This window comes from Mycobacterium stomatepiae (genome assembly GCF_010731715.1).
GTDB lineage: Bacteria > Actinomycetota > Actinomycetes > Mycobacteriales > Mycobacteriaceae > Mycobacterium > Mycobacterium stomatepiae.
Genome location: NZ_AP022587.1, coordinates 2,926,725 through 3,042,067 on the forward strand (window position 1 = coordinate 2,926,725; position 115,343 = coordinate 3,042,067).

Consider the following 115,343-nt stretch of genomic DNA (forward strand, 5'->3'; position numbering starts at 1 on the left):
TCCTCGATCGGCAGACCGCGACGAGCGGCCACCTCCTCCGGGCGCTGCAACATCTTGAGCGCCGCGACCGTGGCGTGCACCACGTTGATCGCGTTGTCGCTTCCCAGCGACTTGGCCAGGATGTCGTGCACTCCGGCGCATTCCAGCACAGCACGTGCCGCACCGCCCGCGATCACACCGGTACCCGGGCTGGCCGGGCGCAGCAGCACCACACCAGCGGCCGCCTCACCCTGCACCGGGTGCGTGATCGTGCCGCCGATCAGCGGGACCCGGAAGAAGCCCTTGCGCGCCTCTTCCACGCCCTTGGCGATCGCGGCCGGAACTTCCTTGGCCTTGCCGTAGCCGACGCCGACCATGCCCGCGCCGTCACCCACGATGACCAGGGCGGTGAAGCTGAATCGCCGACCGCCCTTGACCACCTTGGAAACACGGTTGATCGCGACGACCCGTTCCAGGTAGTTGCTCTTGTCGCCATCGCGGTCGCGGCCGCGGCCACCGCCGCCGTCGCGCCGACCCCGCCCGTCACGGGAGTCGCGGGAATCGCGGCCGTCACGGCTGTCCGGGGCGCCTTGCCCCCCAGCGGACTGCTCCACCATTATGCGGTCCTTCCAGTTGTCATCAGAATTTCAATCCGTTCTCACGGGCGGCATCGGCCAGCGCCGCGATCCGTCCGCCGTAGCTGTATCCGCCACGGTCGAACACCACGTTGTCGATGCCGGCGGCCTTGGCGCGCTCGGCGATCAATTGGCCGACCCGCACGCTGTGGGCTTTCTTGTCACCGTCGACGCCACGCACGTCCGCTTCGATCGATGATGCGGCGGCCACCGTGGTGCCGGTCAGGTCGTTGACCAGTTGCACGTGGATGTGTCGCGCGGACCGGTTCACCACCAGGCGGGGACGCTCCGAGGTGCCGGCGATCTTCTTGCGCAGCCGCGCGTGCCGGCGCAGCCGTGCGACACGTCGAGTGGCGGAGATGTTCTTACCCACCGACTTTGGCGCGTCAGCCTGTGTTTTCGCCATGACTACTTACCTGTCTTTCCGACCTTGCGGCGGACCTGCTCACCCTCGTAGCGCACGCCCTTGCCCTTGTAGGGGTCGGGACGGCGCAGGCGACGGATGTTCGCCGAAATCTGGCCGACTTTCTGCTTGTCGATCCCGGTGACGCTGAACTTCGTCGGCGTCTCCACCGCGAACGTGATGCCCTCGGGCGCCTCGATCAACACGGGATGGCTGTAACCGAGCGCGAACTCGAGGTTGGAGCCCTTGAGCTGCACCCGGTAGCCGACGCCGAAGATCTCCATCTTGGTGGTGTAGCCCTGCGTGACGCCGGTGACCAGGTTGGACACCAGGGTGCGCGAAAGCCCGTGCAGCGAACGGTTTTCCCGCTCGTCGTCCGGACGGTTGACCACTATCGCACCGTCTTCGCTGCGTACCACCGTGATCGGCTCGGCGACCGTCAGGTCCAGGGTGCCCTTGGGACCCTTCACCGAGATCTTTTGGCCGTCGATCGTGACATCGACCCCGGCGGGAACCGGAATCGGCTTCTTACCAATGCGCGACATAGTTTCTTGTTACCTCCCGCCCCTACCACACGTACGCGAGGACTTCGCCGCCCACGCCCTGTCTGGCTGCCTGACGATCGGTCAGCAGGCCCGAGGATGTCGAGATGATCGCGACACCCAGGCCGCCGAGCACGCGGGGCAGGCCGGTGGATTTCGCGTACACCCGCAGACCGGGCTTGGAGACCCGACGCAGGCCCGCAATGCTGCGTTCCCGGCTGGGTCCGTACTTGAGCTGAACCACCAGCGACTTGCCGACCCGAGCATCTTCGGTCCGGAAGTCGCTGATGTAGCCCTCGCTCTTGAGGATCTGGGCGATGTTGGCCTTGATCTTGGAGTGCGGCAACGTCACCTCGTCGTGATACGCCGAATTGGCGTTGCGCAGACGTGTCAAAAAGTCTGCGATCGGGTCCGTCATTGTCATGACAGCGTCTGTAACCTTCCTCGCGATGGTTCCCGTTAGGGGCCTGTCGCGCACCTGTTCTGGGTTGGTCTCTCGTCCTGTGCCTGTTACCAGCTGCTCTTCTGCACGCCGGGCAGTTCGCCCGCGTGCGCCATTTCGCGCAGGCAGATCCTGCACAGCCCGAATTTGCGGTAAACCGCACGCGGACGTCCGCACTTGTTGCAGCGCGTGTAACCACGCACCTTGAAGCGCGGTTTGGCGTTGGCCTTGTTAACGAGCGCCTTCTTAGCCATCTACTCAGTTCTCCTTGAACGGAAAGCCGAGGGCCCGCAACAGCGCTCGTCCTTCGTCGTCGTTCGTCGCCGAGGTGACGACGTTGATGTCCATGCCGCGGACCCGGTCAATCTTGTCCACGTCGATCTCGTGGAACACCGACTGCTCGGCCAGTCCGAAGGTGTAGTTGCCGACCCCGTCGAACTGCTTCGGCGAAAGGCCGCGGAAGTCGCGAATACGGGGTAGCGCAATGGATGTGAGTCGGTCAAGGAACTCCCACATCCGGTCTCCCCGCAGGGTGACCCGCGCGCCGATCGGCATGCCCTCGCGCAATTTGAACTGCGCGATGGACTTGCGGGCCTTGCGGATTTCGGGTCGCTGCCCGGTGATCAGGGCCAGGTCGCTGACCGCGCCGTTGATCAACTTGGCATCCCGGGCGGCGTCACCGACGCCCATGTTGACGACGACCTTGGTCACCGTCGGGATCTGCATGACGTTGGCGTAGGCGAACTCCTTGTGCAGCGCATCGCGAATCTCGTTGCGGTAGCGCTCTTTCAGGCGCGGCTGCACTTTCTCTGCGGTGGTCATGTCAGATGTCCTTGCCGTTGCGCTTAGAAATACGGACGCGCTTGCCGGTCTCCTCGTCGACCCGGTAGCCGACACGAGTCGGCTTACCGTCGGAGTCGACCACCATCACGTTCGAGACGTGAATCGGCGCTTCCTGGGTGACGATTCCGCCCGAGCGGGCGCCGCGCTGGTTCGTCGAAACCGCGGTGTGCTTCTTGATCGCGTTGACACCCTCGACCAGCACGCGGTCGCGGTCCGGGTAAACCTTCAGCACTTTGCCTTTGGCGCCCTTGTCCTTGCCCGCGATCACCAGGACGGTGTCGTCCTTCTTGACCTTCATCTACAAAACCTCCGGAGCCAGCGAGATGATCTTCATGAATCGCTTCTCGCGCAGTTCGCGCCCGACGGGCCCGAAGATGCGGGTCCCGCGCGGGTCGTTGTCGGGCTTGATGATTACCGCGGCGTTCTCGTCGAACTTGATATAGCTGCCGTCGGGGCGCCTGCGCTCCTTGACGGTGCGCACCACGACGGCCTTGACGACATCACCGCGCTTGACGTTGCCACCCGGGATGGCGTCCTTGACGGTGGCGACGATGACGTCACCGATGCCGGCGTAGCGTCGCGACGAGCCACCGAGCACCCGGATGCACAAGATCTCCTTGGCGCCGGTGTTGTCGGCGACCTTCAGCCGCGATTCCTGCTGAATCACTCGATCTCCTGACTGAGTTCACGTGTGCACGGCAGGAGGACACCTCGGCAAACCTCCAGAAAGCAAGGCCCACCACAAACCTGACGTGCGCGGTCTTTGTTACCGAAGGGCACGCAGGGCCTGTGACGCTTGCACGCACCAGCCGAGGTCTGCCCAAGGCAACCCCTAGAGTCTAGGTGAAGACCTGCTCAGCGCCAAATTCCTGGCCGGGCAGAGCTCGCCGGGCGCGCGACCCGCCGGCGCCGCTCGGCCGCACCCGTGTCTAGCAGCGGCGATGCCGGCCCTCGCGCGCCTCAGTCGCCTTGGCGGACCCAGGCAAGGATGTACAGACTCATCGCCACCACCAACGCGATCAGCACCCACTGCACGATGGCCTGGTCGATCCAGGAGCCCGGCGGTGGCGAGCCCGGCAGGATATTTCGCAGCGGGACGATCGCGAACAGCATCGCGGCGTACCAGGTTCCGAACGGGGGCACGAACTTTCTGCGGCCCATCACCATCGGAATGGCCACCAACAGCGCCAGGGTCGGCAGGGTGATCAGGACGACGCAGATGAAAAGGTCAAAGACCAGCGGCCCCTTGGCCCGCTTCAGCGTGATGACTAGCTGCGCGTCATCGAGACCGCGCGAGTTGACGTTGCTGGTTTCGTCGACGCGGCTGATGTCGACATCCCAGCCATCCAAGCTTCCGGTCACTTCGACCCGGGCGGGCAGTTTTTTGCGCTCATCGCCCGAGCCGATCAGGGCATCGGACGAGATTTTCTCGGTTTTGTACGTGTCGAGCGGCCAGTTGGCCGGGTCCCCGTGCGCCTCGATCGTGGTCTCGACCTGCGCGGGCGCCTTGCCCTTCGGGAACTGCAGATCCCCGAGGTCGCTCGTGGGATATAGACGCACCGCAACATCGGTGTTCAGCACGTCGAATCGCTTGTCGTACAGCGAATCCGGGGGATAAACGAGCACGTCCACCTTGAGCCGATTGGCAGTGGTTTTGAAGTCATCGAGGCGCAACTGCACGATGGTGTCGTTGCCGCCGCCCTCGCTCAGGTCCAGTGGCGGCAGCGGTCCCGCCGTCCGCTGCAAGTAGTGCACCCCGAACAGTGAGAAGGCGTAGCAGCCGATGACGACAGCCAGGATGAATGCCCCGAGTGACAGGCGCGGCCGGTGCCGGCTGAAAAAGCCGACCGGCCCCGGCTTCGACGGCTGCTCCGGCTCTGCGGACGCCTGCGTCGGAGGCGTCTCAGTGGTCATCGGTCCGGGCCGGCAACTCGCTGGCGAGGCACAGCTTGAAGGGGCGACACGGGCAGATGGTAGCGAACATCCACACCGCCGGCGCAACTAAATCCGGCGCCCTGCATAGTTCTGTCACCTGCCCGAAAGCCGTCGTTAACGCGCGGCGGCCGATCCATGGTCGGCGACGCAGCGAAATCCGATATGGGTGGTGGCGGTGTCCTGTGATTGCGGCGACCGGGCGGCCGGACGGTAGCGATGGCAGTACTCCGGCGCGCACAGGTGCGAGCCACCCTTCAGCGCCTGACTGACGGCCGGGTCCGCGGGCCCCGAGGGTGTACAGCAGGCCTTCGGTGGCTCGTCGAGCCGATGATGCGCGGAAAACTCGGTGGCCGTCCACTCCCAGACATTGCCGATCATGTCGTGCAGTCCGAACCCGTTCGGCGCAAACTCGCCCACCGGCGACGTTCCCACCCAGCCGAGCGCACCGTCGTTGCGGTACGGGAAGTCGCCCTGCCAGGTGTTGGCCATCAGTTGCCCGTCGGGTTTGGGCTCCTCGCCCCAGGCATAGGTCGTCTCGCGTCCGCCGCGCGCCGCGTACTCCCACTCCGCCTCCGTCGGCAGCCGTCGCCCCGCCCAGCGCGCGTAGGCGGCGGCGTCCGGATACGCGACCTGCACGACGGGGTGGTCGGCCCGGTCCGCGACATCGCTGTCCGGCCCGAACGGATGGCACCAACTCGCGCCGGGCACCCAGTCCCACCACTGCCGCCAGTCGCGCAGATCGACCGGGCCGGGGGTGGGACGGAAAACCATCGCACCCGCGCTCAGCTCGCCGGGATCCACACCGGGGTACAGCGCCGGGTCGATCGGCTGCTCAGCGACCGTGACATAGCCTGTGGCAGCGACGAATTCGGCAAACTGCGCGTTGGTCACCGGGTACCGCTCCACGGCGAAGGGACCCACGGTCACGGTGTGGATCGGCGCCTCTTCGGGGTAGAAGCTCGTCGAGCCCATCCGGAAGGTGCCGCCGGGGAGGTCGACCAGCTCGGTGAGCACCCCCTCAGGGTAGGCGGCGCCCGACCTGCGTTGGGCGCGCTAGTCCGATTGCTTGTACCAGGTGAACATGTAGAGGCCCATCGCCCCGACCAGCCCGATCAGCACCCAGATCACCAAGGCCTGATCAATCCACGCGCCCGGCGGCGGCGCGCCGGGGAGGAAGTTACGTATCGGGATAACGGCGAACAGCATCGCCGCGAACCAGGTGGTGAAGGGTGGCACGAATTTCCGCCGGCCCAGCGCGATCTGGATGGCCACTGCGAACGCCAAGGCCGGCAGGCTGAACAGGACCAGGCAGATACCAAGGTCGAAGATCAGCGGGCCCTTAGCCCGGTGCAACGTGATGATCACACTGTCCCCGCGGTCCGAGTCCTGGCTGGCCTCGCCGACGTGCCGGACGCTGACGTCCCAACCGTCCAGCGCACCGGTGACCTCCACCCGGGCCGGGATGTATTGGCGAGCATCCCCGGCCCCGACGAGCACGTCCGCGGAAAGCGTGTCGGTGCTGTAGCTGTCGAACGGCCAGTTACTCGGGTTGCCGTGTGCCTCGATCGTGGTGGCGACCTGTGCGGGCGACTTTCCCGCCGGGTATTGCAGGTCGCCCAGATCGTTGGGCGGATCCATCCGCACCGCGGTATCGGTCTTCAGCACGTCGAGTCGCTTGTCGAACATCGAATCCTGAGGAATCACAAGAACCTTCACCGTGAGGCGGTTGGCGATGGTCTCCAGCTTCTCCAGCCGGACCAGAACCACGGTGTCGTCGGTCGCATTGAGGTCAGGCGCCTTGATCGGGGCCCCGGACTCCGCCAGCAGGTGGAACCCGAACAACGACAGGCTGTACACCACGATGAAAGCGAAGAGCACGCCCAGACCGAGCAGCAGGCGGCCCTTCTTTTTGGGCGGTGGCGGGGCGGCGTGCGTTGGCGGGGCTTGCGTGGTCATCGGTTACCTCCACGGCGGACAACTGGCAGCAGACTCTCATAGCTGGGCAATTCCAGCTAACCCGAGACGACACGAGGTCAGATGGTAATCAACCCGTCTCAATCGCATCGAAAATGCGACTATTCGCAAACTGCCTTAGTCATCCTGTCACCTTCGGCCGACATTGCAAACTTTCAATTCATCTGATGTTTGTTTGCGCGTCGCTTCGATAACTGCGAATGTCGACGTGTGTCGAACGCGGGGTGGACATGCGCCCCGAAACCGGGCTCGCCGCCGACGCCGGGCGCCGTCTTCGCCGTCCAGGCTACCCAGGCTGCCGGAGACTGAGTGCGCACCCGCCAGGCGGCGCTCCAGTTGATGCGGTTACCCCAGCTCATCGCCGCTATGGACAACCAGCATCGCTAGACTTTGGTCACCGCCCAAGGCCGTCTCACCGGCTGTCGTTCGCGAGGAGGCAATCAACGTGAAGCACAACAAACCGGCTGCCGCCATCAGGGTGCTGACCGCGGCCGCATTGGTGATCTCAGGCTGCGGCAAGCCCCACACATCCCTTTCTTACGCCAACGGAGCGCGGGTCGATTGCGGCGGCAAACAAGACCTCGCCGCCAGCGGTTTGACGGCGCGGGCAAATGCAATGAAGCGATTCGTCGACGCATATGGGAAGGCCTGTAAGGGACAACGTCTCTCCTACACCGCAAATGCGTCAGCAGCGGGAGTCACCGACTTGCTGGCCGGCAAGACCGACTTCGCCGGCTCGGACGTACCCCTTGCCGGCGACCAATACGCGGTGGCCAAGCAGCGGTGCGGCGGCGCCGATGCCTGGAACCTGCCCGTGGTGTTCGGCCCGATCGCTATTACCTACAACCTCAACGCGATCGACTCGCTGGTGCTCGACGCGCCCACGCTGGCCAAGATTTTCAACGGCACCATCACGCGCTGGGACGATCCGGCCATCACCGCGATGAACGCGTCAATGCCGCCGGAGAACATCCATGTCGTCTACCGCGCCGACCCGTCCGGCACCACCGCACACTTTCAGGCCTACCTGCAGGCCGCCTCCGGCGGGGCCTGGGACAAGGGCACCGGCAAGACCTTCAACGGTGGCGTGGGTACCAGCGCTCACGGCAATATCGGCACCTCGGCGCAGGTGAAGAACACCGAGGGCGCGATCTCCTACAACGAGTTGTCGTTCGCGATGGACCAGGGGCTGTTCGCCGCCCAGATCAAGACTCCGGCGAGCCGGAAATCCTTGCGCCCGGTACGCATCGGGTCCGACACCGTCGGCAAGACCATCGCGAATGCCAAGATCATCGGCAAGGGCAACGACCTAGTGCTGGACACCGCGCCCTTTTACAACCCCACCCAGCCAGACGTGTACCCGATCGTGATGGTTACCTACGAGATCGTCTGCTCGAAATACCCCGACCCCGCCGTCGGCCAAGCGGTCAAGGCGTTCCTGCAAGCGGCCGTCGGGCCGGGCCAGGCCGACCTCGACAAAAACGGCTACATCCCGCTGCCGCCCGACTTCCAATCGAGGGTCTTCACCGCTATCGACGCCATCACCTCGGCGTCGATAGAGAATGTGCGGTAAGGCTTTTCGCGCTCTAGGTCTTCCGCGGCGTCAGGTCTTGTTCGGCGTCTTTCGATCTCGATGCCGCCACCAGGCCGAGACGAAGATCGTCATGGCGGCGACCAGGCCGATCAACACCCACAGCACGACGGCTTGGTCGATCCAGGAACCGTACGGTGGATTGCCGGGCAGGATATTGCGCAGCGGGACGATGGCGAACAGCATCGCGCCGTACCAGGTGATGAACGGCGGGAGGAACGACGTCCTGCCCAACGCCATTGGGATGGCCACCCACATCGCCAGAATCGGCAGAGTGATCAGCACCAGGCACACGCCGACATCGAAGATCAGCGGGCCCTTGGCCCGGTGCAGCGTGATGACCACATCATCCATCACATTGGAATCGGCGTCGTCGGGGTCGTGAATGCGGGTGACGGTGGCGTCCCAGCCGTCCAGCTTCCCGGTGACTTCCACACGTGCGGGGGACTTTTCGCGGTTCTGGCCGGTTCCGGTGAAGACGTCGGCGGCGATGATACCCGTTTTGTAGGAGTCGAACGGCCAGTTACCGGGATCGCCCTGTGCCTGGATGGTGGTGGAGACCTGCGCCGGCGCTTTTCCTACCGGGTACTGCAGATCGCCCAGGTCGTTGTCGGGATACAGTCGCACCGCCGCGTCGGTGGTCAGCACCCCGAAGTTCTTGTCGTACAACGAATCCTTCGGGTACACAAGCACATTCACGGTCAGGCGATTCGCCACGGTTTTTAGCTCGCTGAGATTCACCTGCACGACACTGTCCTCGGCCTCGACCTTGCTGAAATCCACCGCGGGCAGCGGCGGCGCGGACTTGGCCAACAGGTGCACCGCTATCAGCGAGAGGACGTAGACACAGACCAGGGCTACGAGAATCCCGAAAGCTATTGCGACTTGCCGCCCGCGCGAATCTGGTTTCGACGGCGGCAGCGGCGGAGCTTCAGCGGTCATCGGACATCACCACCACGACTAGAACGGATAGTTTGCGCCATTCCCAGCAGGCACGGGGTCAGATGCTAGCAGTCGGGCGCCCCTTTTCAGGGGATAACGACCGCAAATTGCTGCATCACCGTGGATTTCGCCGCGCTGTGCCCCGGCGCACTCGCAGGACCCTCCAGATGGATCACCACCAGAAAGGCCTTGGTGTTCGTCCAGATGTGAGTGATGCGGTCGGCGAAGGCGACCCCACCGGCTCCGCCGCTGAGCAATTGACTGCTGTATCCGCAGAACTGAGCCGCCTCGACGCTGACCTGGACGCCGGGCGTGGCGGTGCGCAGGTCGGCGCCGTAGCGCAGGAACGCGCCGCCGGGCTCGAGATCGGTCGGGGCGATCGTCACCTTCGCCGATAGCCCGTCGGGCCCGGTCGCGGTCAGTGCCACATCACCGTCACCCGGCGCCGAGCTCCAGCCGTCGGGCAGCGGCACCGTGAGCTTGGGCGCCACCGGATCCGACACCGATGCCGCGGTCATGCGGCCGTTGCCGGTGGCAGCCGGCAGGCAGGCCAAGGCGTTGGGCGGAATATGGTCGGGAGGTGTGGCCTCGACGCCGGGCACCGGCTCGGCCGGGTCGGATCTGCGCGGTTTCGTCGTAGAAGTCGGCGCCGAGGACGCGGTCGACGCCGTCGTGCTGGCCCGAACGGCGTTGCCGCCGATGGTTTTTCCGCATCCGACGACCCCACCTGCCAGCGCACAGATCACGCCCGCGGCGGCAAGCGTGACAAGCCCAGCCAGTCGTGAGTGTTCAGTCTCGCGAAAATGCAAGCGCAAGTTCGGATTCCACGTCTTGGTAGGGTCGCCCGGACAAGTCGATGGTGACCGCGGCAATGGTTCCGCCGGTGAAGACGAACGGCGCCTTGTACCGGCTGGACACTCCAGACCCGCCGTTTCGGCCGACGGTGATGCCGGCCCCCGCCAATCCGAAGGTGCCAGGGTGGGTAGTTACATCCGCGAGTGTGCCGACCACCTGGTCGTCGATGAACAGGGAGACGTCACCCAGCGGAGTATGGCTCTTCGGCACGGTCCCGGTGCGGGCGTAACTGGCGCCGAAAAGGTGCCTGCCCAACGGCACCGCGGCCGAAGAGGACACTAGCTGCTGGCGCTCGCCCAGGAAGTTGTAGACGTAGTGCAGGCGTCCGTCCTGAATGAACAGCACATGCCCGCCATGCGCACCGCCCTGCTTGTACAGCACGCCTTCGGCGCCGGTGGTATCCAGCGTCACGTCGGCCAGCAACACGAACGAGCGGCCACGAATCTCAGCGGCGGCACCGATGCCCACGTCGGCGCAGTCCGGATAGTAGATGTAACTGTCCCGTTCGCCGACCAGGTAGGGCCGGAATCTGGTCAGCGTCTCCATCATATTAAGGTCGCCCAACGGCAACCCGTTGTACTTGGCGGCTTCGGAAAACCACAGCGCCTTGAGCTCTTCCAGCTTCTCTGGTTGCTCGGCGGCCAAATCATGGCACTGGCTGCGATCGGCCTCGATGTGGAATAGCTCCCAGCGATCGGCGTCGAAGCGCGACCAGCCCGCCGGCGAGGCGGCATGCACGGTGTTGGCGAACCAGCCCTGATGCCAGATACCGCGCGTCCCAAGCATCGTGTAGAACTGCGTCTGCTTGCCGGTGTCGGCTGTTGAATCCGCAAGTGCCGCTTTGAAGCTCACGCCGTCCAGTGGCTTCTGCGGGATGCCCTTCACGGTGTCCGGCGGCGTCATGTTCAGCAGGTCATAGATCGTCGGGGTGATGTCGGCAACGTTGACATAGTTGTCGCGGAACTCGCCGTGTGCGGTAATTCCGTTGGGCCAGGACACGATTGCGGTGTCGGCGATACCGCCTTCGTGCGAGGCGTAGCGCTTGTAGAGCTTGTAGGGCGTGTTGAATGCCATCGCCCAGCCGATCGGGTAATGGTTGTAGGTCTCCGGCCCGCCGAGGTGGTCGAAGAGCTTCATGCTCTCCTCGACGGTGTCGATGTAACCGTTGAAGAACTTGCCCTCGTTCACCGATCCGTTCGGACCCCCCTCACCGCTGGCGCCGTTATCGGAGATCACCACGATGATCGTGTTGTCCAGCTGGCCGGATTCCTTGAGATAGTCCAGGATTCGACCGATCTGGGCGTCGGTGTAGCTCAGGAAGCCGGCGAACACCTCGGCCATCCGCGAAAACAGCTTGCGCTCTTCATCGTTGAGCGAGTCCCAGGGGCGAACCGTGTCCTGCAGCGGCCACGGCTCACCGTTGGGCCCCTTGACGTCGAGATACGGGTTGACGGGCGACAATTCGGTGTCGGGGGGCACCACGCCCAGCGACTTCTGCTTCTCCAGGACGATTTCGCGGTAGCGCTCGTAGCCCATATCGAACTTGCCGGCGTACTTGTCGGCCCATTCCTTGAACACGTGATGCGGGGCGTGTCCCGCACCGGGGCACACATAGCTGAACCACGGCTTGTCCGGCGCGATTACCTTTGCGTCGCGGATGAATTCGATCGTCTTGTCGGCGAGGTCCTTGGACAGATGGTAGCCGTCCTCCGGGGTGCCGGGCGGGTTCACCGGGTGGTTGTCATAGACCAGGTCGGGGTACCACTGGTCGGTCTCGCCCCCCATGAACCCGTAGAACCGCTCGAAGCCGCGTGAGGTAGGCCAGTGCCGCTTCGTCGAGGCCATGCTGCATTCCTCGAGCGGCGTCAGGTGCCACTTGCCGACACAGTAAGTGTTGTAACCACGTTCGGCGAGCACCTCGGAGACCAACGCGGTATCGGTTGGGATCCGGCCGCTGCAGTTCGGGAAACCGTCGGTGAATTCTTCGATGGTGGCCATGCCCACCGTGGTGGCGTTACGGCCGGTCAGCAGTGAGGCGCGGGTCGGCGAGCACAGCGCGGTGGTATGAAATTGCGATAGCCGAATGCCTCGCTCGGCAATCCGCGTCATCGCGGGCATCTCGACCAGGCCGCCGAAGCAGTCCCAGGTGGCGATGCCGGTGTCGTCCCAGACCAAGTACAGGATGTTCGGCGAATTCTCCGGAGCTGTCGGCGCCGCGTACGGGCCCCAATCCGGTTCCGAATCGCGAATGTCCAGCTCGATCTTGCCGTTGAAGTCACGTGATTCAGGGGACATGCGCCGAGCGTAACGCCACGGCGAGAATTCCGATCTTTTTTCGCCCTGGCGCTGCCCCCGCAAGCGGGCGGTGCCCCCGGCTCTCGGGCGAAGCAAACGCCCGAGACCATGAGGCCTCGGGCGTTTCTTGTCGATCGGGAGTTACTTGGCCTTTTCCAGCACCTCGACTAGGCGCCACCGCTTGGTGGCCGAAGTCGGGCGCGTCTCCATCAGCGAGACGCGGTCGCCGACGCCGGCGACGCTGTTCTCGTCGTGCGCCTTGACCTTCTTGGTCGTCCGGATGATCTTGCCGTACAGCGCGTGACGCATACGGTCTTCCAGCTCGACCACGATGGTCTTCTGCATCTTGTCGCTCACCACGTAGCCGATACGCGTCTTGCGGCGGCCACGCGTCTTCGGGTTCGCCGGGGTGTGCTGCGGGCCCTTCTCTTTCGAAGCGCCATCCGCCGCAGCGGCCTTCTTGGGGGCGGCCTTAGCTTCTGCCATCACGATTCCTTATTTCCGTCGGATCCATCAGGACCGCTGGCCAGGCCCAGCTCTCGTTCACGCAGCACCGTGTACACACGGGCGATTTCCGAACGCACCGTGCGCAGCCGGCGGTTGTTGCTGAGCTGTCCCGTCGCCATCTGGAAACGGAGGTTGAACAGCTCCTCCTTCGATTCGCGCAGGCGGTCGGTTAGCTCCTCGTTGGTGAGCTCGCGCAGTTCGCCAGGCGAAATACCCACTGCCATCAGAACTGGTCCTCTCGGGTGATGATGCGTGCCTTGATCGGCAGCTTGTGGATTGCTCGGGTGAGCGCCTCGCGGGCGGTCTGCTCGTTGGGGTAGCTGAGCTCGAACAGCACCCGGCCCGGCTTGACGTTGACCACCCACCACTCCGGCGAGCCCTTACCCGAACCCATCCGGGTTTCCGCGGGCTTCTTGGTCAACGGGCGGTCGGGGAAGACGTTGATCCACACCTTGCCGCCACGCTTGATGTGCCGGTTGATCGCGATACGAGCGGACTCGATCTGCCGGTTGGTGACGTAGGCGTGCTCGAGGGCCTGGATCCCGAAGTCGCCGAAGTTCACCTGGGTGCCACCGCTGGCGATGCCTCGCTGGCGTGGATGGTGCTGCTTGCGGTGCTTAACTCTGCGGGGAATCAACATGATTCAGCTCTCCGTGCTCTGCGGTTCGGGGGCAGGCGCACTTTCGGTCGGAGCCGCGGCGGTCTCTTCGGCGCCCGCGGCCCGTCCAGCCTCGGTGCTGGTGGCCGTGGTACCCGATGCACCGCTGCGGCGTGGGCGGGTGCCCGACGGCCGTTCGCGGCGCGGACGGTCGGCGCCCGCCGGTGTGGCTGCGGCCAATTCGCGCTTGCCGCCGACGATGTCGCCCTTGTAAATCCACACCTTCACACCGATCCGGCCGAAGGTGGTCTTGGCCTCGTAGAGGCCGTAGTCGATGTCGGCGCGCAGCGTGTGCAGCGGAACCCGGCCCTCGCGGTAGAACTCCGAACGGCTCATCTCGGCGCCACCGAGGCGGCCCGAGCACTGCACCCGGATGCCCTTGACGTTGGGCTGACGCATCGCCGACTGAATCGCCTTACGCATAGCGCGACGGAACGCCACGCGGTTGCTCAGCTGCTCGGCAACGCCCTGGGCCACCAATTGTGCTTGCGACTCCGGGTTTTTCACCTCGAGGATGTTCAGCTGGACCTGCTTGCCGGTCAGCTTCTCCAGGTCTGCACGGATCCGGTCGGCCTCGGTGCCGCGGCGGCCGATGACGATGCCGGGACGCGCGGTGTGGATGTCGACCCGGACGCGGTCGCGGGTGCGCTCGATCTCCACGTCGGCGATGCCGGCGCGCTCGAGACCGGTCGACAGCAGCCGGCGGATCGCCACGTCTTCCTTGACGTAGTCGGCGTACTGCTTGTCGGCGTACCAGCGGGACTTCCAATCGGTGGTGATCCCCAGCCGGAAGCCGTGCGGATTGATCTTCTGGCCCACTAGTCTGAGCCTCCCTTCGCGTCAGAAGTCTCAGACGTCTTGGCTTCAGATTGCGGCGCAGCCTTTTTCGCGGGTGCCTTCTTGGCGGGCGCCTTGGCCTTCGGGGCAGATCCAGCCTTCTTAGCCGCCGGCGCCTTCGCGGCGGCCTTGCTGCCCTCTGCGCGGCGAGCCCGCGACGACTTCGACGACTGCTGGTCCTTGCTCGGGCGGCTTTCCACCACGACGGTGATGTGGCTGGTGCGTCGGCGGATCCGGAACGCCCGACCCTGGGCGCGCGGACGGATGCGCTTGGCGGTGGGGCCCTCGTCGGCGTAGACCGACGCGACCACCAGGGTCGCCGGGTCCAGGCCATCGTTGTTCTGCGCGTTGGCCGCGGCGCTGGCGATCACCTTGGCGACCGGCTCGCTGGCGGCCTGCGGCGCCCAGCGCAAGATGTCGAGCGCGTCGGCCACCGACTTGCCGCGCACCAGGTCGATGACCCTGCGCGCCTTAGTCGGCGAAACTCGCACGAACCGTGCTTTGGCGACGGCCGACCGATATTCAGTCGTCGTGGTGCTCATCGGCGCTTGGCCTTTCGGTCGTCCTTGATGTGGCCCTTGAAGGTGCGCGTCGGCGCGAACTCACCGAGCTTGTGGCCGACCATCGCCTCGGTGACGAACACCGGGACGTGCTTGCGGCCATCGTGCACCGCGAAGGTGTGGCCAATGAAGTCGGGAATGATCGTCGAACGGCGCGACCAGGTCTTGATGACCTGCTTGCTGTTCTTCTCGTTCTGTACGTCCACCTTCTTGAGCAGGTGGTCGTCGACGAACGGTCCCTTTTTCAGGCTGCGTGGCATCTGCTGGTACTCCTAGTCCTGGGACTTCCTCAGCGCCCGTGCTTCTTGCCGGTGCGCCGGCGTCGGACAATGAGCTTGTTACTGGCCTTGTTCGGCTGACGGGTACGGCCCTCGGGCTTACCCCACGGGCTGACCGGGTGACGACCACCTGAGGTCTTGCCCTCACCACCACCGTGCGGGTGGTCCACCGGGTTCATCACGACACCACGGACGGTCGGACGCTTGCCCTTCCAGCGCATACGACCGGCCTTGCCCCAGTTGATGTTCGCCTGCTCGGCGTTGCCCACCTCGCCGACGGTGGCGCGGCAGCGCACGTCGACGCGGCGGATCTCACCACTGGGCATACGCAGCGACGCGTAGGTGCCTTCTTTACCGAGCAGCTGGATGCTGGATCCGGCCGACCGCGCCATTTTCGCGCCACCGCCCGGCCGCAGCTCCACGGCGTGGACCAACGTACCGGCCGGGATGTTGCGCAGCGGCAAGTTGTTACCCGGCTTGATGTCGGCGTTGGCACCGGACTCCACAACGTCGCCTTGCGAGAGACCCTGTGGGGCAATGATGTAGCGCTTTTCCCCATCCAGGAAGTGCAGCAGCGCGATGTTCGCGGTGCGGTTCGGGTCGTATTCGATGTGCGCGACCTTGGCGTTGACGCCGTCCTTGTCGTTGCGCCGGAAGTCGATCTCCCGGTAGGCGCGCTTGTGGCCACCACCCTTGTGCCGAGTGGTGATGCGGCCGTGCGCATTGCGTCCGCCGTGACCGTGCAACGGGCGCACCAGCGACTTCTCCGGCTCCGTCCGAGTGATCTCGGCGAAGTCGGACACGCTCGCGCCGCGGCGACCGGGGGTCGTCGGCTTGTATTTGCAAATTGCCATGTCTTATCAGGTCTTTCTCTCGCGCGCGGCTAGGCCGGTGCTCCGAACAGGTCAATCGGCTTGCTGCCCGCGGCCAGGGTGACAATCGCGCGCTTGGTGCCCTTGCGCTTGCCAAACCCGGTCCGGGTGCGCTTCCGCTTGCCCTGCCGGTTCGCGGTGTTCACCGATGCGACCTTGACGGAGAAGATCTTCTCGATAGCGATCTTGATCTGCGTCTTGTTCGAATCGGGGTGCACCACAAAGGTGTACACGTTGTCGTCGAGCAGTCCGTAGGACTTCTCCGAGATGACCGGAGCCAGAATGATGTCGCGTGGGTCAGTGACGGTCGCCATCAGGCCGAAACCTCCTCGGTGCTAGCCGTATTCGCCGCGATGTAGGCGTTGAGCGCCTCGACGCTGAACACCACGTCGTCGGCACGCAGCACGTCATAGGTGTTGAGCTGACCCGGCGCCAGGATGTGCACACCGGGAAGGTTGCGCACGCTCTTGGCACCGGCCTCATCGGTGCTGCCGATGACGACCAGCACCTGCTTGCGATCGGTCAGCGTGCTCAGAAATGCCTTGGCGCTCTTGGTCGACGGAGTCTGGCCCGACACCAGCTCGGTGATCGCGTGGATGCGGCCGTTGCGGGCCCGATCCGACAGCGCCCCGCGCAGAGCGGCGGCGATCATCTTCTTCGGGGTGCGCTGGCTGTAGTCGCGCGGCTTGGGGCCGTGCACGGTGCCACCGCCGGTGAACTGCGGGGCACGGGTCGAACCCTGCCGCGCACGTCCGGTGCCCTTCTGCCGGTACGGCTTGCGGCCACCACCGCTGACCTCGCCGCGGGTCTTGGTCGAGTGCGTGCCCTGGCGAGCCGCCGCGCGCTGCGCGGTGACCACCTGGTGCATCAACGCGATATTGGCTGGGGCGTCGAACAATGCGGCGGGCAGCTCGATCGAGCCGTCGACCTTGCCGTCCGGCGTCTTGACGTCAATCTTCTGGGCTGCCATTACTTCTCACCTCGTTTGATCGCGGTGCGAACCACAACAAGTCCGCCGGTGCGGCCGGGGACCGCACCCTTGATCAACAGCACGCCGTTCTCGGCATCCACCTTGTGCACCACCAGGTTCTGCACGGTCACCCGGTCATTACCCATCCGACCCGCCATCCGCGTGCCCTTGAAGACACGCGCGGGAGTGGCGCAGCCACCGATGGAACCCGGACGACGGTGCACCGCCTGGGCACCGTGGCTGGCGCCCTGACCGCGGAAGCCATGACGCTTCATGGTTCCGGCGAAGCCCTTGCCCTTGGAGGTACCGGTCACGTCGACATAGGCGCCGTCGGCGAAGATCTCCGCCGTCAGCTCCTGGCCGACCTCGTATTCGGCGGCCGCCTCCGGGTTGTCCAGGCGCAGCTCGGCCAGGTGCCGGCGCGGGTTGACGCCCGCGGCGGTGTACTGACCCGTGACGGGCTTGTTGACCTTGCGTGGGCTGATTTCGCCATAGGCCAACTGCACGGCGCTATAACCGTCGAGTTCCGGGGTGCGGATCCGCGTGACCACGTTGGGCCCCGCCTTGACCACAGTCACCGGCACGACCCGGTTGTTCTCGTCGAACACCTGCGTCATGCCCAGCTTGGTACCCAGAATGCCTTTTCTTGCCATGAGTTCGCCGATCCCCTACTGGATGTTGACGTCGACACTGGCCGGCAGATCGATGCGCATCAAAGCGTCAACGGTCTTCGGCGTCGGATCAAGAATGTCGATCAACCGCTTGTGGGTGCGCATCTCGAAGTGCTCCCGCGAGTCCTTGTACTTGTGCGGGGAGCGGATGACGCAATACACATTCTTCTCGGTCGGCAGCGGCACCGGCCCTACGACGCTGGCACCCGCACGGACGACGGTCTCGACGATCTTGCGCGCCGAGGCGTCAATAGCCTCATGGTCGTAGGCCTTAAGCCTGATGCGGATCTTCTGTCCCGCCACGCTTCTCCTACCCTCACTCCTCTTGAGGCCCGGGCATCCGGGCCTGGTGCCACCGGCGCGCCGACTCGAACCAGCCCAGCTGGGGCCGATCGAGCGCTGCGCCGGATACTGCGCCGCTGTTTACCTGTCGTGGTTCACCGGCCCCCGCGGTCGGGCGTGTCACCCTCACACAGCCTTGTTCGCGGACAAAATAGTCGCTCCAAGGATGGGACCGGACGCGCCCGTTTGAGCGCTGGTCGTATACCCAGCCAGGCGCAAACCCGGCTCAAGGCAACCCGAACAGTATGCCCTAGATCATGGCTATGGCCAAATCCCGGGAGCGTGCGGTAGTGGGTCAGTTTGAATCAATGTTTCGTAGCCCGGGTAGGATTGTCCGCGCCGCCGCTACGCTGGGGTTATGCCTGAACGGTCTCGCAAACGCCCACGCGACCTGAACGCGCTCGCTGCCGCCATCGTCGGTGAGGCAACGGGCGAAGACGCTGAGCCCGAATGGCACACCGACGGTAACGACCCGAGTGCCGTTGAGCGCGGCCGAGCAGGCGGCTTGAAAGGCGGCAAAGCCCGCGCAGACAAGCTCACCCCCGAACAGCGGTCAGAGATCGCGAAACATGCCGCAGCCGCACGCTGGCACTCGGAGGCGTGACACCGCGCGAATACCGGGTGCTCGAAGCCGTCCGATCCGAAGCCGAGGGATTGAGGTTTGCGGTAGTTGAAATCGCGGATGATGAAGCCCGCGAGGTGGCGCGGTTCTATCGTCGCGACGAGGCCGACATCTACGCTGCTTGGCGTCTTCGCGAAAGCTAAAGGCCAGTTCGCTGGCATATGTCGTATAATTATCGGTAGAGACAACTACATCAGGCCCCAAAGATAGGGGCCGGTGACGCCCGCCCTGCCAGACGTAACGCCACCGGCCGATTCGCCGGTCGGGTGCTCGAGTTCACCCGACCGACTTCCACTAAAGGGTTGCTGGGGTTGGAAGCCAGGTTCCCCTCTAGGGCAAACCTCCCATCTCTTGGGATGAGCTGTCAGGCTCCTCGCCTACCTCAACCCCGGTGGTGACCGGGGTTGAGGAGTCTCTTAGGGCAAAGCGCCCTCGCCCTTTCTTGATGAGCCCGTGTGAGCCAGCGGCCGCGTAGTTGCCAGCTGCGTAGTAGAGCGCGTTCCGCACGCTTCCGGCCCCAACCTGCAGGCCATTCTCCCTCAGGCGAGCGATGACCTCGTCGGCGTCAAGTACGGCGTCCGGATCATCCAAGAAGACCTGGACAACCTGATCGGTGAGGGATGCCTTTGTTGACTTCCCCGTAGAAGGTTGACCATGCACCACCGCACTTCTGACGGCGAAAGCGTATTTGAGGAGCTGCTCGGTGTGCTGCCGCAGCGCGCGAAGTTCAGCTAGGCGGCGTTCAGCGTCAAGGATGTCTTGATCGAGCTGCGCGGCCAGCGCCGGGAGATCAACTCCAGAGGCCGATGCGGTGGTCATGACTCCAGGATACACGATTTTTTTGAAATCCGACGGGATCTTCAAATCCTGAGTGTTGAATTTTGAAAATTGTCTTGGAACTGGCCCTTTGGTCAAGCATAATTGAGGCATGGTCAACCGGCTCTCCACCGATAAGCGGGCGCAGATCGTGTCCTGCCTGTGCGAGGGCATGTCCATCCGCGCCACTGTGCGCGTGACAGAGGCGGCGAAAAACACCATCACCAAACTTCTGGTCGAACTTGGTGCGGCGTGCGCCGCATACCAAGACGCGGCACTATTTGACTTGCCCTGCAAGAACATTCAGTGCGATGAGATCTGGTCTTTCTGCTACAGCAAGCAGAAAAACGTGCCCGATGAGCACCAGGGCGAGTTTGGTTACGGCGACGTGTGGACATGGACGGCGTTGTGCGCCGACACCAAACTGGTCCCCACCTGGCTCGTGGGTGAGCACACCGCATTCGATGCGGAAATGTTCATACGCGACCTGGCCCGTCGGCTCGCCAATCGGGTCCAGCTCACCACCGATGGCCTGCGCCTGTACATCAACGCTGTTGAGAACACCTTCCACGGCGACATCGACTACGCGATGCTGCACAAGATCTACAACATGCCAGCCGGTGTTGAAAACGAGCGTCGGTACAGCCCGGCCGTCTGCACCGGGATCGACGTGCGCAGCATCAACGGCAACCCTGACCTGTCCAAGGCCAGCACGTCCTACGTGGAGCGCCAGAACCTCACCATGCGGATGGGTATGCGCCGATACACAAGGCTCACAAACGCTTTCAGCAAGAAAGTTGAGAACCTGGCACACGCGGTGTCGCTGCACTACATGTACTACAACTTCGCGCGGCCCCACCAGACGCTCACTAAGGACAACGGCGGCAAGAAGACCACTCCCGCGATGGCCGCAGGGATCGCCAACCGTGTCTGGACCTACCGCGACATCGCAGCCCTACTCGACTAGAAGGCGTTCAACGGCATCGCTCTTAGGGTATCCAGCACGGCGGGGCGCGGAACTTACATGACTATTGGGACAAATTGCACCCAGGATCAGAGGGCTTGACATACCGTCGTGCCATACTGGCGCCAAGCAGGCGAAAGGAGGTTGTGATGGCGGACTACACGGCACGAGAGATCGCAGAATGGTTCTTGGCGTGGGCCGATGACACTGAGGCCGACATCTCTAACCTGAAGCTGCAGAAGTTGCTGTACTACGCACAAGGTCACTACCTAGCGACGAGTGGCAAGCCCCTCTTCGATGACGAGATCCAGGCTTGGGCACACGGGCCGGTTGTTCCAGCGGTCTATCACGCCTTCAAGAGTTACGGCCGCGGCCCAATCGATTTCGATGAAATAGGCGAGGACTTCGATTGGGACCGGTTCAAAGGTGTTGAAGAATTCGTGCTTCACATCTGGGGTAGGTACGGAAGCCTCGCGGCGTGGACGCTGCGTGAGAAAACGCATCGAGAGCCGCCCTGGCGTGATGCGTTCGAGGATGGCGTGCGCCATACCGGTATTGCGCATAACAGTATGCGCGCCTACTTCCTGACGGTGTCCTGAAGCATTGCTACCGAAGCCAAAGAAGGGCAACAAGCCCGGACAGGTTCCAGCGACTGATCCCGCCGACGGAGGAAAGGCGCCCGGCGCTGGCTATCCCGTGCTGTGCCTCCGCCACTTGCAACCGGGATGGGGATTCGAAGAGGCTGCGGCCGACCAATGCCAGGCATTCCTGATCAAGTGGGCGAAGCGCGCTTCCTTCACGTGGACAGAACTTGTACAGCACCACAAGCACGGGCTTGGTTCTGAAAAGATTCCGAGGAGCAAGATCAACCCACAAATCCCCCCGCACCTAGAACTCGATGACTACGTCGTGTTCCGGCACCAGCAGAACCTCCCCTTCGTAGGATTCCGCAGTGGGGATGTCTTCCATGTCCTTTGGGTCGAACGCGAGTACAACGAGCTGTACCAGCACTAGTTAGTTGAGACGCGGTGCCTCCGAGTCACGATCTGGGCATGAGCAGGTGAAATCCCACCGTTCGGGCCATGATCCGGTGAGGTCTCCGTAGCAGCAGAAGCGGATACGTTCGCCGGTATCGCTGGTGAGGGTGACTTCGTGCCAGTCCTCCCACACACGGGTGGACCACATGTACAACCGGCGGGACAACCAACGGCGAAAAGCAACCATCGCGAACGCCTATCAGGACTCCACGCAAGCGCGAAGACCTCAGCCTAGCGCGACACCAAAGAACCGCCTGCAAGAGCGTGTGATCTCGCATCAAACTGACCCACTATCGAGCGTGCTCTTCCAGCATGCTTGTTAGGCACTGTCAGAACCGAATAATCAGCACAAAGCATGCCCCGAAGCCCCGACCCGCTCGTCCACTCCCGAGGTCTGGCAGCGCAGGTCGTATGGTCCACCGATTAGTCGACGGTGCCAGCCAGGCCGAAGTCAGCCAGTGTCTTTTCAGCCAACTCATACAAGGCCCGCCGTGTGTTCTGTGCACCCGGTTGATAAGCGTAGATACTGAGCCGAATCGAGTCTTGGAGGAGCCAAGACTGCACGACCATTTGGCCGCCGGCTCGTTCAAGGCACTGTCGACTTTCGTGCTGGTTGACCACTCGCGCCATGATCCACTCAGAGTCAGTGCCGTCAAGACGACAGAACACCGGGTCCACCTCGCCGAGGTAAGAGCAAATCACCGTGGAATTAGGGTCGGCGAACATCGCATCGAACATCCGTTTCCACACCCGCTTCCTCCTGAACCCAACCAACCGGAGGTACTGCGATGAATCATCGCCCGCCTCCCGTAGCGTCCTCAGCCCCTGCCTGATGCCGGCACGCACCTCACGCAGATCTATCGTTACCAGCGTCGGATCGAGGCTAGTGGTCACCGAAGTGGTTACAAATGACGTTGCGTTCGCATGCGTCTCCCCCGCCGGGCGCCCGCTAATCGGCAAGGACAAAGTGACGGCACCGTCACCAGGACGTTGACGCCCCATGCGCTCCGCAAATTTCGCAGTCCACCCGGCAACTAACGTCTGAGTCGTCCCGCCAAGAGCGTCCGCACAAGCCTGCCAATCATCCAAGCTGACCTGGATCGTGACAGTGGGCGCGACGACGGTGTCATCGTCGTCGCCTTCGTTGACGTTGACGTTGACGTTGACGTTGGTGGGAGGCGATACCGATGGCTGGCCAGCACCTCGAAGGCGACGAGCCCGTTTTGTCACCGCGGCAGCCGCACGGGCAACTTCCGGTACATCCCGTATGGTCCGGCGGGCGTCCTGAGCGAGCGCGCGCCGTCGAGTGCGCGAATCCGGCGGCGGCAAACCCAGATCGCGTGTGTTGCCCAAGACCGCATCGGTGACCTCGGCGATAAGCCCGAAACCATCGATTAGATAGTGGGAACACACCAAGGTAACCGCGGTCGAACCGTCCGTCAGGGGAAGAACACCGAGATGCCAACCGGGACCGCGCTCCGGGTCTACGGGCACTAGTGAGCGCTCATCAGCCCAATCACTGAGTTCAGCGCGTGGACGGGCGCACTCAGCGATATCGATGTCCACCGGTTTCTCGCCTAACACCCACCTATTCCGGGCAAACTTCAGCGGCGAACGCTCGATACGCCGTCGCAATAGCCCCAGACCGAGATTGTGGTGAAACTGCTTGAGGCCATCGAGGTCGATATCGGTGTCATAAACCCACACACATTGGATAACCGCATTGCACCCGATGGCGCGATGCAATGTGAAAAAGCCGTTATCGCCGAAAGCGAGCGAATGGTCCCGTTGTGTATCAACGTCGGATGCGCGGCGTTTACGAGCGGCTCGTGAAAGGCGCCGGGGGGCTGACACGGACCGACTTCCTGCCAGACGGGATTCCTCCGGACCGCTTTGCAGAACGTACGCGTGGTCACGAAGTTCCAGGCGACGCCGCGCGGCGTCAAGCTCGCCAGCTAATGCCAACGAATTAAGTGTTCGAGACATCAGAGCAGTCCGAGCTGTTGCAGGTTGGTGATGTATTGGATGATGATCGGCGCCGTGACGTGGGGGATGTCGTTGGTGGGGCCGATTTGGGCTTGTTGCACCGCTGCACGGAATCGGTCGGTCGATGGTGTGCGTTCACGGGGCGGCGGTGGGGCTTTGAGCTCATTGGAATCACGCTGCAACACCATCTCCAACAGTGAGTGCTGACGCTGTGGTTCCGTTAAAGCACGCAGGCCAGTCTCCAACCGCTGAAACCACTCCCCGAAGTCATCGACACGCTCGATCGGGTAGCCGGCTTCAATCACCCAGTCGACGTACTGATCGGGTCCGATGCCGTCGTCGTCGTGAGGGTTCATGACGTGATAGGTCTCGAACCCGTCGGTTACTTGGGCGCCCAGCGTTGTGATCGCCTCGGCAACGAACTCGACGGGTAGTCCGTTGAAGTGCGTGGGCTGCCGATTGCCCGCGTCGTCGAGTTGGAAGAACGAGGTCGGTGCCACCCGGTGGCCACCACGCTGAGCACCGTCCGGGTGACCATGTCCGACATGTGGAGCTGGCCCGTATACGTGGTGTCGGCAAGGATCATCCCGGAACGAAATACCGCGACCGGGAGCCCGCATAGGTCGTTAGCTTCCCGTAGTAGCACCTCACCAGCCCATTTGCTGTTGCCATAGCCATTGGTCGGGCTGTTGTCGACGACCCGGGTCGGGCTGATACTGCGGATGTCCGCATCCTCGGTAAACGAGGCCGGCTCGATCTGGCGGCCCACATCGGCGGTCGACACGTACGTGAACGGCTTGAGCCTGGTGGTGAGTGCGAGTCGGATCAGCTCGGCAGTGCCCACGACGTTAGACGCAAACACTTCGCTGTAGGGCAGAAAGCCGTTGACATGGGCTGCTGAATCGACAATCAGATCGACAGTCTCGGCCAGCCGCTGCCAGGTTTGCTGGTCCACGCCCATGTTGGCTTGGCCCTTATCGCCGGCAAGGACCTCCAGATGATCGGCGGCCAGTTCCTGGAAATGACGCAGCAACTGCGCGTCACCGCTGTCGAAAGTCTTCTCCAAACGTTGGCGAGCATCCTCATCGGACTTCGCCCGCACCAGGCAGACCAGCTTGCCGCCGGCCCGCTCCATCCGTTCGAGCCATTCCAGTGCCAAGTAGCGTCCGAGGAATCCCGTAGCTCCGGTGAGCAGAACAGTCCGCGCCTCTGTGACCGGACCCGGCACCGTGGTGGCGCCGGCCAATGTCTCGGCATCGATGAATTTGTCCAGGGTCAGATCGCCGGCATGCACCTCGGTGGCGCCGCGGCCGTGTACGGCCGCATAGAGCTCCGACACTGCCTCCTGCGCGCTGGTGTAGTTCTGCACCTGCTCGTTCAAGCCGCTCACGGACGGCGCGTCGAAGACCGTGCGTACAGCCAGGTTGGTGCCGAAGGCGTTGTTGACTGCGGCGAGCACCCGCATCACCGACAACGAATCCCCACCCAGATCGAAGAAGGAGTCATCAACCCCGACCCGCTCCACACCCAACACTTGGGCGAAAATCCCGGCCAGGATCTCCTCAGCGGCGCTTTGCGGTGCCCGATACCGTTGCGCATCCCCATATTCAGGAGCCGGCAACGCCCGCACATCCAACTTGCCGTTGACCGTCAACGGCAACACATCCATAACGACCACAGCCGCGGGCACCATATACGACGGCAACCGCCGCCCCAGCTCCTCGCGCACCACCACCGAATCCACCATCCCGGCCACGGATTCGGTGACATAACCGACCAGCCGCTTGACCCCCGGCGTGTCCTCACGCGCGATCACGACCGCCTGATCCACACCCTCTAAACCAGCAAGTGCTGCGCGTACTTCACCCAACTCAATGCGATACCCACGAATCTTGACCTGCTCATCAACACGCCCCACATACCGCAACTGACCATCCGGACCCCAGGACACCACATCCCCAGTCCGATACATCCGCGCACCCACACCCCCAAACGGGCACGCCACAAACCGCGAACCAGTCAACCCCGACCGACCCACATACCCCACACCCACACCACGACCAGCCACATACAACTCACCGGCCACACCCACCGGCACCGGACGCAACCACCCATCCAGCACCAACAACGCCGCCCCCGACACCGGCCCACCAATCGGCGCCACACCCGATTCCGCCACCATCGGTGCACTAAATGTGGCAAATACCGTGGTTTCGGTGGGGCCGTAGCCGTTGATCATCACCCGGCCGGGCGCCCACTGCTCCACTAATTCAGGTGGGCATGCTTCACCACCGAGCAGCAATGCCACTGATTCCAAACCCTGCGGGCTCAATGCTGCGACCGCTGACGGGGTCTGGGCCAACACCGTGACCTGCTCGGCCACCAACAGGGCGTGGAAATCCTGCGGCGAGGCGACCACGTCCTCGGGCACCACGACTAGGCGCCCGCCATGCAGCAGTGCGCTCCACAGTTCCCATACCGAGAAATCGAAGGCATAGGAGTGGAACTGCGTGCACACCTGCCCCGCCGACAACGCGAAAAGTGCATCCGGTTGTTCGAAGAGCCGGGTGATGTTGTGGTGGGTGACAGCAACACCTTTAGGCACACCGGTGGTGCCCGAGGTGTAAATGACATACGCAATATCGTCAGGAGCCGGACCCGCGGTCACCGCGGTCGCCGGTTGAGCCGCGATCGCCGGGTCATCAACATCAATGACCCACAGATCACGGCCAGCCAGACCCTCGAGGCGCTCAGCAAGGACCGCTGTGGTGATCACCGCGACCGGCGCGGCATCGGTGAGCACGAACTCGATGCGGGTATCAGGCACACTGGGATCGATCGGGACATAGGCCGCCCCCGACTTGAGCACCCCCACAATCGCGGTGATCGCCTCAACTGAACGCGGCATCACCAACGCCACACACTGCCCAGCCCCCCACACCACGGCCAACCAACCACTGCGCCACCCGGTTTGAAGCCTCATCCAGTTGCCGATACGTCAACGACGCACCAGCGAAACTGACCGCCACCGCCTCTGGGACGCGGGTGACCTGCTGGGCGAACAACGCCGGCACCGACACCGGTACGGGACCCACCACCTCGAGCACGTCGCGGTTACTCCACCGATCCAACCGCGCCCGCTCACCAGCCTCGAGCACCTCGATCGACGACAACCGGACACCCGGCTCAGCGGTCATCGCCTCCAACACCCGCTGCAACCGCTCGATCAACGTTTCGATCGTGGCGGGGTCGAACACATCAGTGCGAAACTCCACCGACCCTCGATCCCGGCGGGTTCACCCGTGGCAGTCCAACGTTCAGCCAACGACAACGACACATCCATGCGCGCGGTGCGCGTCTGCACCGGCACCGGAGTCAACGTCACATCACCTAACGCCAAACCCCCCGCCGAATCATCAGCACCCAAACCGAGGTTCTGCCACGCCAACATCACCTGAACCAACGGATGATGCGCCATCGACCGCGTCGGATTCAGGTGCTCCACCAGGACCTCAAACGGCACATCCTGATGCTCGAACGCTTCCAAACTGCGGGTACGGACTTGACCCAACAACTCCCCCACCGTCAGATCCGCACCCAGATCCACCCGTAACACCAACGTGTTAACGAAAAACCCGATCAACGGCTCCAACGCCGGATCACGACGCCCCGCGATCGGGAACCCCACCGCCACATCAGAGCTGGCACTCAGCTGCGACAGCAACACCGCCAACCCAGCCTGAACCACCATGAAACTCGTCGCGTTATGCGCACGCGCCACCGCAGCGATCCGCTGCTGCAACGACACCGGCCACACCACGGGCACACTGGCTCCGCGCTGATCAGCGACCACCGGATACGGCCGATCCGTGGGCAACACCAACCGCTCAGGAAGCCCCGCTAACGCCTGGCGCCAATACGCCAGCTGCCCCGCGATACGACTACCACTATCCGCGACATCACCGAACTGAGCATGCTGCCACAACGTGTAATCGACATACTGCACCGCCAACGGCTCCCACCCCGGAGCCTGCCCGCCACAGCGCGCGGTATACGCCGCACCCAAATCCGCCACCAACGGTGCAATCGACAAACCATCAGCAGCAATATGGTGAGCCACCGCCACTAACACATGCTCGACATCACTGACCCGGAAAAGCTTCGCCCGCAACGGAATCTCACGAGCCAAATCAAAACAATGCAACACCACCGCTTCAACGGCCCGCTCAAGCTCACCGGGCGCCCACCCCGCGGTATCGACCACGTCCCACCCGAAAACAGCATCTTCGGCGGCCACCACGACCTGGCGCGGGACCCCGTCAACCACCGCAAACACCGTCCGCAAACTCTCATGACGAGCCACCACATCAGCAAGCGCGGCCCCCAACACCACCGCATCCAACACCCCACTGATCCCCAACACCGTCGGCATGTTGTACACCGGCGACGGCCCCTGCAACTGATCCAGGAACCACAACCGCGACTGCGCAAACGACAACGGCACCACCTGCGGACGCGGCCGCGCCACCAACGGCTCCACCACACCCCGACCACCAGCTGCATCCAGCCGGGCCACCAACCCCGCCACCGTGGGCGCCTCAAACACCGCACGCACCGAAAGACCCACACCCAAACCAGAATTCACCGCGGCAACCACACGCATCACCGACAACGAATCCCCACCCAGATCGAAGAAGGAGTCATCAACCCCGACCCGCTCCACACCCAACACTTGGGCGAAAATCCCGGCCAGGATCTCCTCAGCGGCGCTTTGCGGTGCCCGATACCGTTGCGCATCCCCATATTCAGGCGCCGGCAACGCCCGCACATCCAACTTGCCGTTGACCGTCAACGGCAACACATCCATAACGACCACAGCCGCGGGCACCATATACGACGGCAACCGCCGCCCCAGCTCCTCGCGCACCACCACCGAATCCACCATCCCGGCCACGGATTCGGTGACATAACCGACCAGCCGCTTGACCCCGGCGTGTCCTCACGCGCGATCACGACCGCCTGATCCACACCCTCTAAACCAGCAAGTGCTGCGCGTACTTCACCCAACTCAATGCGATACCCACGAATCTTGACCTGCTCATCAACACGCCCCACATACCGCAACTGACCATCCGGACCCCAGGACACCACATCCCCAGTCCGATACATCCGCGCACCCACACCCCCAAACGGGCACGCCACAAACCGCGAACCAGTCAACCCCGACCGACCCACATACCCCACACCCACACCACGACCAGCCACATACAACTCACCGGCCACACCCACCGGCACCGGACGCAACCACCCATCCAGCACCAAAAAACCAAGATGGCTCAACGGCACACCAATCGGGGAAGCACTGCTGTCGACATCGCCGAGCGTGACCTCACGAAACGACGCATGCACCGTCGTCTCGGTGGTCCCATACATGTTGATCAACCGCGGCAAACCCGCATGGTTGTCCAACCACGCCCCCAGCCGCGCCGGCTCCAACGCCTCACCAGCGAACACCACAGCCTCAAGCGTGAGTTGACTCGCCAACTCACGCTGCGACACATCAACACTTTGCAACGCATAAAACGCCGACGGGGTCTGACTCAACACCGTGACCTGCTCGGCCACCAACAACGCATGGAAATCCTGCGGCGAGGACACCACCTCATCAGGCACCACCACCAGCCGGCCCCACGCAGCAGAGCACCCCAGATCTCCCACACCGAAAAGTCGAAGCTATTGGAGTGGAACTGCGTCCACACACCTTCACGTGGCAGTCTGGAATCCAGCGAGTCGATCAGGTCGGTGACGTTGTGATGCGCAATCCCAACACCTTTAGGCACACCGGTGGTGCCCGAGGTGTAAATGACATACGCAATATCGTCAGGAGCCGGACCCGCGGTCACCGCGGTCGCCGGCTGAGCCGCGATCGCCGGGTCATCAACATCAATGACCCACAGATCACGGCCAGCCAGACCCTCGAGGCGCTCAGCAAGGACCGCTGTGGTGATCACCGCGACCGGCGCGGCATCGGTGAGCACGAACTCGATGCGGGTATCAGGCACACTGGGATCGATCGGGACATAGGCCGCCCCGACTTGAGCACCCCACAATCGCCGTGATCGCCCGAGCACCACGCGGCATCACCAACGCCACACACTGCCCAGCCCCCACACCACGGCCAACCAACCACTGCGCCACCCGGTTTGAAGCCTCATCCAGTTGCCGATACGTCAACGACGCACCAGCGAAACTGACCGCCACCGCCTCTGGGACGCGGGTGACCTGCTGGGCGAACAACGCCGGCACCGACACCGGTACGGGACCCACCACCTCGAGCACGTCGCGGTTACTCCACCGATCCAACCGCGCCCGCTCACCAGCCTCGAGCACCTCGATCGACGACAACCGGACACCCGGCTCAGCGGTCATCGCCTCCAACACCCGCTGCAACCGCTCGATCAACGTTTCGATCGTGGCGGGGTCGAACACATCAGTGTCGAACTCGAGACGAAGCGCCAATTCATGGCCGGGAGCAACCTGAATCGACAAGGGATAATGGTTGTATTCACGGCTGCTAAACCCGGTGATCGCTAACCCGTCAGCACCCAGCGGGGCTCGGTATCGACCGGGTAATTCTCAAACGCAAACAACGTGTCGAACAACCGGTCATGCCCGGCCACCCGGTGGATCTCGGTCAGCGAAAGATACTGATGATCCAATACTTTCACGTGCTCATCGGTGAGCTGCTCCAACAACTCGATACTCGTCGTCGCCGCGGTGATCGTGGCGCGTACCGGCACGGTGTTGATCAACAACCCGACCATCGATTCCACACCCACCAACTCGGCCTCACGCCCGGAGACCGCAATACCGAACACCACATCCTGGTGACCGGTCAACGACACCAACAACTGCGCCCAACCGGCCTGAAGCACCGTGTTGACCGTGGTGTGACAACGACGCGCCAACACACCGATCGCCTCAGTAAGCTCAGCGGTGAGTTCACACGATTCAATTCCGCGTTGCCCCAACACCATCGGCTCAGACGGACCCACCAACGTCGGAGTCTGCAACCCGGCCAACACTTCACCCCACGCAGCCCGAGCACGATCGAGGTCTTGCTCAGCCACCCACGTCACAAACCGGCGATACGGCGTCGCCACCGCCAACCGCTGCCCGTAATAACTAGCAAAGATCTCCTGCAACAAGATCGGCAACGACCAGCCATCCAACACGATGTGATGATTAGTCAACACAAACCGGTACTGATCTGGTGCCGTGCAGATCAACGCCACCCGAGAAGCCGGCTGATGCTCCAGATCACACACCGCGCCACGCTCAGCCGCACACACCTGCTCAATCTGCACCTCAACATCACCAGCATCAGCAGCGCAAGCCGTGAGGTCTACATACCGCCACCCCACCACAGGATCGGCCGAAATCACCTGCACCGGCTGATCGAACTGCTGGCTAAACCGCGCCACCAAATGCGGGTGACGACCCACCACCACAGCCACCGCATCACGCAACCGACCCACATCAAGAGCCCCCCGTAACGCAATATCGAGCTGCACCGCATACACATCACCGTGATCCCCCACCGCGCTGTGATCCGCCTGGGCGATATTGGCGTGAAAAAGCCCCTGCTGCAACGGAGTCAACGGCAACACATCAGCCACCACACCCACTGACACCAACTCATCAATCTGCTGCTGACTCAACACCACCGGCGCAATATCAGACGGGGTCAACCCACCCCCGCCACCACGAACACACGCACACATCCCGGCCAACGCCTCAAACCACAACTCACTAAGCCGACCAACCGCCGCCTCATCGACCACCGAAGGCGCCCACATCCAGTTCGCACTCAGCGACGGGCCAGCAGCACCATCGATAGTGACCGCATTGAGTTCCACCGAGTGCGCCAACGGCATCGGTATCGCCCCAGTAACACCCACCGAGGACACACCCTGCTCACTGAAAAGCCATAACTCATCGGACAACTCGCCCGGGCCCGCACCCACACGCCCCAAATAGTTGAACCCGATGGTGGGTTCAGGCCCCGACAATTCCACCTCAGGGTTCAGATACCGCAACAACCCATACGTCACACCATCAGGCAACGCCCGTAATTGTTCTTTGACGTCTTTGATCACCGCACCCAACGCGGGATCCCCGGCCACCACCTGCGCCCACGACAACCCACCCAGCCTCAACGACACCGGATACTTCGTCGTGAACCACCCCACCGTGCGCGACAAATCAACATCACCAGCAAGCTCTTCGTGACGGCCGTGACCCTCAACATCAATACCCACCGGCACACCATCACCAGCACCAAGGAACTGCGCCCACGCCAACCCGTACGCAATCAACAACATGTCGTTGATCCCCGCATGAAACGCCGCCGGCACCTCACCCAACAACATCCGAGTCGTCTCAACATCCAACGACGCCGACAACCGCCCCGCCGTAGCAAACGTATCCACACCCGGCGTCACCGCCGCCAACACCGCCGGGTGTCCAACACCTGCTCCCACACCGGCAGCTGCGCAACAACCTCAGGCGCTAACGCATACTCGGCCAACACCGAGGACCACCGCTGAAACGACGACCCCGACGCCAACAACGCAATCGGCGCACCAGCCCGATGCTGAGCCCACCCAATATTGATGTCTTCCAACAAGATCCGCCACGACACCCCATCAACAGCCAAATGATGCACAATCAGCACCAACTGAGCCGTCGAGGCCACCCACAACGCGCTGAGCATCACCCCGGCAGCCGGATCCAACCGCGACCGCGCCCCTACCAACGCCTCATCACTGAGCACATCCACCGACGCCACACACCCGCGGCATCCACCGACCCGCCGGCGGCACCCACAACGACCAACCACCCACACCATCGTCATCCACACGCAACCGCAACATCGCATGCCGATCCAGCAGCGCCTGCACCACCACCACCACATCAGCCAGGCCCACCCCGGCTGGAGCCGACACCACCACCGTCTGGTTGAACTGCCCTACCGGGCCATCCACACCCTGCAACCAACGAATGATCGGAGTCGCCACCACCGACCCCACACCCTCATCAACAGCCACCTCACCGGCAACCCCACCACCCGAGCCAACCGCGCCACCGACTGCTCCACAAAATGTCCCGCGGCCGACACACCAACCCGCCGCACGAGCATGCCCCACCACCTGCATCGACAAGATGGAATCCCCACCCAGATCGAAGAACGAGTCATCAACCCCGACCCGCTCCACACCCAACACTTGGGCGAAAATCCCGGCCAGGATCTCCTCAGCGGCGCTTTGCGGTGCCCGATACCGTTGCGCATCCCCATATTCAGGAGCCGGCAACGCCCGCACATCCAACTTGCCGTTGACCGTCAACGGCAACACATCCATAACGACCACAGCCGCGGGCACCATATACGACGGCAACCGCCGCCCCAGCTCCTCGCGCACCACCACCGAATCCACCATCCCGGCCACGGATTCGGTGACATAACCGACCAGCCGCTTGACCCCGGCGTGTCCTCACGCGCGATCACGACCGCCTGATCCACACCTCTAAACCAGCAAGTGCTGCGCGTACTTCACCCAACTCAATGCGATACCCACGAATCTTGACCTGCTCATCAACACGCCCCACATACCGCAACTGACCATCCGGACCCCAGGACACCACATCCCCAGTCCGATACATCCGCGCACCCACACCCCCAAACGGGCACGCCACAAACCGCGAACCAGTCAACCCCGACCGACCCACATACCCCACACCCACACCACGACCAGCCACATACAACTCACCGGCCACACCCACCGGCACCGGACGCAACCACCCATCCAGCACCAAAAAAAACCAAGATGGCTCAACGGCACACCAATCGGGGAAGCACTGCTGTCGACATCGCCGAGCGTGACCTCACGAAACGACGCATGCACCGTCGTCTCGGTGGTCCCATACATGTTGATCAACCGCGGCAAACCCGCATGGTTGTCCAACCACGCCCCCAGCCGCGCCGGCTCCAACGCCTCACCAGCGAACACCACAGCCTCAAGCGTGAGTTGACTCGCCAACTCACGCTGCGACACATCAACACTTTGCAACGCATAAAACGCCGACGGGGTCTGACTCAACACCGTGACCTGCTCGGCCACCAACAACGCATGGAAATCCTGCGGCGAGGACACCACCTCATCAGGCACCACCACCAGCCGGCCCCCACGCAGCAGAGCACCCCAGATCTCCCACACCGACACATCGAACGCATACGAATGCCACTGTGACCAGACCTGTCCCGCCGACAACTCCACATGAGTATCGAACGCGTCGATCAACTCGGTGACGTTGTGATGCGCAATCCCAACACCTTTAGGCACACCGGTGGTGCCCGAGGTGTAAATGACATACGCAATATCGTCAGGAGCCGGACCCGCGGTCACCGCGGTCGCCGGCTGAGCCGCGATCGCCGGGTCATCAACATCAATGACCCACAGATCACGGCCAGCCAGACCCTCGAGGCGCTCAGCAAGGACCGCTGTGGTGATCACCGCGACCGGCGCGGCATCGGTGAGCACGAACTCGATGCGGGTATCAGGCACACTGGGATCGATCGGGACATAGGCCGCCCCGACTTGAGCACCCCACAATCGCCGTGATCGCCCGAGCACCACGCGGCATCACCAACGCCACACACTGCCCAGCCCCCACACCACGGCCAACCAACCACTGCGCCACCCGGTTTGAAGCCTCATCCAGTTGCCGATACGTCAACGACGCACCAGCGAAACTGACCGCCACCGCCTCTGGGACGCGGGTGACCTGCTGGGCGAACAACGCCGGCACCGACACCGGTACGGGACCCACCACCTCGAGCACGTCGCGGTTACTCCACCGATCCAACCGCGCCCGCTCACCAGCCTCGAGCACCTCGATCGACGACAACCGGACACCCGGCTCAGCGGTCATCGCCTCCAACACCCGCTGCAACCGCTCGATCAACGTTTCGATCGTGGCGGGGTCGAACACATCAGTGCGAAACTCCACCGACCCTCGATCCCGGCGGGTTCACCCGTGGCAGTCCAACGTTCAGCCAACGACAACGACACATCCATGCGCGCGGTGCGCGTCTGCACCGGCACCGGAGTCAACGTCACATCACCTAACGCCAAACCCCCCGCCGAATCATCAGCACCCAAACCGAGGTTCTGCCACGCCAACATCACCTGAACCAACGGATGATGCGCCATCGACCGCGTCGGATTCAGGTGCTCCACCAGGACCTCAAACGGCACATCCTGATGCTCGAACGCTTCCAAACTGCGGGTACGGACTTGACCCAACAACTCCCCCACCGTCAGATCCGCACCCAGATCCACCCGTAACACCAACGTGTTAACGAAAAACCCGATCAACGGCTCCAACGCCGGATCACGACGCCCCGCGATCGGGAACCCCACCGCCACATCAGAGCTGGCACTCAGCTGCGACAGCAACACCGCCAACCCAGCCTGAACCACCATGAAACTCGTCGCGTTATGCGCACGCGCCACCGCAGCGATCCGCTGCTGCAACGACACCGGCCACACCACGGGCACACTGGCTCCGCGCTGATCAGCGACCACCGGATACGGCCGATCCGTGGGCAACACCAACCGCTCAGGAAGCCCCGCTAACGCCTGGCGCCAATACGCCAGCTGCCCCGCGATACGACTACCACTATCCGCGACATCACCGAACTGAGCATGCTGCCACAACGTGTAATCGACATACTGCACCGCCAACGGCTCCCACCCCGGAGCCTGCCCGCCACAGCGCGCGGTATACGCCGCACCCAAATCCGCCACCAACGGTGCAATCGACAAACCATCAGCAGCAATATGGTGAGCCACCGCCACTAACACATGCTCGACATCACTGACCCGGAAAAGCTTCGCCCGCAACGGAATCTCACGAGCCAAATCAAAACAATGCAACACCACCGCTTCAACGGCCCGCTCAAGCTCACCGGGCGCCCACCCGCGGTATCGACCACGTCCCACCCGAAAACAGCATCTTCGGCGGCCACCACGACCTGGCGCGGGACCCCGTCAACCACCGCAAACACCGTCCGCAAACTCTCATGACGAGCCACCACATCAGCAAGCGCGGCCCCCAACACCACCGCATCCAACACCCCACTGATCCCCAACACCGTCGGCATGTTGTACACCGGCGACGGCCCCTGCAACTGATCCAGGAACCACAACCGCGACTGCGCAAACGACAACGGCACCACCTGCGGACGCGGCCGCGCCACCAACGGCTCCACCACACCCCGACCACCAGCTGCATCCAGCCGGGCCACCAACCCGCCACCGTGGGCGCCTCAAACACCGCACGCACCGAAAGACCCACACCCAAACCAGAATTCACCGCGGCAACCACACGCATCACCGACAACGAATCCCCACCCAGATCGAAGAAGGAGTCATCAACCCCGACCCGCTCCACACCCAACACTTGGGCGAAAATCCCGGCCAGGATCTCCTCAGCGGCGCTTTGCGGTGCCCGATACCGTTGCGCATCCCCATATTCAGGCGCCGGCAACGCCCGCACATCCAACTTGCCGTTGACCGTCAACGGCAACACATCCATAACGACCACAGCCGCGGGCACCATATACGACGGCAACCGCCGCCCCAGCTCCTCGCGCACCACCACCGAATCCACCATCCCGGCCACGGATTCGGTGACATAACCGACCAGCCGCTTGACCCCCGGCGTGTCCTCACGCGCGATCACGACCGCCTGATCCACACCCTCTAAACCAGCAAGTGCTGCGCGTACTTCACCCAACTCAATGCGATACCCACGAATCTTGACCTGCTCATCAACACGCCCCACATACCGCAACTGACCATCCGGACCCCAGGACACCACATCCCCAGTCCGATACATCCGCGCACCCACACCCCCAAACGGGCACGCCACAAACCGCGAACCAGTCAACCCCGACCGACCCACATACCCCACACCCACACCACGACCAGCCACATACAACTCACCGGCCACACCCACCGGCACCGGACGCAACCACCCATCCAGCACCAACAACGCCGCCCCCGACACCGGCCCACCAATCGGCGCCACACCCGATTCCGGCACCAACGGTGCACTGATCGAGGCAACCACCGTCGCCTCGGTCGGGCCATAAGCGTTGAGCATCACCCGGCCGGGCGCCCACCGATCCACCAATTCAGGCGGGCAGGCCTCACCACCAAGCAGCAACGCCACCGATTCCAAACCCCGCGGCGACAACGCCGCCACCGCCGACGGGGTCTGAGTGAGCACGTCGACTTTCTCGTCGACCAACAAGGCCTGGAAATCCTGCGGCGAGGACACCACCTCCTCGGGCACCACCACCAGCCGGCCCCCACGCAGCAGGGCACCCCAGATCTCCCACACCGAAAAGTCGAACGCATACGAGTGGAACTGCGTCCACACCTGCCCCGACAACAGGTCCTCAGGCAATGGCTCCGCCAAGTGCGTCAGATTGTGGTGGGTAATCCCAACACCTTTGGGGGTGCCGGTGGTGCCCGAGGTGTAAATGATGTGTGCAATATCGTCAGGAGCAGGACCCGCGGTCACCGCGGTCGCCGGTTGAGCCGCGATCGCCGGGTCATCAACATCAATGACCCACAGATCACGGCCAGCCAGACCCTCGAGGCGCTCAGCAAGGACCGCTGTGGTGATCACCGCGACCGGCGCGGCATCGGTGAGCACGAACTCGATGCGGGTATCAGGCACACTGGGATCGATCGGGACATAGGCCGCCCCCGACTTGAGCACCCCCACAATCGCGGTGATCGCCTCAACTGAACGCGGCATCACCAACGCCACACACTGCCCAGCCCCCACACCACGGCCAACCAACCACTGCGCCACCCGGTTTGAAGCCTCATCCAGTTGCCGATACGTCAACGACGCACCAGCGAAACTGACCGCCACCGCCTCTGGGACGCGGGTGACCTGCTGGGCGAACAACGCCGGCACCGACACCGGTACGGGACCCACCACCTCGAGCACGTCGCGGTTACTCCACCGATCCAACCGCGCCCGCTCACCAGCCTCGAGCACCTCGATCGACGACAACCGGACACCCGGCTCAGCGGTCATCGCCTCCAACACCCGCTGCAACCGCTCGATCAACGTTTCGATCGTGGCGGGGTCGAACACATCAGTGCGAAACTCCACCGACCCTCGATCCCGGCGGGTTCACCCGTGGCAGTCCAACGTTCAGCCAACGACAACGACACATCCATGCGCGCGGTGCGCGTCTGCACCGGCACCGGAGTCAACGTCACATCACCTAACGCCAAACCCCCCGCCGAATCATCAGCACCCAAACCGAGGTTCTGCCACGCCAACATCACCTGAACCAACGGATGATGCGCCATCGACCGCGTCGGATTCAGGTGCTCCACCAGGACCTCAAACGGCACATCCTGATGCTCGAACGCTTCCAAACTGCGGGTACGGACTTGACCCAACAACTCCCCCACCGTCAGATCCGCACCCAGATCCACCCGTAACACCAACGTGTTAACGAAAAACCCGATCAACGGCTCCAACGCCGGATCACGACGCCCGCGATCGGGAACCCCACCGCCACATCAGAGCTGGCACTCAGCTGCGACAGCAACACCGCCAACCCAGCCTGAACCACCATGAAACTCGTCGCGTTATGCGCACGCGCCACCGCAGCGATCCGCTGCTGCAACGACACCGGCCACACCACGGGCACACTGGCTCCGCGCTGATCAGCGACCACCGGATACGGCCGATCCGTGGGCAACACCAACCGCTCAGGAAGCCCCGCTAACGCCTGGCGCCAATACGCCAGCTGCCCCGCGATACGACTACCACTATCCGCGACATCACCGAACTGAGCATGCTGCCACAACGTGTAATCGACATACTGCACCGCCAACGGCTCCCACCCCGGAGCCTGCCCGCCACAGCGCGCGGTATACGCCGCACCCAAATCCGCCACCAACGGTGCAATCGACAAACCATCAGCAGCAATATGGTGAGCCACCGCCACTAACACATGCTCGACATCACTGACCCGGAAAAGCTTCGCCCGCAACGGAATCTCACGAGCCAAATCAAAACAATGCAACACCACCGCTTCAACGGCCCGCTCAAGCTCACCGGGCGCCCACCCGCGGTATCGACCACGTCCCACCCGAAAACAGCATCTTCGGCGGCCACCACGACCTGGCGCGGGACCCCGTCAACCACCGCAAACACCGTCCGCAAACTCTCATGACGAGCCACCACATCAGCAAGCGCGGCCCCCAACACCACCGCATCCAACACCCCACTGATCCCCAACACCGTCGGCATGTTGTACACCGGCGACGGCCCCTGCAACTGATCCAGGAACCACAACCGCGACTGCGCAAACGACAACGGCACCACCTGCGGACGCGGCCGCGCCACCAACGGCTCCACCACACCCCGACCACCAGCTGCATCCAGCCGGGCCACCAACCCCGCCACCGTGGGCGCCTCAAACACCGCACGCACCGAAAGACCCACACCCAAACCAGAATTCACCGCGGCAACCACACGCATCACCGACAACGAATCCCCACCCAGATCGAAGAAGGAGTCATCAACCCCGACCCGCTCCACACCCAACACTTGGGCGAAAATCCCGGCCAGGATCTCCTCAGCGGCGCTTTGCGGTGCCCGATACCGTTGCGCATCCCCATATTCAGGCGCCGGCAACGCCCGCACATCCAACTTGCCGTTGACCGTCAACGGCAACACATCCATAACGACCACAGCCGCGGGCACCATATACGACGGCAACCGCCGCCCCAGCTCCTCGCGCACCACCACCGAATCCACCATCCCGGCCACGGATTCGGTGACATAACCGACCAGCCGCTTGACCCCCGGCGTGTCCTCACGCGCGATCACGACCGCCTGATCCACACCCTCTAAACCAGCAAGTGCTGCGCGTACTTCACCCAACTCAATGCGATACCCACGAATCTTGACCTGCTCATCAACACGCCCCACATACCGCAACTGACCATCCGGACCCCAGGACACCACATCCCCAGTCCGATACATCCGCGCACCCACACCCCCAAACGGGCACGCCACAAACCGCGAACCAGTCAACCCCGACCGACCCACATACCCCACACCCACACCACGACCAGCCACATACAACTCACCGGCCACACCCACCGGCACCGGACGCAACCACCCATCCAGCACCAACAACGCCGCCCCCGACACCGGCCCACCAATCGGCGCCACACCCGATTCCGGCACCAACGGTGCACTGATCGAGGCAAACACCGTCGCCTCGGTCGGGCCATAAGCGTTGAGCATCACCCGGCCGGTCGCCCACCGATCCACCAATTCAGGCGGGCACACCTCAGCGCCGATCACCAACGCCACCGATTCCAAACCCCGCGGCGACAACGCCGCCACCGCCGACGGGGTCTGAGTGAGCACGTCGACTTTCTCGTCGACCAACAAGGCCTGGAAATCCTGCGGCGAGGACACCACCTCATCGGGCACCACCACCAGCCGCCCCCCATGGAACAGGGCACCCCAGATCTCCCACACCGAAAAGTCGAACGCATACGAGTGGAACTGCGTCCACACCTGCCCGGCTGACAACTCCAAATGAGTATCGAACGAGTCGAACATCCGGGTGACGTTGTGATGGGTGACAGCAACACCTTTAGGCACACCGGTGGTGCCCGAGGTGTAGACGATGTGTGCAATATCGTCAGGAGCCGGACCCGCGGTCACCGCGGTCGCCGGCTGAGCCGCGATCGCCGGGTCATCAACATCAATGACCCACAGATCACGGCCAGCCAGACCCTCGAGGCGCTCAGCAAGGACCGCTGTGGTGATCACCGCGACCGGCGCGGCATCGGTGAGCACGAACTCGATGCGGGTATCAGGCACACTGGGATCGATCGGGACATAGGCCGCCCCGACTTGAGCACCCCCACAATCGCCGTGATCGCCCGAGCACCACGCGGCATCACCAACGCCACACACTGCCCAGCCCCACACCACGGCCAACCAACCACTGCGCCACCCGGTTTGAAGCCTCATCCAGTTGCCGATACGTCAACGACGCACCAGCGAAACTGACCGCCACCGCCTCTGGGACGCGGGTGACCTGCTGGGCGAACAACGCCGGCACCGACACCGGTACGGGACCCACCACCTCGAGCACGTCGCGGTTACTCCACCGATCCAACCGCGCCCGCTCACCAGCCTCGAGCACCTCGATCGACGACAACCGGACACCCGGCTCAGCGGTCATCGCCTCCAACACCCGCTGCAACCGCTCGATCAACGTTTCGATCGTGGCGGGGTCGAACACATCAGTGTCGAACTCGAGACGAAGCGCCAATTCATGGCCGGGAGCAACCTGAATCGACAAGGGATAATGGTTGTATTCACGGCTGCTAAACCCGGTGATCGCTAACCCGTCAGCACCCAGCGGGGCTCGGTATCGACCGGGTAATTCTCAAACGCAAACAACGTGTCGAACAACCGGTCATGCCCGGCCACCCGGTGGATCTCGGTCAGCGAAAGATACTGATGATCCAATACTTTCACGTGCTCATCGGTGAGCTGCTCCAACAACTCGATACTCGTCGTCGCCGCGGTGATCGTGGCGCGTACCGGCACGGTGTTGATCAACAACCCGACCATCGATTCCACACCCACCAACTCGGCCTCACGCCCGGAGACCGCAATACCGAACACCACATCCTGGTGACCGGTCAACGACACCAACAACTGCGCCCAACCGGCCTGAAGCACCGTGTTGACCGTGGTGTGACAACGACGCGCCAACACACCGATCGCCTCAGTAAGCTCAGCGGTGAGTTCACACGATTCAATTCCGCGTTGCCCCAACACCATCGGCTCAGACGGACCCACCAACGTCGGAGTCTGCAACCCGGCCAACACTTCACCCCACGCAGCCCGAGCACGATCGAGGTCTTGCTCAGCCACCCACGTCACAAACCGGCGATACGGCGTCGCCACCGCCAACCGCTGCCCGTAATAACTAGCAAAGATCTCCTGCAACAAGATCGGCAACGACCAGCCATCCAACACGATGTGATGATTAGTCAACACAAACCGGTACTGATCTGGTGCCGTGCAGATCAACGCCACCCGAGAAGCCGGCTGATGCTCCAGATCACACACCGCGCCACGCTCAGCCGCACACACCTGCTCAATCTGCACCTCAACATCACCAGCATCAGCAGCGCAAGCCGTGAGGTCTACATACCGCCACCCCACCACAGGATCGGCCGAAATCACCTGCACCGGCTGATCGAACTGCTGGCTAAACCGCGCCACCAAATGCGGGTGACGACCCACCACCACAGCCACCGCATCACGCAACCGACCCACATCAAGAGCCCCCCGTAACGCAATATCGAGCTGCACCGCATACACATCACCGTGATCCCCCACCGCGCTGTGATCCGCCTGGGCGATATTGGCGTGAAAAGCAGCCCTGCTGCAACGGAGTCAACGGCAACACATCAGCCACCACACCCACTGACACCAACTCATCAATCTGCTGCTGACTCAACACCACCGGCGCAATATCAGACGGGGTCAACCCACCCCCGCCACCACGAACACACGCACACATCCCGGCCAACGCCTCAAACCACAACTCACTAAGCCGACCAACCGCCGCCTCATCGACCACCGAAGGCGCCCACATCCAGTTCGCACTCAGCGACGGGCCAGCAGCACCATCGATAGTGACCGCATTGAGTTCCACCGAGTGCGCCAACGGCATCGGTATCGCCCCAGTAACACCCACCGAGGACACACCCTGCTCACTGAAAAGCCATAACTCATCGGACAACTCGCCCGGGCCCGCACCCACACGCCCCAAATAGTTGAACCCGATGGTGGGTTCAGGCCCCGACAATTCCACCTCAGGGTTCAGATACCGCAACAACCCATACGTCACACCATCAGGCAACGCCCGTAATTGTTCTTTGACGTCTTTGATCACCGCACCCAACGCGGGATCCCCGGCCACCACCTGCGCCCACGACAACCCACCCAGCCTCAACGACACCGGATACTTCGTCGTGAACCACCCCACCGTGCGCGACAAATCAACATCACCAGCAAGCTCTTCGTGACGGCCGTGACCCTCAACATCAATACCCACCGGCACACCATCACCAGCACCAAGGAACTGCGCCCACGCCAACCCGTACGCAATCAACAACATGTCGTTGATCCCCGCATGAAACGCCGCCGGCACCTCACCCAACAACATCCGAGTCGTCTCAACATCCAACGACGCCGACAACCGCCCCGCCGTAGCAAACGTATCCACACCCGGCGTCACCGCCGCCAACACCGCCGGGGTGTCCAACACCTGCTCCCACACCGGCAGCTGCGCAACAACCTCAGGCGCTAACGCATACTCGGCCAACACCGAGGACCACCGCTGAAACGACGACCCCGACGCCAACAACGCAATCGGCGCACCAGCCCGATGCTGAGCCCACCAATATTGATGTCTTCCAACAAGATCCGCCACGACACCCCATCAACAGCCAAATGATGCACAATCAGCACCAACTGAGCCGTCGAGGCCACCCACAACGCGCTGAGCATCACCCCGGCAGCCGGATCCAACCGCGACCGCGCCCCTACCAACGCCTCATCACTGAGCACATCCACCGACGCCACACACCCCGCGGCATCCACCGACCCCGCCGGCGGCACCCACAACGACCAACCACCCACACCATCGTCATCCACACGCAACCGCAACATCGCATGCCGATCCAGCAGCGCCTGCACCACCACCACCACATCAGCCAGGCCCACCCCGGCTGGAGCCGACACCACCACCGTCTGGTTGAACTGCCCTACCGGGCCATCCACACCCTGCAACCAACGAATGATCGGAGTCGCCACCACCGACCCCACACCCTCATCAACAGCCACCTCACCGGCAACCCCCACCACCCGAGCCAACCGCGCCACCGACTGCTCCACAAAAATGTCCCGCGGCCGACACACCAACCCCGCCGCACGAGCATGCCCCACCACCTGCATCGACAAGATGGAATCCCCACCCAGATCGAAGAACGAGTCATCAACCCCGACCCGCTCCACACCCAACACTTGGGCGAAAATCCCGGCCAGGATCTCCTCAGCGGCGCTTTGCGGTGCCCGATACCGTTGCGCATCCCCATATTCAGGAGCCGGCAACGCCCGCACATCCAACTTGCCGTTGACCGTCAACGGCAACACATCCATAACGACCACAGCCGCGGGCACCATATACGACGGCAACCGCCGCCCCAGCTCCTCGCGCACCACCACCGAATCCACCATCCCGGCCACGGATTCGGTGACATAACCGACCAGCCGCTTGACCCCCGGCGTGTCCTCACGCGCGATCACGACCGCCTGATCCACACCCTCTAAACCAGCAAGTGCTGCGCGTACTTCACCCAACTCAATGCGATACCCACGAATCTTGACCTGCTCATCAACACGCCCCACATACCGCAACTGACCATCCGGACCCCAGGACACCACATCCCCAGTCCGATACATCCGCGCACCCACACCCCCAAACGGGCACGCCACAAACCGCGAACCAGTCAACCCCGACCGACCCACATACCCCACACCCACACCACGACCAGCCACATACAACTCACCGGCCACACCCACCGGCACCGGACGCAACCACCCATCCAGCACCAACAACGCCGCCCCCGACACCGGCCCACCAATCGGCGCCACACCCGATTCCGGCACCAACGGTGCACTGATGGCCACACACATCGTGGTCTCGGTTGGGCCATAAGCGTTGAGCATCACCCGGCCGGTCGCCCACCGATCCACTACCTCAGGCGGGCAGGCCTCACCGACTGCGACGACGGTCACTGATTCCAAACCCCGCGGCGACAACGCCGCCACCGCCGACGGGGTCTGAGTGAGCACGTCGACTTTCTCGTCGACCAACAAGGCCTGGAAATCCTGCGGCGAGGACACCACCTCCTCGGGCACCACGACCACCCGCCCCCCACGCAGCAGGGGCCCAAAGATCTCCCACACCGACACATCGAATGCCAACGAATGGCACTGAGGCCAAACACCCTCGCGTGGCAGGCTGGAATCCAGCGAGTCGATCAGGTCGGTGACGTTGTGATGCGCAATCCCAACACCTTTGGGGGTGCCGGTGGTGCCCGAGGTGTAAATGACATACGCAATATCGTCAGGAGCCGGACCCGCGGTCACCGCGGTCGCCGGTTGAGCCGCGATCGCCGGGTCATCAACATCAATGACCCACAGATCACGGCCAGCCAGACCCTCGAGGCGCTCAGCAAGGACCGCTGTGGTGATCACCGCGACCGGCGCGGCATCGGTGAGCACGAACTCGATGCGGGTATCAGGCACACTGGGATCGATCGGGACATAGGCCGCCCCGACTTGAGCACCCCACAATCGCGGTGATCGCCTCAACTGAACGCGGCATCACCAACGCCACACACTGCCCAGCCCCACACCACGGCCAACCAACCACTGCGCCACCCGGTTTGAAGCCTCATCCAGTTGCCGATACGTCAACGACGCACCAGCGAAACTGACCGCCACCGCCTCTGGGACGCGGGTGACCTGCTGGGCGAACAACGCCGGCACCGACACCGGTACGGGACCCACCACCTCGAGCACGTCGCGGTTACTCCACCGATCCAACCGCGCCCGCTCACCAGCCTCGAGCACCTCGATCGACGACAACCGGACACCCGGCTCAGCGGTCATCGCCTCCAACACCCGCTGCAACCGCTCGATCAACGTTTCGATCGTGGCGGGGTCGAACACATCAGTGCGAAACTCCACCGACCCCTCGATCCCGGCGGGTTCACCCGTGGCAGTCCAACGTTCAGCCAACGACAACGACACATCCATGCGCGCGGTGCGCGTCTGCACCGGCACCGGAGTCAACGTCACATCACCTAACGCCAAACCCCCCGCCGAATCATCAGCACCCAAACCGAGGTTCTGCCACGCCAACATCACCTGAACCAACGGATGATGCGCCATCGACCGCGTCGGATTCAGGTGCTCCACCAGGACCTCAAACGGCACATCCTGATGCTCGAACGCTTCCAAACTGCGGGTACGGACTTGACCCAACAACTCCCCCACCGTCAGATCCGCACCCAGATCCACCCGTAACACCAACGTGTTAACGAAAAACCCGATCAACGGCTCCAACGCCGGATCACGACGCCCGCGATCGGGAACCCCACCGCCACATCAGAGCTGGCACTCAGCTGCGACAGCAACACCGCCAACCCAGCCTGAACCACCATGAAACTCGTCGCGTTATGCGCACGCGCCACCGCAGCGATCCGCTGCTGCAACGACACCGGCCACACCACGGGCACACTGGCTCCGCGCTGATCAGCGACCACCGGATACGGCCGATCCGTGGGCAACACCAACCGCTCAGGAAGCCCCGCTAACGCCTGGCGCCAATACGCCAGCTGCCCCGCGATACGACTACCACTATCCGCGACATCACCGAACTGAGCATGCTGCCACAACGTGTAATCGACATACTGCACCGCCAACGGCTCCCACCCCGGAGCCTGCCCGCCACAGCGCGCGGTATACGCCGCACCCAAATCCGCCACCAACGGTGCAATCGACAAACCATCAGCAGCAATATGGTGAGCCACCGCCACTAACACATGCTCGACATCACTGACCCGGAAAAGCTTCGCCCGCAACGGAATCTCACGAGCCAAATCAAAACAATGCAACACCACCGCTTCAACGGCCCGCTCAAGCTCACCGGGCGCCCACCCCGCGGTATCGACCACGTCCCACCCGAAAACAGCATCTTCGGCGGCCACCACGACCTGGCGCGGGACCCCGTCAACCACCGCAAACACCGTCCGCAAACTCTCATGACGAGCCACCACATCAGCAAGCGCGGCCCCCAACACCACCGCATCCAACACCCCACTGATCCCCAACACCGTCGGCATGTTGTACACCGGCGACGGCCCCTGCAACTGATCCAGGAACCACAACCGCGACTGCGCAAACGACAACGGCACCACCTGCGGACGCGGCCGCGCCACCAACGGCTCCACCACACCCCGACCACCAGCTGCATCCAGCCGGGCCACCAACCCGCCACCGTGGGCGCCTCAAACACCGCACGCACCGAAAGACCCACACCCAAACCAGAATTCACCGCGGCAACCACACGCATCACCGACAACGAATCCCCACCCAGATCGAAGAAGGAGTCATCAACCCCGACCCGCTCCACACCCAACACTTGGGCGAAAATCCCGGCCAGGATCTCCTCAGCGGCGCTTTGCGGTGCCCGATACCGTTGCGCATCCCCATATTCAGGCGCCGGCAACGCCCGCACATCCAACTTGCCGTTGACCGTCAACGGCAACACATCCATAACGACCACAGCCGCGGGCACCATATACGACGGCAACCGCCGCCCCAGCTCCTCGCGCACCACCACCGAATCCACCATCCCGGCCACGGATTCGGTGACATAACCGACCAGCCGCTTGACCCCGGCGTGTCCTCACGCGCGATCACGACCGCCTGATCCACACCCTCTAAACCAGCAAGTGCTGCGCGTACTTCACCCAACTCAATGCGATACCCACGAATCTTGACCTGCTCATCAACACGCCCCACATACCGCAACTGACCATCCGGACCCCAGGACACCACATCCCCAGTCCGATACATCCGCGCACCCACACCCCCAAACGGGCACGCCACAAACCGCGAACCAGTCAACCCCGACCGACCCACATACCCCACACCCACACCACGACCAGCCACATACAACTCACCGGCCACACCCACCGGCACCGGACGCAACCACCCATCCAGCACCAACAACGCCGCCCCCGACACCGGCCCACCAATCGGCGCCACACCCGATTCCGGCACCAACGGTGCACTGATCGAGGCAAACACCGTCGCCTCGGTCGGGCCATAAGCGTTGAGCATCACCCGGCCGGTCGCCCACCGATCCACCAATTCAGGCGGGCAGGCCTCACCACCAAGCAGCAACGCCACCGATTCCAAACCCCGCGGCGACAACGCCGCCACCGCCGACGGGGTCTGAGTGAGCACGTCGACTTTCTCGTCGACCAACAAGGCCTGGAAATCCTGCGGCGAGGACACCACCTCCTCGGGCACCACCACCAGCCGCCCCCCATGGAACAGGGCACCCCAGATCTCCCACACCGACACATCGAACGCATACGAATGCCACTGTGACCACACACCCTCACGAGGCAGTCTGGAATCCAGCGAGTCGATCAGGTCGGTGACGTTGTGATGCGCAATCCCAACACCTTTAGGCACACCGGTGGTGCCCGAGGTGTAAATGACATACGCAATATCGTCAGGAGCCGGACCCGCGGTCACCGCGGTCGCCGGCTGAGCCGCGATCGCCGGGTCATCAACATCAATGACCCACAGATCACGGCCAGCCAGACCCTCGAGGCGCTCAGCAAGGACCGCTGTGGTGATCACCGCGACCGGCGCGGCATCGGTGAGCACGAACTCGATGCGGGTATCAGGCACACTGGGATCGATCGGGACATAGGCCGCCCCCGACTTGAGCACCCCCACAATCGCCGTGATCGCCCGAGCACCACGCGGCATCACCAACGCCACACACTGCCCAGCCCCCACACCACGGCCAACCAACCACTGCGCCACCCGGTTTGAAGCCTCATCCAGTTGCCGATACGTCAACGACGCACCAGCGAAACTGACCGCCACCGCCTCTGGGACGCGGGTGACCTGCTGGGCGAACAACGCCGGCACCGACACCGGTACGGGACCCACCACCTCGAGCACGTCGCGGTTACTCCACCGATCCAACCGCGCCCGCTCACCAGCCTCGAGCACCTCGATCGACGACAACCGGACACCCGGCTCAGCGGTCATCGCCTCCAACACCCGCTGCAACCGCTCGATCAACGTTTCGATCGTGGCGGGGTCGAACACATCAGTGTCGAACTCGAGACGAAGCGCCAATTCATGGCCGGGAGCAACCTGAATCGACAAGGGATAATGGTTGTATTCACGGCTGCTAAACCCGGTGATCGCTAACCCGTCAGCACCCAGCGGGGCCTCGGTATCGACCGGGTAATTCTCAAACGCAAACAACGTGTCGAACAACCGGTCATGCCCGGCCACCCGGTGGATCTCGGTCAGCGAAAGATACTGATGATCCAATACTTTCACGTGCTCATCGGTGAGCTGCTCCAACAACTCGATACTCGTCGTCGCCGCGGTGATCGTGGCGCGTACCGGCACGGTGTTGATCAACAACCCGACCATCGATTCCACACCCACCAACTCGGCCTCACGCCCGGAGACCGCAATACCGAACACCACATCCTGGTGACCGGTCAACGACACCAACAACTGCGCCCAACCGGCCTGAAGCACCGTGTTGACCGTGGTGTGACAACGACGCGCCAACACACCGATCGCCTCAGTAAGCTCAGCGGTGAGTTCACACGATTCAATTCCGCGTTGCCCCAACACCATCGGCTCAGACGGACCCACCAACGTCGGAGTCTGCAACCCGGCCAACACTTCACCCCACGCAGCCCGAGCACGATCGAGGTCTTGCTCAGCCACCCACGTCACAAACCGGCGATACGGCGTCGCCACCGCCAACCGCTGCCCGTAATAACTAGCAAAGATCTCCTGCAACAAGATCGGCAACGACCAGCCATCCAACACGATGTGATGATTAGTCAACACAAACCGGTACTGATCTGGTGCCGTGCAGATCAACGCCACCCGAGAAGCCGGCTGATGCTCCAGATCACACACCGCGCCACGCTCAGCCGCACACACCTGCTCAATCTGCACCTCAACATCACCAGCATCAGCAGCGCAAGCCGTGAGGTCTACATACCGCCACCCCACCACAGGATCGGCCGAAATCACCTGCACCGGCTGATCGAACTGCTGGCTAAACCGCGCCACCAAATGCGGGTGACGACCCACCACCACAGCCACCGCATCACGCAACCGACCCACATCAAGAGCCCCCCGTAACGCAATATCGAGCTGCACCGCATACACATCACCGTGATCCCCCACCGCGCTGTGATCCGCCTGGGCGATATTGGCGTGAAAAGCAGCCCTGCTGCAACGGAGTCAACGGCAACACATCAGCCACCACACCCACTGACACCAACTCATCAATCTGCTGCTGACTCAACACCACCGGCGCAATATCAGACGGGGTCAACCCACCCCCGCCACCACGAACACACGCACACATCCCGGCCAACGCCTCAAACCACAACTCACTAAGCCGACCAACCGCCGCCTCATCGACCACCGAAGGCGCCCACATCCAGTTCGCACTCAGCGACGGGCCAGCAGCACCATCGATAGTGACCGCATTGAGTTCCACCGAGTGCGCCAACGGCATCGGTATCGCCCCAGTAACACCCACCGAGGACACACCCTGCTCACTGAAAAGCCATAACTCATCGGACAACTCGCCCGGGCCCGCACCCACACGCCCCAAATAGTTGAACCCGATGGTGGGTTCAGGCCCCGACAATTCCACCTCAGGGTTCAGATACCGCAACAACCCATACGTCACACCATCAGGCAACGCCCGTAATTGTTCTTTGACGTCTTTGATCACCGCACCCAACGCGGGATCCCCGGCCACCACCTGCGCCCACGACAACCCACCCAGCCTCAACGACACCGGATACTTCGTCGTGAACCACCCCACCGTGCGCGACAAATCAACATCACCAGCAAGCTCTTCGTGACGGCCGTGACCCTCAACATCAATACCCACCGGCACACCATCACCAGCACCAAGGAACTGCGCCCACGCCAACCCGTACGCAATCAACAACATGTCGTTGATCCCCGCATGAAACGCCGCCGGCACCTCACCCAACAACATCCGAGTCGTCTCAACATCCAACGACGCCGACAACCGCCCCGCCGTAGCAAACGTATCCACACCCGGCGTCACCGCCGCCAACACCGCCGGGGTGTCCAACACCTGCTCCCACACCGGCAGCTGCGCAACAACCTCAGGCGCTAACGCATACTCGGCCAACACCGAGGACCACCGCTGAAACGACGACCCCGACGCCAACAACGCAATCGGCGCACCAGCCCGATGCTGAGCCCACCCAATATTGATGTCTTCCAACAAGATCCGCCACGACACCCCATCAACAGCCAAATGATGCACAATCAGCACCAACTGAGCCGTCGAGGCCACCCACAACGCGCTGAGCATCACCCGGCAGCCGGATCCAACCGCGACCGCGCCCCTACCAACGCCTCATCACTGAGCACATCCACCGACGCCACACACCCGCGGCATCCACCGACCCGCCGGCGGCACCCACAACGACCAACCACCCACACCATCGTCATCCACACGCAACCGCAACATCGCATGCCGATCCAGCAGCGCCTGCACCACCACCACCACATCAGCCAGGCCCACCCCGGCTGGAGCCGACACCACCACCGTCTGGTTGAACTGCCCTACCGGGCCATCCACACCCTGCAACCAACGAATGATCGGGTCGCCACCACCGACCCCACACCCTCATCAACAGCCACCTCACCGGCAACCCCCACCACCCGAGCCAACCGCGCCACCGACTGCTCCACAAAAATGTCCCGCGGCCGACACACCAACCCCGCCGCACGAGCATGCCCCACCACCTGCATCGACAAGATGGAATCCCCACCCAGATCGAAGAACGAGTCATCAACCCCGACCCGCTCCACACCCAACACGGGCGAAAATCCCGGCCAGGATCTCCTCAGCGGCGCTTTGCGGTGCCCGATACCGTTGCGCATCCCCATATTCAGGAGCCGGCAACGCCCGCACATCCAACTTGCCGTTGACCGTCAACGGCAACACATCCATAACGACCACAGCCGCGGGCACCATATACGACGGCAACCGCCGCCCCAGCTCCTCGCGCACCACCACCGAATCCACCATCCCGGCCACGGATTCGGTGACATAACCGACCAGCCGCTTGACCCCGGCGTGTCCTCACGCGCGATCACGACCGCCTGATCCACACCCTCTAAACCAGCAAGTGCTGCGCGTACTTCACCCAACTCAATGCGATACCCACGAATCTTGACCTGCTCATCAACACGCCCCACATACCGCAACTGACCATCCGGACCCCAGGACACCACATCCCCAGTCCGATACATCCGCGCACCCACACCCCCAAACGGGCACGCCACAAACCGCGAACCAGTCAACCCCGACCGACCCACATACCCCACACCCACACCACGACCAGCCACATACAACTCACCGGCCACACCCACCGGCACCGGACGCAACCACCCATCCAGCACCAAAAAACCAAGATGGCTCAACGGCACACCAATCGGGGAAGCACTGCTGTCGACATCGCCGAGCGTGACCTCACGAAACGACGCATGCACCGTCGTCTCGGTGGTCCCATACATGTTGATCAACCGCGGCAAACCCGCATGGTTGTCCAACCACGCCCCCAGCCGCGCCGGCTCCAACGCCTCACCAGCGAACACCACAGCCTCAAGCGTGAGTTGACTCGCCAACTCACGCTGCGACACATCAACACTTTGCAACGCATAAAACGCCGACGGGGTCTGACTCAACACCGTGACCTGCTCGGCCACCAACAACGCATGGAAATCCTGCGGCGAGGACACCACCTCATCAGGCACCACCACCAGCCGGCCCCCACGCAGCAGAGCACCCCAGATCTCCCACACCGAAAAGTCGAAGCTATTGGGTGGAACTGCGTCCACACACCCTCACGAGGCAGTCTGGAATCCAGCGAGTCGATCAGGTCGGTGACGTTGTGATGCGCAATCCCAACACCTTTAGGCACACCGGTGGTGCCCGAGGTGTAAATGACATACGCAATATCGTCAGGAGCCGGACCCGCGGTCACCGCGGTCGCCGGCTGAGCCGCGATCGCCGGGTCATCAACATCAATGACCCACAGATCACGGCCAGCCAGACCCTCGAGGCGCTCAGCAAGGACCGCTGTGGTGATCACCGCGACCGGCGCGGCATCGGTGAGCACGAACTCGATGCGGGTATCAGGCACACTGGGATCGATCGGGACATAGGCCGCCCCGACTTGAGCACCCCACAATCGCCGTGATCGCCCGAGCACCACGCGGCATCACCAACGCCACACACTGCCCAGCCCCACACCACGGCCAACCAACCACTGCGCCACCCGGTTTGAAGCCTCATCCAGTTGCCGATACGTCAACGACGCACCAGCGAAACTGACCGCCACCGCATCACCGACCCGGGCGACCTGCTGGGCGAACAACGCCGGCACCGACACCGGTACGGGACCCACCACCTCGAGCACGTCGCGGTTACTCCACCGATCCAACCGCGCCCGCTCACCAGCCTCGAGCACCTCGATCGACGACAACCGGACACCCGGCTCAGCGGTCACAAGGCCGTCAAAAGCTAGCTCCAAACGGGCCACGTGCATGGCGATCTCATCGTCGGTGTAGCGATCTGGATTCCACCAGAAGTCAATTCGCGGCACGCCGTCACTCAGGCGGGGATAGACGTTGACCGAAATGTCTTGTATCGGGAAGATGGTCAATACATGACTCGCCGCTTCCGAAGAACCGAAACGAAACGGGGCCGTGAAGTCCAGTATGTTGATGAACGGACCGAACTCGACGTTCATGCCAAGACGAGTAGCATCGGCAACCAGGTTCGGCCAACGACGGAACTGTTGATGCCGCAACGCACCGATCAACGCCGTCGCGACCTGGTCAGTCAGTGCACCGATGGTGTCGCTTTCATCGACGCGGATGAGCAGCGGGACCATATTAGAGACCATGCCCGCAGATTTTTTCAGCGCCGCAGTTGTACGAGCAGAAACCGGCAACGACATCCAAATATTCTGGCGCCCTGTTGTTTTCGAAATGAAGGCCGCAACCGTCGCAACTACCCTCGCGACATGGAGCTGGTCGCCCTGGTTGTTCGGCAGTCGATGTTTGCATACCACTTCATGTACCAATGGATGACACGGTGCCACCGACCTATTTGCCCCTGTCAGATCGGTGACATCGAGCGGTCCACGCACCACGGTCTTCCAGTACTCCGCGTCGATGGCACTGCGTGAAGATTGCTGGTACTTCCGATCGGCGTCCCGGATCAAAGCAAACTCGGAAAAGTCGACTTTGGTAGTGACCGCAGCTGACCCCGAGTAGACGGCCGCAATATGCCGAATGATGTTGTTGGCGCCATATGCGTCACAGAGGACATGGTGCGCACGCAGGTAGAAGAACGACAGATTGTCGGTGATCCGCAGCAGCGCGAACTCGGTGAGTCGGTCACGGAGTAGATCAATAGGCTGGCGGTATTCACTTTCCATCCAGCTTCTCGCGGCCGCTCGCGGGTCATGCTCCGCGCGAAAATCGATACAGTGTGCAGTCTGCGGAAACGAGCGGTCGACCATGAAAACCGGCTCGCCGTTATCGTCCAGCGCCAACCGCGCGCATGGTGTGCCAAAACGCGCTGCCGCGGCTTGGCATGCAACCGACAGTCTCTCGAGGTCGACAAAGTGGTCGATCGCTACATAGCCGGCAAAGTTATAGGGAACTTCGGGCTGGAGTTGTTGGGCAGCCCATATTGACCACTGCGCAGCAGTTAGAGGCCCCAGGACGTCCGGATGCGTACCGAAATCGAGCATATGAAAACGAGCTCCCTAATTTTTGCCGTCAGACGTAAATCTGAAATCCCCACGTCTTTGAGTTGGCTTATCGCACAACGCAAGACGCGGCCCCTAACCTCGACAAGGACGCCCGCTGGACGACTCGCTTAAACGAGTCAGACACGTGTCCACGGATCGCCCTGACTTGCCCGTCTACATGTTGGCGTTAAGAGACCTGTCCCTGCGGACGCCATACGTCAGACTGAGTGCCTGTTAACCTCTCGCGCAAACTTCTCGCCCGTATGTCAGGCCAGTTCTGTTCGATATAGTCCAGACACGCAGCACGATCCGCCTCGCCGTAAACCACCCGCCAGCCCGGTGGGGTAGCAGCGAATACCGGCCACAGACTGTGCTGCTCTTCGTCGTTGACTAGGACGAGGAAGCTGCCCTTCTCGTCGTCAAAAGGGTTGCTACTCAACTATTCTCCATGATGTCAGCCCGATGGGTTCGGAGCATGATCCGGCGACTCCACATGGGGCCGGTCACGAGATTCACCCTATATGATCTAGCACACTATATACAATAGTTTCCATAGTATGCACTACTCGACGTAGCCGAAGGGCCGCGTTTCTCCGTTAGATGGGCCTCGGTTACGCAGCTTGACTGGCCGGCGTGGTCACGATGGCCTTGAATTCTAGCCGGATCAACCGTACGAGAGCGGTTCTGGGGCGAGGGCGGTACTAGGCCCGCGCGATCCGGGGGACGATGGCGATCATCATTTACTCTCGGGCGGCCCATCGGCGATGGTCGAGCGTGTTCTTGTGCAGCTGGCTGAAGAAGCTCGTTGTGGCCACATGGTCACTGGGAGCCGTAGACCGGGTCATTGATCCGGCCATCTCGCTGCGACCCCGTGTGTGCACCAATTATCTTGGCCTGAAGTGAGTTGGATAGGTATCCCGCGCTCCCTATTGTCCGGGTGACCGGCCGGAGCCGCGGTGGTGATCACCGATCGCGTGGTAGGCATCTCGCAGGAGAGAATGCGGTCTTTGAACGCCGTCACATGGCGTAACGTAGTGGCGATGTCGGCATCCGACCTCCTCCGATCAGTCCTAAAACAGACGACAGCATGTCCCCCAATCGGTGGACATCACGAGGCTTCCCCTGGCCCTTTTCGTTCACAGTCGCTGTGCTGCAGCACTTTTTAGCACTAACGCGATTCTCGCCGACAGGTAAGGATCGGCGCACCGAGTGTAGCTGGTTTTTCGATCCCTCCGGGGCGTACAACGCGATCAGCACGGAGATCGCGGCGACGAGTACAGCCATTGTGATCGCTGACGCATGCATGCCCGTGCCGAATACGGTCTTGCCGAGCTTGGCGCCCTGCGGCCCAGGTAGCCAGCCAACTCGAACGGCCTTGGCCATTCCCAGCGCGCCGCTCATCTTCCGCGACGTGTCGTTCACCTGCGGATACAACCCCTGCTTCTCGTCGGTGACCGCGCCAGCGATTGCCGAAGTCGTTGGTGCCGTGCAGATTCCGATTCCAGTGGCTGGAATCAGTGCCGGACAGGCGAATTGAGAGACTCGAATGTAAGTCCAGCCCCGTACATGCACACGAAACCTACCTCCATCAGTAGTGCGCCGATGACCCACCGCATACAGATTCCCAAGCGCGGTCGTCGTGCAATGGCGCTGCGGGCGTCAATGGCCGGTGGGAGATTGACGGTTCGCTAATACCGGGGGGTCCCGGCGACAAGATCAACGATCTGCCGTCCCCGCTCAGAAGATGGCTAAACCCCGGATAGCTAGCGAGATACCGAGCAAGGTGAAGGTGGCCACCACGACGTGCTGACGATGCGCCAGCGCCCAGTCGTGCAACAACTGCAGTACAGCTTGAGTTTTCGCTGGAGCCGCTAGATGACTGATAAACACGATCTCGACAACCGCGAACATGCCGACAACGAAAACCACGAGAGCGCTGGCCACGGTGCCGATTGCAGCTCCCGACGCCGCGACGACCGCGAGTAAGAATGGGAGGCTGTCGAGGGGCGGCCCCCCCGTAAACAGACCGACCAGATACGCGACCCACACGGATCCGTTTACCCACGCATCGTGAGCACGCCCGCGCAGCCGCAGAATTGTAGATCCGCCTTCGGTCGCCCGACCCTGGGCGCGGTCCAACGGTTGCGAGATCGCGGTCTGTGTAGTCGTATCCGGGAGAAGCACCGGCATGTGACCACCGGGGGTCGGCTGCGGTGCTTGCTGACGTGTGCGCCACCGCAAGCGCACGGCCAGCAGTGCAGCAATGGATAACATCAGAACAGCGATGCCGATTTGAATGTAATGGACGCCGGAACTGCTGGTGGGGTTGGCCCAATCGTGCGCATGCGAACTAAACGTGTGTGTGACCTGAAGCAACGTCAGGGGAATCACGATTGTCGGAATACACGCCGTCAGGCCGCCCGCCCCGTAGACGAGTAGGTTCTGCACTGGCCGTGGCCGGGAGATCAAGAGAAGAGTAATGCTGAGACGCACCGGATCGAGCGCAGCCAGAAGTGTCAACAGCAGCACTGCCCCCCACATGGCCGGAAACAGTACCCTATTGGCTTCACCACCTTCCTGGCGGCTCTTTGGGACGCGGTCATCCGTAGTGCAGTCTCGCGCGGCCATGCGCGAATTTCCTCGCGCTGTCGAAACTCTTTGGGGCTAGCGCGATTTGCGCGAAAGGTCTGACGCGATGATCGGGAAGAAGGGAGTGCTTCATTCGACCTTCCGTGCTCAGCGTACGCGAGGTGAGGCCTAGGACCGGGTGGCAGCAGCGCCGAATGGAGTCGTCGATGCCCATAGCGCCCACCGGCAGTCGTGCAACCGTGCGACGAGGTAGCCGTTGGAACCGCGGTATCGGGCTCAGCTATGGGAGGCTGGGCCGAGAGGCTAGGCTCCGCTTCAATTCATAGAACGCATACGCGAATTGAAGACATGGAACCGACGATGAAATTTGCACTGGCGAGCTACGGAACTCGTGGCGATATCGAGCCCTGTGTTGCTATCGGCCGCGAGCTCCTGCGTCGCGGGCACGACGTCTGCATGGCCGTGCCACCCGACTTGGTTGAGTTCGCCGAGGAAGCCGTATCCACCGTGGTCGCTTTCGGGCCGAATGTGCAGTCGATTGTGGACGCGCACCGCGACTTCTGGACGAATTTCTTCGGCGGCTTCTGGAGAATCCGACGACTGATCAGGTTGCGGCGTGAAATTGAGGAGCCCGCTCTGCAGTGCTGGGAGGATATCTGCGCCACGATGGCGTCGTTGGCAGCGGACGCGGATCTGCTCGTCACTGGTGTGAATTTTGAACAAGTCGCTGTCAACGTCGCGGAGTACTGTGACATTCCCTTGGCAACACTGCATCTCTTTCCATTGCGGCCAAACGGTCAACTCATTTCGGTCCTGCCGGCGGGGTTGGCCCGTGCCGCAATGACACTGTACGAGTGGATAGCTTCGCACCTACAGAAGAACCTTCAGAACCTACAGCGCCGCAGATTGGGCCTGCCCAAAGCCACCGGGCGGTTGTCGCGCAGGCTCGCCGAACGTGGAGCGCTGGAAATCCAGGCTTACGACGAGGTTTGCTTCCCCGGGCTGGCCGACGAATGGGCAAAATGGAATGGACAACGGCCGTTTGTCGGTGCTCTGACAATGGACTTGGCGACTGATGCCGACACGGACGTCATGTCGTGGATTGCTGCGGGATCACCGCCTATTTTCTTCGGTTTTGGCAGCATTCCAGCCAAATCCCCGGCTGACACACTCGCCGCGATCACCGCGGCCTGCAGTCAGTTGGGCGAGCGGGCACTCATTTGTTCTGCCGCGACCGAGTTCGGCAATGTTTCCCACGCCGACCATGTAAAGGTAGTGAGCACAATGAATTTCGCGGCCGCCTTTTCTTCCTGTCGCGCGGTCGTGCACCACGGTGGCACCGGCACCACGGCCGCGAGCTTGCGTGCCGGAGTCCCCATCCTGATCCTTTCGACGGACATTGACCAAACAATGTGGGGCGCTCAGGTCAAGCGCCTCAAAGTCGGTACTGCGCGGCGTATGTCGAGCATGACCAAAACGACGCTAGTTGCGGACCTTCGCACCATCCTCGCCCCGGAATACGCCACTCGGGCGCGCGAAATCGCCGCTCAGATGACTAAATCAGTCACGAGCGTTGTGACTGCCGCCGATCTTGTCGAAGATCTCGCGCGCGGGCACTCGATCACTAGATCTCATCAGCGCTAGTCCGGACGATGCTGCGACGTCGCCCACTCCGGTGGGCCGACACATGCTGCCGCGCTGGCGAGTTCACGTGCCAGCTCGCTGCCGCGGCACAGCGCCGCGACATCCTCGGGCTCGCTGTCGTAACGGTGCTCGATGAGCGGGGGTACGGCCGGATCCGCCGACACCAGCGAGATGCGCCCGCGCGCCCGCGGCTGCACCAGCGCGACCCCGAGATGCGGCCAGTCGGGATGTCCCGCGGTACCGTCGCCGGTCATCGCGACGAACCCGCCCGTGTACGGCCTGATCTCGATGTCATCGGCGGCGGTATTGAGCATCACAGCATTCAGTTATTCGATTCGATCGAAACGACACACCCCGCGTCAGTCATCAAAACTGCTATGGCACAGCCGATTCCGAAGGTTCGGCATATAATAAGAGGACCTACGGCATCCTAGGCCGACCCGTTGGCGGCCGGGCCTTTTCGATGGCCCTCATTTATTCGAAAACGTCGGACCAAAAGTCATGCGGCGAAGCACGCACTACCCTAAGGCGCGGCCGTAAGCCCGGTCGTCGGCGCAGTTGAGCAACGGGTCGGTCAACAGCCGTTCGACCAGGCCTCGCGAGCAGGTTAGATAGTCGATTTCGAATAGGTGGAAGGACAGCGGTCCTTCGCCGATGGCCGCCGCGCACTTACCGTCGGATTTATGGGCAAATCCGGGCGAAGCCCGGGCAGGGGAGGACTAATGAGCACACCAGTTGTGAATGCCGCCGCGAAGGTGCTCACCGACCCGATCGCCTACACCGACGACGGAAGTTTCCATGCGGCGCTGGCCCAGTTACGAGAACATGCGCCAGTTTCGCTGGTCGATCATGCGCCCTACCGGCCGTTTTGGGCCATCACCAAGCACGCTGACGTGATGGCGATCGAGCGGGCCGACGACTTGTTCATCAACGAGGCCAGGACGGTGCTGGCTCCCGCCGAAGTCGAGGCGCTCGCTCGCACCCGGCTCGACGCCGGGGTGGGGCTGCGCACGCTGGTCCACATGGACGGCTCCGAGCACCGGGCGTTTCGCGCGATCGGCGCGGACTGGTTTCGGCCCAAGGCAATGCGAGCGCTGCAGGCTCGCGTTGCCGAGCTTGCCAAGATCTATGTCGACAAGATGATGGCCGCGGGCGACGAGTGCGACTTCGTCCAAGAGGTCGCGGTGAATTACCCGCTGTACGTGATCATGTCGCTACTCGGGCTGCCGGAATCGGACTTTCCCCGGATACTCGCGCTCACCCAAGAGCTCTTCGGCGTCAGCGACGCCGAACGTCAACGCGGCAGCACCCCCGAGCAGCAGCTCGAGGTAGTGCTGGAGCTTTTCGACTACTTCACCGCGCTCACCGCGTCGCGGCGCGAACAGCCAACCGAGGACCTGGCTTCGGCGATCGCCAACGCCAAGGTGCACGGCAAGCCGTTGTCCGACGTCGACGCCGCGTCCTACTACATCATCGTCGCCACCGCCGGACATGACACCACCAGTTCGACGATCGCCGGCGGCCTGCGGGCCTTGATCGAAAACCCGGATCAGCGAAAGCGATTGACCGACGAACTGGCACTGATGCCGATGGCCGTCGAACAAATGATCCGATGGGTCACGCCCGTCAAGGAATTCATGCGCACCGCCGTCGAGGACACCACAATCCGTGGAGTGCCGATCGCGAAGGGTGAATCGCTATATCTGTCCTACGTGTCGGCCAACCGCGACGAGGACGTCTTCGACGAGCCGTTCCGCTTTGACGTCGGCCGGGATCCGAACAGGCACTTGGCATTCGGCTACGGTGTTCATTTCTGCCTGGGCGCGGCGCTGGCCCGCATGGAGCTGAGCGGCCTTTTCACCGAACTATTGCCACGGCTGAAATCCATTGACCTCAATGGAGAACCGGAACTGGTCGCCACGACGTTCGTCGGTGGATTCAAGCACCTGCCGATTCGATACTCGCTGCGCTAGCCCTCCCTTGCGCGCGCTGAACGTGCAAAAACCCATCGACGGCCGCAAGCGCGCATTCCCGATAGTCGAAGTCCGGCAGCGTGGACAGACGCCCCAGCACCAGCGGACCGATCAGCAGGGCGATGGCCCGGGACCGGTCGACCTCACCGAGTTCCGCGGCCTCCGGACTGTCGAATAACGCGTCGAACGGCGCCGCGTACTGCTGGGCGATGCGTTCGCGAAGCGTGGTGATCGCCGGGCTGTCGGTGGAACTGCCGCGATGGGGCTCGGGCAGTTCCTCCAGATCACGGCCCAGAGACAGCCAGGACATGGCCGTCATGACCGCGGGCGCTTGGGCCACCGATTCAGCCTGGGCGAGCACTAGAGCGATAAGCCGATCCCGCAGCGAGCCTTCGTCGGGCGGAATCGGAGACGGCGGTATCAGGCTGTTGAACGCCGCGGCCAGCAAATCATTTCCACTGGGGAAGTGGCGATACAGGGTAGCTCGTGCCACGTTGGCGGTACGGGTCACCGCTTCCACGGTCACCGCACTGGGGCCACCGGTGCTGAGCAGCGACGCGGCAGCTTCCAGCAAACGAGCCCGCGATCGTGCGGGCCGCGGATCCGTACTTTCCTCGGTGATTGTGACCCACCTCCCTGTTTAGAAACAAGACCATCGGTCTATCTACGAGACTATTGGTCTCGAAACCTGGCACGCCCCTGAAGGGAGGCGCATCTGATGGTCGATGTCCTGACCCGGCCTGCCCAGCGTACTGATGCAGGGAGCATTGGCGGTAGTCCTAGGGCGCGAGCCTGGACGCTTGCGGTCGCCTGCATGGGGGTCGCGCTGGTCGTCGCGTCGATGACGGCGCTGAGCACCGCGCTAGGTGATCTCGCGGTGGCGACCTCGGCGACGCAGTCGCAGCTGAACTGGATCGTCGACGGCTACACCGTGGCCCTGGCCTGCCTGCTGCTCCCGGCGGGGGCGATCGGTGATCGCTACGGCAGGCGCGGCGCGTTGCTGACCGGTCTGGTGGTGTTTGCGCTCGGCTCGGTGGCGCCGGCGATATTGCACACCCCGCTGCAGATCATTGCAGGCCGTGCGGTGGCCGGGGTGGGAGCGGCGTTCGTGATGCCCGCGACGCTGTCCCTGCTGACCGTGGCCTACCCGAAAGACGATCGCATGAAAGCCGTCGGCATCTGGGCCGGGACGGCCGGCTCCGGCGGGGTGTTCGGGTTGATCGGTTCCGGCCTGCTCCTTCGCTTTTGGGATTGGCACGCGATCTTCTGGTCGCTCGGCATCGCCGGGCTGGTGATCTTCGCCCTAGCTTGCACCGTCTCACCGTCACGCGACAACGCCGCTCCCCGCATCGACGCGCTCGGCGCGGTCCTAATCGGTGCCGCCGTCGCTATCGCGGTGGCCGCCATCCTGGAAGCCCCAAATCGGGGCTGGGAGGATCCGCTGGTGTGGGGCGGCATTGGCGCCGGGGTGATCATCGCGGCGCTCTTCGGCGTGGTCGAATTCCGGCGGCAGCATCCACTTTTGGACGTGCGACTGTTCGCCGACCCCAATTTCGCCACCGGGGTAGCGGCGATTGTGGTGCTATTCGGAGCGACATTCGGGTTCTTCTACATCGGCATGCAGTACGTCCAGCAGATCATGGGCTACTCGCCGCTGACGACGGCAATTGCTTTTGGGCCCTTCATGATCCCGCTGGGCATCTTCTCGGCGCTGTCCTTTTGGTATGTGCCCAAGCTCGGCCTGCGCCTGGTGCTGTTCATCGGCACGCTGCTGATGGCCGTTGGTTTCGCATGCATGTACGGACTGGGCCTGCACTCGAGCTACTCCCAATTCGCCTGGCCGACGCTCATCCTGGCCACGGGTATCGGGATCTGCACGGCACCAACGACTTCGGCGATCATGGGCGCGGTTCCCGACGAAAAGCAAGGCGTAGCATCGGCGCTGAACGACACCTCACGCGAGATGGGTGGGGCGTTGGGCATCGCCGTCGCCGGTTCGATCCTGGCCGGGCGTTACTCCCACGAGATCGCGCCGCAATTGGCGAGCTTCCCGCCGGCGGTGCGGGGCCCGGCCACCGACTCACTCGCCAAGGCCGTCGAGATGGCCGGCCAGCTCGGACCGCAAGGGGCCGCCCTGGCCGAGCTCAGCAAGACCGCTTTCCTGACCGCCATGCATGCGTCGACGATCGTGATGGCCGTGATCGTCGCCGCGATTTCGATCCTGATCGGATTGTGGGCTCCCGGGCGAGATGGCCGACAACTGCGCCTGGTGCGCCGGGCGCTGTCCCGAGCGGGGGTTCGGCACGAAGGCGCCACTCGGGCTCCGCTCACCGATTAGCGACCGTTCCAGCACCGGTGCATTCTGCACCGAAGGCCCGCTCAGGCAACGAATTCCGCCGCGCGGTGCCCGAGCATCACAATGGTCGCGTGCGGCCCCCGGCTGGTGACGCCCGGCAAGACGGAGCCGTCGATCACCCATAGGTTGTCCAGCCCGCGCACGCGGCACCAGGGGTCGACGACCGCGCGCGGGTCACCGTCGGAACCCATCGGGGCGCTGGCACACAGATGCTGCGACGTCGCCCACACCGGTGGGCCGACATATGTTGCCGCACTGGCGAGTTCACGTGCGAGCTCGCTGCCGCGGCGCAGCGCCGCGACATCCTCGGGCTCGCTGTCGTAGCGGTGCTCGATAAGCGGGGGTACGCCCGGATCCGCCGACACCAGCGAGATGCGCCCGCGCGCCCGCGGCTGCATCAGCGCGACCCCGAGATGCGGCCAGTCGGGATGTCCCGCGGTGCCGTCGCCGGTGATCGCGACGAACCCGCCCGTGTACGGCCTGATCTCGATGTCATCGGCGGCGTTGAGAACCACCTCCAGCACGGGCCGGCCGGTGGCCACCGTCCAGTCGGTGGGGAGCACCCATTCGGGGTGATCACTGCAGAACATCCCCACCGGCAGCGGTGCCACCACCGGCAGGCCGAGCGCCCGCAGCATTGGCTCATCGCCGATGCCGGACAGCATCAGCAGTTGCGCTGATTGGATAGCACCGGCGCACAATATGATTCGGTCGGCGGTAAGCCCGAGAGGCCCTTGCGGACCCACCGCGTCGACGCCCGCGGCGGCGGTGCCCTTGAAGCGCAATCGTACTGCCCGGGTCCGCGACAGCACGGTCAGGTTGGATCGCGCCAGCGCCGGCAGCAGATATCCTGCGCCCGACCCGATGCGTACGCCGTCGACGATGTTGAGCGGCACCGCACCCACACCTGGGACCAGCTCGGGCCCGCAATCATTGAGGTCGGCAATCCAGGAAAATCCGGCGGCCTGCGCCGCAGCGATAAAACGTTCAGTGGTACCGGTCATTTCGTGCGTACGGCGCACCAGAATCGGGCCGCTGCCGCCGTGGGCGGGACCGGTGAAATCCAGGTCGGTCTCGATGGCCCGGAAATGATCGATGACGTCGGACCAAGCCCAGCCCGGTATCGCGGAACGATCGAAATCGCGGGGCAATCCGCGACAAAAGTACCCGCCGTTGACGGCCCCGGAACCGCCGACCGTTGACCCCCGCACGATCGGCAGCTCGCGCACGGGGTGATCGGTGATGCGGCTCGCATAGCGCTGCACCAGCGGGCTGCCCGCCCCGATCGGCAGCTGCAGTCCGTTGGCGGTTTGGGCCAGCAGCGCCGGGTCAGCCAGCGCTGGCCCAGTCTCGAGGACCGTCACGGTTCGGCCGGGATCGGCGGAAATACGTTCGGCAACAACCGATCCAGCACTTCCGGCGCCGACGATCAGCACATCGCTGTGCGTGGTGGCCAAGGTGGCGGCTAGCTCCGGATCTGCGGCTTGAGCGCGCGCAGGTTGCGTTCGCGGACCACGCCCCACCACAGCCCGAGGCCGTAGGCCAGATCGTCGACGCGCTTGAGCAACAGATAGGTCAGCAGCCCGATCGGCTCGGCCTCGTCGCCGGTGGCGTCCCGGCGGCGCAGCCAGTCGACCACGCCGTCCATCACCGCAGCAACGACGACGACGCGTCTACAGTGCCGGGACACGATGGCCGCGACCAATGCCACGGGCCAGTAGTGCCGGCAGATGGCCGAGGCCAGCTGCAGCGCCGCCGACCACAGACCGCGGGTCGCGATCACCACGACGTCGGTGAACGCGGTGTCGGCGCTACGCATGGCCTTCGCGATGCGCCGACCCGTCACGATCGCGACCACGATCGACGCCACCTGGGACAGGCTGGTGCCGAGCGCCATCAAGATCCACGCCATCAACGCCCACCCCGAGATCACCACCGGGGCGGTCTTGTCGGGATGGCGCACCGACAGCGGAGCCGCGGAACCACCGTAGAAAGCCTTGCGCGCAAGCCAATCCCGCAATTGCGTGCGGTGATCGTGGGCGACCAACGCGATCGGCTCGTAGCGCAGCCGGGCGCCCGACTCGATCAGCCGCCAGCACAAGTCGACGTCCTCGCCGGACTGCATGGTCTCGTCGAAACCGCCGACCTCACAGATGGCCGAGCGCCTGCAGATGATCGCCGCGCTGGGCACGTAGGACACCGTGCTGTGCGGCAGCACCGGCGCTTCACGCTGCCCGAGGTCCAGCGAGGAGTGCACCGCCTCGTACCGGGCCACCACGTTCTCGCTGTGCGCCAGGCCCACGATGCGCGGCGCCACCAGGGCCACGGTCGGGTCGCAGAAATGCCCGAGCAGCGCTTCCAGCCAGCCGCGGCGCGGCGCGACGTCGGAGTCCATGAACGCGACGAAGTCGGTGGTGCACGCGGCCAGGCCGGTATTGCGCGCCGCTGCCGGTCCCTTGCTGCGGGAGTGGTGCAACACCTCGATATCGCAGTGCGTGCCGGCGAAGTCTTCCTGCGCGATTGGCGACAATGACCCGTCGTCCACCACGATCACGCGCAGACCGCGCAACGAGTTCAACAGACGTCGCACGCCGGAAACGTTGTCCCGCACCGGGATTACCACGGTGACGTCGCGATGCGACGGGCCACCGGCCGGGCGCGGATGGGCGACGGTGGCGTCCAGCAGGGTGCGGGCCAGTTGGGCGCTGACGTCGTCGCGAACCTTCAGCCGGCCATCGGAGAGCAGGCCCTGCGCAGCGGGGGCCAGCTTGAGCAGGCGGGTCGGTGACCCGCCCAACAAGGCCGAGCCGTCGCCGAGCACCCGCACGCGGCGATCGACCTGAACGGCGAACCCGTCGGGCAGTCGAGGCGCGGTCATATGCGCCGCTCTCCCCCGCAAGCGGGCGGTACCCCCACCTCATCGCTTTCGCTTTGCATCGTCGCCGGCCCGCTCATGTCAGCATCCCCTCGGGACCGGGCGACCACCGCACGACGCGGCGCACACAACCGTCGACCATCTCCGAGAAAATGCGCTTGCCCTCCGCCGCGGTGGCGGTGGTCGGGTCTCCCAGCACTCCCACCGGGCTGACCGCCGCGACTCCGCCGGCGCGCATCCTCGGGAGCAACTCGGCCAGCGGCGCCCGATTCCCGGCGAGCCACCGATCGGTCAGCACATCGGACGGCGAGATATGCAGCAACACCGATGTTTCGGTATGGCCGGCATGGGCATCGGCCCCGGCGGTCACGCAGGGGCACCATCCGACGTCGCGGCCTTCGGCACGAAGAGCGGTCACCGCGCGGTGCAACGCCTCCGCGTTGCCGCCGTGGCCGTTGACGAAGACCAGCCGCTGGGCCCAGGATGCGGCCGACCTGCCGTACTCGACCAGCAGCATCGTCAGGGCGTCGGTGCCGACGGAGATCGTTCCGGCGAAACTCTGATGCTCGCCGCTGGCGCCGTAGGCGATGGCCGGCGCGACCCACCACGCCTCCTCGAGGCCTGCCCTGGCCCCCCTGGCGACCGCCGTCGCGATACGGGTATCGGTGTCCAGCGGCAGGTGCGGACCATGTTGCTCGGTCGACCCCAGCGGGATCATTATCGACGCCGAGTTGGGAAATAGCTCGCTCGACGTCGCAGCTCCTAATTCGCCGAGTACGGGCACTCGGTGATGGTAGGCGGAATTCACCTGGCGTGCACCAATTGTTGAGCGTTCAAAGTTATTTTTTTTCTGGGTTGTTCATCGAGGCGCCGAAATTCGGCTCGTCCGTCACGGTTGCCACGCGCGCATCACAATTTTCGCATACGTCGATTTTCGCTGACAATCCCACATTCGTGCGATTTCGGCAGCCGCGCACGACGAAGCCGGCACGACACCCAGGTCCGAAATTGGGCAAAGCCGCCCGACATGCTGGGAATTAGGTCGACCGAGTCGAAGTCAGGGCCGTCCCGCCGGCGGAACGCCGAGCACCCGGGTGAAGCCGTCCGGTATCAGAATGTCGTCCGGGGACAAGTCGTGGACCGAGGAGTGCCCGAGCGCCATGAGTGCCGAGTCGAGACCCCCACGCAAAACGTCGAGCACGTTCTCGACGCCGGCTTGACCATTCGCGGCCAGGCCCCACAGATAGGCACGGCCGATCATCACCGCCCGCGCACCGAGCGCCACGGCCTTCACCACGTCGCTCCCGCGCCGGACGCCACCGTCGAGCAACACCTCGACCTGCTCACCGACCGCCGCCACCACCGCGGGCAGCGCACGGATCGACGCGGGCGTCCCGTCCAGGTTGTTGCCGCCGTGGTTGGACACCGATATCGCTGAAACACCGGCATCCACAGCTCTTTTCGCGTCATCGACGCGCATGACACCCTTGAGCATGAACGGTCCGCCCCACAGCTCGCGCAACCAGGCGATGTCTTCCCAAGTCGGCGGGGGCGTGCCCATCCATTCCCCGTAGGCCTGGAAGAAAGGCGGACCGGCCTCGCCGCGGCGGGCCTGGTTCGGCACCGACAGCGCCGGCGGACGCATGGTCTTCGCCCACTTCACGAACCAGCGGGGTTTGAAGGCCGCTTCCGGGGACAACCGCAGGATGGTCCGCAGGTTCATCTCTTCGGGAATCTTGGGGCTACCCCAGTCGCGCCCATGCGAGAAGGACCAGTCGGTGGTGACGATCAAACCGACCGCGCCGGCTGCGCGCGCCCGCTCGACCCGCTCCGCGATCGCGTCACGCCCGCCCAGCCAGTACACCTGAAAGAACAGCTTGGAGTTTGCGGCGATCACTTCCTCGATCGGCTTGCTGGCGAACGACGACAACCCCATCGCCGTTCCCCGTGCCGCGGCGGCACGCGCAACGGCGACCTCGCCATCGGGGTCGACCGCCTGAACACCGGTCGGCGAAATCAACACCGGCATGGAAATATCTTGTCCCATCACGGTTGTCGATAAGTCGCGCTTTTCCTGCGCGCCCACCACATGGGGTGCAAAACCGAGTTCGCCGAATGCTTCGACGTTGTCGGAGACCGTGATTCCTTTTTCGCTGGCCGCAACCAGGGCTGCATAAACGGATTTCGGCAGCCGGCGCTTTGCGCGCTGCTGCGCGATCGCAATGGTTTCAAACCATTCGTCGGCCATGGCTAGACGGGGCTTTCGTTACACGGCCGCGCCGGCGGTTGCTGGGGCGGGCGTAGCGACAGGGTCAGCGGCACCGGTTGGCGCACTTTCTGTCCGCGAGAGTGGTCGGCACGCGGGCGCGGCGTCTGCCGGTCGCGGGCCAGGGCCGACGCACTGTGCCCTTGGACGCATTCGGGATCCGGCCCGTCCATCGGCAGGCCGGTAAAGAATTTGGCCGCCATGCAGCCGCCACGGCAGCTGTCGTAATGCCCGCAACTGCCGCAGGCGCCCGCTGATTGCGGCTCGCGCAGCTCGCGGAAGAGCGGGGCATTCCTCCAGACATTGGCGAATCCGACCCCAAAACCGGTGTCCGTCAACACGTTTCCGGCCAGGAAGCGGTCGTGGATGGCGAACGGACAGGCGTAGACATCGCCCACCGGATCGATCAGGCACACCACCCGGCCGGCTCCACACATGTTCAGGCCCGACAGCGCGCCGGCGGAGCCGAGCGGCGCCAGATGGAAGAAGGAGTCGCCGGTGAGCACCCGGTCTCCCTTGGCAACCAACCAGTCGTAGAGCTGGACCTGCTGGGCCGCGGTCGGGTGCAGGTCTTCCCACACGTCCGCGCCGCGCCCGGACGGCCGCAACCGGGTGATCCGCAGCGTCGCGCCGTAACGGGTTGCCAGAGCGGCGAATTCGTCGAGTTGGTCGACGTTGTGCCGGGTGACCACGACGGAGATCTTGGCGTCTTTGAATCCGGCCGCGGCCAGATTCTCCAGTGCACGCACCGCCATCGCGAACGACCCCGGACCGCGGACCGCGTCGTTGACCTCGGCGGTGGCGCCGTCCAGCGAGATCTGCACATCCACGTAATCGCTGGCCGCCAGTCGCGCGGCGACCTGCGGCGTGATCCGGACCCCGTTGGTCGAGAACTTAACACCGACATGGTGGGCGGTGGCGTAGTCGACTAGCTCCCAAAAGTCCTGGCGCACAGTGGGTTCCCCGCCACCGATGTTGACGTAGAACACCTGCATGCGTTCCAGCTCATCGATGATGTCCATGCACTGGCGGGTGGACAGCTCGCGCGGATCGCGCTTGCCCGACGAGGAAAGGCAGTGCACGCAGGCCAGGTTGCAGGCGTAGGTGAGCTCCCACGTCAGGCAGATGGGTGCGTCTAGCCCGTGTTCGAATTGCTCAATGAGCCGGGGTACGGGGGCGGCTGTTGTCATTGATGGTCCTCCTGGGGCACCAGCATGCGGGAATCGATCAACACACCCAACGCGTGCAGGTATGGCCCCTGCTCGGAGTCGTCGACCCCCTCGGCCCGCAGGGCCGCCCGGACGTCGGGATGGTCGGCCAGCGATCGCACCACCGAGAGGATGGTGCGGTTCTTCAGAAAAGAAAGCTTGCGGGTGCCGAAGTGATAGAGCAGTGCGCCAAACGGTTCCGGTCGAACCGCGACCTGCGGGTGCAAGCGCCAACCGCGATCAGGGTCGAACCGGCCTTGGGCCGGTCGAGCCTGCGCGGATGCAGGCACGGTCAGTAGACCCCGCACATTCCGTCGATGGACACCTCTTCGACGAGGGTCTCGGTGACCAGCTCGGCCTCGGTTTCGATTTCGCGGTCCATATGAATTGCCTCTCCTACGCTCTCGACAACGATGGTCGATCTTGCCACAATCGTGGTCAGAATATGGCATCGAGTGCCGAAATGGAAGGGCGGGTCTGATGCTTCCGCAGTCGCGAGTCGGCCGGCGCCGCTCGACGACAACGGACCACATCACCGACGTCGCGATCGAGCTGTTTACCAAGCAGGGATTCGCCGAGGTGAGCGTCGACGATGTTGCGCAGGCCGCCGGGATCTCGCGGCGCACGCTGTTTCGCTACTACGCCTCCAAGAACGCCATCCTGTGGGGTGACTTCGACACCCATCTCGCACATCTGCGCGACCTGCTCGACAAGGTCGGACCGCGAGTCCGGCTGGGTGGGGCGCTGCGAGCAGCGTTGCTGGCGTTCAACACCTTTGACGACTCTGAGACCGTCCAACACCGCCAGCGGATGCGCGTCATCCTGGAGACCGCCGAACTGCAGGCGTATTCGATGACGATGTACGCCGGCTGGCGCGAGGTGATCGCCGAATTCGTCGCGCGGCGCAGCGGCGCCAAGACGACCGACCTGCTGCCGCAGACCGTGGCATGGACGCTGCTCGGCGTCGCGCTGTCGGCCTACGAGCATTGGCTACGAGATGAATCCATCACGTTGCAGACCGCGCTCGGCAAGGCCTTCGACGTCGTCGGTGCCGGGCTGGACAAGCTGTAATTGTGAGCGCCAGCAGCGAGCACCTGCTGCACACCCTGCGCGCGCAGGGACGGTTCTGCGGCGCGTCGGGATCCGCGATGTACGACGAGCTGTTCGAGTTGGTGGCTTCCGACGTCGAAGCCGGTGGCATCTTCGCGGCGGTCCTGTCTGGGCACCAGGACGTCCCGTCGCGCGAGGCGGTGCCGCTGCGGCTGCTGGGCGGTTTGCACCGGTTGGTGCTCGACGGCCGGGCCGCAGCATTGCGCGCCTGGTATCCCAGCACCGGTGGCGCCTGGGATGCCGGCAGCGCGTGGCCCGAGATCAAGCTCGTCGCGCAGCGCCATGCCGAGTCGTTGCGCGCCGCGCTGGAACAGCCGCCGCAAACGAACGAGGTGGGCCGATCGGCCGCGCTGATCGGCGGCCTGCTGCGTATCAATCACGAAATCGAGCTGCCGATACGGCTTTTCGAGATCGGGTCGAGTGCCGGGTTGAACTTGCGGGCCGACGAGTATCACTACCGCTATGGCGGCGGGCAGTGGGGACCGATCGACTCGCCGGTGTTGATTGACGACGCGTGGCAGGGTCGATTACCGCCGGCCGGCTCGGTGCGGATCACCGAGCGGCGAGGGTACGACATCGCCCCCGTCGATGTCACCGGCACCGACGGGGAGATGACCGCGCTGAGCTACGTCTGGCCCGACCAGTCCGCCCGCCTGGAGCGGCTGCGCGGCGCCATCGCGGTCGCCCGCAAGGTGCCGGCTCAGCTGGTACGGCAGAGCGCCGACGCCGCGGTCGCCGGGCTGACCCTGGCCGACGGTGCGCTGACCGTGCTGTGGCATTCGATCACGTGGCAATACCTGTCGCGGGACGAGCGCGCCGCCGTGCGCGCTCGCGTCAATTCGCTCGGCGAGCGTGCGAATTTCACCGCACCGTTCGCCCACCTCACGATGGAACCCGCGCGCGATGGCCCGGGCGGCCCGCTCAGGTTCCTGGTGCGCGTGCGTCGCTGGCCGGGCGGCAACGCCGTGGTTCTGGGTGAATGCCATCCGCACGGTCCACCCGTGAACTGGCAATAGGCGCAATCGGAAAAGTTTTCGCCCCCAACCCGTCGGAGTTTGCGCCGCCGCGGCGACGATAAGGGTATGAGCGCCGAAACGGATCGCCAATCCGATGCTCGACGCGCGCTTTTGGCGCTCTACGACGAGGCGTTGCCCGTGGTGTACGGGTACTTCGCCCGACGCTGCGGCGATCGTGGCGCGGCGGAGGACCTCACGTCGGAGACCTTCCTCGCGGCGATGGACGTCGCGCGCCGGGTCGAGCCGCCGCCGGTCTCGATCCCCTGGCTGCTCGGCGTGGCCCGGCACAAACTGGCCGACCACTATCGGCGCGGTCAGGACCGGCTCAGCGTGCCGGTGGCCGAGCCGCCCGAACCCGTCGAGGCGGCCGACGACTGGGACGCCGAGTTGGATCGCATGGTCGCCGAGGCCGTGCTGGCCCGGCTGACCGAGCAACACCGGGTGGTGCTGGTGCTGCGCTACATGGACGACTGCAGCGTCGGGGAATGCGCCGAGCTGATCGGACGCACCGTGCGCGCCACCGAAGCACTACTGGTCCGGGCACGGCGCGCATTCAAGAAGCACTATCCGGAGGGAGGCACGTCATGACTCAGCGCGACCACAGCGACCCACTGCGCGTGCTGCACACCGATGACCTTCCGGTTCAACCCGATCCGGTATTTGCCGCGCGACTGCGCCGACAACTGGAATCCGCACTGTCGCTACCCGAAGGAGTTGTCATGAGCGGCACTACAACTGCCCTCGCAGAACTGGCCGAACCCGTTGCTCCGAACGCGCCGCGATCGGCCGCACTGCCCTACCTGAGCGTGGCGAACGCACGCGCCGCCATCGCCTGGTACGCCGGGGCGTTCGGCGCCGTCATCGTCGGCGATCCAACTGTCATGGACGACGGGCGGATTGGGCACGCCGAACTCGCGATCGATGATGGCGTGCTGTATCTGGCCGACGAATATCCGGAGCTCGGCCTGAAAGCACCTGTGACTAACGTCGTTTCGGTTAGCCTGATGCTGCATGTCGCCGATACCGACGCTGCCCTGCACCGAGCACGTGAACACGGAGCCACCGTCGAGCGAGAGATCTATGAAAATCACGGAACCCGCACCGCCACCATCGTCGACCCGTTCGGGCACCGTTGGATGCTGTCCGGGCCGAAGGCGTTGCGCATCAACACGATCCAGCACGGCGACATCGGATACGTGTCGGTGTGGACCCCGGACGCCGATCGCGCGGCGGCCTTCTACGGACGCGTCCTGGGCTGGACCTACGATCCTGCGTCACACCAGGTGACGAATACCGACCTACCGACCGGGATTCTCGCCACCGACGACGCCGCCACCCTGTTCTGCTGTTACGCCGTCGAGGACATCGAGGCTGCGCGCATCGCGATCGCCCAGGCGGGTGGCGTCCCGGGCGAAATCCGGGACACCGACTACGGCGTGCTACTGGACGCTACCGACCCCCAGGGTACGGCGTTCGCGGTTCACCAGCCGCTTGCCGGTCGAAAGCGCCCGGAAATCAACGGTTCCGGGCCCGGTGAACTGTCCTATGTCACCTACGAGGTGGCGGATGCGGCCGGGTTCCGCGAGTTCTATGGCCGAGTGCTGGGGTGGACTTTCGACCCGGGCCGCGTGACCGACGGCTGGCAGGTACTGGGGTCGCACCCGATGGCGGGCGCCGCCGGCGGCAGCGAGCGTCCCACCGCCGTGCCGATGTGGACGGTCGCCGATATCGAAGTGGCGGTCGCGCGGGTGCGCGAAGCCGGCGGCACCGTGCTGGCCGAGCCGGCGCGCCAGCCTTATGGCATCAGCGCCGAGTGCACCGACGACCAGGGCGCGCGGTTCTACCTTGGGCAGCTCTAGGTGCCCAGCGCCTCGGGGTTCGCGATCCGGATCGGCGTTCCGTCCAGCCAGGCGACCACGGCTTCGATGCTGTCCGAATAGAAAGCGGCCAGCATCTCGCGGGTGACGTACCCCAGGCGCGGGGAGAGCGTCACATTCGGCAGGCGGCGCAACGGATGGTCGGGCGCGGGCGGTTCGACTTCGTAGACGTCGAGTCCGGCGCCGGCGATACGCCCGGCCCGCAGCGCCGAGATCAGCGCCGTCTCGTCGACGATCGGGCCTCTGGAAGTGTTGATCAAGTAGGCGTGCGGTTTCATCAGGGCCAGCTCGGTTTCGCCGACCACGCCTCGCGTCCGTTCGGAGAGCACCAGGTGGATGGAGACCACATCGGAGGACGCGAACAGCGCCGCCTTCTCGACCCGGCGCGCACCGGCCGCCGTCGCGGCCTCCTCGGTCAGGTTCTGGCTCCACGCAACGACTTCCATGCCGAACACGCTTGCGTACTCGGCCATTCGCTTGCCGGTCCGGCCCAGCCCCAACAGCCCGAGGGTCTTGCCGGCCAGCGTCACACCGACGCTGCTCTGCCACCCGCCATCGCGCATCCGCCGGTGCTCTTCAGCCAGGTTGCGCACCGTCGCGATCAGCAGGCCCCATGCGAGTTCGGGGGTGGCGTCGCGGACCCCCCGGAATCGCGGATTGGCGAAATCCGAATGGGCGACCAGGACGCCGGATTCGCTGGCCGCGGCCATGTCGAGGTTCGGCAGGCTCATGCCCACGATCGTTATCAGTTTCAGGTTCGGTAGACGCTCGATCAGCGTGCGCGGCAACGCCATCCGTTCGCGCAGGGTGCAGATCACGTCGAACGGCTGCAGCGCGGCTACCGCTTCCGCTTCGGAGAGATGCCGGTCGAAGACGGTGATCTCGGATCGGCTGCGCACCGGCGACCAGTCGGCGAGCTCGAGTGCCATACCGGCGTAGTCGTCGAGGATCGCCACCCGGGGCATGGGTGTCAGCCTAGCATCTCCGAAATCGGTGTTGCCGCAGCGATTTTGCCACGGGCCTTCATAACTTTGCCCGGCAAACCGCCGCCCACCACGCCGACCACCACGCCGTCCCGCTCGTAGTAGGCCAGGAACTTTCGTCCGTCGTCCTCGACGAGGTGCACGATGTCGGTGGCTTCCGGCTCCCCCAGGCACTGGATCTTGACGTCATACTGGTCGCTCCAGAAGTACGGCACGACCGTGATAGACGGCACCTCCTGGCCTAGCATCGCGGGCACCACTACCCGGGCCTAGTCGGCCACGTTGCTCCAATGCTCCACGCGCGCTTGATGTCCCGTCGCATCACGCCACGAGGCGACATCTCCCAGCGCCCACACGTTGGGCACACTGGTGCGCCCTGCTTCGTCGCAGATGACACCGCTGTCGACGTCGACGCCGCTGCCTTCCAGCCATTCGGTGGCCGGTCGGGATCCGATCCCGACGACGACCAGATCGGCCGTCAGCTCGGTGCCGTCGGACAGCACCACCGTGTCGACCCGGCCGTCACCGCGCACCGCGGCCACACCGATGCCGGTCCGCACATCGACGCCTTCGCCGCGATGCAGCCGCGACACCAGTTCGCCGATCTGTTCGCCGAGCACCGAAGCCAGCGGCGTCGGCTGCGGCTCCACCAGCACCACGTCGACCCCCAGGCTGCGCAGGCTGGCCGCGACCTCGCAGCCGATGAAGCCGGCGCCGACCACCACGGCGTGCTGCGCTTCCGACGCGTGCTCGCGCAGCGCCATGCTCTCGTCAAACGAGCGCAGCACCCGAATGCCCTCGAGATCCGGGAAGGCGGGAATGCGCCGCGGAACCAACCCCGTCGCGATCACCAGCTCGTCGTAACCCAGCGAGGTTCCATCGGAAAGGGCCAGCGTCTGCGCGGCGGTGTCCAGACCGGTGGCCGCCGCACCGAGCCGCAGCGTGATGTTGTTCTCGTCGTAGAACTCACGCGGCTTGAGGGCGACGTCGTCGACCTCTTTGCGCAGCACTTCCTTGGACAGTGGCGGCCGATCGTAGGGCAGATGGACCTCGTCGCTGACGATCGTGACGGGCCCGGTGTACTCCGACCGGCGCAATTGCTCGGACGTGCGGGCCGCGGCGAGCCCGCCCCCGACGATCACGATTCCTTTATTGCTCACGTGGAGTTCATAGCACGCGAGGCGATCAGTACTTTAGGGCGCCCTTATCGACGGGGATCTGCATTCCGGTCACCGTGCCCGCGCCGTCGCCGGCCAACCAGGCAACCACGTCGGATACCTCTTCGGCCGCCATGAATCCTTTGTACTGCATCGGCATTGGCGGGAAGCTGTGCACGAAGCGGGGATGCTTGGCGAAGATCTCCATCATTGCTTCCGGTTCGATCATCGGGGTGTCGATCGAGTAGGGATGAATCGAGTTGACCCGGATGCCGTATTCGCCGAGCTCGATCGCCAGGGTGTTGGTCAGCGCGGTCAGCCCGAACTTGCTGGCCGAGTAGTGGCCGTTGCCCGGCGTGGCCTTCAGACCGGCCGACGAGCTGACGACGATGAGCGATCCGCCGTTGCCCGCTTCGATCATCGCCGGAATCGCCGCACGCAGGGTACGCCAGGTGCCGGTCAAGTTGACCCCGATCACGGTGTCCCACTGCTCGTCGGACAGTTCCCAGACCCGGCCCCAGCCCAGCACACCGGCGTTGGCCACCACGATGTCGAGCCGGCCGAACTGTTCCACGCCGTCGGCCACCAACTGGCGCACGGTGGGGTCGTCGCGAATGTCCCCGGCGCGAGCCAGAATCTTGCGGCCCTCGGCCTCCACCAGCCGGACGGTCTCGCTGAGGTCCTCGGGGGTGGCCGGCGTGTACGTCACGGTCTCCGACGCCGACGCGCAGAGGTCAAGCGCGATGATGTCGGCACCCTCGCGGGCCAGCCGCACGGCGTGCGCGCGCCCTTGCGCGCGGGCGGCGCCGGTAACGAATGCCACCCGTCCCCGCAGTGATCCTTCACGTCCCGACACGGCACGCCCCTTTCGCCGAGTCACAGGCTAGCAGCGAAACTGAAACGTGTTCTAAGTTGGTTCGAAGACTCGGCGAACTCAGATCTCCGAGATGATCTGGCTCCGCCGCGCGCTGTACTCCTCGTCGGTCAACGCGCCACTGGCGCGCAACGTCTCGAGCTGTTGGAGTCGCTCGGCGATCGACGTCTGAGGGGCGGTCCCAACGGGCGCCCCCTGCGCCGCGGGCGCCTGCTGGGCCGCGCGCCGCACCACGGCTTGGATTTGCTCGCGCAGCCCCGGGTTTGACCGGATGTCGACCATCCGATTGAGCGGGACATTGTTGTCCTTGAGGATCTGCAGGATCTCCATCAGCGGACCCGCCTGCCCGCTCAGGTCGTAGGTCCTGTTGTCCTCGGCCACCGTGAACTGCGCCGGCACCAGCCCGTTGACCAAAGCGCTTCGCTCCCAGTCGATTTGGTATTCCTGCGTGGTGGGATCGAGCAGTACCACGAGTTTGCGCGCGGTCAGATTGCCCAACCTGGTGACGGTCACGATGACCCGGTCCTGACTGTCGAACGGTGTGAACCCCGGTCCGGAGATGTGCAGGTCGACCTTCACCAGCGGCTGGTCGTTGATCCGGGTCCCCGTCTCGGAGAGCCCGGTGATCTGCGCGAGCGCCAGCACCCCGTGCTGCTCCAGCAAAGCCGATTTCGCCGCCGACTTCGCTCCGTAGTTGGTCAGCGCGAGCGCGATGAGCACGTCGGCCACGGTGATCAGCAGGCCGACATAGAACATCCACTGCAGCACGTTGCCCAGGCCGAGAGTGAAGTAGACGACCAGGAAGATCGGCCCGACCAAACCACCGCACAGCAAAACCACCAACTGTGTCTTGAGATAGCGCGCCAACACGTGTTTCTCCTCGCCTCGCCGGGAAGTTCGTGTCAGATTAGCGCTGTCGCGGACGCCGTATCCATAGTCGGCGTCCAGCCATCAGCCCAGGCCAGTCAGCGCGAGGGTGTGGAAGGCCGGCCTTTGGGAGGGGCGGGCGCGGGAGGAACGGCGGGCCCGTTCGATGAGGTCGGCATCGCCGCGGGCAACATCGTGGCCGACGAGAGTTCCGCGGCCACTACGTTCGCCGCGGCAACCGAGGCGGTCGCCGGTCCGGACACGTCCGCTGCCGTTGCCGCTGCTGCCGGGGTCGCCGCCGCTCCCGCAGCGACTGCTGCCGCCGCCGAACCATAAGCCGGAGTTTGTCCGTGCGACGCCGCGGGCACCGAAGCCGGTGCGGCCGCCGCCGTGGTGGTCGCGGCCATCGGGGTCACCGTCGCCGCGACGGGGGCAGCCGCAGGTGCGGCCATGGCAGTCGGCACCGCGGCGCCCGGCTGCACAGCCGCCGCCACCGGCACCCCCGACGCCACGCCACCGGCCTGTGCCGCGGCGCCGATAACCGCCTGCTGCGAACTCAGCGCCTGGCCCGATGCACTCGCCGCGCCCAGCACGGGCTGCGCGGCCGCCTGCAGCGGTGCGGCATTGACGACCTCGGTGTCCGCATATTGCGTCGCGCCACCGCTCATGAGCTGCACGAATTGGTCATGGAACAACGCCGCCTGGGCGCTGATCGCCTGGTACGCCGCGGCATGCGCGCCGAATAGGTGCGAGATGCTCGCCGACACCGCGTCGGCGCCGGCGGCCTGAACGACCGAAGTCGCGCCCGACGCCGCCGAGTTGGCGGTGTTGATGGCGGTCCCGATTTTGGCCAAGTCTGATGCCGCGGCCGCCACATACTCCGGCGTCGCATTTACGAACGACATCCGAGCCTCCCGGCCAGGCCGCGACGGTCCACTTCCCCAACCGTCAATTTCAGACTGGACATTGCAGGATCTTACCGGAAATTCGCTGACCAGGTGTGCAGCTTTAGCGGGGCCGAAATACATCAGGCCCGGACCGCCACGATGGCAGTCCGGGCCTGATGCTTTAGAGCTAGTTGATGATCTTGACGACCCGGCCGGCGCCGACGGTGCGGCCACCCTCACGGATCGCGAACCGCAGACCGTCGTCCATGGCGACAGGCTGGATCAGCTTCACCGAGATGTTGGTGTTGTCACCCGGCATCACCATTTCGGTACCCTCCGGCAGCGTCACCACACCGGTCACGTCGGTGGTGCGGAAGTAGAACTGCGGACGGTAGTTGTTGAAGAACGGCGTGTGCCGGCCGCCCTCGTCCTTGGACAGGATGTAGACGCTGCCCTCGAACTCGGTGTGCGGCGTGGTGGTGCCGGGCTTGACCACAACCTGGCCGCGCTCGACGTCCTCACGCTTGATACCACGCAGCAACAGCCCGACGTTGTCGCCGGCCTGACCCTGGTCCAGCAGCTTGCGGAACATCTCCACACCGGTGACCGTGGTCTTGGTGCTGGTCGGCTTGATGCCGACGATCTCGACTTCCTCGTTCACGTTGATCACACCGCGCTCGACACGGCCGGTCACCACGGTGCCACGACCGGTGATCGTGAAAACGTCCTCGACGGGCATCAGGAACGGCTTGTCGGTCTCGCGAACCGGGTCCGGAATCGACTCGTCGACGGCGTCCATCAGCTCCTCGACGGACTTGACCCAGTCGGCGTCGCCCTCGAGCGCCTTGAGCGCCGAGACGCGGATGACCGGAGCCTCCTCGTCGAACTCCTGGGCGGCCAGCAACTCGCGTACCTCGAGCTCGACGAGCTCCAGCAGCTCCTCGTCGTCGACCATGTCGGCCTTGTTCAGCGCGACCAGGATGTAGGGCACACCGACCTGACGCGCGAGCAGCACGTGCTCGCGAGTCTGCGGCATCGGGCCGTCGGTCGCGGCGACCACCAGGATCGCACCGTCCATCTGGGCCGCACCGGTGATCATGTTCTTGATGTAGTCGGCGTGACCCGGGGCGTCCACGTGGGCGTAGTGACGCTTCTCGGTCTGATACTCCACGTGGGAGATGTTGATCGTGATACCGCGCTGACGCTCCTCAGGCGCGTTGTCGATCTGGTCGAAGGCGCGCGACTCGTTGAGGTTCGGGTACTTGTCATGCAGGACTTTGGTGATCGCCGCGGTCAGTGTTGTCTTGCCGTGGTCAACGTGACCGATGGTCCCGATGTTGACGTGCGGCTTCGTCCGCTCGAACTTCGCCTTCGCCACTTCTATGTCCTCCTGGACTGATTGGTGCTTTTGAAAAGCAGTGTTGATGTTGTTGTAAGTGCCGCGGTGGTAACCGGGCCAGGTTACTCCGAGCTGGTGTTCACTCGCCCGTCGCCTTCGCTTTCGACGATTGCTCGCCTCCGAGCTCGTGAGTTGACACTCACTCGCCCGTCGCCTTCGCGATGATCTCCTTCGAGACGTTCGCCGGGACTTCGGCGTACGAGTCGAACACCATGGAGTAGTTCGCCCGGCCTTGAGTCTTGGACCGCAGGTCGCCGACGTAGCCGAACATCTCCGACAGCGGGACGTGCGCCCGAACGACACGCGCACCAGCCCGCTCCTCCATGGCCTGAATCTGGCCACGGCGGGAGTTCAGGTCGCCGATCACGTCACCCATGTAGTCCTCGGGTGTGGTCACTTCGACCGCCATGATCGGCTCGAGGATCACCGGCTGGGCTTGCTGCGCAGCCTTTTTCAGCACCTGTGACCCTGCGATCTTGAACGCCATTTCCGAGGAGTCAACCTCGTGGTAGGCACCGTCGAGCAAGGTGACCTTCAGGTTCACCAACGGGTAGCCGGCCAGCACGCCGTACTGCATCGCGTCCTGGGCGCCCGCATCCACCGAAGGGATGTACTCCCGCGGGATGCGACCACCGGTGACCTTGTTCTCGAATTCGTAGGTCGCGCCGTCCTCGCCGGTGAACGGCTCGAGGTTGATCAGCACCTTCGCGAACTGACCCGAGCCACCCGTCTGCTTCTTGTGGGTGAACTCGACCTTTTCCGCGATCCGCCTGATGGTCTCCTTGTAGGCGACCTGCGGCTTGCCGACGTTGGCCTCGACCTTGAACTCGCGGCGCATCCGGTCCACCAGAATGTCCAGGTGCAACTCGCCCATACCGCCGATGACGGTCTGGCCGGTCTCCGCGTCCTGGTGCACCTTGAAGGTGGGGTCCTCTTCGGCGAGCTTCTGGATCGACAGCGACAGCTTTTCCTGGTCGCTTTTGGTCTTGGGCTCGATGGCCACCTCGATGACCGGGTCGGGGAAGGTCATCGACTCGAGCACGATCTGCTGGTTGGGGTCGCTCAGGGTGTCACCGGTGGTGGTGTCCTTGAGGCCGATCACCGCGTAGATGTGCCCCGCCGACGCGGTCTCCACCGGGTTCTCCTTGTTGGAGTGCATCTGGAACAGCTTCCCCAGCCGTTCCTTCTTGCCCTTGGTGGCGTTGATGACCTGGCTGCCGGAGTCGACCTTGCCCGAGTACACCCGGACGTAGGTGAGCTTGCCGAAGAACGGGTGCGTGGCGACCTTGAACGCCAGCGCGGAGAACGGCTCGTCGGTCGAGGGGTTCCGCGTGATCTCCTCGTCCTCCTTGCCGGGCGCGTGGCCGATGGCCGGCGGCACGTCGAGCGGCGAGGGCAGGTAGTCGATGACCGCGTCCAGCATCGGCTGCACGCCCTTGTTCTTGAACGCGCTGCCGCATAGCACCGGGTAAGCCTCCGAGCTGATGGTCAGCTTGCGGATGGCACCCTTGATCTCGGCGACGCTGAGCTCTTCGCCGCCGAGGTATTTCTCCAGCAGCGCCTCATCGGTCTCGGCGACTGCCTCGAGCAGCTTGGTGCGGTACTCGTCGGCCTTCTCTTGCAGTTCGGCAGGAATGTCGATGGTCTCGTAGGTCTCGCCGAGCTTGGTTTCGCCGCGCCACACCTTGGCCTTCATCTCGACCAGGTCGACGACGCCCTCGAAGTCGCCTTCGGAGCCGACGGGCAGCTGGATCGGGATGACGTTGGCGCCCAGGCGCTCTTCCATCGTGCGGACCGAGAAGTAAAAGTCGGCGCCGATCTTGTCCATCTTGTTGACGAAGCAGATCCGCGGCACGTCGTATTTGTCGGCCTGCCGCCACACCTGTTCGGACTGCGGCTCGACGCCCTCCTTGCCGTCGAACACGGCAACGGCACCGTCGAGCACGCGCAGGCTGCGCTCCACCTCGACGGTGAAGTCGACGTGCCCGGGTGTGTCGATGATGTTGATCTGGTTGTCGTTCCAGAAGCAGGTGGTGGCCGCGGAGGTGATGGTGATCCCGCGCTCCTGCTCCTGCTCCATCCAGTCCATGGTGGCGGCGCCGTCGTGGACCTCACCGATCTTGTAGCTGATACCGGTGTAGTAGAGGATGCGCTCCGTCGTCGTCGTCTTGCCGGCGTCGATATGCGCCATGATGCCGATGTTGCGGACCTTGGTCAGGTCGGTCAGCACGTCCTTCTGTGCCACAGAAGTCTTCCCACTCTTTCGATTGCGTAGTTAGTTCGCTGTCAGTCTGCGCCGGCGACTCTGCCGTTTGGCGCCGGCTGCGCCTCTACCAGCGATAGTGCGCAAAGGCGCGGTTGGCCTCGGCCATCTTGTGGGTGTCCTCACGCCGCTTGACGGAAGCCCCGAGGCCATTGCTGGCGTCCAGGATCTCGTTCGCCAGCCGCTCGATCATCGTCTTCTCCCGGCGAGCCCGTGAGAAGCTGACAAGCCAGCGCAGCGCCAACGTGGTGGACCGGTCCGGACGCACCTCGACTGGCACCTGGTAGGTGGCACCACCGACACGGCGGCTACGCACCTCCAGGGCGGGCTTGACGTTGTCGAGAGCGCGCTTGAGCGTGATCACCGGGTCGGTGCCGGTCTTGTCGCGAGCCTGCTCGAGCGCACCATAAACAATGCGCTCAGCGACGGATTTCTTCCCCTTGAGCAGAACTTTGTTGACCAGCTGGGTCACCAGCTGAGACCCGTAAACCGGGTCGTTGACCAGCGGACGCTTCGGCGCGGGCCCCTTGCGCGGCATTAGCTCTTCTCCTTCTTGGCGCCGTAACGGCTGCGAGCCTGCTTGCGGTTCTTGACACCCTGGGTGTCGAGCGAACCGCGGATGATCTTGTAGCGCACACCGGGCAGGTCCTTCACACGACCACCGCGCACCAGCACCATCGAGTGCTCCTGCAGGTTGTGGCCCTCACCCGGGATATAGGCGGTGACCTCGACCTGGCTCGTCAGCTTCACACGCGCGACCTTCCGAAGAGCCGAGTTCGGCTTCTTCGGAGTGGTGGTGTACACGCGGGTGCATACGCCACGGCGCTGCGGGCTGCCCTTCAGGGCCGCGGTCTTGACCTTGGCGATCTTATCGCGGCGACCCTTGCGGACCAGCTGCTGAATGGTTGGCATCTACCGGCTTTCTATGTTTCGTTACTTGTCAAGTCTCTGTACTGCAGTTATGCCCCGCCGCAATACCCCGCGGCCGGGTGTGTCGCACCCGCTCAGCACCAGACTCGTCCGATGCGTGGTGGACATGCGAATTCGCCCGGCATCCACTTCCTTACGTCAGGCGCCGTAAGCCGCCAGGCACGAGCCATCACAATACCCGCCGCTGGTCGGGCAGGTCAAAGCGGCCGCTGGGCGCAACCGCTCACCTCAGCGCGCGCGTCCGGTGCACCGCTATTTCGGCGGAGCACCGTCCGGTGCGGTGCGCCTGTCCAGGCCCGTTGCCAGCCGCAACACCATTTCCGTGAACAGCGCGTCGGTGTCGATGTCGTCCATCACACCGGTCATCTCCAGCAGAACGAAGCCGTGCAGGGCGGACCAGAATTCGAGCGCGGCGAAAAAGGCTTCCTCGCCGTCGAGGCCGTACGACGACAACACCGAGATCACGGGGGCAGCCGCGCCCCGGGTTGCCGCGGTGTATTCGGGGTCGTCCCCGCCCAGCGGCATCCGGGTGAACGCCGAGTACCGCCCGGGATGGTGATGGGCGTAGCTGCGGTATGCGCCGGCCATGACCAGCACCGCGTCGTCGCGCGCGCGCCCCTCCCCGACCCGGTTGAGCATCGTGATGATGTCGTCGATGACCCGGATCCGCACGGCGCGACGCAGGTCTTCGAGGCTGTCCACGTGGTTGTAGAGCGACGGGCCCTTGGTGCCCAGCTGTGTCGCCAGCGCGTTGATGGTCAGCGAGTCCCAGCCCTCGCGGTCCAGGAACGTCAGCGCGCCGTCGACGATGCCGTCACGGCTCAGCTTTCCGGGCCGGGACGCGGACCTGCCGCCGCGTTGGCGCACTGCCGCCGACGGCTGTTCCGGATGAACTGCCATGGCGATCGCCCTTCGATTGCGGTGAATTAGGTGAAGGTCAACTAATGACTCTAGTTGACAGAGTCGCCAATCTACTCGGAGGGATCCGAGGCGGGTCGCGGTCGCCCGCGACGAAAAATGTTTGCCATCGAGCAGGCAAATGCACGTAGGCTCAGTCCAGCAGATCCCGCCGACACGAAGGGGGCCGCGGTGCGCTGGAGAACCGTCGCCGGGTCGCTTGCAACCTGTGTCATCGCGATTGCGGCCACGCTCGTCGTGCAGGCGCCGGCAACGCAGGCCAAAAACGGCGACACCCACGTCATCGGGCAAGACACCACGCAGGTGCTGGATTGCAACGGCGGAACCCTGATCGTCAACGGCACCGGGAATTACATCAACGCGCTGGGCAACTGCTGGGCAGTCACCGTGATGGGCTCGGGCAACACGATCATCGTGGACACGGTCACACACGACATCACGGCGTACGGCTACGACCAGACGGTCTTCTTTCACAACGGCGAGCCGATCCTATGGGACCGCGGCCGTGAATTGGGCATGGTTAATCGGCTGCAGCAGGTGCCCGCCTGAGGTGCAGTCTCGCTACCGAGGAGGGGATTTTGCGCGTCCACATCACTGACCATCCGTCCAGGCTCGCGGCGCTCGCCGTCGCGGCTGTAGTGCTAGGCGGCTGCAGTTCGACCGCCAACCCGCCCGGGAACCCGAGCACGACGACCAAGAGCAGCGCGCCCACCACGACGACGGGCGCGGCGGCGCCGACGACTTCCGGCAGCGAAAGCACCACGGCGTCAGTCGAAATCGGGGACACGCTGAATTACGGATCGATGGGGACGACGGCCACGCTCGACTGCGCCAGCGGCAAATCGCTGGATGTCGCCGGTTCCAACAACACTTTGACCGTCACCGGCAGCTGCGTGACGGTGAATGTCGGCGGCACCAACAACAAGATCACCATCGACAAGGTCGACACCCGGATCACGGTGCTGGGTCTCGACAACACCATCACCTACAAGGATGGCGAACCGAAGGTCGACAACCTCGGCTCGGGTAACACCATCAGCAAGGGCAGCTGACCGGCTAGCCAGCGGGAGCCCCGTGGCGGCCGGCGCCGGCCGCGAACCGCCCCGCGCCTTCGTTGGCCTCGGCGGCAACTTTCCAGATGCTCGCGAATTCTTGGTCGATTGCCGACGATTCCGGCAACCCCCACTGCTGTAGCGCGGAAAGCCGGTCCGCTCGCAGGCACTGCTGCGGTAGCGCGGCCAACTCGGCGGCCAACTTCTCGGCGGCCTGTCGCGATTCGCCCTTGGGGACAACGCGATTGGCCAGTCCCATCGCGAGCGCTTCGTCGGCTTTCACACCGCGACCGGTGAGTATCATGTTCATCGCCCGGCTCTGCCCGATCAGGCGTGGCAGCCGCACGGTGCCGCCGTCGATCAGCGGCACCCCCCAGCGACGGCAGAACACGCCGAACACGGCATCCTCCTCGGCCACCCGCAGATCGCACCATATGGCCAGCTCCAGACCGCCCGCGACGGCATAGCCACTCACCGCGGCAATCACGGGTTTGGACAACAGCATTCGCGAAGGGCCCATCGGGCCGGGGCCGGTGGTGTGGATCTCGTTGGACTCCGACGTGCCGAAGGCCTTCAAATCGGCTCCCGCGCAGAAGGTTCCGCCGTCGCCCCACAGCACCGCCACCGAAGCGGAGTCGTCGCGGTCGAACTCGTCGAACGCGGCATACAGCGCGGCGGCCGTCGGGCCGTTCACGGCATTGCGCGCTTCCGGCCGGTTGAGGATCACCGTGGTCACCGGGCCCATGCGCTCTACTCGCACCGGATCAGTCATCTCGCCTCCAGAAGTTGAGTTGCGTCGCGCCGCTGCAGCAATTCGGTCGCGAAGTCGTGATAGACACTGCGCAGCCGCACGCCCGGCCAATCGTCGGGCAGCAGTTCGTCGGGCAGCATCGGATCGGTTAGCAGGTGCCGCACTATGGCGGCGGCCACCACGAACCGGCCGGGAATGTCGCAGGCTTCGGCCATCTCGTCGAGCAACTTGTTTCCGGCCTTCACCCAAGCGGGCAGATCCCACAGCTCGGCGACCAGCTGTTCGGGTTCGTCGTCGCGCGCCTTGAGCACGCGCACCCGGTCGGCAACGTCGGGCTCCAAGTCGAGGTCGAGGTTGTCGGGGCGCATCCAGACACCCTCGCGCAGTTCACCGAAACGCTTGCGGTACATGCTGGCTCGCTGCGCGGCCCGGGTGCGGGCATCGGCGCCCACGCTAGTGACGATCACGACGTGCCAGTCTCCATCCCAGGCTCGGGTTGGTGGCCGCATCGCCTCGTCCTGGCGACTCTGACGGGCCAGCAGCCGATCCGAAAGCCGGTACCCGTCGGCGGACCGGATCAGGTCGCCGGCGCCGACCATGCGGGTCAGCGCGACCCGCAGCGTCGTCTCCTTGATCCCGAAATCTGCTGTCAGCCTGATCAAGTCGCTCGCCGTTGCCCAGGCGGGGTGGGCGCCGAGCAGCACGCTCAGGACCACCGACCGGGCCGTCATGTTCGCCATGGCTACACCCCGGAGGTACGGCGGCCATGGTCGCCAAACGGCTCGTCGCGATGCCGGACCGCTTCGCGGAAGCCGTGCTCGACGGAGTCGGCAACGAAGTCGTGGCCCTCCTGGGTGTGCCTGGCGACACCGTCGAACACCGTGCTGACCATCCGGCTGGTCGCCACACCCTGTTGCAGCAGAGCGGAATTCAGCGCAAGTTTGACCATGATCAGCTGATTGACCGGAACGGCCGCGATGCGCTCCACCAGCCGCTCGGTGCGCTCGTCAAGGTCTTTGGGTTCCGGCGCCTCGACGGCCAGGCCCCACTCCGCGGCCTGCGCGCCGGTGATCGAATCACCAGTGAACAGAAGACGTTTGGCGCGCTGATCACCGAGTCGATGCGCCCACAGACCGGCCGCCGGCACACCCCACACCCGGGTGGGCGGGTAGCCGATTTTGGCGTCGGCGGCGGCGATCACCTGGTCGGCGTGCAGTGCGATATCGGTGCCGCCAGCCACGCAGTAGCCGTGGATTTTGACCACCGTCGGCTTGTCGGCGTGCATCAGGCTGGAAAACCCGCGCACGAATCGACTCATCATCTGATAGTCGATCATCGGGTCCCACGGCCGGTCCGGCAAATGGTTGACACCCTGGGTCTTCCCGTCGAGCACGGTGCCTTGATATGCCCCGGTGCCGCCGGCCGAGCCGGTGCGGTCGGCATAGGCGGACAGGTCGAAGCCGGCGCAAAAGCCCTCGCCGCGACCGGATACCAGAATGACGTGGACGTTAGGGTCGAGATCGGCACGCTCGACCAACGCCGAGAGCTCCAGCGGGGTGTCCGCGACGATCGCGCTGCCCTTTTCCGGCCGGTTAAACGTGATCCGCGCAACCCGGTCGGTGACCTCGTAGGTCATCGTTTTCAGGTTGTCGAAGTCGACCGGCCTGATCGCATGTGTCACGGGCGCCGCTCTCCCCCGCAGGCGGGTGGTGCCCCCACCTCATCGCTCATTTCTCTATTGTCGACGGCGCGGGTCATCTTGTGGCTCAGCCCTTTACCAGGGACCGCTCCAGGATAGGGGCCAGATCCAGACCGGTCGGCATGGTGCCGAACGCACCACCCCATTGCCCGTCCAGACGCGTCGCCAGGAATGCCTCGGCCACAGCGGGGTGGCCGTGACGCACCAGCAGCGAACCCTGCAGGGCCAGGCAGATGTCCTCGGCGACCTTGCGGGCGCGGTACTGGATGGTGTCGAAGTCGCTCAGGTCGTGCCGGAGCCGTTCGACGTGGCTGCCCAGCCGCGGATCCTGGTGCGTGCTCTCTTCCAGCTCGGCGAACAGCACCTCGACGCATTCGGGCCGAGTTGCCATGGCGCGCAAGGTGTCCAGCGCACTGACGTTGCCGGATCCTTCCCAGATGCCCATCAGCGGCGCCTCGCGGTACAGGCGCGGCATGCCGGACTCTTCGACGTAGCCGTTGCCGCCCAGGCATTCGAGCGCTTCGGCGGCGTGCGGGGTAGAGCGCTTGCACACCCAGTACTTGCTGGCCGCCAGGCCGATGCGGCGCAGCAGGGCTTCCTTCTCGTCCCCGCGCAACGCGGCGTCGGTGGCACCGGCCATCCGCATCGCGACGATCGTGGCGGCCTCGGCCTCGACGGCCAGGTCGGCGAGCACGTTGCGCATCAGCGGCTGATCAATCAGGTAGGCGCCGAACGCTTTCCGATGCTGGGCGTGGTGGATGGCACGGGTCAGCCCGGTACGCATGCTGGTGGCGCTGCCCAGGGTGCAGTCCAGGCGGGTCAGGTTGACCATCTCGATGATGGTCGGCACCCCGCGCCCCTCCTCGCCCACCAGCCAGGCGGTGGCGCCGTCGTATTCCACCTCGCTCGAGGCGTTGGCGTGGTTGCCGAGCTTGTCTTTGAGTCGCTGCAGGAACATCCGGTTGCGGGTGCCGTCGGGCAGGATGCGCGGCAGCATGAAGCACGACAATCCGCCGGGCGCCTGCGCGAGGACCAGGAAGATGTCGCACATCGGCGCCGAGGTGAACCATTTGTGGCCGATCAGGCTGTAGGTGCCGTCGCCGTTGGGGGTCGCCTGGGTGGTGCCGGCGCGCACGTCGGAGCCACCCTGCTTCTCGGTCATCGACATACCCGCGGTGATGCCGGCCTTCGTGGTGGCCAGTTTGAGTTCCGGGTCGTACTCGCGACTGGTCAGCAACGGCTCGTAGACGGCCGCCAGCTCGGGGTTGTAGCGCAGCGCCGGGACGACGGCATACGTCATCGAGATCGGGCAGACGTGGCCCGGCTCGACGTTCCACGCCGATGTCTTCGCGGCCCGGACCACGTGAGCGCCCGGGCGGTCGTCGGCCCACGGCGCCGCGTGCATGCCGTGCGCGATCGCCGCGCGCATCAACTCGTGGTAAGCCGGGTCGAACTCGACCTCGTCGACCCGGTGCCCGGTGCGGTCGTGCGTATGCAGGATGGGCTGATTGCGGTCGGCGAGCTCGCCCCAGCGCTGGGCTTCGCGACTGGCCGACAAAGCCCCCACCGCGTGCACCTCGTCCAGTCCCCACTGCCCGCCCTCGCGGATCAGGGCCTCGACGAGCATCGGTGAGGTGGCGGGGTTGTAGTTCTCCAGCGGCGGAACCTGGTTGGTGACGACATGCGTGTCTGACATGCCACCCATATTACAGTTTTCCAACAACCGCACAAGAGGTGTAATGCGCTGGTCTGGGGCTCAGGCGTTGGCGTTCTCGCGCAGGAACGCGATGTCGTCTTTGCGGCCCTCGTCGGACGTTTCGCAGATCACCGGCGCGCCCGCGGCCTTGACCGCCGCGACCAGCAAGTCGGGATCGATCTGGCTGGTGCCCAGGTTGGCGTGCCGGTCCCGGCCCGAGCCCGCCTCGTCCTTGGAGTCGTTGCAGTGCACCAGATCGATCCGTCCGGTGATGGCCTTGATCCGATCGACGGCATCGACCAGCGCCTCGCCGGCCGCCCACGTGTGGCAGGTGTCCAGGCAGAAGCCAATTCCACTGTCGCCGATGACATCCCACAACCTGGCGATGGTGTCGAAGTGGCGGGCCATCGCGTGGTCCCCGCCCGCCGTGTTTTCCAAAAACACCGGCACGGTGGATTCCAGCTGATCGAGCGCCTTGCGCCAGCGCTGAAAACCCTCGTCGAGGTCGTTGTCGTCGGCGACGTGGCCGCCGTGCACGATGACCGCCGCGGCGCCGATGTCGGCGGCCGCATCGCACGTCTGCTGCAGGATCTTGCGCGACGGGATCCGTACCTTGTTGTTCGCCGACGCGACATTGATCAGGTAGGGCGCATGTACGTAGATCGGCAGCGCGGCGGCCTTCAGCACGGCGGCGTCCTCGCGGGGCTTGGGCGCCTTCCAACTCTGCGGGTTGCCGAGGAATATCTGTACAACGTCAGCGCCCTCGGCCTCCGCTGCGGCCAGCGGGTCTTGGGGACTGACATGGGAACCGATCAGCACGTTGGCCAGTGTAGTGAGCGGCACCGACGGGCGAGCACGCCGCTGGACCGCGCGGGGAGAACGTGAGATCGCCTGAGCAAACACGGATGCTCGACCGATTCGGCGGTGGATTCGATGCACAGCACTGACTGGATTTGCTGCTTCCCGCCCGCATTCGCGAGCTCATCGAGCGCGATTACTACTCGAAAGTCGACGCGAGCCTGACGCTCGAAGAGGTGGCCAAGGATCCGACCTTTCTGGAGGATCCGATCAGCCACCTCGCGCTGTTCACCGATCACGGCGTGATGCACATGCGCGACGTCGCCCACCGCATCGTCGACATGATCGCGAATGTGTCGGGAGTCAAGATCGACGAGCGGCCGCAGCTTCGGCTGGACTTCATGACGAGCTACGGCTGCCTACTCGCCTACGCCCGTGACATCGGGATGTCCGACCTGAATCCCTTTGGGCGAGCGGTCCATGCGGAGTTCGGCGGGCACGAGGCGTTCGGTGGGGCGGCCTTCGACGAAATCGTCGACATCCTGTGGGAGGAAAACATCGGGAACCTGGCCTGGCGGGTGCTGCGCCTGACCAATGCCGGGGTGTTCGAGGGGCCCCCGCAACCGATCCTGCGTGAACTCGCGTCGCTCGGCTATGCGCACAGCAAGAGCTCCGTGCCCGCCTCCGTACTCAACGGCACCAACGCCCTGCGCGAAAGGATGCTCCACATCCTGAGCCATCCTCTCGAGGCGCTGTACCACGCGAAGCGAGTGACGAAGAGCCGCAACGACGACCAGCGCGCGCATCACCAGGCCGCGCTGCAGCACGCGGCGAGTCCGGAGGCATTGGAAGAGCACCGCGCGCAGCTGCTCGGCCGGCACTACGACGATTTCGAGGGCACGGCGTTCGCCTGGCTGGAAGTTGTTGCGCCGCAAGCCCAAGAGTTCGTCGCCGACGTCGTGGACACCATCCGCTGCCTACGCTGCGCGGATGCACTGCGCCAGCGCGGCACCCACCTGAGGAGCTCGCGCAACTATCAGATTTTCATCGACCAGCGGACCGCCAACGCGGCCTATGCCCTGCACGACCGGGAGGGACGCACGTACCTTCTCGAGGGCGACAACCCGATCAATGCCGGCGAGGCCAACCTCGAGACCTCGGTAGTCACCCATGAAGGCGACCTGCGCTTCGCCTTCTTCCGGGGCAGCTTCGGATCCGAGGAGGCCGTGCGTCGCGCGGCGCACAACGCGGCGGTCATCGTCGACGACATCCAAGCTGACGTCGTGGACAGCTTCATCGGCGGGGCGGGCGAAACGGCGGACGGCGCACCAGCGTGCTGCTCGAACACACCGAAGACAATCCCGAATTCGCGGCGCTGGTAGCCGATTTGGTAATCGCCCGGCCACCGTCGCTCAAGGATCGCGTCATCTGCGTACCGGCATTGCGCAACGCTCCCGAGCCGGAGCGGCGGCGTTTCCTGGCGGGCAACGCGCTCGACTGGGACCACGAGAAGCGCATGGCATTTCTGCGTAAGGTCGCGGCCCGCGGGTACCGGACCGGCCACATCGATCCCGGCATCGGCTTCAAAAGCACTCGCCTGAGCCATCTTTCGCCCGGCGAATGCCTGACCGAGGTCGGCGCCCGGGCCAGCTGTGTATATCCCATCGACGGCCGGGCTACGCGGCCGGCCGTCGGGCGGCTACGACTATTTTTGGGTGCAGCCGTGGGAACCGTTGGGTGTCACCGGCGTGGCGCGGGGCGACTGCCGGAACTCCACGGTGATCGCCGAGGACGAGGTGGACGCGCTGATCCTGCCGAAGGACGTCTACTTGCGGCACCGGCACCGCAATTACACGCCCGCGGAGTTCTCCGAGCTCATCCGCACGCTGGGGAAAGCGGACGCGCATAGCCTGCTCGCTCGGCAGCGGCGCGTGAGGTGCATCGTTTGGGTGTCCACGTGCGAAGCGCACCTCAGTTTTCGAAAGGCGCCGTCGGGTAAGGCGTTAACCGCGGTTCGGCTTGTTGCGACCAGATCCAAGTCAACGACATCAACAGACCGAGCACGGCTGCCTCGAGAAAACTGCCCGATACTGACCAGGCCGTCATCACCGGCAATGGCGTATGGATGACATGGAACAACGAGGCAGCAATTGCATCCTGAGCGCCATGATCAACACGGCAATCTGCAGTGGGCGGCCAATGCGGGAATGAGCGCATCCACGCCATACGGAAAGACACAGCGAGTATCGGTAGGTTGGAAAACACGACGCACCGCAACCGCGAACAGACCGGTGGCGGCATGAATGATGATGTCCGGCAGCGCTTTTAGCGCCCCATAGAGCCAACCTCTCGTCGAGGGACTTGAGCTGTACACGTTCATAACCCAGGAACGGAGTGTCTCGTTGAGCCCGCACCGCAACAGGAACAGCACCTCGTGCGAGTCAGCCGAACCTTCCACTGCAGCGCCACCCAACCACGGATTCCGTTGTTGAATGGCACGCACAATGTTGAAAACGTCGTTATCAGTGACTGGAAGTGCGATATACGTCGCCATGCGTGGTGAGGGTCCGCTATCTTGGCCAGATGACAGCAACGGTGGCGCTCGCCGAGAGCTGGATCAACGGCGCATCGGAAGTCACCTCTGGAGGCCGGCATGCAGTGATCAACCCTGCCAATCAGCAAACGGTCGCCGAATTAACCCTGGGTACGCCCGCCGACGTCGATCGCGCCGTTGCCGCGGCGCGCCTCGCACTGCGGGAACGGGCCACCACCCCCGCCCAACGCTGCACCGTGCTGACCAGGCTGGCAGACCTGACCGAACTACACACACCCGAACTCGTCGACGACGAAGTGCGCCAAACCGGTAAGCCCCTGCGATTGGCCGAGGAATTCGACGTGCCCGGCACAACGCGGGTCAGGATTGCACCGCGAGCCTCCCCCGAGATCAACACCGGCTGCGTCCAGCTATTCACTCGACGAACACCTAACCATCAAACACGTGATGAGCGACATCACCGGAGCAGCCGAAAAACCCTGGTAACGAACAGTCTTCACCCACCCAAAGTGGCCTGATCCCCGCCCCTCCTGCAGCCGCACTTCGATACACGCCGCGTCTGGGGCGCACGCCGATTATCTCCGAACTGACCAGAAAGGCCTAGCTAGCGCATGACCAAGTTAGAAGTGCAGCGCAACTCGTCGTCTGCCACGACCACGCAATCGCGCAGATCACCGATGCGAATCTTGTTAGTAGGCGCCGGGGGGGTGGGCGCCGCGTTTTGCTCGATTGCGGCGCGCCGCAACTTCTTTCAGCACGTCGTGGTCTGTGATTACAACGAAGCGAAAGCAAATCAAGTCACCCACGCATTGGCTGATAGCCGATTTAGCGCAGCTGGCTTGGACGCCGGATCTGCGGACGCGGTGGCCGCCACGGCACGGCAACACCGGATCACCCACGTCGTGAACGCGGTTGACCCGCGGTTCGTGATGCCGATCTTCGAGGGGGCGCTGGCTGCCGGATCCGACTATTTGGACATGGCGATGAGCTTGTCCCAACGCCATCCCGAAGAGCCCTATCGGCTGGCTGGAATCAAGCTGGGTGACCAGCAGTTCTCCGCCGGAGAGCAATGGCAGGCGGCTGATCGGCTTGCGCTGCTCGGCATGGGGGTTGAGCCGGGGCTTTCCGACGTATTTGCCCGGTATGCCGCCGATCACCTGTTCGCCGAAATCGACGAGCTTGGCACCCGTGACGGCGCCAATCTCACCGTGGATGGATACGACTTCGCGCCGTCGTTTTCCATCTGGACCACCATCGAGGAGTGCCTCAACCCGCCGGTGATCTGGGAGCACGACCGTGGCTGGTTCGTCACTGAACCCTTCAGCGAGCCAGAGGTTTTCGACTTCCCAGAAGGCATCGGCCCGGTGGAATGCGTCAACGTGGAGCACGAGGAAGTGCTGCTGATGCCGCGATGGGTCAAAGCTAAGCGGGTTACCTTCAAATACGGTCTGGGCTCTGAGTTCATCGACGTGCTCAAGACGCTCCACAAGCTCGGCCTGGACCGCACGGGAAAGGTCGCGGTCGGTGGCGCGCAAGTCAGCCCGCGCGACGTGGTGGCGGGATGCCTGCCCGATCCGGCGACCCTGGGACCGAAGATGCACGGAAAGACATGTGCAGGTCTGTGGGTGACCGGAACCGGCAAAGACGGCGACCCGCGGTCGACCTACCTGTATCACGTCGTCGATAACCAATGGTCGATGGACGAGTACGGGCACCAGTGTGTGGTCTGGCAGACGGCGATCAATCCGGTTGTGGCGCTTGAGCTCTTGGCTAGCGGGACCTGGCACGGTTCGGGGGTGCTCGGCCCGGAAGCGTTCGACTCGGTGCCCTTCTTGGAGCTACTCAGCGCCTACGGGTCACCGTGGGGCCTACAGGAGTTGCCCATCCGAAGTTGAGTCACATCCGTGGACTCACCGCACAACTGCACGCTTTGCCAGACCAAGCGATCAGCAGGAGGTTTCATGACCAAGGGTGAAGCTACGAGCATCCCCGCGAATAGCAAGGGCCTCAAAGGCGGCGTGGTCGGGTTGCTCTCCAGCATCGTCATCGGCACGGCCTCCACCGCACCGGCCTACAGCTTGGCGGCGACATTGGGACTCATCGTGGCCCACCGCGGCGCGTTGCTTTGCGGCGTCAAGGCTCCGGCGATCGTGCTGCTCTCATTCATCCCGATGTATCTGATCGCGGTCGCATACCAGGAGCTGAACAAAGCCGAACCCGACTGCGGGACCACATTCACGTGGGCATCGCGCGCATTCGGGCCGATCACCGGTTGGCTCGGTGGCTGGGGCATCATCGCTGCCGACGTGATCGTGATGGCTAACCTGGCACAAATCGCCGGCACGTACTCGTTCACGTTTGTCGCAGATCTCGGCTGGCATTCGGCGGCCAGCCTGGCCAGCAGTACAGTGTGGACGACGCTCACGGGCGTGATCTGGATCGCAGCGATGACCTACATCTGTTACCGCGGCATTGAAGTATCGGCTCGGCTGCAGTACGTACTGCTATCCGTCGAAGTCGTTGTGTTGGCGGCCATCTCAGCCATCGCGCTGATCAAGGTTTACACCAATAGCGCCCCGCCGGGCTCGCTGCGGCCATCGCTGTCCTGGCTGTGGCCCGGCGGTCTGGATTTCGGCACGTCCATCGCCCCAGCGTTGCTCATCACAATTTTCATCTACTGGGGCTTTGACTCCGCGGTAGCGTGCAACGAGGAGTCCGACGATCCCGGCCGCACCCCCGGGCGCGCGGCCGTACTTTCGACCTTCCTGCTGCTGGCAACCTACGCCTTGGTGACGGTGTCGACCATCGCGTTCGCCGGCATCGGCGTCGAGGGCAGTGGTTTGGGCAATCCAGATAACTCTGACGATGTCTTCGCCGCGTTCGGCTCAGCCCTGTTCGGTGACGGCGTGCTCGGCAAAATCGGGCTGCTGTTGCTTTCGGCATCGATCCTGACGTCGGCGTCGGCTTCGACGCAGACGACCATCATGCCGACCGCGCGGACCACACTGTCGATGGCGGTGTTTAAGGCGCTGCCCGGCTCATTCGCGAAGATGCACCCTCGATACCTGACGCCGACCGTGTCGACGATCACGATGGGAGCGGCATCGATCCTGTTCTACGTGCTGTTTACGGTGATCAGTTCGAGTTTGCTAAGTGCCCTGATCGGGTCGGTCGGATTGGTGATCGCGTTCTACTACGGACTCACCGGCTACGCCTGCGTCCGGTACTACCGCAAGACCCTCACCAACTCACTTCGGGATTTCATGATGCGCGGAGTGCTTCCTCTGCTGGGCGGCGTCTTGCTGACAATCGTCTTCATCTTCGGCCTGATCGAATACGCCAGGGCGGACTGGCTCGTCGACCAAGGTCGCAATGTCACGATCTTTGGGTTCGGCGCGGTGGCTGTGGTCGGCGTGGGCTCGATGGTGCTCGGGGCGGTCCTAATGCTCGCTTGGTGGGCAATATCGCCCAGCTTCTTTCACGGTCGACGCTGCCGCGTCAGAGCGCCGAAGCGTTGTCGGAACCGCCCGTGATCGCTATCCCACACTGCGCGCCGCAGGCCTCGTGCGCTACCCAGACGGTGATCGCCGAGGACTTGTTCAACCTGCCGGCGAGTGAAGGTGTCGCCATCCCGCCGCAAAACGGCTAGCTTGTCGCTGCGGCAGTTGATCGCCGCATCGGTCAGCACTCGCGTGGTCTCCTGGAACGAGGCCGCACTCAGCCACAAGTCGGTGGCCAACGACGCCTTCGTGATACCCATCAGCACCTCGTGCGGGTCAGCCGAACCTTCCACTACAACGCCACCCAACCACGGATTCCGTTGTTGAATGGCATATCCAATGTTGAAAACGTCGTTATCAGTCACTGGAAGTGCGATATACGTCGCCATGCGTGGTGAGGGTCCGCTATCTTGGCCAGATGAAAGCAACCGTGGCGCTCGCCGGGAGCTGGATCAACGGCGCCACGTCATGAGCGACATCACGAGTAACCGAAAGACCCTGGCACCGAACAATCTTCACCCACCCAAAGTGACCTGATACCCGCCGAGAGATCATTGATACGAATTCCGCTAATAGGCCTCGGGACTGCGTGTGCCGCATCCTGCTTGATTGGATTGCGCCACAATTTCCTCAAACACATTGCGGCCTATGACTATAGCGATGCAAGGGCGAGTCATTTTCCCGCCACGGAAGCGTTGGTTCATCGCCCTTCCGAGAGATACCCAAAGCGTATGGCGATAACAGAGCATGCAACAGCTGGCTGTGTCGGACCGGTCATTTCGGCCTCGTGCTCCGGCGAACTGTATCGATTTGAATCCGGGGAGGTAATATATATATGAGCGACAGCGATGCAACACAATTTACGGTAAAAAGCAAATTGGCTTAAAGACGGTTCAGTTGGATTGTTATCCAGCATCGTCATCGGTACCGCCTCAACCGCACCTCCCTACAGCCTCGCGGCCACGCTAGGGCTTATCGTTGCACGCAACGGAAACATACTCTGCGGCGTCAAGGCACCCGTGATCGTGCTGATCGCATTTATCCCGATGTATATGCTCGCTATCGCTTACAAAGAGTTGAATCGAGCCGAACCGGACTGCGGTACCGCATTCGCTTGGTCCTCCCGGGCATTCGGACCAGTCGCCGGATGGATCGGCGGATGGGCAATCATCGCCGCGGACGTGATCTTGATGGCCAACCTGGCACAAATCGCCGGCTCGTACTCGTTTACATTTGTCGGCAACCTTGGCTGGCACTCAGCGGCCCACCTCGCTAACAGCACGGCGTGGACCATGGGCGCGGGCGTGCTCTGGATCGTCGTGATGGCCTACGTCAACTACCGCGGTATCGATGTGTCGGCCCGTTTACAGTATGTCTTGTTGTCCGTCGAACTTGTTGTCCTTGTTGGCGTTGCGTTCATCGCACTGATCAGGATTTACACAAGCCACGGCGGGCCGCACTCGCTGCAACCCTCGTTGTCTTGGTTGTGGCCAGGTGGCTTGGACTTCGGTACAAGTATCGCCCCGGCAGTCCTGATCACGATCTTCATCTTCTGGGGTTTCGAGACCGCAGTGACCTGTAACGAGGAGTCCGACGACCCAAGTCGCACCCCTGGACGCGCCGCCGTGATGTCAACCGTCTTGCTGGTACTTACCTATATTTTGGTGACGGTGGCGAGCATTGCGTTTGCTGGCGTTGGCCGCGAAGAAGGCGGTCTGTCCAATCCGGACAGCGCTAACGATGTCTTCGCCGCGATCGGTCCGCCGTTGTTCGGACACAGCTTCCTCGGCCAGATCGGTCTGCTGCTGTTGTCGGCATCGATCCTGACATCGGCGTCAGCCTGTACCCAAACATCGATCCTGCCGGCCGCGCGAACGTCGCTGTCGATGGCATCCTGCAAGGCGCTGCCCGAATCATTCGCCAAGATGCACCTCAAGTATCAGACGCCGTCGGTGTCGACGATCGTGATGGGAACTGTGTCGGTCCTGTTCTACATATTGTTCACGATGATCAGCCCGAATTTACTGAACGCCCTCGTCGGTTCGATCGGGCTCGTCATCGCGCTCTACTACGCGATGACCGGTTACGCGTGCGTACACTACTACCGCAAGACCCTCACCACATCGGTGCGCAATTTCTTCATGCGCGGTGTGTTTCCGCTGATCGGTGGGGCGACACTGACGGTCGTTTTCGTCTTCGCGTTGACCCAATACGCTCAGGCGGATTGGCTTGTCGACAACGACGGCCATAATGTCACGATCTTCGGATTCGGCGCGGTGGCTGTAGTTGGCGTCGCTTCAATCTTGATCGGCGTTATTCTGATGTGCATCTGGTGGGCAATGTCGCCCGACTTCTTCCGGGGTCGCACGCTGGAGCGCCGCCACGCGGGAACTACACCCGTTCCCAGCTCCGAATCTGCGGCTATCGCAACGCCAATGGTGCAGCCGATCAGCGCCACCGACCTCTCCAGCGAACTTATGGCGGCAGAACCGGTGCTGGAGCCTCCTCTTCGATGAGAGATTGCATTTTTGGCCCATAAACAAAACCCATAAACACAATATGGGCCCCGGGGACCCAGAAAAAAGGGGAGCAATGAGCAGAACTTGTGGATGAGTCTCGGTGTGCGGGCGTAATAGTGGGCGCACCTTCCCGAGGATGATCTGAATGTCCGAGGTCTGATCAAGAGCCGGCGTTGGCGCGCTGGTTCGGGAATGGTCGTCCATGCTCGGATCCACCTCAAGATCCGCCTCGAGCAGTTCGCGGTACTTCCAAGTCGACCGGTCCGGCCGTGGTGAGCACCGTTTTGCGGCCATGGCCGTTGCGGGAGTTGCCCGAGCCATTACCGGCCGGGCTTGTCAAGCTAGCTGTGTAAGGTGTGGCGGCCGTTTGTCTTTGGGTCATAGTGGGAGTCGGTCGGGGAATCGGATGGTGACGGTGTTGAGTGCTTCAGTCCAGTGGTAGGTTCCTTGCCCTTGGTTGCCTCGTTTCTGGTTGATGTGGCGCATGGCTAGATACAGCAGTTTCATGGCCGTGGCGCCGGAACGGAGGTCGCCTGAAAACACCCGATCCACAGGCCTTGACAATTTCTCCCCATAAAGTGTGCGCCCACGAAAAAGCCCCGGGGATGAACCCGGGGCTTTTTCGCTTGTCGACCAGGCCCGATTGTCCGACTCGTCGGCGACTACCTCGCCGCGTCGTCGTCGAACTAGCGGTAGTCGCTGTATCCGTAGTCGTCCAACGGAACTGCAGCACCGGTGGCCTGACCGAAGTCCGGGCTGTAGTACTGATCCTCGTAGGACGGGATCGTGTACGCCGCGGCGCGGGCCTCCTCGGTCGGCTGAACCTGGATGTTGCGGTACCGGTTGATTCCGGTACCGGCCGGGATCAGCTTTCCGATGATCACGTTCTCCTTCAGACCGTTGAGCTTGTCGCTGCGGCAGTTGATCGCCGCATCGGTCAAGACTCGCGTGGTCTCTTGGAACGACGCCGCACTCAGCCACGAGTCGGTGGCCAGCGACGCCTTCGTGATACCCATCAGCACCGGACGCCCGGCCGCGGGCTCGCCGCCCTCGGCCACCACCCGACGGTTCTCCGACTCGAAGCCGGCACGCTCGATCAGCGAGCCGGGCAGGAACTCCGTCGAGCCCGAGTCGATGATGGTGACGCGGCGCAGCATCTGGCGAACGATCACCTCGATGTGCTTGTCGTGGATCGACACACCCTGAGCGCGGTAGACCTCCTGGACCTCGCGGACCAAGTGGATCTGCACCTCGCGGGGGCCCTGCACGCGCAGCACCTCGTGCGGATCGGCCGAGCCTTCCATCAGCTGCTGGCCGACCTCGACGTGGTCACCGTCGGAAAGCACTCGCTCGGAACCGTCTTCGTGCTTGAACACACGCAGCCGCTGCCGCTTGGAGAGCTTGTCGTAGACCACTTCCTCCCCGCCATCGTCGGGAACGATGGTGATCTTGTAGAAGCGCTCGCCGTCCTCGAGCTGAACCCGCCCGGTGACGTCGGCGATCGGCGCCTTGCCGCGCGGCACCCGAGCCTCGAACAGCTCCTGGACACGCGGCAGACCGCCGGTGATGTCCTCACCGACACCACCCTGGTGGAAGGTACGCATGGTCAGCTGCGTGCCCGGCTCACCGATGGACTGCGCGGCCACGATACCGACGGCCTCGCCGATGTCGACCAGCTTGCCGGTCGCCATCGAACGCCCGTAGCAGGTCGCACACACACCGGTACCGGTGGTACACGTCAGCACCGAACGCACCTTGATCTGCGTGATTCCCGCGGCCAGCAAGGCCTCGATCGACGGGTCGCCCAGGTCCTCACCACGCGCGACGACGACGTTACCGGCCTCGTCGACCGCGTCGGCGCCCAAAGTCCGTGCGTACGCCGAGGTTTCGATGTACGGGTCACGGATCAAGGTGCCATCGGGCTGACGCTCGGCCAGCTCGACGATGATGCCGCGCTCGGTCTCGCAGTCGTGCTCACGGACGATGACGTCCTGTGACACGTCCACCAGACGACGAGTCAGGTAACCCGAGTCGGCAGTACGCAACGCGGTGTCGGCCAAGCCCTTTCGAGCGCCGTGCGTGTTGATGAAGTACTCCAGCACGGTCAGGCCCTCGCGGAACGACGACTTGACCGGACGCGGGATGAACTCACCCTTCGGGTTGGTCACCAGGCCCTTCATGCCGGCCAGTGTTCGGGTCTGGGTGAAGTTACCCGTGGCACCCGAGTCGACGATCGTGATGATCGGGTTGTCGGCCGGGTAGTGCTCGCGGAGCGCCTTACCGACCTCGTCGGTGGCTTCCTTCCAGATCTCCACCAGCGCCTCGTTGCGCTCGTCGTGGTTCAAAGCACCACGCTGGAACTGCTTCTCGACCTTGTCGGCCCGGTCCTCGTAGTGGTCGAGGATCTCCTTCTTACGGGGCGGCACCAACACGTCGGCCATCGAGACCGTGACGCCGCTTCGGGTCGCCCAGTAGAAACCGGCGTCCTTGAGCTTGTCGACGGTCTGCGCGACCACGATCATCGGGTAGCGCTCGGCCAGGTCGTTGATGATCGCGGCCTGCACCTTCTTGTGCATCTGCTTGTTCACGAACGGGTAGCCCAGCGGCAGCAGCTCGTTGAACAGCACCCGACCCAGGGTCGTCTCGGCCATCCACGCATCGCCTGGCTGCCAACCGTTCTGGCCGAACAGCTCGGCCTCGATCTCGGCCGGCGGACGCAGCTGCGTCAATCGCACCTTGATCTGAGCCCGCACCGAGAGCAACCCGCGGTCGGAGGCCATGATCGCCTCGGCCGGCGACGAGTAGACGCCCTGCTCCGGCTGGTCGTTGGCGGCCGCACGGTATTCGCCTTCGGCGCCAGCCACCTCGGTGGTCAGGTAGTACAGCCCAGTCACCATGTCGAGTCGCGGCATGGCCAACGGGCGGCCTGACGCGGGCGACAGGATGTTGTTCGACGACAGCATCAGGATGCGAGCCTCGGCCTGCGCCTCGGCACTCAGCGGCAGGTGCACCGCCATCTGGTCACCGTCGAAGTCGGCGTTGAACGCCTCACACACCAACGGGTGCAGCTGAATGGCCTTGCCCTCCACCAGCATTGGCTCGAAGGCCTGAATGCCCAGTCGGTGCAGGGTGGGCGCGCGGTTCAGCAGAACCGGGTGCTCGGCGATGACCTCTTCGAGCACGTCCCACACCTGGGGACGCTGGCGCTCGACCATGCGCTTGGCGCTCTTGATGTTCTGCGCGTGGTTGAGGTCGACCAGCCGCTTCATCACGAACGGCTTGAACAGCTCCAGCGCCATCAGCTTGGGCAGACCGCACTGGTGCAGCTTGAGCTGCGGGCCGACCACGATGACCGAACGGCCCGAGTAGTCGACACGCTTACCGAGCAGGTTCTGACGGAACCGGCCCTGCTTACCCTTGAGCAAGTCGCTCAACGACTTCAGCGGACGGTTACCCGGCCCGGTCACCGGACGGCCGCGGCGGCCGTTGTCGAACAGCGCGTCAACGGACTCCTGCAGCATCCGCTTCTCGTTGTTGACGATGATCTCGGGCGCACCGAGGTCGATCAGCCTCTTGAGACGGTTGTTGCGGTTGATCACGCGGCGGTACAGGTCGTTCAGGTCGGACGTGGCGAACCGGCCACCGTCGAGCTGCACCATCGGGCGCAGCTCCGGCGGGATCACCGGCACCGCGTCGAGCACCATGCCCATCGGCGAGTTGCCCGACTGCTGGAAAGCCGCGACGACCTTCAGACGCTTCAGAGCACGAAGCTTCTTCTGCCCCTTGCCGTTTCGGATGACGTCACGCAGGATGTCGGCCTCGGCGTCGATGTCGAAGTTCTCGATCAGCTTCTGGATCGACTCCGCGCCCATGGCCCCGGTGAAGTACTCGCCGTAGCGGTCGACGAGCTCGCGGTACAGGTTCTCGTCGACGATCAGCTGCTTGGGAGCCAGCTTGGTGAACGTCGTCCAGATGTCCTCGAGACGGTCCAACTCGCGCTGGGCCCGGTCGCGCAGCTGGCGCATCTCACGCTCGCCACTATCCCGAACCTTGCGCCGCGCATCGGCTTTCGCGCCCTCGGCCTCCAGCTCGGCCAGGTCGGCCTCGAGCTTCTGGGCACGGGCCTCCAGGTCGGCGTCGCGCTGATCTTCAACAGCTTTGCGCTCCACCACCATTTCGGCCTCGAGCGTGGACAGCTCGTTATGCCGCATCTCGTCGTCGACCCCGACGATAACGTAGGCGGCGAAGTAGATGATCTTCTCGAGATCCTTCGGCGCCAGGTCGAGCAGGTATCCGAGGCGCGACGGCACGCCCTTGAAGTACCAGATGTGCGTGACCGGTGCGGCCAGCTCGATGTGGCCCATCCGCTCGCGACGCACCTTGGCGCGAGTCACCTCGACACCACAGCGCTCGCAGATGATGCCCTTGAAGCGCACGCGCTTGTACTTGCCGCAGTAGCACTCCCAGTCGTGAGTCGGTCCGAAGATCTTCTCGCAGAACAGGCCGTCCTTCTCGGGCTTGAGCGTGCGGTAGTTGATCGTCTCCGGCTTCTTGACCTCGCCGTAGGACCACTGACGGATGTCCTCAGCGGTGGCCAGGCCAATACGGAGTTCATCGAAGAAGTTGACGTCTAGCACGTAACTCCCTTTCCCCTTGCGGGACTAGAAACTAATTAGCGCCGTGGCTTTCGCCACGATCAGGCCAGATCCTCGACGGACGCAGATTCGTTGCGGGACAGGTTGATTCCCAGGTTCGCGGCGGCGCGCTCCAAGTCTTCGTCCTCGCCCTCGCGCAGTTCGATCGCCGCACCATCCGACGACAGAACCTCGACGTTGAGGCACAGCGACTGCAGTTCCTTGAGCAACACCTTGAAGGACTCGGGAATACCCGGCTCCGGGATGTTCTCGCCCTTGACGATCGCCTCGTACACCTTGACCCGGCCGACGGTGTCGTCGGACTTGATGGTCAACAGCTCCTGCAGCGTGTACGCGGCGCCGTAGGCCTGCATGGCCCAGCACTCCATCTCACCGAATCGCTGCCCACCGAACTGCGCCTTACCACCCAACGGCTGCTGGGTGATCATCGAGTACGGACCGGTGGAACGGGCGTGGATCTTGTCGTCCACCAGGTGGTGCAGCTTCATGATGTACATGTAGCCGACGGTCACCGGGTACGGGAACGGCTCGCCACTGCGGCCATCGAACAGCCTTGCCTTGCCGTCCGCATTCACCATCACGTCGCCGTCGCGGTTGGGCAGCGTGCAGGACAGCAGACCTTGCAGCTCCTCCTCCTTGGCACCGTCGAACACCGGGGTCGACACCGTCTGGTCGGGCTGCGCGTGCCGCAGGCCCTCCGGCAGGTTCGCCGCCCACTCGGGCGTGCCCTCGATGTTCCAGCCGGCCTTGGCGACCCACCCGAGGTGGGTTTCCAGGATCTGGCCGATGTTCATACGTCGCGGCACACCGTGGGTGTTCAGGATGATGTCGACGGGCGTGCCGTCCGGCATGAACGGCATGTCTTCGACCGGCAGGATCTTGCCGATGACGCCCTTGTTGCCGTGGCGTCCGGCGAGCTTGTCGCCGTCGGAGATCTTGCGCTTCTGGGCCACGTAGACGCGGACCAGCTCGTTGACACCGGCAGGCAGTTCGTCGTCGTCCTCGCGGGAGAACACCCGAATGCCGATCACCTTGCCGGACTCGCCGTGCGGCACCTTCAGCGAGGTGTCGCGGACCTCGCGGGCCTTCTCACCGAAGATCGCCCGCAGCAGCCGCTCCTCCGGCGTCAGCTCGGTCTCACCCTTCGGCGTGACCTTGCCGACCAGGATGTCGCCGTCACGAACCTCGGCACCGATGCGCACGATGCCACGCTCGTCCAGGCCGGCGAGCACCTCGTCGGAGACGTTCGGAATGTCCCGGGTGATCTCCTCGGCGCCCAGCTTGGTGTCGCGGGCATCGATCTCGTGCTCCTCGATGTGGATCGAGGTGAGCACGTCCTCTTCAACCAGGCGGTTGGAGAGGATGATCGCGTCCTCGTAGTTGTGGCCTTCCCACGGCATGACCGCCACCAGCAGGTTCTTGCCGAGCGCCATCTCACCGTTTTCGGTGCAGGGACCGTCGGCGATCACCTGGCCGGCCTCGACCCGGTCTCCCGCGTCGACGATCGGCGACTGGTTGGCACAGGTGCCGTGGTTGGACCGCGCGAACTTGCGCATCCGGTAGGTGTGCCGGGTGCCGTCGTCGGCCATCACGGTTATGTAGTCGGCGGACACCTCCTCGATCACCCCAGCCTTGTCGGCCACCACCACGTCGCCGGCGTCGATCGCGGCGCGCAGCTCCATACCGGTACCGACCAGCGGCGCCTCGCTGCGCACCAGCGGTACCGCCTGGCGCTGCATGTTGGCACCCATCAGGGCACGGTTGGCGTCGTCGTGCTCGAGGAACGGAATCATGGCCGTGGCCACCGACACCATCTGGCGCGGCGACACGTCCATGTAGTCCACCTCGGACGACGGGACGTACTCGACCTCGCCCGCCTTCCGGCGAACCAGAACACGCGACTCTTCGAACCGGCCGCTCGCGTCGATCGGCGAGTTGGCCTGAGCCACGACGTGGCGGTCCTCCTCGTCCGCGGTCAGGTACTGGATCTCGTCGCTGACCACACCGTCGACCACCTTGCGGTACGGCGTCTCGATGAACCCGAACGGGTTGACCCGCGCGTACACCGACAGCGAACCGATCAGACCGATGTTCGGACCCTCAGGGGTCTCGATCGGACACATCCGGCCGTAGTGCGACGGGTGCACGTCACGGACCTCGAGGCCCGCGCGCTCGCGCGACAGACCGCCCGGCCCCAGCGCCGACAGGCGGCGCTTGTGGGTGAGCCCGGACAGCGGGTTGTTCTGGTCCATGAACTGCGACAGCTGGCTGGTGCCGAAGAACTCCTTGATCGCGGCGACGACCGGCCGGATGTTGATAAGGGTCTGCGGCGTGATGGCCTCGACGTCCTGCGTGGTCATCCGCTCGCGGACCACCCGCTCCATCCGGGACATACCGACCCGGATCTGGTTCTGGATCAGCTCACCGACGGTGCGCAGACGGCGGTTGCCGAAGTGGTCGATGTCGTCGGTCTCCACCGGAACCTCGGTGCCGCCGGGAACCGTCATCGTCGGCTGGCCCTCGTGCAGGCGCACCAGGTACTCGATGGTCGCGACGACGTCCTCTTCGGTTAGCGTCGACGACGTGATCGGCTCGCCGGCGTTGAGGCCCAGCTTCTTGTTGACCTTGTAGCGGCCGACGCGGGCCAGGTCGTAGCGCTTCTCCTTGAAGAACAGGTTCTCCAGCAGGGTCTGCGCGGACTCCTTGGTCGGCGGCTCGCCCGGACGCAGCTTGCGGTAGATGTCCAGCAGCGCCTCGTCGGTGCCGGCGGTGTTGTCCTTCTCCAGCGTCGACATCATGATCTCGGAGAAGCCGAACCGCTCGTGGATCTGCTCGTTGGTCCAGCCCAGCGCCTTGAGCAGCACGGTGACCGGCTGACGACGCTTGCGGTCGATGCGCACACCGACGGTGTCGCGCTTGTCGACGTCGAACTCCAGCCACGCACCGCGGCTCGGAATCACCTTGACGCTGTGCAGCAGCTTCTCGGTCGACTTGTCGATCGACTCGTCGAAGTACACACCGGGCGACCGGACCAGCTGGCTGACCACGACGCGCTCGGTCCCGTTGATGATGAACGTGCCCTTTTCGGTCATCATCGGGAAGTCACCCATGAAGACCGTCTGGCTCTTGATCTCACCGGTGTTGTTGTTGATGAACTCGGCCGTGACGAACAGCGGAGCCGCGTACGTCATGTCCTTGTCTTTGCACTCGTCCACCGGCGCCTTGACTTCGTCGAAGCGGGGGTCGGAGAACGACAGCGACATCGAGCCCGAGAAGTCCTCGATCGGCGACAACTCGTACAGCACCTCTTCGAGGCCACCGACCGGGTTGACGTCCCCGCGTCCGGAGGCGATCTCGCGCCAACGCGGCGAGCCGATCAACCACTCAAAGGAGTCGGTCTGCACGTCGAGAAGCCCCGGAACCTCAAGCGGTTCGCGGAGCTTGGCGAAAGATACTCGGTCAGGTGCTCCAGGCACGGAGTTGTTAGAAGAGGAATCCGTCTTGCTCTGGCGAGAATCTGCCAAGATGCATCCTTCCAGCACCTCGTGCGACTCACGAGAACCGGGCTCACCGGGCCTGTTCGCCGCAACTTGTTTCGGTTAAGCCGGCGAACGAACTGCCCGAACCTCACGCGCGCAACTAAATAGCTGAGCCGCAGAGACGGCTCAGGCTAAGACCACGGTGTCAGGTGGCGGGCGAGGTGGGCAGGAAGTAGCCAGCACAACGCCCAACAATAGCGCAGGCGCGCGCATTCCTCAACTACCCATCCAAGGGAGTCGACGCTGGCTGGCATCTCGAATTTCCCGTGGGTACATGCTGCCCAACAGATTGACCTGTGCACGCCTATTCGTCAAGAGGAAGGCGCGGCAAGTTGTCGCCGAATTCCTGCGGCCGTCGCTTCCGGTGCGCACGAACAGACCCGACCACGGCAAGGCGCGGTCGGGTCTGGAAATCAGACGATTGTCAGTCGCCGAATTCGTGTGCTTGGTATTTGTGGGTGCCCTCGAGGTCGTCGAGGATGGCGGTTTGCGCCTTCTTGGGCAGGGTGTGCAGCATCTCGCGCACCCGGGCCTGGCGACGGGCCACCCCCTTGCGCTCGGGCATTCCCGGCGTCGCCGTGATCTGCGGCGGCACGCCCTCGATTTCCTCGGTACCACCGGCGTGGTGACCGGCGTCAAGCAGCGCCTGCTCCTCGGCCATGGTCGCCTCGTCCTTTTCCTCCGACATACCGATCGGTCCGATACGCCGACCGTTGAGGAACTGACGCACCACCGGCTCATCGCTGGTCAACAGCACCTCACGCGGACCGAACATGACCAGATGCTTGCGGAACAACATGCCGATGTTGTCCGGCACCGTACGTGCGATGTTGATGTTGTGCGTCACGATCAAGATGGTCGCGTCGATCTGAGCGTTGATGTCCAAAATCAGCTGGCTCAAATACGCGGTACGCACCGGGTCCAGACCGGAGTCCGGCTCGTCACACAAAATGATCTGCGGGTCTAGCACCAGGGCGCGGGCCAGGCCGGCACGCTTGCGCATACCACCGGAGATCTCGCCGGGGAACTTCTTCTCATCACCGCCAAGACCGACCATTTCCAGCTTCTCCATGACGATGTCACGGATCTCGCCTTCCTTCTTCTTCGTGTGCTCACGCAACGGGAAGGCGGTGTTGTCGAACAGGTTCATCGACCCGAACAACGCCCCGTCCTGGAACAACACCCCGAACAGCGTGCGGATCTCGTAGAGCTCCTTAGCCGAACACTCAATGATGTCGGTGCCATCGATGACAATCGAGCCACGCTCCGGACGAAGCAGCCCGATCAATGACTTCAAGAAGACCGACTTACCGGTACCCGACGGGCCCAGCAAAACGCTGACCTCCCCGGCGGGGATATCCAGGGTCACGTCTTCCCAAATCCTCGATGACCCGAAGGACTTGGTCAGACCACTGACCTCGATAGCAACGCCCATAGGGAATCCTTCCGTCGACGCATGCCGCCACCTGCCCCTTTGTGTGGCATGAGTCACTGTAGCGCACCCCCGGGACCACGCAGCACGGTTGCACAGCACCGGAGCGAAAAATTCGCTGACCTGAGACCCACCCCTGCACGCAGGCTAATGCTCCTGGCAGTGACGGTAAAGGGTCAGATTGTCGGAGCCCAGTTGCCGTGGAAGCCCATCGGCACCCGCTGGGGCAGGTGCACGGTCGCGACGGATTCGAGCGTCTGGGCGTCCAACAACAGCAATTGCCCTTCGTCACGGCCCTGGTGGTAGCCGTAGCCCATCAGAACGCCGTCATCCTCGTCACGCTGCGCCGAGCCGTTTGTGGGATTGGGCACAAAGGACATCTCGCCGAGTAAAAGACCCGGTTCCAGCGCCGCGGCCACGCTGGACCCCGTCACGTAGTCGTGCTTGTACAGGGCCGAGGTCATCTCGGTTGCCCCGCCGGAGAGGAAGCCGCCGTCCAGCCCGACGGCGTAGCCGAACCGGTGGCGCGCACCCAGCACCGTCTCGTCGATCCGCGGAAACTCCTGCGGACGATTGTCGCGACGTTCGGTGGCGACCGCCCCGGTGGTCAGGCTGATCGTCCAGCGATCCAGCGTGGGCGGGCTGTCGCCGGGACCGCGCAGGTCGCGGTCGAACATCTTCGCGTAACTACACACGTCGAGCACCAGGACCTCTTCTTTTGTTCGGGGCCCGTCACGCATCTCCGAGTACGCATTGAGCGGGTGAAAGACGTAGCAGGGCTCGACGTCGAACCAGCGCACGTCGTCATTGCCACCCTCGCGGGGCATCACCCCGATGCGCGCCGGATAGCTGTCCTTCCAGCTGTACGGCATCCGATGCATGGGCCGCCGATTGCCGTTGATCGCCGTCATCATCGGGCCGGGAATCCTGACCCGGCCGAGCACCGACTGCAGTACCAGGCGAGCCGGCGAACTGAGCCAGCGCGGCACGTTGGCCGGCGCGACCTGCATCGGGTCGAACGTGACCGGCAGGTCGTAGATCACCACGTACTTGTCGGTCAGCGAGAAGTCGTGCATCATCGGCGACCCGCTCACTTCGATGTCGACAGTGCGCCGGGCGCGGCCGTCCGTGTCGATCACCGAGTACTGCACAGTGCGTCCGCGTCCGAAGCTGTAGGACACCGCGTGCAGTTCGCCGGTGCGCGGATCCCGATGCGGGTGGGCGGTGTAGCCACCGAACAGGGTGCCGTCGAAGTCGCAAGGCCCGGCGGTGTCCAGTTCCTCGGTGAGCTCGTAGTTGGCACCACCGCCCTCAACGAGTGCCAGCGTCTTTCCGGCGTGGGTCAGCACGTTGGTGTTGGGGCTGACCGACAACATCCCGACGCGCGGATTCAGCCCAGGGCGCTCGGGCTCGCCCAGCGCGACGCTCGTCGGTGGGGTGCGGACCCATCGGTTGCGATACCAGCAAGCCTTGCCGTCGCGCAACGCGACCCTTTCACCATCGCATCGCCGGTGAACCAGTGATAGGTGGCCGGGTCGACCTCCGCGGCCGGGTTGGGCCCGTTGCGCAGGTAGCGCCCGTCCAGGTGCTCGGGGATCTGCCCGGTGACGTCGAGGTCGGTCGCGGTCACTTCGGTGTGTACCGGCGCCAGGAAGCCCTCGAGATAGGGGTTTTCGGATTTGACTGTCTGTGTGGAAGTCATGGGCTGAACTCCTATAACGTTGTTATGTCAGCGTTATTGAGACCGTACGCCGGTGATGAGAAGATGGCAAGGCCTCATCAGAGATGGTTGGAGAGATGACGTCGGAAGTTCGGCGCAATGTGCGCGACGAGATGCTGCACGCCGCGGTCGGCCTGCTCGATAGCGAGGGCCCCGATGCCCTGCAGACCCGCAAAGTGGCCAGCGCCGCGGGGACCTCGACGATGGCCGTGTACACCCATTTCGGTGGGATGCGGGGTCTGATCGCCGCGGTCGCCGAGGAGGGGCTAAGTCAGTTCGACGCCGCCCAAACGGTCCCGCAGACCGCCGATCCGGTGGCCGATCTATTCACCGTCGGTAGTGCCTATCGCCGCTACGCGATCGAGCGGCCGCACATGTACCGGCTGATGTTCGGTAGCACCAGCGCGCACGGCATCAACGCACCGGCCGGCAACGTCCTGACGCTGACGGTCGCTGAGATCGAGCAACACGGACACAGCTTCGCGCACGTGGTGCGGGTGGTGCGCCGGTGCATGCTGGACGGCCGGATCACCGTCGGCGGCTCCGACGACGCGGCCGTGGTGGCTACCGCCGCCCAGTTCTGGGCATTGATCCACGGATTCGTGATGCTGGAGCTGGCCGGATGCTACGGCGACGACGGCTCGGCGGTGGCGCCGGTACTCACCGCGATGACTACGAATCTGCTTGTCGCGCTTGGAGACTCCGCGGAGCGGGTGGCGCGGTCGCTGCAGTCGGCGTTTTCCGGCTGAACACACGAAGCCCCCGGGACCTAGATTCACTAGGGTTCCCGGGGGCTTCGTGCGCGAGTTGAACTACTTGACGGTGACGGTCGCGCCGGCGGCCTCGAGCTTGGCCTTGGCCTCGTCGGCAGCTTCCTTGGCGACCTTCTCCAGCAGCGGCTTGGGTGCTCCGTCGACCAGGTCCTTGGCCTCTTTCAGGCCCAGGCCGGAGACGATCTCGCGGACCACCTTGATCACGCCGATCTTCTTGTCGCCGGCGGCCTCGAGGATGACGTCGAACTCCGACTGCTCCTCGGCAGCCTCGGCCGGCGCACCACCGGCGGCAGCGCCACCGGCAGCGGCAACGGCTACCGGAGCGGCCGCGGTGACCTCGAAGGTCTCCTCGAACTTCTTCACGAAGTCCGAGAGCTCGAGCAGGGTCATTTCCTTGAAGACGTCGAGCAGGTCATCGGTGGAGATCTTTGCCATGGTGTGGATCCTTCCTTGTTTCGGTTTGTGGGGTTATTCGGCGTCAGCCGGTGTCTCGGCGGGTGCTTCTGCCTCGGCGGGTGCTTCCGAAGCTGCCGCTTCGGAAGCGGGTTCTGCGGCCGGGGCCGCAGCGGCAGCCGGGTCGGCGGCCTTCTTCTCCTGCAGGGCGGCCGCGAGGCGGGCGAACTGCGAAACCGGCGCGTTGAACAGGCCGGCGGCCTTGGCGAGGTTGCCCTTCATGGCACCGGCCAGCTTGGCCAGCAGCACCTCGCGGGATTCCAGGTCGGCGATGCGCTCGACCTCGGCCACCGTCAGCGGGTGGCCGTCCATGTAGCCACCCTTGATGACCAGCGCCTTGTTGTCCTTGGCAAAGGTCTTGATGGCCTTGGCGGCGTCGACGGGCTCGCCGCTGACGAACGCGATGGCCGTCGGCCCCGCGAACAGCTCGTCGAGACCCTCGATCCCCGCTTCCGACGCGGCGCGCTTGATCAGCGTGTTCTTGGCCACGGTGTAGGTAGCCGAACCCGCCAGCGAGCGGCGCAGCTCGGCCAGGTTGGCGACGGTCAGCCCGCGGTATTCGGTGATGACGGTCGCGGTCGAGGCGCTGAACTGCTCGACAATGTCCGCAACGGCGGTGGCCTTGTCAGCTTTGGCCATGCATACCTCCTCGATGAAACTCAGTGAAAATCGTGTCGTCGGTGATCACCCGAGGAACGACGAACGCCCCGGCGCAGGAAGCGGCACGGGGCGTTGAGATACGCCGGCGTGGGAGCCGGCGGCTACAGCCTCGTCCTCCTGCGTGGGCCGCCGGGATGCTCCCGGACCTTCGACCGATTGCTCGGTGACCGACGGTCTTCGGTGGATCGGCACCAAGGATAGCGGCACAACCCGCCGTCAGCCAAAACGGCGAGCTCGCGCGATATCTCAGCATCAACGGCATCCCCGAGCGGATGCTGATCCGTCACCTGCACGAGCTGGTCGACGCGGGAATCATCGACCGTCACGACATCCGCACCGTGCACTACTCGATTTCCGTACGGCAAGACTGTGGAGCCGGTGCTGGCGAGTTTGTCCTATTGGGTCCGAAAGCACGTGCCTCGCAACGAGGTTGGCTAAGCTCCCGCGAGCCGGGCCGCGCCGACCAGGCCGGCCTGTGCCCCCAGTTCGGCGGGCACCACCCGCAATCCGGCCAGAAAATCCAGCCCCGCATAGTCGGTCAGCGCCGCGCGCAGCGGGTCGAAGAGCAGGCCACCGGACTGGGCCACGCCTCCCCCGATGACGACGAGGTCCAGGTCGCACACCGCCGCCACCGACGCGATCATCATCGCGAGCGCGGTGGCACCCCGGGAAAACGCCCGCAGCGCGACCTCGTCACCGGCCCTCGCCCCGGCGGCCAGCTCGCGGGCGCCGGCGTCCGCCGGTGCCGACCAGCCGTTGGCCCGCGCCCAGCGCACCAGCCACGGCCCGGCGGCAACCGTCTCGACGCAGCCGTGGCCCCCGCACGTGCACGGCTGCCCGTCGCGTTCGACGACCACATGGCCGACGTGCCCGGCATTGCCACTGCGCCCGGTGTAGGGCGCGCCGTTGAGCACCAGGCCACCGCCGACGCCGGTCGACACCACCATGCCCAGCAGGAAGCCCGCACCCCGCCCCGCGCCTTGCCACTGCTCCCCCAGCGCCATGCAGACGCCGTCACCGCCCAGGCGCACCGGCACCCCTGGCACCACGGCCGCCACCCGATCTCGCAGCGGAAAGCGTTGCCAGCCTTGGATATTGATCGGGCTGACGGTTCCGCCGGGCAGATCGATGGGGCCAGCCGAAGCGATGCCCACCGCACTAACCGCACCGCCGGCCTTCGCCAACGCTTCGGCGATCATCGCGGCGACCACGTCCCACACCTGGTCCGCCGAACCGCCCGCCGGGGTGGGCCTTGTCGCGGTGTACACCAGCGCGCCCCCGGAGTCGGCAAGGCCCGCAGCGATTTTCGTGCCACCGATGTCCAGGCAGAGGGTCAGCATGGCCGGTCAGTGCCGATGGGTGTTGTCGGGTTGGCGGGGGTCGCCGGGATGCTCGTAGCCGGGGGCGAGCTCGACCAGTGCGGCCAGTCGCTCGTCCAGCCACAGCCGGAAGGCGCGACGACGTGCCGCAGCCCACAGATGCTCGGTGACCGCGGCGCGCGCCTGCGCCAGCGGCGGCCCGTCACACGACGGCGCGCGCCAGCCGCGGCCGTCGGGTCGCAGCGCGGCGAACCGCAGCGGATTGCGGGCGTGGTAGTCGGCGACCTCGCGATCGCTGACCCGGACCGCGGCGGTTACGTCGACGAACAGCGCGCGCGCCCGCGGATCCGCCAGCGCCGCCGCGGCCACACTGCCGATCTCGAGCCGGGCCGTCACGTCGGGCAGCAGCTCTTCCTCGCCCGGCGCGTCGCCGGTGCTCAATTCGCGGGCGGCCACCTCGGCGACGACGACGCGTTCGGTCACCAGAAGTTGGGTGAGCCAGCGCCGCAGTTGGCGGCCCTCGCTGGTGCCCCGGGCGGGCAGGGCGGCAGCGTGGGGGCCGCCGCGCAATCGCGCCTCGGCCGCGTCGACCTCCTCGACCGCGACGGGCGTGCCCGCGACGGTGGCGACCGGGCGCCCGCTCATGTCACGGTCACCTTTGCCGCCGGCGAGTAGACCAGCCGTCCCGCGCAGCCGAACCGCACCAGAGCCCACCACTGGCCGGGTTCCAGCCAGGCGGGCGGACTGACGTCGAAGCAGAAGTCGACGGTGCCGCGCGCCGGCAGCACTGCGCCGAGCGAGGCCGGGCCAACCCACTCCCAGGTGCCCCAGGGGCTGATCAGATGGGCCTCGGCCGATAGGTCGGACGCGGCATTGCTGCCGATGGTCACCACCAGCCGCGCCGTCTCACCGCGCCCAGCGCGATCTCGTCGGGCCCGTCGACGAGGTAGATCAGATCGGCGTCCTGGCCGGCTCCGACCTCGACGATGGTCACGTCCTCGACCGTCTGACGCCAGGCGGACGGGACACTATCTGCGGTGACGCGCAGCTGCGCCCGGATTGGGTACTGGCCGGGCTCGGCATCGGCCGGGATGACCAGCACCACGTCGGCCTCCCGGTGCTCGCCGCCGCCGAGCGTGAACGGCAGCTCGGCGGGCGTCACCGACCAGCCGTCCGGACCCGCCAGCGCGACGATGCCGTGCAGCTCCGCGTCGGTGCAGTCACTGGCCGCGGTGAGCCGCAGGGTCAGCTCGCCGCCCGGTTCGGCGGTCACTCGCTGCGGATGCAGGTGCGCGACGGCCGGTAGCCCACCCAGCGGTGCGGGCCCGCGATTGTGCAGCCAGTACCGCGCGTACAACGGCTGGGCGACCTCGGCGTCCGGGCCCAGCGCGGCGGGCCCGTCGAATGCCTTGGGCATCTTCAGCCGGGCCAGCACGGTGGCGATCTGGTAGCCGTGCAGCTCGATCGATCGCTCGCGCGTCTGCGGCGTCTCCAGCAGGTCGGCAAGCCGCAGCGCGCTCAGCTTGCCAAGGGTGGAACCGACGCTCACCCGGGTAGCGGCCCCGGTCGTTTCCACGAGGCGCAGCGCTACCTCGCCGGGGTCGACGGGGTCGGCGCGACCGGCCGTCAGCGGGTTCCCGGCCGCCTTGAACGCGCCGACGTGCACGGCGCCGGCGGGCTCGACGCTCAGCAGCGATCCGGTGAGCGCTAAGTTGCCTCGCCGTCGATCCGGGAAGACGGGGTGCAGCGGGTGGGAGAACTGCGCGCTGCGGTTCGGGATCTCGGCGTGCCGCCAGTCGCCGTCGCCGCAGGCGAGCGCGTAGTCGAAATGGTGTGTCCAGTGCTGCAATTGGAAGTTCGAGCCGTCCGGCGCGGTGCGGCGCGGTTCGTCGATCCAGGTGCCGGACGGCCAGCCGGTGCAGGACCGCAACAACGCGGTGTGCAGCGTGCCTTCGCTGTCGACGGCGAAGCTCGGCACGCCGCGATTGAGCAACGCCACGGTACGGGATTCGAAATGTTGGGCACCCCGCGCGGCCCGCTGTTTGACGGCGATCTCGGCATCGTCGAGATCGGCTGCCACCGAATCGATTTCGGCATTGAGGCGCTTCTCGTCGGCGCCATCGATCACCAGGACCGGCAGCGCGCGCACCGCACGCAGGTCGACTCCCGGCACCCAGGCCGCGGTGAGCGACGTCTTCGCGGGCACCCACACCCGGGCCCGACCGCGCTTCGCCAGCTGGCGTTCGAGTTCTTTCGCGTACTCCGGATCGGCCTCGGCCAGCACCGCTTTGGTGAAGGCGTTGCGGTCCGGGCCGCCCAGCGCGATCCGGACGTCGGGCAGATTGGAGTCGACATCGAGGTTGCCGTAGCGCGGTTTGTCGGCACCGGTGCAGGTGGCCGTGACGCCGGCCCGGACCAGCGCGACCATCAGCTCGCGGGCCAGTGGCCCGGACGCCGACTCCGACGGCGACACCACCTCGGCCACCGAGACGGCGCGGATGTCCTTTTTCCCCAATCGAATCCGGGCAGCCGACGACAGCCCGAACCAGCTGTAAGCCGGGTTGTCCAGCGTCCACGGCAGGTGC

The 115,343-nt window shown here is 64.2% G+C and carries 91 protein-coding genes and 12 pseudogenes (2 of these 103 cut by a window edge); 20 read left to right on the top strand and 83 right to left on the bottom strand.

Going from position 1 to position 115,343, the window contains the following annotated elements; all coding sequences use genetic code 11:
* From rpsE to G6N54_RS13755, 11 genes are all read right to left on the bottom strand, one after another.
* On the bottom strand, positions 1-596 hold the 5' portion of the coding sequence (gene rpsE, locus G6N54_RS13705; RefSeq protein WP_163790613.1) for a 30S ribosomal protein S5. Its footprint begins 88 nt before the window's first position; 596 of the gene's 684 nt are visible here — the first part of the coding sequence; it begins with the start codon at positions 594-596; its stop codon lies beyond the left edge, outside the window.
* Between the two features lie 22 nt (positions 597-618).
* On the bottom strand, positions 619-1,020 hold the full coding sequence (rplR, locus tag G6N54_RS13710; RefSeq protein WP_163790614.1) for a 50S ribosomal protein L18: 402 nt from the start codon (positions 1,018-1,020) through the stop codon (positions 619-621).
* 2 nt (positions 1,021-1,022) lie between these two features.
* The gene (gene rplF / locus G6N54_RS13715; protein ID WP_163790615.1) at positions 1,023-1,562 is read right to left on the bottom strand and encodes a 50S ribosomal protein L6; all 540 of its coding nucleotides are present in this window, start codon (positions 1,560-1,562) and stop codon (positions 1,023-1,025) included.
* A 22-nt stretch (positions 1,563-1,584) separates the two neighbouring features.
* Positions 1,585-1,983 carry a 30S ribosomal protein S8 gene (gene rpsH / locus G6N54_RS13720; RefSeq protein ID WP_066818230.1) on the bottom strand — a complete coding sequence of 133 codons (399 nt, stop codon included), beginning with the start codon at positions 1,981-1,983 and terminating at the stop codon, positions 1,585-1,587.
* Positions 1,984-2,069: 86 nt separating this feature from the next.
* On the bottom strand, positions 2,070-2,255 hold the full coding sequence (locus tag G6N54_RS13725; protein WP_085224603.1) for a type Z 30S ribosomal protein S14: 186 nt from the start codon (positions 2,253-2,255) through the stop codon (positions 2,070-2,072).
* Between the two features lie 4 nt (positions 2,256-2,259).
* Positions 2,260-2,823 carry a 50S ribosomal protein L5 gene (gene rplE, locus G6N54_RS13730; protein WP_163790616.1) on the bottom strand — a complete coding sequence of 188 codons (564 nt, stop codon included), beginning with the start codon at positions 2,821-2,823 and terminating at the stop codon, positions 2,260-2,262.
* 1 nt (position 2,824) lies between these two features.
* A complete protein-coding gene (gene rplX / locus G6N54_RS13735) occupies positions 2,825-3,142 on the bottom strand; it encodes a 50S ribosomal protein L24 (protein ID WP_163790617.1) in 318 nt (105 codons plus the stop codon).
* Positions 3,143-3,511, bottom strand: coding sequence for a 50S ribosomal protein L14 (rplN, locus tag G6N54_RS13740; protein ID WP_003403649.1), 369 nt, complete (start codon positions 3,509-3,511; stop codon positions 3,143-3,145).
* A gap of 293 nt (positions 3,512-3,804) precedes the next feature.
* Entirely contained in the window at positions 3,805-4,758 is a 954-nt protein-coding gene (locus G6N54_RS13745) for a DUF4436 domain-containing protein (protein WP_163790618.1), read from the bottom strand.
* 135 nt (positions 4,759-4,893) lie between these two features.
* Positions 4,894-5,793, bottom strand: coding sequence for a formylglycine-generating enzyme family protein (locus G6N54_RS13750; protein WP_163790619.1), 900 nt, complete (start codon positions 5,791-5,793; stop codon positions 4,894-4,896).
* A 39-nt stretch (positions 5,794-5,832) separates the two neighbouring features.
* Positions 5,833-6,735, bottom strand: coding sequence for a DUF4436 domain-containing protein (locus G6N54_RS13755; RefSeq protein WP_163790620.1), 903 nt, complete (start codon positions 6,733-6,735; stop codon positions 5,833-5,835).
* 463 nt (positions 6,736-7,198) lie between these two features.
* Between G6N54_RS13755 and pstS the strand changes: the two genes are divergently transcribed.
* A complete protein-coding gene (pstS, locus tag G6N54_RS13760; protein ID WP_163790621.1) occupies positions 7,199-8,326 on the top strand; it encodes a phosphate ABC transporter substrate-binding protein PstS in 1,128 nt (375 codons plus the stop codon).
* Positions 8,327-8,356: 30 nt separating this feature from the next.
* Here the strand turns inward: pstS and G6N54_RS13765 are convergent, their stop codons facing one another.
* The 14 genes from G6N54_RS13765 to rpsJ form a co-directional block, all read right to left on the bottom strand.
* Positions 8,357-9,286 carry a DUF4436 domain-containing protein gene (locus tag G6N54_RS13765; RefSeq protein WP_163790622.1) on the bottom strand — a complete coding sequence of 310 codons (930 nt, stop codon included), beginning with the start codon at positions 9,284-9,286 and terminating at the stop codon, positions 8,357-8,359.
* 86 nt (positions 9,287-9,372) lie between these two features.
* Positions 9,373-10,101: a hypothetical protein gene (locus G6N54_RS30515; RefSeq protein ID WP_232073698.1), complete on the bottom strand. Its 729-nt coding sequence runs from the start codon at positions 10,099-10,101 to the stop codon at positions 9,373-9,375.
* Entirely contained in the window at positions 10,076-12,436 is a 2,361-nt protein-coding gene (locus G6N54_RS13775) for an arylsulfatase (RefSeq protein WP_163790623.1), read from the bottom strand. The genes G6N54_RS30515 and G6N54_RS13775 overlap by 26 nt, the downstream gene beginning before the upstream one ends.
* Positions 12,437-12,577: 141 nt before the next feature.
* On the bottom strand, positions 12,578-12,922 hold the full coding sequence (gene rpsQ, locus G6N54_RS13780) for a 30S ribosomal protein S17 (protein ID WP_163790624.1): 345 nt from the start codon (positions 12,920-12,922) through the stop codon (positions 12,578-12,580).
* Positions 12,922-13,167: a 50S ribosomal protein L29 gene (gene rpmC / locus G6N54_RS13785; protein ID WP_163790625.1), complete on the bottom strand. Its 246-nt coding sequence runs from the start codon at positions 13,165-13,167 to the stop codon at positions 12,922-12,924. Before rpmC ends, rpsQ begins: the two co-directional genes overlap by 1 nt.
* Positions 13,167-13,583, bottom strand: a complete 417-nt coding sequence (gene rplP / locus G6N54_RS13790) for a 50S ribosomal protein L16 (RefSeq protein WP_036466709.1) — start codon at positions 13,581-13,583, stop codon at positions 13,167-13,169. The genes rpmC and rplP overlap by 1 nt, the downstream gene beginning before the upstream one ends.
* A gap of 3 nt (positions 13,584-13,586) precedes the next feature.
* Positions 13,587-14,420, bottom strand: coding sequence for a 30S ribosomal protein S3 (gene rpsC / locus G6N54_RS13795; protein ID WP_163790626.1), 834 nt, complete (start codon positions 14,418-14,420; stop codon positions 13,587-13,589).
* On the bottom strand, positions 14,420-14,980 hold the full coding sequence (rplV, locus tag G6N54_RS13800; protein ID WP_163790627.1) for a 50S ribosomal protein L22: 561 nt from the start codon (positions 14,978-14,980) through the stop codon (positions 14,420-14,422). Before rplV ends, rpsC begins: the two co-directional genes overlap by 1 nt.
* The gene (gene rpsS, locus G6N54_RS13805) at positions 14,977-15,258 is read right to left on the bottom strand and encodes a 30S ribosomal protein S19 (RefSeq protein ID WP_025738376.1); all 282 of its coding nucleotides are present in this window, start codon (positions 15,256-15,258) and stop codon (positions 14,977-14,979) included. Before rpsS ends, rplV begins: the two co-directional genes overlap by 4 nt.
* Positions 15,259-15,287: 29 nt before the next feature.
* A complete protein-coding gene (gene rplB, locus G6N54_RS13810; protein ID WP_163790628.1) occupies positions 15,288-16,130 on the bottom strand; it encodes a 50S ribosomal protein L2 in 843 nt (280 codons plus the stop codon).
* 29 nt (positions 16,131-16,159) lie between these two features.
* On the bottom strand, positions 16,160-16,462 hold the full coding sequence (rplW, locus tag G6N54_RS13815; RefSeq protein ID WP_096284771.1) for a 50S ribosomal protein L23: 303 nt from the start codon (positions 16,460-16,462) through the stop codon (positions 16,160-16,162).
* Complete coding sequence (gene rplD, locus G6N54_RS13820) at positions 16,462-17,118, bottom strand: 50S ribosomal protein L4 (protein WP_163790629.1); 657 nt, start codon at positions 17,116-17,118, stop codon at positions 16,462-16,464. The genes rplW and rplD overlap by 1 nt, the downstream gene beginning before the upstream one ends.
* Complete coding sequence (gene rplC, locus G6N54_RS13825) at positions 17,118-17,771, bottom strand: 50S ribosomal protein L3 (protein ID WP_036466700.1); 654 nt, start codon at positions 17,769-17,771, stop codon at positions 17,118-17,120. Before rplC ends, rplD begins: the two co-directional genes overlap by 1 nt.
* Positions 17,772-17,786: 15 nt before the next feature.
* Positions 17,787-18,092 (bottom strand): 30S ribosomal protein S10, encoded by a 306-nt coding sequence (gene rpsJ / locus G6N54_RS13830; RefSeq protein ID WP_163790630.1) that lies wholly within the window; start codon positions 18,090-18,092, stop codon positions 17,787-17,789.
* Between the two features lie 397 nt (positions 18,093-18,489).
* Here rpsJ and G6N54_RS13835 point away from each other — a divergent pair, with 397 nt between their 5' ends.
* Positions 18,490-18,735 (top strand): histone H1, encoded by a 246-nt coding sequence (locus tag G6N54_RS13835; protein ID WP_163790631.1) that lies wholly within the window; start codon positions 18,490-18,492, stop codon positions 18,733-18,735.
* Positions 18,732-18,896: a hypothetical protein gene (locus tag G6N54_RS13840; protein ID WP_163790632.1), complete on the top strand. Its 165-nt coding sequence runs from the start codon at positions 18,732-18,734 to the stop codon at positions 18,894-18,896. Before G6N54_RS13835 ends, G6N54_RS13840 begins: the two co-directional genes overlap by 4 nt.
* 187 nt (positions 18,897-19,083) lie before the next feature.
* Here the strand turns inward: G6N54_RS13840 and G6N54_RS13845 are convergent, their stop codons facing one another.
* A complete protein-coding gene (locus G6N54_RS13845; protein ID WP_163790633.1) occupies positions 19,084-19,668 on the bottom strand; it encodes a hypothetical protein in 585 nt (194 codons plus the stop codon).
* Between the two features lie 13 nt (positions 19,669-19,681).
* Here G6N54_RS13845 and G6N54_RS13850 point away from each other — a divergent pair, with 13 nt between their 5' ends.
* A complete protein-coding gene (locus G6N54_RS13850) occupies positions 19,682-20,536 on the top strand; it encodes an IS1 family transposase (protein WP_163790634.1) in 855 nt (284 codons plus the stop codon).
* Positions 20,537-20,682: 146 nt separating this feature from the next.
* Entirely contained in the window at positions 20,683-21,132 is a 450-nt protein-coding gene (locus tag G6N54_RS13855) for a Panacea domain-containing protein (protein ID WP_163790635.1), read from the top strand.
* An 861-nt stretch (positions 21,133-21,993) separates the two neighbouring features.
* On the opposite strand, the gene G6N54_RS13860 is transcribed toward G6N54_RS13855, so the two are convergent.
* The 23 genes and pseudogenes from G6N54_RS13860 to G6N54_RS13955 all read right to left on the bottom strand — a co-directional run bounded on the left by G6N54_RS13860 (position 21,994) and on the right by G6N54_RS13955 (position 57,074).
* Positions 21,994-23,424, bottom strand: coding sequence for a wax ester/triacylglycerol synthase family O-acyltransferase (locus G6N54_RS13860; RefSeq protein WP_232073699.1), 1,431 nt, complete (start codon positions 23,422-23,424; stop codon positions 21,994-21,996).
* Positions 23,425-23,555: 131 nt separating this feature from the next.
* Positions 23,556-31,988 (bottom strand): annotated as a pseudogene (locus G6N54_RS31585) (amino acid adenylation domain-containing protein).
* A gap of 68 nt (positions 31,989-32,056) precedes the next feature.
* Positions 32,057-32,407 (bottom strand): condensation domain-containing protein, encoded by a 351-nt coding sequence (locus tag G6N54_RS31835; protein ID WP_163790639.1) that lies wholly within the window; start codon positions 32,405-32,407, stop codon positions 32,057-32,059.
* The gene (locus G6N54_RS31840; protein WP_456299239.1) at positions 32,382-33,056 is read right to left on the bottom strand and encodes a phosphopantetheine-binding protein; all 675 of its coding nucleotides are present in this window, start codon (positions 33,054-33,056) and stop codon (positions 32,382-32,384) included. Before G6N54_RS31840 ends, G6N54_RS31835 begins: the two co-directional genes overlap by 26 nt.
* A gap of 270 nt (positions 33,057-33,326) precedes the next feature.
* Positions 33,327-34,548 (bottom strand): annotated as a pseudogene (locus G6N54_RS31845) (AMP-binding protein).
* Between the two features lie 29 nt (positions 34,549-34,577).
* Positions 34,578-35,540 (bottom strand): condensation domain-containing protein, encoded by a 963-nt coding sequence (locus tag G6N54_RS31590; RefSeq protein ID WP_170313047.1) that lies wholly within the window; start codon positions 35,538-35,540, stop codon positions 34,578-34,580.
* Complete coding sequence (locus G6N54_RS31850; protein ID WP_456299240.1) at positions 35,477-35,926, bottom strand: condensation domain-containing protein; 450 nt, start codon at positions 35,924-35,926, stop codon at positions 35,477-35,479. The genes G6N54_RS31590 and G6N54_RS31850 overlap by 64 nt, the downstream gene beginning before the upstream one ends.
* Positions 35,927-35,931: 5 nt before the next feature.
* Positions 35,932-41,110 (bottom strand): annotated as a pseudogene (locus tag G6N54_RS31855) (amino acid adenylation domain-containing protein); the annotation flags it as partial.
* Positions 41,092-42,102 carry a condensation domain-containing protein gene (locus G6N54_RS31615; RefSeq protein ID WP_170313049.1) on the bottom strand — a complete coding sequence of 337 codons (1,011 nt, stop codon included), beginning with the start codon at positions 42,100-42,102 and terminating at the stop codon, positions 41,092-41,094. The pseudogene G6N54_RS31855 and the gene G6N54_RS31615, both read right to left, overlap by 19 nt.
* The gene (locus G6N54_RS31620; protein WP_232073700.1) at positions 42,086-43,135 is read right to left on the bottom strand and encodes a condensation domain-containing protein; all 1,050 of its coding nucleotides are present in this window, start codon (positions 43,133-43,135) and stop codon (positions 42,086-42,088) included. The genes G6N54_RS31615 and G6N54_RS31620 overlap by 17 nt, the downstream gene beginning before the upstream one ends.
* On the bottom strand, positions 43,075-43,953 hold the full coding sequence (locus G6N54_RS31625) for a phosphopantetheine-binding protein (protein ID WP_408632598.1): 879 nt from the start codon (positions 43,951-43,953) through the stop codon (positions 43,075-43,077). The genes G6N54_RS31620 and G6N54_RS31625 overlap by 61 nt, the downstream gene beginning before the upstream one ends.
* A 3-nt stretch (positions 43,954-43,956) precedes the next feature.
* Positions 43,957-46,826: pseudogene (locus G6N54_RS31630) on the bottom strand (non-ribosomal peptide synthetase); the annotation flags it as partial.
* 65 nt (positions 46,827-46,891) lie between these two features.
* A pseudogene (locus G6N54_RS31635) lies at positions 46,892-47,194 on the bottom strand (phosphopantetheine-binding protein); the annotation flags it as partial.
* The gene (locus tag G6N54_RS31640; RefSeq protein WP_408632599.1) at positions 47,098-48,636 is read right to left on the bottom strand and encodes an amino acid adenylation domain-containing protein; all 1,539 of its coding nucleotides are present in this window, start codon (positions 48,634-48,636) and stop codon (positions 47,098-47,100) included. The pseudogene G6N54_RS31635 and the gene G6N54_RS31640, both read right to left, overlap by 97 nt.
* Positions 48,628-49,809 (bottom strand): annotated as a pseudogene (locus G6N54_RS31645) (condensation domain-containing protein); the annotation flags it as partial. The gene G6N54_RS31640 and the pseudogene G6N54_RS31645, both read right to left, overlap by 9 nt.
* On the bottom strand, positions 49,793-50,986 hold the full coding sequence (locus G6N54_RS31650; protein WP_408632600.1) for a condensation domain-containing protein: 1,194 nt from the start codon (positions 50,984-50,986) through the stop codon (positions 49,793-49,795). The gene G6N54_RS31650 and the pseudogene G6N54_RS31645, both read right to left, overlap by 17 nt.
* A gap of 48 nt (positions 50,987-51,034) precedes the next feature.
* A complete protein-coding gene (locus tag G6N54_RS31655) occupies positions 51,035-51,265 on the bottom strand; it encodes a hypothetical protein (RefSeq protein WP_408632594.1) in 231 nt (76 codons plus the stop codon).
* Positions 51,241-51,561: a phosphopantetheine-binding protein gene (locus G6N54_RS31660; protein WP_408632595.1), complete on the bottom strand. Its 321-nt coding sequence runs from the start codon at positions 51,559-51,561 to the stop codon at positions 51,241-51,243. The genes G6N54_RS31655 and G6N54_RS31660 overlap by 25 nt, the downstream gene beginning before the upstream one ends.
* A gap of 51 nt (positions 51,562-51,612) precedes the next feature.
* A pseudogene (locus tag G6N54_RS31665) lies at positions 51,613-52,898 on the bottom strand (amino acid adenylation domain-containing protein).
* Between the two features lie 6 nt (positions 52,899-52,904).
* Positions 52,905-54,446: a condensation domain-containing protein gene (locus G6N54_RS31670; protein WP_269475886.1), complete on the bottom strand. Its 1,542-nt coding sequence runs from the start codon at positions 54,444-54,446 to the stop codon at positions 52,905-52,907.
* A gap of 187 nt (positions 54,447-54,633) precedes the next feature.
* Positions 54,634-54,885: an MbtH family protein gene (locus G6N54_RS13945; protein WP_163790646.1), complete on the bottom strand. Its 252-nt coding sequence runs from the start codon at positions 54,883-54,885 to the stop codon at positions 54,634-54,636.
* 578 nt (positions 54,886-55,463) lie between these two features.
* Positions 55,464-55,868, bottom strand: a complete 405-nt coding sequence (locus G6N54_RS13950) for a hypothetical protein (protein WP_163790647.1) — start codon at positions 55,866-55,868, stop codon at positions 55,464-55,466.
* A gap of 315 nt (positions 55,869-56,183) precedes the next feature.
* A complete protein-coding gene (locus G6N54_RS13955) occupies positions 56,184-57,074 on the bottom strand; it encodes a GAP family protein (protein WP_232073701.1) in 891 nt (296 codons plus the stop codon).
* 321 nt (positions 57,075-57,395) lie between these two features.
* Between G6N54_RS13955 and G6N54_RS13960 the strand changes: the two genes are divergently transcribed.
* The gene (locus tag G6N54_RS13960) at positions 57,396-58,679 is read left to right on the top strand and encodes a glycosyltransferase (RefSeq protein WP_163790648.1); all 1,284 of its coding nucleotides are present in this window, start codon (positions 57,396-57,398) and stop codon (positions 58,677-58,679) included.
* Between the two features lie 8 nt (positions 58,680-58,687).
* Here G6N54_RS13960 and G6N54_RS13965 read toward each other — a convergent pair.
* A pseudogene (locus G6N54_RS13965) lies at positions 58,688-58,996 on the bottom strand (GMC oxidoreductase); the annotation flags it as partial.
* Positions 58,997-59,401: 405 nt separating this feature from the next.
* On the opposite strand from G6N54_RS13965, the gene G6N54_RS13970 reads away from it, so the two are divergent.
* Positions 59,402-60,652 (top strand): cytochrome P450, encoded by a 1,251-nt coding sequence (locus tag G6N54_RS13970; protein WP_163790649.1) that lies wholly within the window; start codon positions 59,402-59,404, stop codon positions 60,650-60,652.
* Here the strand turns inward: G6N54_RS13970 and G6N54_RS13975 are convergent.
* A complete protein-coding gene (locus tag G6N54_RS13975; protein ID WP_264078226.1) occupies positions 60,618-61,226 on the bottom strand; it encodes a TetR/AcrR family transcriptional regulator in 609 nt (202 codons plus the stop codon). The two genes, G6N54_RS13970 and G6N54_RS13975, sit on opposite strands and share 35 nt — an antisense overlap.
* A gap of 144 nt (positions 61,227-61,370) precedes the next feature.
* On the opposite strand from G6N54_RS13975, the gene G6N54_RS13980 reads away from it, so the two are divergent.
* Positions 61,371-62,990: an MFS transporter gene (locus G6N54_RS13980; protein WP_163790650.1), complete on the top strand. Its 1,620-nt coding sequence runs from the start codon at positions 61,371-61,373 to the stop codon at positions 62,988-62,990.
* Between the two features lie 41 nt (positions 62,991-63,031).
* Here G6N54_RS13980 and mftG read toward each other — a convergent pair whose 3' ends face one another.
* The 7 genes from mftG to mftA form a co-directional block, all read right to left on the bottom strand.
* Positions 63,032-64,465 (bottom strand): mycofactocin dehydrogenase MftG, encoded by a 1,434-nt coding sequence (gene mftG, locus G6N54_RS13985; RefSeq protein ID WP_179969207.1) that lies wholly within the window; start codon positions 64,463-64,465, stop codon positions 63,032-63,034.
* Between the two features lie 8 nt (positions 64,466-64,473).
* On the bottom strand, positions 64,474-65,886 hold the full coding sequence (mftF, locus tag G6N54_RS13990; RefSeq protein ID WP_163790651.1) for a mycofactocin biosynthesis glycosyltransferase MftF: 1,413 nt from the start codon (positions 65,884-65,886) through the stop codon (positions 64,474-64,476).
* A gap of 73 nt (positions 65,887-65,959) precedes the next feature.
* Entirely contained in the window at positions 65,960-66,691 is a 732-nt protein-coding gene (gene mftE, locus G6N54_RS13995) for a mycofactocin biosynthesis peptidyl-dipeptidase MftE (protein WP_163790652.1), read from the bottom strand.
* 249 nt (positions 66,692-66,940) lie between these two features.
* Positions 66,941-68,131 carry a pre-mycofactocin synthase MftD gene (mftD, locus tag G6N54_RS14000; RefSeq protein ID WP_163790653.1) on the bottom strand — a complete coding sequence of 397 codons (1,191 nt, stop codon included), beginning with the start codon at positions 68,129-68,131 and terminating at the stop codon, positions 66,941-66,943.
* A 2-nt stretch (positions 68,132-68,133) separates the two neighbouring features.
* The gene (gene mftC, locus G6N54_RS14005) at positions 68,134-69,339 is read right to left on the bottom strand and encodes a mycofactocin radical SAM maturase (RefSeq protein WP_163790654.1); all 1,206 of its coding nucleotides are present in this window, start codon (positions 69,337-69,339) and stop codon (positions 68,134-68,136) included.
* Positions 69,336-69,665: a mycofactocin biosynthesis chaperone MftB gene (gene mftB, locus G6N54_RS14010; RefSeq protein ID WP_197939601.1), complete on the bottom strand. Its 330-nt coding sequence runs from the start codon at positions 69,663-69,665 to the stop codon at positions 69,336-69,338. Before mftB ends, mftC begins: the two co-directional genes overlap by 4 nt.
* A complete protein-coding gene (gene mftA, locus G6N54_RS14015) occupies positions 69,650-69,739 on the bottom strand; it encodes a mycofactocin precursor MftA (RefSeq protein ID WP_163790656.1) in 90 nt (29 codons plus the stop codon). The genes mftB and mftA overlap by 16 nt, the downstream gene beginning before the upstream one ends.
* Before the next feature lie 98 nt (positions 69,740-69,837).
* Between mftA and mftR the strand changes: the two genes are divergently transcribed.
* The 4 genes from mftR to G6N54_RS14035 all read left to right on the top strand — a co-directional run bounded on the left by mftR (position 69,838) and on the right by G6N54_RS14035 (position 73,342).
* Complete coding sequence (gene mftR, locus G6N54_RS14020; protein WP_163790657.1) at positions 69,838-70,428, top strand: mycofactocin system transcriptional regulator; 591 nt, start codon at positions 69,838-69,840, stop codon at positions 70,426-70,428.
* A 2-nt stretch (positions 70,429-70,430) separates the two neighbouring features.
* Positions 70,431-71,483, top strand: coding sequence for a DUF2332 domain-containing protein (locus tag G6N54_RS14025; RefSeq protein WP_232073703.1), 1,053 nt, complete (start codon positions 70,431-70,433; stop codon positions 71,481-71,483).
* A 66-nt stretch (positions 71,484-71,549) separates the two neighbouring features.
* On the top strand, positions 71,550-72,071 hold the full coding sequence (locus G6N54_RS14030; protein WP_163790658.1) for an RNA polymerase sigma factor: 522 nt from the start codon (positions 71,550-71,552) through the stop codon (positions 72,069-72,071).
* The gene (locus G6N54_RS14035; protein WP_163790659.1) at positions 72,068-73,342 is read left to right on the top strand and encodes a VOC family protein; all 1,275 of its coding nucleotides are present in this window, start codon (positions 72,068-72,070) and stop codon (positions 73,340-73,342) included. The genes G6N54_RS14030 and G6N54_RS14035 overlap by 4 nt, the downstream gene beginning before the upstream one ends.
* Here the strand turns inward: G6N54_RS14035 and G6N54_RS14040 are convergent.
* The 10 genes and pseudogenes from G6N54_RS14040 to G6N54_RS14085 form a co-directional block, all read right to left on the bottom strand.
* Entirely contained in the window at positions 73,339-74,325 is a 987-nt protein-coding gene (locus tag G6N54_RS14040) for a D-2-hydroxyacid dehydrogenase family protein (RefSeq protein ID WP_163790660.1), read from the bottom strand. The two genes, G6N54_RS14035 and G6N54_RS14040, sit on opposite strands and share 4 nt — an antisense overlap.
* A 5-nt stretch (positions 74,326-74,330) precedes the next feature.
* Positions 74,331-75,503, bottom strand: a pseudogene (locus tag G6N54_RS14045) (NAD(P)/FAD-dependent oxidoreductase).
* 25 nt (positions 75,504-75,528) lie between these two features.
* Complete coding sequence (locus tag G6N54_RS14050; protein ID WP_163790661.1) at positions 75,529-76,356, bottom strand: mycofactocin-coupled SDR family oxidoreductase; 828 nt, start codon at positions 76,354-76,356, stop codon at positions 75,529-75,531.
* 78 nt (positions 76,357-76,434) lie between these two features.
* Positions 76,435-77,244 (bottom strand): SHOCT domain-containing protein, encoded by an 810-nt coding sequence (locus G6N54_RS14055; protein WP_163790662.1) that lies wholly within the window; start codon positions 77,242-77,244, stop codon positions 76,435-76,437.
* A gap of 95 nt (positions 77,245-77,339) precedes the next feature.
* Entirely contained in the window at positions 77,340-78,146 is an 807-nt protein-coding gene (locus G6N54_RS14060; protein ID WP_163790663.1) for a PE family protein, read from the bottom strand.
* A 169-nt stretch (positions 78,147-78,315) separates the two neighbouring features.
* Positions 78,316-79,506: an elongation factor Tu gene (gene tuf / locus G6N54_RS14065; RefSeq protein WP_163790664.1), complete on the bottom strand. Its 1,191-nt coding sequence runs from the start codon at positions 79,504-79,506 to the stop codon at positions 78,316-78,318.
* 160 nt (positions 79,507-79,666) lie between these two features.
* Positions 79,667-81,772 carry an elongation factor G gene (gene fusA, locus G6N54_RS14070; RefSeq protein WP_163790665.1) on the bottom strand — a complete coding sequence of 702 codons (2,106 nt, stop codon included), beginning with the start codon at positions 81,770-81,772 and terminating at the stop codon, positions 79,667-79,669.
* 85 nt (positions 81,773-81,857) lie between these two features.
* On the bottom strand, positions 81,858-82,328 hold the full coding sequence (rpsG, locus tag G6N54_RS14075; RefSeq protein ID WP_085222923.1) for a 30S ribosomal protein S7: 471 nt from the start codon (positions 82,326-82,328) through the stop codon (positions 81,858-81,860).
* The gene (gene rpsL, locus G6N54_RS14080; RefSeq protein ID WP_007167812.1) at positions 82,328-82,702 is read right to left on the bottom strand and encodes a 30S ribosomal protein S12; all 375 of its coding nucleotides are present in this window, start codon (positions 82,700-82,702) and stop codon (positions 82,328-82,330) included. The genes rpsG and rpsL overlap by 1 nt, the downstream gene beginning before the upstream one ends.
* Positions 82,703-82,972: 270 nt before the next feature.
* The gene (locus tag G6N54_RS14085; RefSeq protein ID WP_163790666.1) at positions 82,973-83,620 is read right to left on the bottom strand and encodes a TetR/AcrR family transcriptional regulator; all 648 of its coding nucleotides are present in this window, start codon (positions 83,618-83,620) and stop codon (positions 82,973-82,975) included.
* Between the two features lie 189 nt (positions 83,621-83,809).
* Here G6N54_RS14085 and G6N54_RS14090 point away from each other — a divergent pair, with 189 nt between their 5' ends.
* Together G6N54_RS14090 and G6N54_RS14095 are read left to right on the top strand one after the other, a co-directional pair.
* Entirely contained in the window at positions 83,810-84,187 is a 378-nt protein-coding gene (locus G6N54_RS14090; RefSeq protein WP_163790667.1) for a DUF3060 domain-containing protein, read from the top strand.
* A gap of 29 nt (positions 84,188-84,216) precedes the next feature.
* Positions 84,217-84,690, top strand: coding sequence for a DUF3060 domain-containing protein (locus G6N54_RS14095; RefSeq protein WP_232073704.1), 474 nt, complete (start codon positions 84,217-84,219; stop codon positions 84,688-84,690).
* 4 nt (positions 84,691-84,694) lie between these two features.
* Here G6N54_RS14095 and G6N54_RS14100 read toward each other — a convergent pair whose 3' ends face one another.
* The 5 genes from G6N54_RS14100 to G6N54_RS14120 all read right to left on the bottom strand — a co-directional run bounded on the left by G6N54_RS14100 (position 84,695) and on the right by G6N54_RS14120 (position 89,655).
* On the bottom strand, positions 84,695-85,462 hold the full coding sequence (locus G6N54_RS14100; RefSeq protein WP_163790668.1) for a crotonase/enoyl-CoA hydratase family protein: 768 nt from the start codon (positions 85,460-85,462) through the stop codon (positions 84,695-84,697).
* Complete coding sequence (locus G6N54_RS14105) at positions 85,459-86,181, bottom strand: PaaX family transcriptional regulator C-terminal domain-containing protein (protein ID WP_163790669.1); 723 nt, start codon at positions 86,179-86,181, stop codon at positions 85,459-85,461. The genes G6N54_RS14100 and G6N54_RS14105 overlap by 4 nt, the downstream gene beginning before the upstream one ends.
* 2 nt (positions 86,182-86,183) lie before the next feature.
* The gene (locus G6N54_RS14110; RefSeq protein WP_163790670.1) at positions 86,184-87,122 is read right to left on the bottom strand and encodes a crotonase/enoyl-CoA hydratase family protein; all 939 of its coding nucleotides are present in this window, start codon (positions 87,120-87,122) and stop codon (positions 86,184-86,186) included.
* Between the two features lie 85 nt (positions 87,123-87,207).
* The gene (locus G6N54_RS14115) at positions 87,208-88,836 is read right to left on the bottom strand and encodes an acyl-CoA dehydrogenase family protein (protein WP_163790671.1); all 1,629 of its coding nucleotides are present in this window, start codon (positions 88,834-88,836) and stop codon (positions 87,208-87,210) included.
* Between the two features lie 60 nt (positions 88,837-88,896).
* Entirely contained in the window at positions 88,897-89,655 is a 759-nt protein-coding gene (locus G6N54_RS14120) for a deoxyribonuclease IV (RefSeq protein WP_163790672.1), read from the bottom strand.
* A gap of 134 nt (positions 89,656-89,789) precedes the next feature.
* Here G6N54_RS14120 and G6N54_RS14125 point away from each other — a divergent pair, with 134 nt between their 5' ends.
* Positions 89,790-91,016: a hypothetical protein gene (locus G6N54_RS14125; protein ID WP_163790673.1), complete on the top strand. Its 1,227-nt coding sequence runs from the start codon at positions 89,790-89,792 to the stop codon at positions 91,014-91,016.
* A gap of 788 nt (positions 91,017-91,804) precedes the next feature.
* Here the strand turns inward: G6N54_RS14125 and G6N54_RS14130 are convergent.
* Positions 91,805-92,188, bottom strand: coding sequence for a hypothetical protein (locus G6N54_RS14130; RefSeq protein ID WP_163790674.1), 384 nt, complete (start codon positions 92,186-92,188; stop codon positions 91,805-91,807).
* A gap of 41 nt (positions 92,189-92,229) precedes the next feature.
* Between G6N54_RS14130 and G6N54_RS14135 the strand changes: the two genes are divergently transcribed.
* The 4 genes and pseudogenes from G6N54_RS14135 (at position 92,230) to G6N54_RS14150 (ending at position 98,204) form a co-directional block, all read left to right on the top strand.
* A complete protein-coding gene (locus tag G6N54_RS14135) occupies positions 92,230-92,706 on the top strand; it encodes an aldehyde dehydrogenase family protein (protein ID WP_232073705.1) in 477 nt (158 codons plus the stop codon).
* 159 nt (positions 92,707-92,865) lie between these two features.
* Positions 92,866-94,083, top strand: coding sequence for a saccharopine dehydrogenase family protein (locus G6N54_RS14140; RefSeq protein WP_163794731.1), 1,218 nt, complete (start codon positions 92,866-92,868; stop codon positions 94,081-94,083).
* 66 nt (positions 94,084-94,149) lie between these two features.
* Positions 94,150-95,837 (top strand): annotated as a pseudogene (locus G6N54_RS14145) (APC family permease).
* A gap of 753 nt (positions 95,838-96,590) precedes the next feature.
* The gene (locus G6N54_RS14150; protein ID WP_163790676.1) at positions 96,591-98,204 is read left to right on the top strand and encodes an APC family permease; all 1,614 of its coding nucleotides are present in this window, start codon (positions 96,591-96,593) and stop codon (positions 98,202-98,204) included.
* 689 nt (positions 98,205-98,893) lie between these two features.
* Here the strand turns inward: G6N54_RS14150 and G6N54_RS14160 are convergent.
* The 4 genes and pseudogenes from G6N54_RS14160 to G6N54_RS14175 form a co-directional block, all read right to left on the bottom strand.
* Positions 98,894-102,844: a DNA-directed RNA polymerase subunit beta' gene (locus G6N54_RS14160; protein ID WP_163790677.1), complete on the bottom strand. Its 3,951-nt coding sequence runs from the start codon at positions 102,842-102,844 to the stop codon at positions 98,894-98,896.
* Between the two features lie 59 nt (positions 102,845-102,903).
* Complete coding sequence (gene rpoB, locus G6N54_RS14165) at positions 102,904-106,386, bottom strand: DNA-directed RNA polymerase subunit beta (protein WP_372513214.1); 3,483 nt, start codon at positions 106,384-106,386, stop codon at positions 102,904-102,906.
* Positions 106,387-106,825: 439 nt separating this feature from the next.
* A complete protein-coding gene (locus G6N54_RS14170; protein WP_163790678.1) occupies positions 106,826-107,836 on the bottom strand; it encodes an ABC transporter ATP-binding protein in 1,011 nt (336 codons plus the stop codon).
* A 173-nt stretch (positions 107,837-108,009) separates the two neighbouring features.
* Positions 108,010-109,535, bottom strand: a pseudogene (locus G6N54_RS14175) (carotenoid oxygenase family protein).
* Positions 109,536-109,630: 95 nt separating this feature from the next.
* On the opposite strand from G6N54_RS14175, the gene G6N54_RS14180 reads away from it, so the two are divergent.
* On the top strand, positions 109,631-110,302 hold the full coding sequence (locus tag G6N54_RS14180; protein WP_163790679.1) for a TetR/AcrR family transcriptional regulator: 672 nt from the start codon (positions 109,631-109,633) through the stop codon (positions 110,300-110,302).
* Positions 110,303-110,365: 63 nt separating this feature from the next.
* Here G6N54_RS14180 and rplL read toward each other — a convergent pair whose 3' ends face one another.
* The 5 genes and pseudogenes from rplL to G6N54_RS14205 all read right to left on the bottom strand — a co-directional run.
* Positions 110,366-110,761: a 50S ribosomal protein L7/L12 gene (gene rplL, locus G6N54_RS14185; RefSeq protein WP_163790680.1), complete on the bottom strand. Its 396-nt coding sequence runs from the start codon at positions 110,759-110,761 to the stop codon at positions 110,366-110,368.
* A gap of 33 nt (positions 110,762-110,794) precedes the next feature.
* Positions 110,795-111,418, bottom strand: coding sequence for a 50S ribosomal protein L10 (rplJ, locus tag G6N54_RS14190; protein WP_163790681.1), 624 nt, complete (start codon positions 111,416-111,418; stop codon positions 110,795-110,797).
* Positions 111,419-111,873: 455 nt separating this feature from the next.
* Entirely contained in the window at positions 111,874-112,779 is a 906-nt protein-coding gene (locus G6N54_RS14195; protein ID WP_163790682.1) for an ROK family protein, read from the bottom strand.
* A gap of 6 nt (positions 112,780-112,785) precedes the next feature.
* Positions 112,786-113,403, bottom strand: coding sequence for a DUF7158 domain-containing protein (locus tag G6N54_RS14200; protein ID WP_163790683.1), 618 nt, complete (start codon positions 113,401-113,403; stop codon positions 112,786-112,788).
* Positions 113,400-115,343 (bottom strand): annotated as a pseudogene (locus tag G6N54_RS14205) (glycoside hydrolase family 38 N-terminal domain-containing protein); it runs 2,246 nt beyond the window's last position. The gene G6N54_RS14200 and the pseudogene G6N54_RS14205 overlap by 4 nt, the downstream one beginning before the upstream one ends.

Coding starts and splice junctions, on each gene's coding strand:
- G6N54_RS14195 (WP_163790682.1), bottom strand. CDS start 112,779: ATGCTGACCCTCTGCCTGGACATCGGTGGCACGAAAATCGCTGCGGGC.
- G6N54_RS13850 (WP_163790634.1), top strand. CDS start 19,682: ATGGTCAACCGGCTCTCCACCGATAAGCGGGCGCAGATCGTGTCCTGC.
- G6N54_RS13960 (WP_163790648.1), top strand. CDS start 57,396: ATGAAATTTGCACTGGCGAGCTACGGAACTCGTGGCGATATCGAGCCC.
- mftC (WP_163790654.1), bottom strand. CDS start 69,339: ATGACAACAGCCGCCCCCGTACCCCGGCTCATTGAGCAATTCGAACAC.
- G6N54_RS14170 (WP_163790678.1), bottom strand. CDS start 107,836: ATGGGCGTTGCTATCGAGGTCAGTGGTCTGACCAAGTCCTTCGGGTCA.
- G6N54_RS31660 (WP_408632595.1), bottom strand. CDS start 51,561: ATGCGCAACGGTATCGGGCACCGCAAAGCGCCGCTGAGGAGATCCTGG.
- G6N54_RS13755 (WP_163790620.1), bottom strand. CDS start 6,735: ATGACCACGCAAGCCCCGCCAACGCACGCCGCCCCGCCACCGCCCAAA.
- rpsG (WP_085222923.1), bottom strand. CDS start 82,328: ATGCCGCGCAAGGGGCCCGCGCCGAAGCGTCCGCTGGTCAACGACCCG.
- rplR (WP_163790614.1), bottom strand. CDS start 1,020: ATGGCGAAAACACAGGCTGACGCGCCAAAGTCGGTGGGTAAGAACATC.
- G6N54_RS13855 (WP_163790635.1), top strand. CDS start 20,683: ATGGCGGACTACACGGCACGAGAGATCGCAGAATGGTTCTTGGCGTGG.
- G6N54_RS14040 (WP_163790660.1), bottom strand. CDS start 74,325: ATGCCCCGGGTGGCGATCCTCGACGACTACGCCGGTATGGCACTCGAG.
- G6N54_RS13980 (WP_163790650.1), top strand. CDS start 61,371: ATGGTCGATGTCCTGACCCGGCCTGCCCAGCGTACTGATGCAGGGAGC.
- G6N54_RS13775 (WP_163790623.1), bottom strand. CDS start 12,436: ATGTCCCCTGAATCACGTGACTTCAACGGCAAGATCGAGCTGGACATT.
- mftD (WP_163790653.1), bottom strand. CDS start 68,131: ATGGCCGACGAATGGTTTGAAACCATTGCGATCGCGCAGCAGCGCGCA.
- G6N54_RS14140 (WP_163794731.1), top strand. CDS start 92,866: ATGCGAATCTTGTTAGTAGGCGCCGGGGGGGTGGGCGCCGCGTTTTGC.
- rplD (WP_163790629.1), bottom strand. CDS start 17,118: ATGGCAGCCCAGAAGATTGACGTCAAGACGCCGGACGGCAAGGTCGAC.
- G6N54_RS13970 (WP_163790649.1), top strand. CDS start 59,402: ATGAGCACACCAGTTGTGAATGCCGCCGCGAAGGTGCTCACCGACCCG.
- G6N54_RS14200 (WP_163790683.1), bottom strand. CDS start 113,403: ATGAGCGGGCGCCCGGTCGCCACCGTCGCGGGCACGCCCGTCGCGGTC.
- rplJ (WP_163790681.1), bottom strand. CDS start 111,418: ATGGCCAAAGCTGACAAGGCCACCGCCGTTGCGGACATTGTCGAGCAG.
- G6N54_RS13745 (WP_163790618.1), bottom strand. CDS start 4,758: ATGACCACTGAGACGCCTCCGACGCAGGCGTCCGCAGAGCCGGAGCAG.
- rplX (WP_163790617.1), bottom strand. CDS start 3,142: ATGAAGGTCAAGAAGGACGACACCGTCCTGGTGATCGCGGGCAAGGAC.
- G6N54_RS31840 (WP_456299239.1), bottom strand. CDS start 33,056: ATGGTGGATTCGGTGGTGGTGCGCGAGGAGCTGGGGCGGCGGTTGCCG.
- G6N54_RS14035 (WP_163790659.1), top strand. CDS start 72,068: ATGACTCAGCGCGACCACAGCGACCCACTGCGCGTGCTGCACACCGAT.
- G6N54_RS31625 (WP_408632598.1), bottom strand. CDS start 43,953: ATGGTGCCCGCGGCTGTGGTCGTTATGGATGTGTTGCCGTTGACGGTC.
- rpsQ (WP_163790624.1), bottom strand. CDS start 12,922: ATGGCAGAAGCTAAGGCCGCCCCCAAGAAGGCCGCTGCGGCGGATGGC.
- G6N54_RS13835 (WP_163790631.1), top strand. CDS start 18,490: ATGCCTGAACGGTCTCGCAAACGCCCACGCGACCTGAACGCGCTCGCT.
- rplE (WP_163790616.1), bottom strand. CDS start 2,823: ATGACCACCGCAGAGAAAGTGCAGCCGCGCCTGAAAGAGCGCTACCGC.
- rpsS (WP_025738376.1), bottom strand. CDS start 15,258: ATGCCACGCAGCCTGAAAAAGGGACCGTTCGTCGACGACCACCTGCTC.
- G6N54_RS14105 (WP_163790669.1), bottom strand. CDS start 86,181: ATGGCGAACATGACGGCCCGGTCGGTGGTCCTGAGCGTGCTGCTCGGC.
- G6N54_RS13765 (WP_163790622.1), bottom strand. CDS start 9,286: ATGACCGCTGAAGCTCCGCCGCTGCCGCCGTCGAAACCAGATTCGCGC.
- rplC (WP_036466700.1), bottom strand. CDS start 17,771: ATGGCAAGAAAAGGCATTCTGGGTACCAAGCTGGGCATGACGCAGGTG.
- G6N54_RS31670 (WP_269475886.1), bottom strand. CDS start 54,446: ATGCTCGATTTCGGTACGCATCCGGACGTCCTGGGGCCTCTAACTGCT.
- G6N54_RS14060 (WP_163790663.1), bottom strand. CDS start 78,146: ATGTCGTTCGTAAATGCGACGCCGGAGTATGTGGCGGCCGCGGCATCA.
- G6N54_RS13955 (WP_232073701.1), bottom strand. CDS start 57,074: ATGGCCGCGCGAGACTGCACTACGGATGACCGCGTCCCAAAGAGCCGC.
- mftR (WP_163790657.1), top strand. CDS start 69,838: ATGCTTCCGCAGTCGCGAGTCGGCCGGCGCCGCTCGACGACAACGGAC.
- G6N54_RS13725 (WP_085224603.1), bottom strand. CDS start 2,255: ATGGCTAAGAAGGCGCTCGTTAACAAGGCCAACGCCAAACCGCGCTTC.
- G6N54_RS14100 (WP_163790668.1), bottom strand. CDS start 85,462: ATGACTGATCCGGTGCGAGTAGAGCGCATGGGCCCGGTGACCACGGTG.
- G6N54_RS14030 (WP_163790658.1), top strand. CDS start 71,550: ATGAGCGCCGAAACGGATCGCCAATCCGATGCTCGACGCGCGCTTTTG.
- G6N54_RS14180 (WP_163790679.1), top strand. CDS start 109,631: ATGACGTCGGAAGTTCGGCGCAATGTGCGCGACGAGATGCTGCACGCC.
- rplV (WP_163790627.1), bottom strand. CDS start 14,980: ATGAGCACCACGACGACTGAATATCGGTCGGCCGTCGCCAAAGCACGG.
- rplW (WP_096284771.1), bottom strand. CDS start 16,462: ATGGCGACCGTCACTGACCCACGCGACATCATTCTGGCTCCGGTCATC.
- rpsH (WP_066818230.1), bottom strand. CDS start 1,983: ATGACAATGACGGACCCGATCGCAGACTTTTTGACACGTCTGCGCAAC.
- G6N54_RS14115 (WP_163790671.1), bottom strand. CDS start 88,836: ATGTCAGACACGCATGTCGTCACCAACCAGGTTCCGCCGCTGGAGAAC.
- G6N54_RS31650 (WP_408632600.1), bottom strand. CDS start 50,986: ATGCTCAGCGCGTTGTGGGTGGCCTCGACGGCTCAGTTGGTGCTGATT.
- rplP (WP_036466709.1), bottom strand. CDS start 13,583: ATGTTGATTCCCCGCAGAGTTAAGCACCGCAAGCAGCACCATCCACGC.
- G6N54_RS14085 (WP_163790666.1), bottom strand. CDS start 83,620: ATGGCAGTTCATCCGGAACAGCCGTCGGCGGCAGTGCGCCAACGCGGC.
- rplF (WP_163790615.1), bottom strand. CDS start 1,562: ATGTCGCGCATTGGTAAGAAGCCGATTCCGGTTCCCGCCGGGGTCGAT.
- mftF (WP_163790651.1), bottom strand. CDS start 65,886: ATGACCGCGCCTCGACTGCCCGACGGGTTCGCCGTTCAGGTCGATCGC.
- rpsL (WP_007167812.1), bottom strand. CDS start 82,702: ATGCCAACCATTCAGCAGCTGGTCCGCAAGGGTCGCCGCGATAAGATC.
- G6N54_RS31640 (WP_408632599.1), bottom strand. CDS start 48,636: ATGACCGCTGAGCCGGGTGTCCGGTTGTCGTCGATCGAGGTGCTCGAG.
- G6N54_RS14130 (WP_163790674.1), bottom strand. CDS start 92,188: ATGGCGACGTATATCGCACTTCCAGTCACTGATAACGACGTTTTCAAC.
- rpmC (WP_163790625.1), bottom strand. CDS start 13,167: ATGGCAGTGGGTATTTCGCCTGGCGAACTGCGCGAGCTCACCAACGAG.
- rplB (WP_163790628.1), bottom strand. CDS start 16,130: ATGGCAATTTGCAAATACAAGCCGACGACCCCCGGTCGCCGCGGCGCG.
- rplL (WP_163790680.1), bottom strand. CDS start 110,761: ATGGCAAAGATCTCCACCGATGACCTGCTCGACGTCTTCAAGGAAATG.
- mftA (WP_163790656.1), bottom strand. CDS start 69,739: ATGGACCGCGAAATCGAAACCGAGGCCGAGCTGGTCACCGAGACCCTC.